The 115343-nt window shown below is 35.9% G+C and carries 98 protein-coding genes and 1 tRNA gene (2 of these 99 cut by a window edge); 31 read left to right on the forward strand and 68 right to left on the reverse strand.

The window, feature by feature from the left end; translation table 11 throughout:
• Nucleotides 1-351: the start of a SusC/RagA family TonB-linked outer membrane protein gene (locus G9C87_RS05495; protein WP_172278953.1), read on the reverse strand. 2502 nt of this gene lie to the left of the window's left edge; only the first 351 of its 2853 coding nucleotides appear in the window; its start codon is at nt 349-351; its stop codon lies beyond the left edge, outside the window.
• A gap of 376 nt (nt 352-727) precedes the next feature.
• Here G9C87_RS05495 and G9C87_RS05500 point away from each other — a divergent pair, with 376 nt between their 5' ends.
• Together G9C87_RS05500 and G9C87_RS05505 are read left to right on the forward strand one after the other, a co-directional pair.
• The gene (locus G9C87_RS05500) at nt 728-1405 is read left to right on the forward strand and encodes a DUF4197 family protein (protein ID WP_172278955.1); all 678 of its coding nucleotides are present in this window, start codon (nt 728-730) and stop codon (nt 1403-1405) included.
• A gap of 40 nt (nt 1406-1445) precedes the next feature.
• A complete protein-coding gene (locus tag G9C87_RS05505) occupies nt 1446-1751 on the forward strand; it encodes a DUF493 family protein (protein WP_172278957.1) in 306 nt (101 codons plus the stop codon).
• 50 nt (nt 1752-1801) lie between these two features.
• Here the strand turns inward: G9C87_RS05505 and G9C87_RS05510 are convergent, their stop codons facing one another.
• From G9C87_RS05510 to G9C87_RS05615, 22 genes are all read right to left on the reverse strand, one after another.
• Nucleotides 1802-2152 (reverse strand): ArsC/Spx/MgsR family protein, encoded by a 351-nt coding sequence (locus G9C87_RS05510; RefSeq protein ID WP_172278959.1) that lies wholly within the window; start codon nt 2150-2152, stop codon nt 1802-1804.
• Between the two features lie 91 nt (nt 2153-2243).
• The gene (locus tag G9C87_RS05515) at nt 2244-2858 is read right to left on the reverse strand and encodes a deoxynucleoside kinase (protein ID WP_172278961.1); all 615 of its coding nucleotides are present in this window, start codon (nt 2856-2858) and stop codon (nt 2244-2246) included.
• Nucleotides 2859-2899: 41 nt separating this feature from the next.
• Entirely contained in the window at nt 2900-3877 is a 978-nt protein-coding gene (locus G9C87_RS05520) for a hypothetical protein (RefSeq protein ID WP_172278963.1), read from the reverse strand.
• 87 nt (nt 3878-3964) lie between these two features.
• Entirely contained in the window at nt 3965-4990 is a 1026-nt protein-coding gene (locus G9C87_RS05525; RefSeq protein ID WP_172279693.1) for a glutaminyl-peptide cyclotransferase, read from the reverse strand.
• 192 nt (nt 4991-5182) lie between these two features.
• Nucleotides 5183-6205, reverse strand: a complete 1023-nt coding sequence (locus G9C87_RS05530) for a glutaminyl-peptide cyclotransferase (protein ID WP_172278965.1) — start codon at nt 6203-6205, stop codon at nt 5183-5185.
• 35 nt (nt 6206-6240) lie between these two features.
• Entirely contained in the window at nt 6241-6624 is a 384-nt protein-coding gene (locus G9C87_RS05535) for a VOC family protein (RefSeq protein ID WP_172278967.1), read from the reverse strand.
• 57 nt (nt 6625-6681) lie between these two features.
• A complete protein-coding gene (locus tag G9C87_RS05540; protein ID WP_172278969.1) occupies nt 6682-7110 on the reverse strand; it encodes an SRPBCC family protein in 429 nt (142 codons plus the stop codon).
• A 22-nt stretch (nt 7111-7132) separates the two neighbouring features.
• Entirely contained in the window at nt 7133-8746 is a 1614-nt protein-coding gene (locus G9C87_RS05545) for a Na+/H+ antiporter (RefSeq protein ID WP_172278971.1), read from the reverse strand.
• A gap of 75 nt (nt 8747-8821) precedes the next feature.
• Entirely contained in the window at nt 8822-9826 is a 1005-nt protein-coding gene (locus G9C87_RS05550) for a bestrophin family protein (RefSeq protein WP_172278973.1), read from the reverse strand.
• Between the two features lie 10 nt (nt 9827-9836).
• The gene (locus G9C87_RS05555; RefSeq protein WP_172278975.1) at nt 9837-10511 is read right to left on the reverse strand and encodes a DUF2490 domain-containing protein; all 675 of its coding nucleotides are present in this window, start codon (nt 10509-10511) and stop codon (nt 9837-9839) included.
• 29 nt (nt 10512-10540) lie between these two features.
• Nucleotides 10541-10963, reverse strand: coding sequence for a nuclear transport factor 2 family protein (locus G9C87_RS05560; RefSeq protein ID WP_228456957.1), 423 nt, complete (start codon nt 10961-10963; stop codon nt 10541-10543).
• The gene (locus G9C87_RS05565; protein WP_172278977.1) at nt 10960-11310 is read right to left on the reverse strand and encodes a DoxX family protein; all 351 of its coding nucleotides are present in this window, start codon (nt 11308-11310) and stop codon (nt 10960-10962) included. Before G9C87_RS05565 ends, G9C87_RS05560 begins: the two co-directional genes overlap by 4 nt.
• Before the next feature lie 265 nt (nt 11311-11575).
• A complete protein-coding gene (locus G9C87_RS05570) occupies nt 11576-12025 on the reverse strand; it encodes a VOC family protein (RefSeq protein WP_172278979.1) in 450 nt (149 codons plus the stop codon).
• A 34-nt stretch (nt 12026-12059) separates the two neighbouring features.
• The gene (locus tag G9C87_RS05575; protein WP_172278981.1) at nt 12060-12602 is read right to left on the reverse strand and encodes an SRPBCC family protein; all 543 of its coding nucleotides are present in this window, start codon (nt 12600-12602) and stop codon (nt 12060-12062) included.
• An 8-nt stretch (nt 12603-12610) separates the two neighbouring features.
• On the reverse strand, nt 12611-12982 hold the full coding sequence (locus tag G9C87_RS05580) for a VOC family protein (RefSeq protein ID WP_172278983.1): 372 nt from the start codon (nt 12980-12982) through the stop codon (nt 12611-12613).
• A 39-nt stretch (nt 12983-13021) separates the two neighbouring features.
• On the reverse strand, nt 13022-13492 hold the full coding sequence (locus G9C87_RS05585; protein ID WP_172278985.1) for a hypothetical protein: 471 nt from the start codon (nt 13490-13492) through the stop codon (nt 13022-13024).
• Nucleotides 13493-13622: 130 nt separating this feature from the next.
• Entirely contained in the window at nt 13623-14078 is a 456-nt protein-coding gene (locus G9C87_RS05590) for a DUF1569 domain-containing protein (RefSeq protein ID WP_172278987.1), read from the reverse strand.
• Between the two features lie 209 nt (nt 14079-14287).
• Entirely contained in the window at nt 14288-15493 is a 1206-nt protein-coding gene (locus G9C87_RS05595) for an ABC transporter permease (RefSeq protein WP_172278989.1), read from the reverse strand.
• Between the two features lie 63 nt (nt 15494-15556).
• Nucleotides 15557-16513, reverse strand: coding sequence for an HlyD family secretion protein (locus tag G9C87_RS05600; RefSeq protein WP_172278991.1), 957 nt, complete (start codon nt 16511-16513; stop codon nt 15557-15559).
• Between the two features lie 19 nt (nt 16514-16532).
• Nucleotides 16533-17942, reverse strand: a complete 1410-nt coding sequence (locus tag G9C87_RS05605; protein ID WP_172278992.1) for a TolC family protein — start codon at nt 17940-17942, stop codon at nt 16533-16535.
• A 256-nt stretch (nt 17943-18198) separates the two neighbouring features.
• Nucleotides 18199-18687: an ecotin family protein gene (locus G9C87_RS05610; protein ID WP_172278994.1), complete on the reverse strand. Its 489-nt coding sequence runs from the start codon at nt 18685-18687 to the stop codon at nt 18199-18201.
• A gap of 42 nt (nt 18688-18729) precedes the next feature.
• Entirely contained in the window at nt 18730-24624 is a 5895-nt protein-coding gene (locus G9C87_RS05615) for an alpha-2-macroglobulin family protein (protein WP_172278996.1), read from the reverse strand.
• 18 nt (nt 24625-24642) lie between these two features.
• On the opposite strand from G9C87_RS05615, the gene G9C87_RS05620 reads away from it, so the two are divergent.
• The 3 genes from G9C87_RS05620 (at nt 24643) to G9C87_RS05630 (ending at nt 26984) form a co-directional block, all read left to right on the forward strand.
• On the forward strand, nt 24643-25398 hold the full coding sequence (locus tag G9C87_RS05620) for a hypothetical protein (protein ID WP_172278998.1): 756 nt from the start codon (nt 24643-24645) through the stop codon (nt 25396-25398).
• A gap of 3 nt (nt 25399-25401) precedes the next feature.
• Nucleotides 25402-26481 carry a DNA replication/repair protein RecF gene (gene recF, locus G9C87_RS05625; protein ID WP_172279000.1) on the forward strand — a complete coding sequence of 360 codons (1080 nt, stop codon included), beginning with the start codon at nt 25402-25404 and terminating at the stop codon, nt 26479-26481.
• A 209-nt stretch (nt 26482-26690) separates the two neighbouring features.
• The gene (locus tag G9C87_RS05630; RefSeq protein ID WP_172279002.1) at nt 26691-26984 is read left to right on the forward strand and encodes a hypothetical protein; all 294 of its coding nucleotides are present in this window, start codon (nt 26691-26693) and stop codon (nt 26982-26984) included.
• Here the strand turns inward: G9C87_RS05630 and G9C87_RS05635 are convergent.
• Genes G9C87_RS05635 through G9C87_RS05645 form a run of 3 tightly spaced genes read right to left on the reverse strand, consistent with a single transcriptional unit; the run spans nt 26962 to nt 30739 of the window.
• Nucleotides 26962-28992, reverse strand: a complete 2031-nt coding sequence (locus G9C87_RS05635) for a recombinase (RefSeq protein WP_172279003.1) — start codon at nt 28990-28992, stop codon at nt 26962-26964. The two genes, G9C87_RS05630 and G9C87_RS05635, sit on opposite strands and share 23 nt — an antisense overlap.
• A gap of 13 nt (nt 28993-29005) precedes the next feature.
• Nucleotides 29006-29650, reverse strand: a complete 645-nt coding sequence (mtgA, locus tag G9C87_RS05640; RefSeq protein WP_172279005.1) for a monofunctional biosynthetic peptidoglycan transglycosylase — start codon at nt 29648-29650, stop codon at nt 29006-29008.
• Nucleotides 29651-29692: 42 nt separating this feature from the next.
• The gene (locus G9C87_RS05645) at nt 29693-30739 is read right to left on the reverse strand and encodes an ABC transporter substrate-binding protein (protein WP_172279007.1); all 1047 of its coding nucleotides are present in this window, start codon (nt 30737-30739) and stop codon (nt 29693-29695) included.
• A 59-nt stretch (nt 30740-30798) separates the two neighbouring features.
• Between G9C87_RS05645 and G9C87_RS05650 the strand changes: the two genes are divergently transcribed.
• A tRNA-Arg gene (locus tag G9C87_RS05650) sits at nt 30799-30872 on the forward strand.
• A 200-nt stretch (nt 30873-31072) separates the two neighbouring features.
• Here G9C87_RS05650 and G9C87_RS05655 read toward each other — a convergent pair.
• The 4 genes from G9C87_RS05655 to G9C87_RS05670 all read right to left on the reverse strand — a co-directional run bounded on the left by G9C87_RS05655 (nt 31073) and on the right by G9C87_RS05670 (nt 33723).
• The gene (locus G9C87_RS05655) at nt 31073-32176 is read right to left on the reverse strand and encodes a calcium:proton antiporter (protein ID WP_172279008.1); all 1104 of its coding nucleotides are present in this window, start codon (nt 32174-32176) and stop codon (nt 31073-31075) included.
• A 42-nt stretch (nt 32177-32218) separates the two neighbouring features.
• On the reverse strand, nt 32219-32488 hold the full coding sequence (locus G9C87_RS05660; RefSeq protein ID WP_172279010.1) for a heme oxygenase: 270 nt from the start codon (nt 32486-32488) through the stop codon (nt 32219-32221).
• 352 nt (nt 32489-32840) lie between these two features.
• Complete coding sequence (locus G9C87_RS05665; RefSeq protein WP_105700755.1) at nt 32841-33059, reverse strand: hypothetical protein; 219 nt, start codon at nt 33057-33059, stop codon at nt 32841-32843.
• Nucleotides 33060-33162: 103 nt separating this feature from the next.
• Nucleotides 33163-33723 carry a helix-turn-helix domain-containing protein gene (locus G9C87_RS05670; protein WP_228456958.1) on the reverse strand — a complete coding sequence of 187 codons (561 nt, stop codon included), beginning with the start codon at nt 33721-33723 and terminating at the stop codon, nt 33163-33165.
• Nucleotides 33724-33889: 166 nt separating this feature from the next.
• Between G9C87_RS05670 and G9C87_RS20845 the strand changes: the two genes are divergently transcribed.
• The 5 genes from G9C87_RS20845 (at nt 33890) to G9C87_RS05690 (ending at nt 38658) form a co-directional block, all read left to right on the forward strand.
• Nucleotides 33890-34021, forward strand: a complete 132-nt coding sequence (locus G9C87_RS20845) for a hypothetical protein (protein ID WP_262484053.1) — start codon at nt 33890-33892, stop codon at nt 34019-34021.
• Nucleotides 34022-35050, forward strand: a complete 1029-nt coding sequence (locus G9C87_RS05675; RefSeq protein ID WP_172279012.1) for a pesticidal protein Cry7Aa — start codon at nt 34022-34024, stop codon at nt 35048-35050. It abuts the gene before it with no gap.
• Nucleotides 35051-35093: 43 nt separating this feature from the next.
• Nucleotides 35094-37364: a glycosyltransferase gene (locus G9C87_RS05680; protein ID WP_172279014.1), complete on the forward strand. Its 2271-nt coding sequence runs from the start codon at nt 35094-35096 to the stop codon at nt 37362-37364.
• Nucleotides 37365-37391: 27 nt separating this feature from the next.
• Entirely contained in the window at nt 37392-38195 is an 804-nt protein-coding gene (locus G9C87_RS05685) for a hypothetical protein (protein ID WP_172279016.1), read from the forward strand.
• A gap of 301 nt (nt 38196-38496) precedes the next feature.
• Nucleotides 38497-38658, forward strand: coding sequence for a hypothetical protein (locus tag G9C87_RS05690; RefSeq protein WP_172279018.1), 162 nt, complete (start codon nt 38497-38499; stop codon nt 38656-38658).
• Between the two features lie 360 nt (nt 38659-39018).
• On the opposite strand, the gene G9C87_RS05695 is transcribed toward G9C87_RS05690, so the two are convergent.
• The 11 genes from G9C87_RS05695 to G9C87_RS05745 all read right to left on the reverse strand — a co-directional run bounded on the left by G9C87_RS05695 (nt 39019) and on the right by G9C87_RS05745 (nt 53835).
• Nucleotides 39019-39747, reverse strand: coding sequence for a fatty acid desaturase (locus tag G9C87_RS05695; protein ID WP_172279020.1), 729 nt, complete (start codon nt 39745-39747; stop codon nt 39019-39021).
• A 675-nt stretch (nt 39748-40422) separates the two neighbouring features.
• A complete protein-coding gene (locus G9C87_RS05700) occupies nt 40423-43386 on the reverse strand; it encodes a response regulator (RefSeq protein ID WP_228456959.1) in 2964 nt (987 codons plus the stop codon).
• Nucleotides 43387-43677: 291 nt separating this feature from the next.
• Nucleotides 43678-44322 (reverse strand): response regulator transcription factor, encoded by a 645-nt coding sequence (locus tag G9C87_RS05705; RefSeq protein WP_172279022.1) that lies wholly within the window; start codon nt 44320-44322, stop codon nt 43678-43680.
• Nucleotides 44322-45056 carry a sensor histidine kinase gene (locus G9C87_RS05710; RefSeq protein ID WP_172279024.1) on the reverse strand — a complete coding sequence of 245 codons (735 nt, stop codon included), beginning with the start codon at nt 45054-45056 and terminating at the stop codon, nt 44322-44324. Before G9C87_RS05710 ends, G9C87_RS05705 begins: the two co-directional genes overlap by 1 nt.
• 604 nt (nt 45057-45660) lie before the next feature.
• Complete coding sequence (locus tag G9C87_RS05715) at nt 45661-47094, reverse strand: hypothetical protein (RefSeq protein WP_172279026.1); 1434 nt, start codon at nt 47092-47094, stop codon at nt 45661-45663.
• 10 nt (nt 47095-47104) lie between these two features.
• Complete coding sequence (locus G9C87_RS05720) at nt 47105-49909, reverse strand: hypothetical protein (RefSeq protein WP_228456960.1); 2805 nt, start codon at nt 49907-49909, stop codon at nt 47105-47107.
• Between the two features lie 9 nt (nt 49910-49918).
• Complete coding sequence (locus tag G9C87_RS05725; protein ID WP_228456961.1) at nt 49919-50719, reverse strand: WxL protein peptidoglycan domain-containing protein; 801 nt, start codon at nt 50717-50719, stop codon at nt 49919-49921.
• Between the two features lie 80 nt (nt 50720-50799).
• Complete coding sequence (locus G9C87_RS05730) at nt 50800-51345, reverse strand: peptidoglycan-binding protein LysM (RefSeq protein ID WP_172279027.1); 546 nt, start codon at nt 51343-51345, stop codon at nt 50800-50802.
• 201 nt (nt 51346-51546) lie between these two features.
• Complete coding sequence (locus G9C87_RS05735) at nt 51547-52092, reverse strand: peptidoglycan-binding protein LysM (protein ID WP_172279029.1); 546 nt, start codon at nt 52090-52092, stop codon at nt 51547-51549.
• A 452-nt stretch (nt 52093-52544) separates the two neighbouring features.
• Nucleotides 52545-53090 (reverse strand): peptidoglycan-binding protein LysM, encoded by a 546-nt coding sequence (locus tag G9C87_RS05740; RefSeq protein WP_172279031.1) that lies wholly within the window; start codon nt 53088-53090, stop codon nt 52545-52547.
• A 202-nt stretch (nt 53091-53292) separates the two neighbouring features.
• The gene (locus G9C87_RS05745) at nt 53293-53835 is read right to left on the reverse strand and encodes a peptidoglycan-binding protein LysM (RefSeq protein WP_172279033.1); all 543 of its coding nucleotides are present in this window, start codon (nt 53833-53835) and stop codon (nt 53293-53295) included.
• A gap of 292 nt (nt 53836-54127) precedes the next feature.
• Between G9C87_RS05745 and G9C87_RS05750 the strand changes: the two genes are divergently transcribed.
• The gene (locus G9C87_RS05750; RefSeq protein WP_172279035.1) at nt 54128-54811 is read left to right on the forward strand and encodes a hypothetical protein; all 684 of its coding nucleotides are present in this window, start codon (nt 54128-54130) and stop codon (nt 54809-54811) included.
• A 237-nt stretch (nt 54812-55048) separates the two neighbouring features.
• Here the strand turns inward: G9C87_RS05750 and G9C87_RS05755 are convergent, their stop codons facing one another.
• From G9C87_RS05755 to G9C87_RS05765, 3 genes are all read right to left on the reverse strand, one after another.
• The gene (locus tag G9C87_RS05755) at nt 55049-55771 is read right to left on the reverse strand and encodes an SDR family NAD(P)-dependent oxidoreductase (RefSeq protein ID WP_172279037.1); all 723 of its coding nucleotides are present in this window, start codon (nt 55769-55771) and stop codon (nt 55049-55051) included.
• 46 nt (nt 55772-55817) lie between these two features.
• On the reverse strand, nt 55818-56639 hold the full coding sequence (locus G9C87_RS05760) for an AraC family transcriptional regulator (RefSeq protein ID WP_172279039.1): 822 nt from the start codon (nt 56637-56639) through the stop codon (nt 55818-55820).
• 124 nt (nt 56640-56763) lie between these two features.
• Nucleotides 56764-57528, reverse strand: coding sequence for a response regulator transcription factor (locus G9C87_RS05765; RefSeq protein ID WP_172279041.1), 765 nt, complete (start codon nt 57526-57528; stop codon nt 56764-56766).
• 110 nt (nt 57529-57638) lie between these two features.
• On the opposite strand from G9C87_RS05765, the gene G9C87_RS05770 reads away from it, so the two are divergent.
• Nucleotides 57639-58202: a hypothetical protein gene (locus tag G9C87_RS05770; protein WP_172279043.1), complete on the forward strand. Its 564-nt coding sequence runs from the start codon at nt 57639-57641 to the stop codon at nt 58200-58202.
• Between the two features lie 127 nt (nt 58203-58329).
• Here the strand turns inward: G9C87_RS05770 and G9C87_RS05775 are convergent, their stop codons facing one another.
• From G9C87_RS05775 to G9C87_RS05825, 11 genes are all read right to left on the reverse strand, one after another.
• Entirely contained in the window at nt 58330-58848 is a 519-nt protein-coding gene (locus tag G9C87_RS05775) for a DUF2911 domain-containing protein (protein ID WP_172279045.1), read from the reverse strand.
• 25 nt (nt 58849-58873) lie between these two features.
• A complete protein-coding gene (locus G9C87_RS05780; protein WP_172279047.1) occupies nt 58874-60565 on the reverse strand; it encodes a sodium:solute symporter in 1692 nt (563 codons plus the stop codon).
• A 100-nt stretch (nt 60566-60665) separates the two neighbouring features.
• Nucleotides 60666-63170: a PIG-L family deacetylase gene (locus tag G9C87_RS05785; protein WP_172279049.1), complete on the reverse strand. Its 2505-nt coding sequence runs from the start codon at nt 63168-63170 to the stop codon at nt 60666-60668.
• A 202-nt stretch (nt 63171-63372) separates the two neighbouring features.
• Nucleotides 63373-64125 carry a hypothetical protein gene (locus G9C87_RS05790; protein ID WP_228456962.1) on the reverse strand — a complete coding sequence of 251 codons (753 nt, stop codon included), beginning with the start codon at nt 64123-64125 and terminating at the stop codon, nt 63373-63375.
• Nucleotides 64126-64312: 187 nt separating this feature from the next.
• Nucleotides 64313-64606 carry a hypothetical protein gene (locus tag G9C87_RS05795; RefSeq protein ID WP_172279051.1) on the reverse strand — a complete coding sequence of 98 codons (294 nt, stop codon included), beginning with the start codon at nt 64604-64606 and terminating at the stop codon, nt 64313-64315.
• Between the two features lie 21 nt (nt 64607-64627).
• Nucleotides 64628-64915 carry an RNase A-like domain-containing protein gene (locus tag G9C87_RS21005; protein WP_172279053.1) on the reverse strand — a complete coding sequence of 96 codons (288 nt, stop codon included), beginning with the start codon at nt 64913-64915 and terminating at the stop codon, nt 64628-64630.
• Between the two features lie 634 nt (nt 64916-65549).
• Nucleotides 65550-66062 carry a hypothetical protein gene (locus tag G9C87_RS05805; protein WP_172279055.1) on the reverse strand — a complete coding sequence of 171 codons (513 nt, stop codon included), beginning with the start codon at nt 66060-66062 and terminating at the stop codon, nt 65550-65552.
• Nucleotides 66043-69696, reverse strand: a complete 3654-nt coding sequence (locus G9C87_RS05810; RefSeq protein ID WP_172279057.1) for a DUF6443 domain-containing protein — start codon at nt 69694-69696, stop codon at nt 66043-66045. The genes G9C87_RS05805 and G9C87_RS05810 overlap by 20 nt, the downstream gene beginning before the upstream one ends.
• 79 nt (nt 69697-69775) lie before the next feature.
• Entirely contained in the window at nt 69776-72532 is a 2757-nt protein-coding gene (locus G9C87_RS05815) for a hypothetical protein (protein ID WP_172279059.1), read from the reverse strand.
• Between the two features lie 7 nt (nt 72533-72539).
• Nucleotides 72540-74165 carry a T9SS type A sorting domain-containing protein gene (locus G9C87_RS05820; RefSeq protein WP_172279061.1) on the reverse strand — a complete coding sequence of 542 codons (1626 nt, stop codon included), beginning with the start codon at nt 74163-74165 and terminating at the stop codon, nt 72540-72542.
• 261 nt (nt 74166-74426) lie between these two features.
• The gene (locus G9C87_RS05825; protein ID WP_172279063.1) at nt 74427-74972 is read right to left on the reverse strand and encodes a hypothetical protein; all 546 of its coding nucleotides are present in this window, start codon (nt 74970-74972) and stop codon (nt 74427-74429) included.
• A gap of 484 nt (nt 74973-75456) precedes the next feature.
• Between G9C87_RS05825 and G9C87_RS05830 the strand changes: the two genes are divergently transcribed.
• Nucleotides 75457-75738, forward strand: a complete 282-nt coding sequence (locus G9C87_RS05830) for a helix-turn-helix domain-containing protein (RefSeq protein WP_172279065.1) — start codon at nt 75457-75459, stop codon at nt 75736-75738.
• Here the strand turns inward: G9C87_RS05830 and G9C87_RS05835 are convergent.
• The gene (locus G9C87_RS05835) at nt 75735-77747 is read right to left on the reverse strand and encodes a hypothetical protein (RefSeq protein ID WP_172279067.1); all 2013 of its coding nucleotides are present in this window, start codon (nt 77745-77747) and stop codon (nt 75735-75737) included. The two genes, G9C87_RS05830 and G9C87_RS05835, sit on opposite strands and share 4 nt — an antisense overlap.
• 22 nt (nt 77748-77769) lie before the next feature.
• On the reverse strand, nt 77770-78789 hold the full coding sequence (locus G9C87_RS05840) for an SIR2 family protein (RefSeq protein WP_172279069.1): 1020 nt from the start codon (nt 78787-78789) through the stop codon (nt 77770-77772).
• A gap of 206 nt (nt 78790-78995) precedes the next feature.
• Between G9C87_RS05840 and G9C87_RS05845 the strand changes: the two genes are divergently transcribed.
• Both G9C87_RS05845 and G9C87_RS05850 read left to right on the forward strand, forming a co-directional pair.
• Nucleotides 78996-79142: a hypothetical protein gene (locus tag G9C87_RS05845; RefSeq protein ID WP_172279071.1), complete on the forward strand. Its 147-nt coding sequence runs from the start codon at nt 78996-78998 to the stop codon at nt 79140-79142.
• A gap of 151 nt (nt 79143-79293) precedes the next feature.
• Nucleotides 79294-79500 (forward strand): hypothetical protein, encoded by a 207-nt coding sequence (locus tag G9C87_RS05850; RefSeq protein ID WP_172279073.1) that lies wholly within the window; start codon nt 79294-79296, stop codon nt 79498-79500.
• Nucleotides 79501-79588: 88 nt separating this feature from the next.
• Here G9C87_RS05850 and G9C87_RS05855 read toward each other — a convergent pair whose 3' ends face one another.
• On the reverse strand, nt 79589-80518 hold the full coding sequence (locus G9C87_RS05855; RefSeq protein WP_172279075.1) for a LacI family DNA-binding transcriptional regulator: 930 nt from the start codon (nt 80516-80518) through the stop codon (nt 79589-79591).
• A 244-nt stretch (nt 80519-80762) separates the two neighbouring features.
• Here G9C87_RS05855 and G9C87_RS05860 point away from each other — a divergent pair, with 244 nt between their 5' ends.
• From G9C87_RS05860 to G9C87_RS05875, 4 genes are all read left to right on the forward strand, one after another.
• On the forward strand, nt 80763-83186 hold the full coding sequence (locus G9C87_RS05860; protein ID WP_172279077.1) for a TonB-dependent receptor: 2424 nt from the start codon (nt 80763-80765) through the stop codon (nt 83184-83186).
• 62 nt (nt 83187-83248) lie between these two features.
• The gene (locus G9C87_RS05865; protein WP_172279079.1) at nt 83249-84370 is read left to right on the forward strand and encodes a glycoside hydrolase 100 family protein; all 1122 of its coding nucleotides are present in this window, start codon (nt 83249-83251) and stop codon (nt 84368-84370) included.
• Nucleotides 84371-84414: 44 nt separating this feature from the next.
• Nucleotides 84415-85065 (forward strand): uridine kinase, encoded by a 651-nt coding sequence (locus G9C87_RS05870; RefSeq protein WP_172279081.1) that lies wholly within the window; start codon nt 84415-84417, stop codon nt 85063-85065.
• Nucleotides 85062-86468: an MFS transporter gene (locus G9C87_RS05875; RefSeq protein ID WP_172279083.1), complete on the forward strand. Its 1407-nt coding sequence runs from the start codon at nt 85062-85064 to the stop codon at nt 86466-86468. Before G9C87_RS05870 ends, G9C87_RS05875 begins: the two co-directional genes overlap by 4 nt.
• A gap of 112 nt (nt 86469-86580) precedes the next feature.
• Here the strand turns inward: G9C87_RS05875 and G9C87_RS20850 are convergent, their stop codons facing one another.
• The gene (locus G9C87_RS20850; protein ID WP_262888812.1) at nt 86581-86703 is read right to left on the reverse strand and encodes a hypothetical protein; all 123 of its coding nucleotides are present in this window, start codon (nt 86701-86703) and stop codon (nt 86581-86583) included.
• Nucleotides 86704-86817: 114 nt separating this feature from the next.
• Here G9C87_RS20850 and G9C87_RS05880 point away from each other — a divergent pair, with 114 nt between their 5' ends.
• From G9C87_RS05880 to G9C87_RS05905, 6 genes are all read left to right on the forward strand, one after another.
• Nucleotides 86818-87144, forward strand: a complete 327-nt coding sequence (locus tag G9C87_RS05880; protein ID WP_172279085.1) for a hypothetical protein — start codon at nt 86818-86820, stop codon at nt 87142-87144.
• A 143-nt stretch (nt 87145-87287) separates the two neighbouring features.
• Complete coding sequence (locus tag G9C87_RS05885; RefSeq protein WP_172279087.1) at nt 87288-89603, forward strand: TonB-dependent siderophore receptor; 2316 nt, start codon at nt 87288-87290, stop codon at nt 89601-89603.
• 3 nt (nt 89604-89606) lie between these two features.
• The gene (locus tag G9C87_RS05890; protein ID WP_172279089.1) at nt 89607-91052 is read left to right on the forward strand and encodes an ABC transporter permease; all 1446 of its coding nucleotides are present in this window, start codon (nt 89607-89609) and stop codon (nt 91050-91052) included.
• Nucleotides 91052-92398 (forward strand): DUF3526 domain-containing protein, encoded by a 1347-nt coding sequence (locus tag G9C87_RS05895; protein ID WP_172279090.1) that lies wholly within the window; start codon nt 91052-91054, stop codon nt 92396-92398. The genes G9C87_RS05890 and G9C87_RS05895 overlap by 1 nt, the downstream gene beginning before the upstream one ends.
• Nucleotides 92392-93087: an ABC transporter ATP-binding protein gene (locus G9C87_RS05900; RefSeq protein WP_172279092.1), complete on the forward strand. Its 696-nt coding sequence runs from the start codon at nt 92392-92394 to the stop codon at nt 93085-93087. Before G9C87_RS05895 ends, G9C87_RS05900 begins: the two co-directional genes overlap by 7 nt.
• A gap of 234 nt (nt 93088-93321) precedes the next feature.
• Nucleotides 93322-94557 carry a YaiO family outer membrane beta-barrel protein gene (locus tag G9C87_RS05905; protein ID WP_172279094.1) on the forward strand — a complete coding sequence of 412 codons (1236 nt, stop codon included), beginning with the start codon at nt 93322-93324 and terminating at the stop codon, nt 94555-94557.
• Nucleotides 94558-94563: 6 nt separating this feature from the next.
• Here G9C87_RS05905 and G9C87_RS05910 read toward each other — a convergent pair whose 3' ends face one another.
• From G9C87_RS05910 to ribA, 6 genes are all read right to left on the reverse strand, one after another.
• Nucleotides 94564-97995 (reverse strand): sulfatase-like hydrolase/transferase, encoded by a 3432-nt coding sequence (locus G9C87_RS05910; RefSeq protein WP_172279096.1) that lies wholly within the window; start codon nt 97993-97995, stop codon nt 94564-94566.
• Entirely contained in the window at nt 97989-99056 is a 1068-nt protein-coding gene (locus G9C87_RS05915; RefSeq protein WP_172279097.1) for a HEAT repeat domain-containing protein, read from the reverse strand. Before G9C87_RS05915 ends, G9C87_RS05910 begins: the two co-directional genes overlap by 7 nt.
• Before the next feature lie 7 nt (nt 99057-99063).
• Nucleotides 99064-99420 carry a response regulator transcription factor gene (locus G9C87_RS05920; protein WP_172279099.1) on the reverse strand — a complete coding sequence of 119 codons (357 nt, stop codon included), beginning with the start codon at nt 99418-99420 and terminating at the stop codon, nt 99064-99066.
• A gap of 12 nt (nt 99421-99432) precedes the next feature.
• Complete coding sequence (locus G9C87_RS05925) at nt 99433-103335, reverse strand: PAS domain S-box protein (protein ID WP_172279101.1); 3903 nt, start codon at nt 103333-103335, stop codon at nt 99433-99435.
• Nucleotides 103336-103714: 379 nt separating this feature from the next.
• Complete coding sequence (locus G9C87_RS05930) at nt 103715-105145, reverse strand: SDR family oxidoreductase (RefSeq protein ID WP_172279103.1); 1431 nt, start codon at nt 105143-105145, stop codon at nt 103715-103717.
• 48 nt (nt 105146-105193) lie between these two features.
• Nucleotides 105194-105784 carry a GTP cyclohydrolase II gene (gene ribA, locus G9C87_RS05935; protein ID WP_172279105.1) on the reverse strand — a complete coding sequence of 197 codons (591 nt, stop codon included), beginning with the start codon at nt 105782-105784 and terminating at the stop codon, nt 105194-105196.
• 332 nt (nt 105785-106116) lie between these two features.
• Between ribA and G9C87_RS05940 the strand changes: the two genes are divergently transcribed.
• From G9C87_RS05940 to G9C87_RS05960, 5 genes are all read left to right on the forward strand, one after another.
• Complete coding sequence (locus G9C87_RS05940; protein WP_172279107.1) at nt 106117-107595, forward strand: cryptochrome/photolyase family protein; 1479 nt, start codon at nt 106117-106119, stop codon at nt 107593-107595.
• Nucleotides 107595-107876: a TIGR03643 family protein gene (locus G9C87_RS05945; protein WP_172279109.1), complete on the forward strand. Its 282-nt coding sequence runs from the start codon at nt 107595-107597 to the stop codon at nt 107874-107876. Before G9C87_RS05940 ends, G9C87_RS05945 begins: the two co-directional genes overlap by 1 nt.
• Before the next feature lie 10 nt (nt 107877-107886).
• Complete coding sequence (locus tag G9C87_RS05950; RefSeq protein ID WP_172279710.1) at nt 107887-108585, forward strand: SDR family NAD(P)-dependent oxidoreductase; 699 nt, start codon at nt 107887-107889, stop codon at nt 108583-108585.
• A gap of 35 nt (nt 108586-108620) precedes the next feature.
• Entirely contained in the window at nt 108621-109268 is a 648-nt protein-coding gene (locus G9C87_RS05955; protein ID WP_172279111.1) for a MarR family winged helix-turn-helix transcriptional regulator, read from the forward strand.
• Between the two features lie 202 nt (nt 109269-109470).
• Nucleotides 109471-111030, forward strand: a complete 1560-nt coding sequence (locus G9C87_RS05960; RefSeq protein WP_172279113.1) for a sigma-54 interaction domain-containing protein — start codon at nt 109471-109473, stop codon at nt 111028-111030.
• Here the strand turns inward: G9C87_RS05960 and G9C87_RS05965 are convergent.
• The 3 genes from G9C87_RS05965 to G9C87_RS05975 form a co-directional block, all read right to left on the reverse strand.
• Complete coding sequence (locus tag G9C87_RS05965; RefSeq protein ID WP_172279115.1) at nt 111009-111650, reverse strand: TMEM175 family protein; 642 nt, start codon at nt 111648-111650, stop codon at nt 111009-111011. The genes G9C87_RS05960 and G9C87_RS05965 overlap by 22 nt on opposite strands.
• Before the next feature lie 127 nt (nt 111651-111777).
• Nucleotides 111778-113130, reverse strand: coding sequence for a sigma-54-dependent transcriptional regulator (locus tag G9C87_RS05970; RefSeq protein WP_172279117.1), 1353 nt, complete (start codon nt 113128-113130; stop codon nt 111778-111780).
• A gap of 12 nt (nt 113131-113142) precedes the next feature.
• On the reverse strand, nt 113143-115343 hold the 3' portion of the coding sequence (locus G9C87_RS05975) for a histidine kinase dimerization/phosphoacceptor domain -containing protein (protein ID WP_172279119.1). The gene runs 67 nt beyond the window's last position; only the last 2201 of its 2268 coding nucleotides appear in the window; its start codon lies off the right edge, out of view — the gene reads right to left on this strand; its stop codon occupies nt 113143-113145.

Raw genomic sequence — 115343 nt, forward strand, 5'->3', positions numbered from 1 at the left:
ATCCACTACATAAAGAGGAGTTCTTCCACCAAGTACAGTTCCAAGACCCCTAATTGTTACTGTAGGAGTAGATCCAGGCATATCTGAAGCAGTAACCTGTACACCCGCTGCTTTTCCCTGTATAGCCTGAGAAGCATTTAAAACTTTCGTTCTTGTTACCTCTTCAGCACTAATGGAACTGATAGATGTGGTATTATCCACTTTCTTACGGCTACCATAACCAATCATTACTACCTCCTCGATCTTCTGTTCTTTAGGAACAGTATCTTTAGGAGTTACCTGCGCATTCACATTCATACCAAAATACAATACGGCAATGAGTGATGAATACTTTAAATCACTTTGTTTCATATAGTCAATTTTATTTCGTACAATCAAATTTCTTAGCAGATTTTTAAACTGCAAAGCTGTCTTTAATTAAATTAATATTGTATTTCTCAAAAAAAGACATTAATCCAAAATTATAAAAATATATGAAACATTGTTAATATATCGTAATAATTCTAAAATTAACATGATACATCACACATCATATGTGAAAAGTCAATTTTTTAACGTATTATCACTAAAAATAAATTTAATTTAACATTTAATTTACAATGAATATTAAAGGGTTTTTATAGAATAACTCCCCAAATCGCTAACATTAAATTAATATTTTGTTAAACAGATTTTCCTTTTTACCTTTGGCCCGGTATTTGGAAAATTCAACCATTAATAAAAATCAATGAAAAAATATATTCTGGCAATAGCATTAGTTGCAGGAACTGCTACTGTAATCACAACTTCTGTACAATCCTGCACAAGTCTTGCGACGACTGATCTGGGATTATCCATCATTAAAAAGTTTTTATTGAACGGAATCGATAAAGGAATGAATATTTATGGCAATAAAGATGCATTTCTACAAAATAATCTGGTGGATAAAGCGTTACCAAAAGAATTAAGAGATATTAATTCGATGCTGGAGAAAATTTCCCCTTCACTGGTTGCTAAGGAAAGGGAATATGTTGCAGAAGCAGCTTCGTACACTGTAAATATTTCGAAACCAATCCTTCAGAATGCAGTTAACAGTTTGAATGCGCAGGATGTAACGAGGATTATTCAGGGAGAAAAAGGTACAGCTACTTTGATTCTGAAGGAAAAAACTTCGGATCAGCTTGTGGCAGCTATTACTCCAAAGGTTGATGAACAGCTTAACCGGTATGGTATTGTAAAAACGATTAATACAGCCTTGGCAGGAAGTAACTTACTGGGTAACTTACTGGGTGGAAACAGCAATACTGTCAATTCGGGAGGATTAAGTAAGCTGGCCTCTGAACAATTGGTTAACGGACTGTTTAATATCATTGAAGATTACGAAATAAAGAACTCCAAAGCCCTGTTAGGTCCACTTGGAAAATAGAAAAAATTTCGTTAAATTTATATATAAATTAAATTGTTAGATGGATATCATTCAAGGAAATCAACACGCGAATCCGGAAGAATTTTATAATTCTTTAAAGGAAAAACTGGAAGGTCACCACGACTTTCCGGAAGATTATTTATTTAAATTTATAATTCCTACAGATCAGGCAAAACTTACAGAAATATATAAGGTTTTTGACGGCATTAAATTTACGCTTGGAAACAGAGAAAGTAAAAATGGAAAATATACAGCCTGCAATATCAATGCTTTTGTCTTAGACGCTGATCAGGTCGTAAATATTTATAAAGAAGTTGGAAAAATAGAAGGAGTGATCCTTTTATAAAAATAAAAAAGTCAGCCGAAAGCTGACTTTTCTTATTATTTCATTCTGGTTTATTTCTCAATAAAATATTTTACATTTTCTATAGGCCTTCCCAGCATAGCGACTGAGCCTTTTATTAAGATTGGCCTTTGAATTAAAGAAGGGTTTTTAGACAATATTTCCAACCATTCCTCTTCTGAGTAATTATTCCCTGCAAATTTTTCAAGATATAATTTTTCCGTCTTTCTGATCAGATGAAAAACACTCTGGTTGAGTTTTTTTAAAACTGTTTTTAACTCTAAAATACTTAATGGGTCCTCCACAATATTGATGATCTCAAACGGCACTCCATTCTCATCAAGATACTCTAAAACAGCATTTGATTTTGAACAACTTCCATTATGTAAAACCTTAACTAACATATTTAATAATATAAACAATTAAACTTGTATGTAACAAATTTAGATAAAAACCAAGTTACATCAATCCTAAAAGATCCTAAAGTATTGTTAATTAAAACAATCCATTCAGTTCAGCTTCAATTTTTTCCAGAATAAACCCAAAATCTTCAGGTTTTTCAACGAAATCAAGATCATCTACCTCAATGACCAACAATCTACCTTCGGTATAATTGGAAATCCATTTTTCGTATTTCTGATTTAATTTTGAAAGATATTCAATACTGATCGAAGCTTCATATTCTCTTCCTCTTTTATAGATCTTTTTAACCAGATTGGGTACATCAGATTTTAAGTAGATCAACAAATCGGGGGCTGAAACAAAAGATTTCATTAAATTAAAAACATCCTGATAATTTTTAAAATCCCTGTCCGAAAGCAAGTGCATATCATTTAAATTTTCCGCAAAAATATGGGCGTCCTCATAAATGGTACGATCCTGAATGATATTCTTTCCACTTTCTCTTATTTCTTTTACCTGGCGGAACCTGCTTCCTAAAAAGTAAATCTGCAAAGCAAAACTCCATTTGCTCATATCTGCATAAAAGTCTTCCAGATAAGGATTATGGTCTACATCTTCAAATTGTGCATCCCATCCATAATGCTTGGAGAGCATCGTCGTTAATGTCGTTTTTCCAGCTCCGATATTTCCTGTAACTGCAATGTGCATATTCTATTTTCCCTTATTTATTGATGTCCATGAAAAAATTATTAAATACCAACATTCTGAACTTCTGCAGTCTCTTCAAGAAGCTTTTTCAACATAGTATCTGCAGGTTTTTCCACAGACTGGTCTTTAATAAACTTGTCCTGAACCTTTTCTAATGATTTGTCCGCTGATTCTCCAGTTTGCTCTGGTGTCTTCTGAACAGGTTTTTCTGTATTTCCAGGTTCAGGCTCAGACTCCTGTTTTGCCTGTTTAATTTTTTCAAGGTTGTAAAGATAAAGGTTGTTCGCTTTGATTTCAAAATAAGCAAGCGTGTTTTTATCCACAATTTGTGCATCAGGATCTTCAAAAATTTTCACCAACCCTTTTTCCGGAATATATTTAAGAATTGAATTATTAGTTATGATCAGAATAGACTCATTCTCCCTTCTGAATCTTTTCCCGTCTTCTATGGGAATCTCTATAAGTTTTTCAAATTTCAGACTATAGATCCTGAAATGCTTTCTTGTCAGGATATATACTTTATTTTCATAAACCAGAAGATCCATCAGATCATCAAAGCTTGCATCAAAAGGATAGGAATTTATTGTGGTATCATTTCTGAAATTGTACTGAATGAGACGTTTTGAGCTCTCATCCAAAAGCCATATCTGCTGAAGATCTTCTGCATATGCTATTTTTATAAATGCAAACTTCTGTTTGAAATCTATTCTCTGGATCTCATTGAGATTCTGATCTACAAACTTTAATTCCTGGGCATTTTCTGAAAACAAGGGAACTGAAAGTGGATTTTGAACCCCCTGGATTTTAAATGGTACCGTAAGCATCATTTTCCCAATCTGCTTTCCTAAAGAATCATATTTGGTTAAACTGAAATCTTTATTCTTATAGATATACAAATTTCCGTAATCGTCTGCAAAAAGGTCTTTTGCTTCTTTTAATTTCAAGGTATCCAGTGGCAAAGCCTTCTGCGCAGAAAGTGAGCAGAAAACAAAAGCAAATATCAGGGGTAATAATTTCAATGTTCTTTTACTAATATAATTTCCCGAAGGAATATGACCAATTTACACACTTTATTTTAATCGTGATTCAATTGTTATTATTTTAAATTATTTAATAGCAACCTCATAAATTTTTGCCCAATTTTTTCCCGTTACCAACATATTATCACCTTTAAAGGCAATTCCATTTAAAACATGCTCAGTGTTATCTCCGGAATTTTCTGCTGTCATTTGCGTAAAGTCAAATGTACCCACAACCTCTCCGTTCACAGGGTTAATTTTTAAAATGATCGGTTTATGCCAGATGTTTGAATAAATAAATCCATTGTGGTATTCCAGTTCATTAAGCTGATCATACACTTCAGCGCTTCCCGCTACAGACATTGTTTTTAATACTATAGAAGGATCATTTACATTCAGAAAATACAGGTTTTTTGAGCCATCTGTCGCTATCAGATTCTTACCATCATAGGTTAGTCCCCATCCTTCTTTCATCGCTGATGCTAAAGGAAATTCAGAAATCAGTTTCAGAGAACTTTTATCATATACAAAACCTTTTCTATTTCGGTAGGTTAACTGAAATATTTTATCTCCTGCAGTGGCACAGCCTTCGGAAAAAATATCCGCTGGTTGTTTTGTTACACTACCGGGTATGGTTCCTCCCAAGTTATATTTTAAAAGCTTAGATGATTTCTCTAAACCTACACTCTCGTACACCGTATTCCCTTCTACAGTAAATCCTTCAATAAAATTATCGGGATCATGTGGATATTCCGCTACAATCTGGTAGGACATTTTCTTTTCAGGATTTTTTGCAAAGACATTGATCGTGGCATCCTGATAAAGTATTTTTCCTCCTTTTGTTTTAACAACAAATGTTACATCATTATCCCCAAGACCAAAAAACTTTGGATTAATGGTTAAATCTGAGGTTTCTTTATCCCCGAAACTGATGGTAATCGTTTCTGCATTTTCTAAGACATCCCCTGGAATTTTCAGTTTATCATTATAATGATAGCCTTTTTGTTCCATGGAAAGATTATAGTCGTTTAAAGAATTTAAAATCTCTTTATCTTTATTACAAGACACCAATAATACAACCGCTACAAGACCGGCTATCGGATTTACTTTCATTGAGTTTCCAAATAATTTCCTCAAAAGTAGCAAAATTTATTGCTTTGTACTAATTTCATTTTGGGGATCATCATGCTGTAACGTCATTTGGAATATGGAAATTTAATTATTAAAACCTCCGTTTCTGTTTTCCATTAAAATAGCGCCCGATGGGAGCGCTATTCAAATATAATTTTAAATGAGTTGTCTGTATTACTTAATGGCAACTTCATATATTTTTGGCCAGTTCTTTCCTGTTACCAGCATATTTTCTCCTTTGAAAGCGATCCCGTTCAATACATCATCACTTCCCTTGGTATTCTGCTTGGCAATATCTGTAAAATCAAATGTTCCCACTACTTCTCCGTTTGCCGGGTTTATTTTAAGAATAATAGGTTTCTGCCACACGTTAGCATAAATAAAACCATTGTGGTATTCTAATTCATTTAACTGATCATAAGCCTGTGAGCTTCCTGCTACAGCTATATATTTAACCAATTTTGAAGGATCTTTCGGATCAAGGAAATACAACAATTTACTTCCATCGGAAGCAATCAGGTTTTGTCCGTCATATGTCAGTCCCCATCCTTCTCCTAATACGTTCGGATAAGCAAATTCAGATAAAAGCTTCAATGAACTTTTATCGTAGATATATCCTTTTTTGCTTTGCCATGTCAATTGGTATACTTTATCTCCTACAATCGTACTTCCTTCGGAGAAGTCCTCCTGAGCCTGCTTTGTTGAAGCTAAAGGAGTTGTTGTCCCCAGAGTGTACTTCAGGATTTGTGAAGACCCGTTTTGCCCATCACTTTCATAGATCGTGTTTCCTTCGATCTGAAATCCCTGCACAAAGTTGGCTGGATTATGCGGATACTCTGCAACGATTTCATAAGAGATCTTTTTTTCAGGATTTTTTGCAAAAACATTGATCGTAGCATCCTGATTTAATGTTTCTCCTCCTTTTGTTTTAATATTAAAAGTAACGGCATTATCTCCTAATGTGAAAAATTTAGGATCAATCACAAGGTTTGAGGTCTCCTTATCTCCAAAACTGATGGTTACACTTTCCGCATTATCTGCAACATCTTTCGGAAGTTCAAGTTTATCTCCGAAGTGATATCCTTTGCTTTCCATTGAATTGTTATAATCACTTAAACTATTCAATATTTTTTTATCATTGTTACAAGACGCCAGCATCAAAATCGCCGCAAAACCAACTATTATATTTTTTTTCATTGAATTTCTAAATATTTCCCCAAAAATAGCAAATTTTATTCCGTTCTGCCAATTTGATTGGCGGGTTGACCAAATTGTAATATGTACCCATTGTTATCATAAATAGCAAATTCCCGCATGTCCCATTCAAAGGTTTCTATTTCGTAGCAAACTTCAGCCTTGTCTTTTAATTCTTCCCATAAATCATCTACACTGTCGACGTTAAAGTAAAATGAGCCGGTAAATCCTATTCCATTGAATTTTTCATGATCGTTAGGCTTCGAGAGCATTACCTCAACGTCATCTTTACGGATCGTTGCCCATTCCCATTCATCATTCCTTTCTACCAGGTTAAACCCAAGGATATGAAGATAAAAGCCAAGGGTTTCATCAAGATTTTGTGTCCAGAGTATGGGACGGAGAGAAGTATATTTTATCATATTTTTAATTTATAAAGCAAAACGCAAAGACACTCAATCTGCGTCTTTGCGTTTTTGTTATTTATTTTCCAGATAGGATTTCAGACTTTCTCCAACGATCACATTCCATCCCTTTGTAAAGTTTTCTTTTGAAAATCCCTCTCCCAGGTTTTTAAAGAGATCCGTGTTTTCATGAGTCAGCGTTATCATTGTTCCTCCATCTTCCGGCTGAAGTTCCCAGATCACTGTAGTTTCAGCATCGGAAAACTCGGGATATGACCATGTATGTTTGAGTCGTTCATTGATGGTAAAATCCAAAATACTTCCCTGATGGTGGTATTTTTTTTCATTTCCGGGTTCATAGAAATTAAACTGTTTTCCTATTTCCAATTCAAAATCAGAGATATCAAAATACCAGGATTTCATCTGATCTTTATCCGTTAATGCCATCCAGACCTTATCAGGTGAAGCATCCACTTTCTGTTGAACAATAATAGGTGTACTCATGTTATTTTTTTATTTCTCAAATCTATCCGTGGGTAAACCCGGTAATTTTAGCTTCATCAAAATCCAGCTGCATTTCAATCGTCCGCATCACATGATCATCAAATATCTTTTCCCGTTTCATACGGTGCAATTCATTTCGCTGCGCCTGTATTACCTGTCTTAAAACATCCTTATTCTCGTTCATTGCAGAAACGTAATCTCCTGTAGAAGCCATACATTGGGCTTTATCTGCCATCATCATCATTTCATTTTCCAGTTTATGTTTCTGATGACGTACAAGACTGTTTCTTTCTGCAAGATCTGAGAAATCAGTATCCAGTTTTTGCAAAGCGGTTTCTTTTAATTTTCTCATTAAAATAACCTCCTGCTTTTCTTCAGGTATTTCACTTCCTGCATCACTTATTTTCAATAATTTTAAAATAGGAGACAACAAAAGCCCCTGCCCCACTAAAGTAATTAAAATAATAACGAAAGTTACGAATAAAATAATATTACGATGTGGGAACGCATCTCCGTTAGGTAAAAATGCAGGGATTGACAATGCTGCAGCTAAGGAAACAACTCCCCTCATTGCTGCAAAGCTGATGATAAAGGGCTCTCTCCAATCCGGTTTGGGGACTTTCAGCCTCAGTTCCTTTGAACAAAGTCTTGGGAAATACATTAATGCGTAACTGTAGATAATTCTTGTCAGAATAATGGCACCACCGATCACCACACTATAGAAGATTCCTTCAGAGATGGTATAATCTTGCATTGCAGCAACTACTATGGGTAATTCAAGACCGATGAGGATGAAAATGATGGTATTCATCAAAAAGATAAGAACACTCCATACGTTACCCGATTGAATTCTCGAAGTATGGCTCAGATAACAATGAGAATTATAAGACATCAGTAAACCTCCGGCTACCACAGATAATACTCCTGAAAAATGAAAATGTTCAGCACCAACATACATGATGTATGGGACAATAAGCGTGATGATAGTGTCTATATTGGAATTGGAAGGAATGATACGAAGTAGAGCTCCGAACAGGAAACCTACTGCAATTCCTATCGCAATCCCTCCAATAGCCATAATGAAGAAATCCTGGACAGCATCTCTAAAGATAAATTGCCCCGAAATAACGGCCGCTAAAGCAAACTTAAATACGATCAAACTCGATGCGTCATTAATCAGGCTTTCTCCCTCAAGAATACTCGTAATCTTCTTCGGGATCTTCATATTTCTGAGTACCGATGTAGCTGCCACAGCATCTGGTGGAGAATTTACTCCTCCCAACAGGAATCCCATCGCAACAGTAAGTCCCGGAATGATTGATGATGATAGATACGCCACTACTATTGAAGTAAGGAATACCAGCCCAAAAGCCATCGAAAAAATCTGCTTTCTCCATTTATGGAAGTCCTGCCATGAGGTAAACCAGGCGGCTTCAAATAAAATAGGAGGAAGAAAAATAAGAAAAACCAGATCCGGTTCTATTTCAATGTGAGGCATACCCGGAATAAAGCTTATCAATAAGCCTGCTATAACAAGGAAAATAGGATACGCTACTTTCAGCTTTTGCCCGATCATTACTAATATCATCACAGACAGCAATACTGCGATTGATATTATTACGTAATTGTGAATCATTTATTTATGATTTTATTTAATTAATATTAGGTTAGAAATCTAAATAAATTCTTTTGTCATTGTGTTTTTTATTTCCTACAGAACAATATTATTCTTCGGACTTATTGGTAAAGGAAGGTCATGTTCATCCAGCATATCTCTCATATCGATCTCAATTGTCCGGCTGATCTGTGTGATAGGAACATCATTAGGACTTCCTTCAAAAGGATTTACAGAAGCCTCTCCCACACTATCCAGTGTATGAAAGCACCAGGTTACCAAAAGTGAAAACGGAATATTAAACCATATGGTAAACCCTTCTAATAAAGTTCCCTCTCCCAGTTTATCAAATTCTTTCAACAATCCGAAAGGAACAAAAACAATAAACAGCAACAACAGGTAAGTAGTAATAGATGAAAAATTCCTGGGATATGGGAAGTTTTTTATTCTTTCAGCTTTTCCCTGGTCATCGGTGAATTTTACCAGTTGCTGGTTGATTTGTGTCCATTGAAAATCATTAATCTCTCCTTTTGCATAAGCTTCCGACAGTTCTTTGCTTTGGGCAGCCATCAATTGTGTAGCCCTGTTCTTTTTACTGAGAATATAGTGAAGTTCACTTTCAGAAAGATAAAGTTTCAGTTCTTCATCCAGCTTGGAAAGCCTTTCCGGAATGTCATATTTTTTTGAGTATTCGTCAAACTGTACCGTATTCATATTCTCCCATGCCCTTGGCTCTCTTAGTTGAAAACGTAATGCCGTTAACCATGCATAATGCCGTGAGAACATTTCTTTTACTTTAGCAGGATCTTTAGCAGAGAGCGAATCCCTGAGAATATATCCAAAACTCCGGCTGTTGTTAATAATAGAACCATAAATCTGCCTTGCTTCCCACAGCCTGCTGTAACTTGCATTATTTTTAAAACCTACAATGAAAGCTACCGCTGTTCCCATTATTGCAATGGGCTGCCAGGGAAATGAAACGAATGTTAAACCGAAATGATAAAGTACCGTAGGAATTGCTGCTAAAACGGCAAGGACATAGATACTTCTCCTTGTCCACATAGCAAATTCACGGGCTCCAAATCTTTTTCCTGAGTGCATAAATGTGTTTTTACTTTTTGTTAAATGGTATGTTGTTATAAAATCCGATCTGAATCTGTCCCCTGTTTCTATTCTCCTGGAGCTGATTCATATACCCTGCTTCGATCCTTAAATTCTTACTGATCACATATCCCAACGCTCCGTACACTCTGTTCCTGTCAAATACCGGGCTGTCAAAGTGAAGAAAAACTTCATTATAGAGAGAAGCATAAAAAGTTTTCGGAAGCATTTCTTTATTATTGATCGGAATATTTAGCCCCAGGAAATAACGAAACCTCATTCTGAAATCCTCTTCAAGAAAGCGTTCTTCCAAACGGTAACGATGCTGAAGATAAAATCTTCCAAATTGTTGTTTGGTTATAAATTGCTGGAAAATCCTGTGTTCAATATTTTCTTTTTTCTCGCCGTTTACATAGGGCTGACTTAAAATAAATCCGTATCCTAATAAAACATTATTGTTATTTTCCGACAGATCGTATCCGATCCCTGTACGGATTAAAAGCTGCTCAAGATCTCCAACCGCATCAAAGTTACGATACTGAATTTCATTGTGCCAGTTCCATTTTTTATTGATTTTATTATTCCCGAAATACATATACCAGGCCCCCAAATCATTTTTCTGAGCAAATGAAAGTGTTGTTGCTAAAATAAAAATGACGAGGGATACCGACCTTATAATCTCCATACTAATCTTCTATGTTTATATTTTATTAATTAATTAGCCTGACCTATTTCCAACTTGTCAAACTTTCCGTCACTGTTGATATTAAATTTAAAAAAAGTTCTGAAATCACCCCAGCTTTCTGTGTGAAACCGTCCATAGATGGTTTTACCTTCATTTTCAATAGTATCAATCGAAGTAAATTTCTCGTGTCCACAAGCATCTTTTACGAATTTCTTAAAATCCCTTGGATTACCATCGTCATATAATTTAGCATCTGCAGTAAAAAAAGAAGTAAAAGTTTCCGCATCACCTTTTTGCCATGCATCAAAAGCCTTTTTTACCGTTTCATTCAATTTTGTTGTATCCATATCATTTTTTGTCTGTTGTTGAGTAGGGGTTGTTTTAACATCATTTTTCTGGGCACATGCGCAATACATGGAAAATACCGTCAGTAAATAAATAATTTTTTTCATGAGAATTTAAAGGGATAATTTAAGAAAATAATAAGAAGATTCAAACCCATGAACGGAAGCTCTATCAAAGCACCTTTTATATCCCCGTGAAAAAGCTCTAGTCCCATAATAAGCAAGATCGTTCCCGTCATTAAAAAATTCCCCCAGAAAAAAGTCTGTGGAATTACGATCAACACTGCACTGATTATGGTAATTATCCCCAAAACCATGACAGCGGTATTGTTCATTCCTATCCTGCCAAGCATCTGTAGCATTTCAGGTTTCCCGGAAACCATTGCTATCCCTTGTTTAAAGCCCATATACACTGCAAAAACAATCAATGCAATGGTGAGTATTTTTAAAATCATATGTTGTGTTTTTAATTGTTAAAGTTTGTTGAGAAGGAAACTGATTTATCCTGATGGCACTTATTTTACCGCCAATATATCATAATTGTTAAATTCATCATCTTTTGTTTAATGGGTTTAAAGTTATGAATTCCTTATTTAATCTTCCGAAAAAGTGCTCTTTGTAAAATTAAAAAAACAGGAATGCAAATGTATAATAAAATGAAAACCGACAGGAATTCCTGCCGGTTCTTTTTAACTATATTTCGTATACAAAAAACGAATGTTACGGATGTACCTGAGCTTTAGCCGGATCATCATAATTTACCATCCAGTTGATTCCGAATTTATCTGTAAACATACCAAAATAAGCACCCCAGAAAGTATCTGCAAGTGCCATTGTCACCTGTCCTCCTTCTGAAAGTCCGTTGAATAATTTTGTAGCTTCTTCTTTTGACTCTGCATTAATGGAAACAGAAATATTATTTCCTGCCACAAAATGAGATGCCCACTCTCCGCCGGTGTCACTTCCCATTAAGACTGTTTCTTTAGAAATGGGTAAAGAAACATGCATGATCTTATCTTTATCTTCTTCCGGAGTTTCTTTTCCTTCCATTGGTGGCATTTCTCCAAAAGTTCCGATATAAGGATATTCGCCGCCAAAAACAGATTTATAGAAATCAAATGCTTCCCTGCAGTTCCCATTGAATGTAAGATAAACGTTTACTGTTGCCATAAAGTATTTTTTAAAATTGAGTTTGTCTGATGTTTTAAGGCTTTTCGGAAATTCTTTTCAACATGGAAAGCCCTTGCTCATAGTCTTTTCCAATGGCACCATCCATATTCATAAACAGCTTCATTATGGTAAAAGGGTATGGAATTTGGGAGGTGAACCCCCAGGTCACCTTGCTTGCGTTTCCTTCATGAGCCACTATAACATAAGTATCTGCTTCACTTTCGTAAGGAGTCATGAATTTAATTGAAGTATCTATTCTTTTTAGGGAAGGATCTACTTTTTTTATTTCCTGGCACCCTTTTCCTGCTTTATCATTTTTACTGCTCCAGCACATTTTTTCGCCCGGTTGTCCTTCGGTTCCGGTCCATTCCTTTTTCATTCCCGCATCCAGCCTGTTCCATGGACTCCAGAGATCCATTGCTTTTAAAGTGTTGGTGTTCTGCCATACTTTTTCTACAGGAGCATTAATTATTATGGTTTTTTCATATTTGAAATCCCCGGAAATCAAGGCGGCTATTACCAACCAAACTATCAGTATTGCGGCCAATACGATCATGGTCCATTTTAAAATCTTCATAGGTATTTCTATCTGTGCTGGTCTATTAAAATCATATTCCCATCGGGATCTTTTAGGAAGATATGCTCCGGTCCTGAGGTGGTTTCATCAGCCTCTTTTTCCAGATGAATATTATTTTCTTTTAAATGTTTCTGAATCTCACGCACGTCATCGAAAGATTCCAGATTCTCTGCATTTTCATCCCACCCCGGATTGAAGGTAAGCATATTCCCGTCAAACATAGCCTGAAATAATCCGATCAATGTACTTCCGTTTTTCATGATCAGATAGTTTTGGTCCATGTTTCCTCCCATAGCACTAAATCCCAGCTTTTCATAAAAGTATTTAGACTTTTGAAGATCTTTTACACTTAAACTGAGCGAGAATACTCCTAGCTTCATATTTCTTATTTATTTTATTAACAAGTTTTATCTTCAGTTTTACTGATTGGTTATATGGGTTTTGAAGTCCATTGTTCCATCATAGCTTTTCCAGTCACCAATGAATTCGATATAAGGGGACTCAATTTTCTCAGTCACTTTATTCCACTTAAAAGTATAAACAAATTTACCTTTGAAAATACCGGAATGTTTGCCTTTATTCTCCTCTGCCAGTTCGTATTCACCATACACAGTTCCTTTTCTTTTCGTGTCCTTATACTTTGTAATCGTCAGATTTCCTTCAAATTTAGAATAGGTTTTATCCACTAAAGAATATCCGGAAACAAAATATTCCTGATCATTTTTTCTGTTTTGTTCTGAAATATTAATCTTGAGCTTTATAGCCTGTTTATCATTTCCGATGGTTCCGGAGTATGCTTTACTGTTATTGAGCCATACATTTGAAATATTAGGCATCTGAGCAAAACCAAAACCGGAAATAAGAATGAGGAGTAGTACAAGTTTTTTCATATTGTTTTTTGTTTTTGATTGAGTATTACGTAAGCAATATCAATAAAAGGAAATTCTGTGACAGCGTAAGGAAGGCCAATATTTCCTTGAGTAATTTTAACCCGTCATACAGGTTCTAACTCATCCGAAGTTATACTCCGAACTGAGCCAGGTGGTGATTTAAATGTTTCGCAAACATATTGCTCCACTCATGGGATTTTAGTTTACCAAATGAGAATGATTCTTTTCCATCGAAGGCTTCAGCTCCCAGTTGTTGCGTTTTTTGGATAAATCCTATCAGCCTCTTTTTTTCTTCTTCAAAATCCCTTCTTCCCACAATCATAAACTGGGGTGCAGTAGGAGAATCTCTGGGATAGGCTTTTTCACTAACGACTTTAGGTTTCACAAAATTTTTCAGGATAAATTTTGCTATAGCTCCGGGCTTTTTATGCTTCTCCGGTTCATACACCATCTCATAGGAAACGCAACAGTGAGCCAGCATCTGATCCACCATCATTTTTCCCCAAATACCGTGAGTATCTTCAATAAGATTATTGATCCTATTGATGTAATTCTGAGCAACTTTTGCATCAAATACGTTTTCCATTGTTTGTTAATTGTTCGGAAAACAAATATATCAGTTTTTTCTGATGATTTTATATCCTTTTTTAAAAACCGTAAAAACCCGGGCGATGATATATGGATACCGGGTCTGAGGTATAAGTTACGGGGTTACAAAGTACGTGGTATGGATTAAGTTTGGGATGCAATTGATGCGATGAACTTATCTGGTCAATTTATATTTTGCTTAAAAATTTATCCGATTTCTTCGAAGGAATCTTCTTCTTTTGGATTCTCAGGTTTTACGTACCTGAATACCAGCCATAATTTGATCTTCAGGGCAATCCACCCTAAAAAAGCATAGACAAGTAAAAGAATTACCAAGTGCCTTAAATAGGGAAATGTAAGTTCTACCGATCCTTTTTGAATCAATAATATTTTGAAAGCCTGTAAGAATGGGGTTAAAGGAATAATATTCGCAATAAACTGTACAAAAGCAGGCATTGCATTCAATGGCCAGGTGAATCCGCTGATAATAAACGCAGGTGAAGCAATAACCATCAGAATTTGAGTTGCCTTCAAGGCATCCGGAATCAGGATACTGATAAAAACACCTAAGAAAGATGCTGAACTCACAAAAACAGAGGTCAGAACTATAAAATTAAAAATCCCCTGAGGCATAGGTACTTTAAAAATCATGTGCATGAAATAATACATTCCCACGATCAGTATAGAAAACATCCAGATCGGTATCACTTTGATCAGCATTGTAGGAAATGCCCATTTCCTCATTCCATAATATTCTTTCACGAAGGTTCCTCCCTGAAATTCTGCAGCAAAACTTACGGCCATAGCCAGCAATATCACCTGTTGTAAAACTACAGCCAACATGGCCGGCCACATGAAAATAAGGTAATTGCTGGTTGTATTGAAAAGGGTGATATAATTGGTTTTAAAGGGTTCAAACTGGGTAGCTGCCCTTGTTGCCGGCATTCCGGCTTTCTGAAGGGCCTTTATCGATGCTCCCGCAGAGAAAGTTCCAATCGTCAGCTGAAGTGCTTTTGTGGCAAAATTTGCTGTAAGAACGTTTCCCGTATTAATGTAAACATTGACTTCCGGATATTTTTTTTGCAGCATTCCAGCTTCAAATTTGGAAGGAATGATTACTACGGCTGCCGCGTCATTTTTAATGACCTCATCTTTTATGCTTAATGGTTCCTGAACATACTTCAAAACCCGAATCCCTTTATTGTCCTGCAACATTTCCACCAGCTGATTCGACAACGGAGTATTGTCTCTGTCGATAACAATAACCGGTGTATGCTCTACTTTTCCGCTTTTGTATACAAACCCCAGCAATGTGGCATAGAATAGCGGTGCCACAAAGAATACGGTTCTTAAGGTGGAGTTTTTAATGAACATCTTAAACTCGCGCTTTAAAAGACGGAAAAATTCTTTCATTGTTTATATCTGTTTAAACAGCCTTATGGAATTTCAAAAATGCCATCGGACTGTATTTCATTATTATTTCAGGATCACATTGGCGTTGACGAGGATATTTTTAGCTTTATTCATATCCTTAGGTTTTACTTTGATCTCATAAATTGCATCCTGCAGCTGATAATCGGGATAGGCAGTAGTAATATCCGCATATCTTGTCAGCTGCTTAATATACAGAATAGTCCCCTCAATGTTTTCTTTATTATAAACGACCTGCATCGCAACGGTTTGCCCTTTTTTATATTTTGCTATTTCGCTCTCAGGAACGGTAAACCTGAAATACGTACTTTCGGGAATGTAACCGTTAAACAGAGCAAAACCTGCGGTCGCAAGCTCTCCGGCATTAAGGCTGATGGTTTCTATTTCCATGTCGTTTGTCGCAATAATGTAACGTTCAGAATAAGCAACATTCGCCTCCTGTAAAGCTCCTTTGGCTTGCGAAGCCTGTCCGGCAGCCATCTCCACTTTTTCGAAACGGGTTCCTCTTTTTACATCATCCAGTTCCGCGACTACAGCGTCATATTGCGCTTTGGCACCCTGTAATTTAGCATATACTTCATCATAAGCCTGCGGAGACATCAAACTATCCCTAAACATATTAGAGGCCCTTTTGAAAGATTTCTGTGCGAAATCATACTGCTCTTTTAATCCTTTATATTTAGCCTGAAGCTGTCTCAGCTGATCTGCGGTAGCTCCGTTCTTAGCCATTTGTTCCTGTGCCGTTGCTGCACTTACGGCTCCCTGAGCCTGTGCAATTTTTGCTGAAACTTCAGGAACATCAAGCAATGCCAAGGTATCACCTTTTTTTACGGTCTGACCTTCTGTAACATAAATTTTGAGGATCCTCCCGGTTACTTTAGGAGCAAATGAAACAACATCCTTTTTGGTTTTTCCTTCCGAATCATTGAGGTTTTCTTTTTTCTGTGCACAACTTCCCAATAAAATCAGAAAGCCAAATAGTATAGAGATATTTTTTTGCATCATTTTAATTTTAGTGGGGTTAATACAATTTCGTGATATCCAGCTCCTGCGTGGACCTCATCAGTTCAATTCCCGCTCTGCGCTGGTTGAAAACCGCATTCTGATATTCAAGTTCCGCAACTTCAAGATCACTTTCCGCTTCTATAAGTTGTGAAGATTTGCTCATCCCATACCTGAATTCTTTTTCAGCCTGTACAAGGGCATTTTTTGCCAATTCTTTTTCTTTACTTTTCAGGGTTATTTGCGCCGTGGCAATATCATAATTGGTTTGATTATTCGCGAGGTTTAAGGTCAGTTTTTTCAAGGCATCTTCTTTTTTGTTTTGTAAAACTTCTTTACCTATCCGCGCCGTTTCTTCAGCATGTTTGCCTTCTCTTCCATCAAATATTTCCCATTTAAAACCTATACCGGCTGTAAACAAGGGCAGAATGTTAATATTCGTGGGCCTCCAGTCCAATCGCGCACCTTCATATCCAAGGGCCGGGATTGCGGGGATTACATTTTCAGATGTTTTGACTCTGCTTCCATATAGCCCGATATAGTATGCAGAAGCCATAAGCTGAACTTTTGGAATCATCCATGTTCTTTCTGCTTTAATTTTGTAATCCGCGGCTACAATTCCGTGATCCAATGCTCTGATTTCGGCTCTCTGCTCGATTCCTTTTTCCCGGGAAAGCATTTCTAGAGGAGTTAAAACGGGTTCTATCAGGCGGAGACGTTCTTTATTGATACCGGTTAAAATGTAAAGCTGGGTAAGAAGCAGCTCTTTTTTTCCTTCATACTCTACAATCTTAGCATCCAGGGTTGCTTGGGCAAGCTCTATCTTTTTACGATCGTAAGGTGTGATCAATCCGTATCCTAGAGCTTTATCGGCTGTTTTCCTGTTGATGTCCAGCCTCTTTTTACTTTCATCCAACACATTTTTAGACTGATGAATCAGGGCGAGCTGGTCGTATGCTTTAGAAACAGCAGCTACCACGTCATCCCTGGTCTTTTCAAGAAGAATGTCCTCTGATGCTTTTTTCTCTTCAATCGCCTTTTTAAGATATTTCACTTTACCTCCCGAATACACCAACATTTTGGCATCTGCCTTTGCAATACCCGAGAAACCGGAAATATTAAGGTTGTTATTATACCTTCCTTCAGGAATTGTTAAAAAGGGTTGTAGATTAATTTCAGGAGAAGTTAATCTTGCCGTTGCATTCAGATAGCCGGCTTGCCCGCTTAATTCCAACGTCGGAAGGAAGATATCTTTCAGTTTATGACCGTCAAGATCGGTAAGTTTATTTTGGGTGATCTGCATTTTAAGATCCGAATCCCGAACCATTGCACTATCTAAAAGTTCCTTAAAGTCCGGCGCCGATTGTGCCCAACCAAAAGCTGGAATTACAAAAAAACCAAGGGCAAAAATCAATAAATTGTTTTTCATGGTTCATGTTTACAACAAATATAATGCAAAAAAATGTTAAAACTCGTAGAATAATTCTCCTGTACAGTGAATTTAAAAGATGTTCAATGGTAATCGGCCTTCAACAGTATTTATTAAACAATTGTTTAAATATAGTTTAAGGGTAAAATAATTTTCTATAACCTGTCTCAAGATCCTTCCTATAATCCATTCTTTTTAGTACTTCACAAAAAAACTCCTCAGAAAACTGAGGAGTTTTATATTTAGAAGTTGGAAATTACTTTTGAACTGCTTTCTTCATTCCAGCGTCCGGACGTAAAACCCTGTAACGTACTTCCAGGTCTTTAGGTACATAAAATACCAAAGGTAATTTACTGTTATAGCCTACAATTTCCGGTTTGATATAAATAAACTTTTTTGTTTCCTTTTTATTTAAACATCCCTTTAAAGTTCCGGCCGTCTCTCCATTGGATTCCACTTCATAATAGTTGTAGCCCCATCCCTGAAGATCCTGAGATTTTACGCTCCCCATCATAAAATAGTTATTACAATCAACCATTTTCTCCTTACCCACAAAATATTCAACTTTCAGATCTTTTTCATTTTTAGCGACAGGCAGCTGAATGTATACCTGCTTGTATCCGTCTTTAGCCTTTGGGAACATTTCAATTTCCAATTTTTCAAACTTTTCAGCTTTCTTTTGAGCAAAAGTATTTACTCCAACCATCATGACTAATCCCGCAACTAGCGTCTTTGAAAATTTCATATTTTTTGTATTTATTTTTTACTGATTCTCTAAAGCCAAAAATCATTCCAAAATTTGAACATTGTCTCCTTTTGTATGAGCATTCATCTGCGGAGCATAGTAATTTTGCATCGTTGTAATACCATTTGAGAACTTTCCGGATGCATTAGCAACATAATCATACTCAAATACATATTTCCCTTTCGGTATATATTGAATATAAAAATTTGTGGACGCATCTTTAGTAGATTGATAATATCCTAAATTATTTTTCCACTGATATCCGGATAATACATTAAGGGGCTCAAATCCGGCTGCTCTCATATCTTTTATATGAATATACTCCATCGCACGGTCGGTATTTAAAATCATTCTTACTGTTACTTTATCCCCTACTTTCAGTGGTGTTCCCACAGCTATTTTCTGTAGCTCTTCACCATTTACTGTTTTCACTTTTTTATAAAGCTCTTTGGTAACGGAGATATAATTTTCTGATGATTTTATTTTATCCAGGTCTTCATAATATTGCCAGAACAATCCTCCCTGCACAATTCCGGGACCCGGTTTGGTAACGGTAACCGTACTCAGGCTTTTGTCTACTGCATCCGTTTTCACTGTTGACTTTACATACCCCGTTGCCTGTGTTTGCGGTGCCAGTTCTTTTCCGCCCCAAACAATGGTTGCTTTATCACTTTCAGCACCGGTCCATGATTTTCCTGAATTTAATATCGTGAAAATCACTTCTGAAGTACCCCTTGAGCTTCCCCATGAATTAACTTCCTTCTGTGTTACCAGCCAGATCTTCATATCTTCAATGAACTTCTGATCGTTCGGTTTTAAGGTATTAAAAGCTTCTAATGCACCGGCATGGTTCACAACTTTTGAACTGAACCAACCCCAGTCATTAAGATTCTGCTTCCAGTACACTCCCTGGGTTTTGGTATTTGTGGAAGTTTCTTTAAGATAGGTCATAAGCTTATCAGAAGTTTCCTTCATTCCATAATCGTTCATCAATAAAGCTGCCCGGTGAAGTCCGAAGAATGTAAAATCAGTGATTTTTACAGTTTTTGCTTTTTGTTTGGCCAATGATTTTAAAGTTGCCCCTTTTCCTTTCAGAGGATATTGTTTCTCCCAATAGTTACGTGTGTCCAGATAATCCAGAATCCAGTTGTTCCAAACATTTTCTTTCGTATCCACATATTTATTGATCTCGTTATCTACATACTTTATCAATTGGGTTACCATTTCATTTTGCGTTGAACTTTGATAATCCTTGGCATTACCTTTTAACCATAAATTGATTTTACCCAGATTTTTAAGAATATACAATGACACTCCGTAAGAGCTAGGATACCCTGAATACCATGAAAAGCCTCCATCCGGATTTTGCAGTTTTTTGAAATCATCCCAATCCTGATTGATTGAATTTTTCATTGTATTGGCATCAAACAATAGTGCAAGCTTTTGCATCTGCTCCTGCTCATTTTTACTTTCCAGTACCCAAGGAGTTTCCTCTAATAGTAACTGCTTTAATTCCTGATTTTTTTCAAGGTTAGAATTCAATAATCCTTTGTTCTGATATTCTTCAAAAATGGTTTTCATCTTTGGGTTTGCTTTGAAAATTTCAGAAGCCAAAACATCAGCAAACCATTTATTAAAGACTACATCAGCTGAACTGTTCTGATCATTTTTCAGGCTTGGAAGGGCAAACATAATTTCCCAGATCGGATTGGTTGTCAGCTCCAGTGTATTTGAAACATTCGTTATTGTTGCTGAATTCGCGTCTTTAAGATGATCCAGAACAAAAGTTTTAGTCTCTCCTTCTTTTACAAAAACAGGGACTGCATCTGTTACCAGCATTCTGTTCGGTAAAACAGCAATTGCCTGCTGCTCCCCGTCTGAGAAAGAACCTGCTTTAGCCACTACTTTAAGGATAATAGATGAAACATTATCCGGAACCTTTACTTTCCATGTTGCAACCGAATTTCCGTTTTCACTTACATCAAAGTTCTGGGTTCCCGCATTCAATCCGAATTTTGAAGAAATGTCTTCATTAGTAAATGCATCCAGGATTTGTAAGACAGCAGAACCATTTAATCGCTTATCCGTTAAATTAGAAAGTTTTGTCTGAAGGTTTAATTCATCACCTTCTCTTAAAAATCTTGGATAATTTGGAGTTACGGAAAATTCTTTCTGTGTAACTACTTCTTTCTCCAATGTCGCCGACCTGGCATCTTTTGTGTGAGCCAGGAACATAAGCTTCCATTTCGTAAGCGCTTCCGGAGAAGTAAATTCAAAATTCACATTGCCTTCTGCATCCGTTTTCAGATCCGGATAGAAAAATGCTGTTTCATTCAAATTTTGTCGAACCGGAACTTTTTCCAGAGATTCTTCATCTGCTGCTTCCTCTTTAATTGTATTGGTTTTAGCTTTTACCCCAGCCACTATAACTTCCTGAATATCTTGTGACTTAGCTGTGTCAGCTGCAACACTTGGGGCAGGTAACGCTTTACTGTAAGCAGCATTACCCCTAATTCTTATTCCACTTGCTCTTCCTTCAAGACTCTGAAGAACAGCTCCATCATAATAAAGCGAATTGTCAAACCAGTTAAATACCGGTACTTCCACATATTTACCATTCATATATTTCAGTCTCTTCTGATAATATTTTTGCAGAAGATTCTCCCTGATATCGTAAGAGGTTATGATGGTATACGGAATATATAATTTTTCCCAATCGAAGCTGTTGGCTGCAAACTGATCAAGAGACATATCATACATATTGGCCAGAACCTCAGCATTGATCTTCTCCTTATCATTCCCTGAAACTTTTACAGACCATTTCTCCTTTACATTAGGCTCCAGTTTATCTCTGAAAGTCACCGTCTCTATTTTAAGAGGCTTTTCAGAGTCCTTAATTTTTAAATTGACAGATTCAGTCTGCACATCATTAAATGCAACAATCTGAAATTGAATATTTAAAACAGATACACTTTTATCTTTAGGAATATCTGCTGAATACTCCAGCATTCCGTTTTTCAGCTTATAGCTTTCAGAAAGGGTGCTTCCTGACCCATTCTGAACAAATACATTGACTATGGCATCAGGAACAGCCGAGTACACATAGATCTTTGCTTTTTCACCTCTTCCCCATTCATTTTTAGGTCCGATAACCTTTAGGAATGTTTTCTGACCAGGCTTTAACGCTCCTTTATCCCAAACACTGAAATTCTGTACGGATTTTATGGTATCTTTTCCTTCTATATTATACAATTCCAGCTGGTAATCCCCTGTTTCCAGTTTACCCAGTTCCAGATTGGTTGCCAATTGTTTCTGATCTCCAGATGGCTCCTGTGTTTTGGTAAGAACCACTTTTCCGACTTTCCAATTCTTTAACTCATCATTTTTGTCAAATAAATCATGCGGAAATTTCTTAATGAATTCCTCTTTGCTCAATTTGGGCTGATTCTGAACTTCTCTCAGGAAATTATCCCTGAAGATCCTGTCCGGAGACTCCAGTTTAGAAAGCTTTACCTGATACGATTTTTTAAGATCTTGTTCGTTATAGTTTCTTGTCTCTACTTTCACTTTCACATTCTCATCAGCAAAAGCATTATTAATCTCATCTGCCTTGATATAATGGGATACGGAAGCTACCTTCAATTGTGTATTCGCCGTCTGCGTTTCTCCGTTAATATCCGTTACAGAAGCATTGATCTCATAATTATCGATCTGGATACCTTCCAGTTTTTCATCTTTTTTAAGGTCCAGGCGGATAACAAACTCTCCTTTTTCATTTGTTTTTGCTTCACCCAGGATTGAATTTTCATTATCATCCCCTTCCGGATACCACCAGAAATATCTCCAACGGATGTTGCGTTTTTTGATTTCATAACTCACCGTAGTATTGCTTAAAGCAACACCGGAAAACATCGCTGCCTTTCCTTTGAGTTCTATAGTCTGGCCGTATTTATACTCATCCTTTACAGGATCGAAGGTTACCTCAAATTTTGGTCTCTTATATTCTTCTACCCTTATATCTTTATATCCCTGCGTATTGCCGTCGGTATTCAAATAGAACACCCCATTGAGTTGTCCTTTTGGTAAAATAAAGCTTCCATGATATGATCCGAATTCATTGGTTGTAAAATTTTGTGCAGAGACTTCCTGACCATTGGTATCCACAAGCGTTATTTTCTGTTTCAGGCCTGATACCACCCCTTCCGTTTCTTTGTCAATCTTTGTATTGATCACTTTAAAATAGACTGTCTGACCTGGTCTGTAAATTGCACGGTCTGTAAAGATCTGAGCTTTTGAACGGACCTGCTTATTAGGATCATAATTGGAATAATCATCATTCCCATACACCTGCATGAGTTGATAATCTTTGGTTTTTGGCTGTTGTATCAAAAATGTCCTGTAGTAATCCTTACTTGATGTTGAAGGAAATTTGAAAACACCTTTATCATTGGTTTTTCCATCAACTTTATTTAAAGTTTTATTGGCTACAAATTCGTAGAATGTAAGATTTTCATTAGCTACAGGTTTTCCGTTTTCGCTGTTTACCAGTTTCAATTCGTTTGAAAGTTGATTTCTGTCTGTTTTCGACTGGTAGATCACCTTGTTGTTTGAAACCAGAAAGTAAAAATTCTGTTTGGCATCATTATCAGTGGCACCAACCCCTGCAACAAGATACTCAGCAACGTATATACCGGAAGGTAAAGGCTGAATTTCCACTGAGGTTTTATGCATCTGGTAATCTTTAGGATCCGGAAGCTGATAGCTTTCTTTTCTTACCAGGCTTTTTTTCACCTGTCCGAATGTATTTCCATATGAGTTCCTGATATATTGCATGAAAGAAGTAAAATCATCTTTTACTTCGTAAATATTCAATGAAAATTCTGAAACGTTTTTATATTCAGCAACCAGGTGGATAGGAAGATTGGCCTGGGTCTGCTCTTCATATTTGAGAGTAAGATTCGGATTAAGAACCTGATCTTCTTTATTTTTTATATTCTCAAGAAATGGAGATTTTGGATACTGGCTTTTTGCCTGGGCAGCAACTGCTAAAGCTTCTTTCGCTTGCTTTTTTACCAGGTATTCATTCATGATCCCTTCCATGATCAATACCTTATAATCTCCTTCGGTATCAGTCTTCAAAAGATTCTGAAGTTGCGCCAGTTTATCTTTGCACTGATTGGCATCACAGTTTTCAGAAAGCTTCTGGTGCATAAAATACAACTTTGAATTTCCTTTATTCTGTGCAATTAATTCATCAAAAATTGTATTGATCTGAACCCTGTTTTCGGCAAGCTCATTTTTTGTGAAAATTTCGTTATCCCCCAGAAAGTTGATTTTCCTCAGAGAATACCAATCCCACAATGTTGGAAAATAGATAATATCCTTAGTATTTGAAAATGCACTTTTATATTTATCCAAAGAGATTTTTTTCATTTGCTCTTTCTGCTGGTCAAGGTCTTTGAAGTTCTGCGTCAGATAATTTTTAAAATCCAGCTTGCTCCAGGTTTCAATCTGAGAAACGTCCTGAGAGTTCAGGTTCGTCCGTCCATTAATCTCCCAGGAATGCCGTTTATAATAATCCTGAAAAAAACTACTTAAGAGTACATCATACACCACCCTTTCATCACCTTTCAGCTGCTTTTGTGTATCCTGAAGCTTACCGAAGAATTTAGAAGCGGAATTATTCTGATCATCGTCAGTCGTTTGATTTACAATACTAAATTCTGCTTTGAGGGATCTGATCAGCTGCAGTGTATTATTTTCTTTCATAGCTTGTTTTTGTATGTCTAAAACAATGGGAAGATTCGATTTGTACGCTCCTTTCTGGCTGTTGTCAGCAATTTTTTTCCACTGATCGTCGTAGTATTTCTGTGCAAAAACTGCTGAGAAATTCAGCATTAAAAGCAAAAGCATAAAAACCTTGGAAAATCTTTTCATAAATGTTATTTTTGATAAATGAATTTCTTAAAAATACTGAAAAAATATGTCATAGACAGTCAAATTTATGTCTCCGTAATGGGAACTCTTTTTGCAGTATTTTTCATGAAAGAGCAAAACACATTCCGTTTCCCTTCCGTTTTCTTAATTTTTATCACGTATTTCAGTGGTTATCTTTACACTAAGTATCAATACACTAAGCATTTCTTTAAAATATTAATTTTAAATGCTATAGCCGGCGTAATTTGTGCATTTCTCATCATCCATAATCACAATGAAATAAGATTAATCAAATGGTTTATCATAGTCGTCCTCGGATTGTTATATAATAGCTTTTTTCTGGACGTTTATATAAGAAAAATCCCTTTACTGAAGGTCTTTTATGTGGGACTGGTATGGGCACTGGTAAATTGCTGGCTTACATTACCGGAATTCAGCCTTTCCATATTTCTGATCAGCTTCTTTTTTATTACGGCGCTTGTCCTTCCTTTTGATATCAGGGATATGAAAAGTGACAGGGTGCAAACCTTTCCCAAACTGATCGGTACCCAGAATACAAAATACATAGCTTATCTTTTGGTTTTTATAAGTAGCCTGCTGGCTTCTTTTTATCTGGATCCGCCCTACGCAGTTTCTTTTTTTCTGGCCAGTGTGATCACCTATATCCTGATCTACTATTCTGAAAACAAAAGAGATGAGGCTTATTTTTCTTTTGGGGTAGAAACCTGTTCTGCACTTCCCTTTTTATTTTTGGGAATAATGAAGTATTTTTGACAAATGATTATTAAGAAACTTTCTCTGTACAATTTCAAGAACCATGCTGAGAAAAAATTTGAATTCTCCCCTCAAATCAACTGTTTTGTAGGTAACAATGGTGTGGGAAAAACCAACATCCTGGATGCCCTCCACTATTTATCCGTGGGAAAAAGTTTCTTAGGGAATACCGATCTTAATAACATAAAAAAGGAGGAAGACTTTTTCACCATTGATGCCGAAGTTCAGAATGATGATAGTGAGGATACTTTAAAAATATCGCAGCCCAAAGAGGCTAAAAAGATCATTAAAAAAAATGATAAAAGCTACGACCGGATGTCTGACCATATCGGTTACCTGCCAAGTGTAATGATCTCTCCTTATGATTCCAATCTGATTTCGGATTCCGGGGAAAGCCGCCGGAAGTTTTTAGATTCTATGATCTGCCAGACTGATTCGGGATACCTTTTTGACCTCATCCAGTATCAGAAAATCATCCAGCAAAGAAATGCCTTATTAAAGTATTTTGCCAAGAACAGAGTATTCGATAAAGATTCCCTAGAGATTTATGATGCTCCTATTCATAATCACGGAACTAAAATTTTTGAGAAAAGAAAAGAATTCGTTTCCCAACTCAATCCTATTGTTCAAAACTTTTATCAGATTATTTCCGGAGGTAAGGAAATGGTATCCGTAATCTACGAATCTCATCTATTGGAATCTTCATTCGAAAATTTACTTAAGGAAAGCCTGGAAAGAGACAGAATGCTGACGTATACTTCCAGAGGAATTCATAAGGATGACCTGCTTTTCGAAATGGATGCCGCACTGATTAAAAAGATAGGATCCCAGGGCCAGCAAAAATCCTTTCTTATTTCGCTCAAACTTGCCCAAATGAGTCTCGTAAAAGAGCTTACCGGTAAAACGCCCATTCTTTTACTGGATGATATTTTTGATAAGCTGGATGACCATCGCGTGGCACAACTTATTGAGTTGGTCAATAAAGAAAATTTCGGGCAGATTTTTATTACAGATACCCATAGGGAAAGAACGGAAAGTGTAGTTAAGAAAATAAATGAGGAAAGTATAATTTTTGAAATCTGATGTGGGAAACAAAGTAGGAAGTTCAGAATGCGGGTTAGAATAAAATTGCTTTTGATCTCCTCTTAAAAACACATAAAAACTCACTTTTCTTTATCAAGCATGAACGTATTAGAGAAAACAGAAACGAAAATATACCATACATTACCTGCAAAAAATAAAAATTTAATCCACAATTTCTAATACATAATCCGAACCTCGGATCCAAAACAATGAAACGAAAAAAAAGAGAATTTCAATCATCCGACCTTGTTAAATCCTTTGCCAGAATACACGGCTTTGAGGATAAATTGATCGCATTTGAAATCAAGGATTTTCTGGAGGATTATCTAGATGAAAGTCTTTTTCAGGAAATCAGAAGTGTAGGGATTCATGACCAATGTATTGTGATCAAAATAGATTCCCCTCTTTTAAAAAATGATTTTAAGATGCGGAGAAGTTTTTACCTGAAGAAATTCCAGGATAAATTTGGTCAAGAGAAGTTTAATGATCTTCAGATTTTGTAGATATGGTATTGTTCATCAGGTCATCCGCATGTTTATCCAGCCTTGAACTTAAAGGTAAAAAGAACTTAAACGGATGACTTAAAAAATACCTGAATATTTCTTTATAGATCTCACTTACCTGTCCGAAATTCAGCTTTCTGGAACGGAACGCTAAAAACATAGACAGCCCGAAGCTTACCAGGAAGTTAAAGAATCCTATTAAGAATACCGTAAAGAAGGAAATCCAGAATGTGTAGGCATCCACAGAGAAATCTTTTCCATATAATCCCAGTGCCAGATTTCCTGCAGCAAAGGTAATGTGCCGGATATCCAGATCCAAACCAAAAAATAACCCAACCGGAGCAGTAGCACCGAGGAAAACCCCGAACCAAAAATTAGATATAATTCCCGGCCAGTTCTTAGCATAGTATTTAGAAAGGTTTTTCGCAAATTTAACCCCGAATAATTTTCTGATGGATATATTTTTTGCGATCCTTTCAGGGATCTGGTAAAATACGGAGTTGTTTCCTATATTTCCCGAAATAATTCCTGAGATGAAAAGATAGAAACCTGCAATACTTGCATGCAAAATAGCTTTTGACTGAAAAGGATCCAGGTCTTTAAGCAGCTTGTCGGATCTGTCGACAGCCAGGTTTTGGGAGAAAAAAACATCCAGCCCATAAATAATAGCCAGAGCTATCGGAAATGATAACGCTACATTTCCCACAAAAGCAATAAACTGACTTCTGAATAGTTTAGAGACAAGATGTGCAAATTCCGTGTTATTTCTTTTGCTGTTGCCTTCTTCAGCAAGTACTTTAGTCATAGTTGCAGCAGTCATCGCCGGCTGCTTGGTTGCTAAAGTAAATCCCATCAGGTAGATCATAACGAATCCCATGGCATAATTCATAGAATATAAAAATGCGTGGGAAAAATCACTTCCCGGAATATATCCGTACAACATTTTCAACACACAGAGTGCTCCTACGATAATTCCACCACCACTGGCTTTATAGAACATTTTCATATATTCTTTCCTGGTGGAGGTAATATAATGTGATCCGGCTTCTGCCGTATGATTTGTAATAAGATGGGAAATCAGTCTTGTACTGTCATTAATAAGCTCTGCGATATTATTCTTATGGGATTTATACCGGAGAATATTAAACATCAGCTGTTTGGATTTGATAATCACATCTTCATCACCATTGATGACCAGAAGCTTAATGATTTCATTAATTCTTTCAATCTGCTGACGGATTTTCAGAAGTGACTGATTGATCTTCCCTGAAATTCCATATTTGGAAGAGTTTTTAAAAGCTATATTAACAAACTCATGACATTGCTGGATGTAGATCTTGATCTGCTTGTAGCTGCTGTCTTTTGAGTGAAGCTGCAATCCGGGGTCGGCTTCCAGTTCTGCAGCAAGGCTTTCCAGCTCGTTTTGTAAAGCGAGAAAAGGATTGTCAAAATTCCTGTATTCTGGAGCCATTCTCACCACTTCCACCTCCATAGCCATTCCTGTAACACGCCAGGAAAGGATATTCATCGAGAAAATAAGCTCTCTTTTAACATTATTTTTTATAATAAAATCAGAAATCCCTAAAATAGTAAGGAACTCATTGATTTCATTTTCCGGAAGATTGTGAAGATATTCAAGATCTTTCTTTGGTCTCAGGCTGATATTATCGATAAGATACCACACCGTTTTCTCCTTTTCCACAGGAGGAAGAACTTTATTAAGGATCCTTTTTTTCAGTTCCGGTAAAAAGGCATTTTCAGAAAGGATATTTGCCTCTGTAAGCGAAAGGTTAAAAGGCCTCCCCTCAAAAATATTGTAGATATAATGTTTAAAATTGGCTGTAAAATCCGGATTACTTTTAAAGAAATTGAGGACATCTGTAAAATCAGCTCTCTTAATGCTTTCCAAAAACTCGGCAAACGGTTCTAAGGAAAGAGTTTCGTTCTTAAAAGAAAAATATTTTTTAAGGACGGTTTCAAAATTTGTGCTGGAATTGAAAAATTTCATTAGTACAAAGATACTATTTCAAACTTACATTTCTCATTTGTCTTAAAATCCAGTTGTGTTTCCTTGTCAGGTAGGCTGAAGGATTCTTAGGGTCATACTCTTTAGGGTTTGGCAAAACAGCCGCTATCCAAGCCGCTTCCGAACTTGTTAGGTCTTTAGACGACTTCCCGAAATAATATTCGGATGCAGCTTCTACTCCAAATACCCCACGTCCCATTTCAATGGAATTAAGGTATCTTTCCAGAATAATGTCCTTACCCCATACTTTCTCAATGATAAAGGTGTAGACAGCCTCTAATCCTTTCCTGATCCAGCTTCTTCCCTGCCAGAGGAAAATATTTTTAGCCGTCTGCTGGGAAATGGTGCTTCCGCCTCTTACTTTTTTTCCTTTTTCATTATGTTTCATCGCTTTCTCAATAGCCACATAATCGAAGCCGTTGTGCGTAAAAAATTTCTGATCCTCAGAAGCAATGACCGCCTTCTTCACATTATTACCCATTTCATCATAGGAAATGTAATCCCTTTGTAATTTTCCATACTGGAACAGGCCTCCGATCTGAGTAATTGTAATGGGTGGATTAAAGAATCTGCCCCATATAATGAACACCACATTCAAAATCAGAATGATAAACAACAGTTGTTTTATTTTTTTCCACATACCTTTAAAAAAAGCACTACAAAAATAAACAAATCCTTCGAGTTATTGCAATTCTTTCATATAGACCAGCTGATATCCCGGCAAAAGTTCGGGGTGGAAAATCTTAATATAGTCTTTCAGTACCCAATCCGATCTTACCACACCACTTTCAAAAAAGTCATTGGCTTTTTTAATTTCCCTTCCCGAAATACTGTATATTTTCCCTTTCGAAAATACCCCCAGCTTACTGTAAAAAGGATTTATATTCAGCATTTCTTTTTTTGAAGTATGGTTTCCTGCATTGATCCAGTACTGAACTTTATCAGACTTTGAGAAAACTTCCTCAAAACTCATGGTCACAGCTTTCTCCTCATTGTTATTTTTCAGGATATATTCTGCATTGGCATCTGAAATAAAGTTCGCTACAGACGTTTTTCCTCCGGGTAAATACCAAACATCCCCGTACATCTCATTGGCAAGGACTACCGGCTTATCCTTAGCGGTTAAGGCAAGCTTTTTTAATTCGTTATAGTTCTTTTCAATTTCAGCGTATTTGGCTTCTGCTTCTTTTTCTTTTCCAAAAAGTTTTCCGAACACTTTGAGATATGCTGTTTTTTCAAGTGCTTTTTGCTCAAGGTACTCATCAAAAAAAACAACCTGAATTCCGTTATTTTTTAATAACTGATAGGTATTTTCGAAGCTTGCAATATAGTTGGTGAAAACGGCATCCGGTTGTAAGGAAATAATCTTCTCCACATCGTATTTCTGATCACTTCCTACATTCTGGATCTTCCCTTCCTTAAGCAATCCCTGAATTTTTTCCGAATAAATATATTCGGGACTTGAAATCCCTACGACCAGATTTTCCGCATCCAAAGCTGAAACATATCCCATCAAACTGGCGTTGAGAAGAACCACTTTTTTAAATGGAACCTGAGTATTTTTGAAATCATAGGTATAATTCCCCGACTTGATGTGTAAAATATTAGCTTCATCCTTGTATTGAAGCTTTTTTGAGATAACCGTCCAATCATCGGATGAAATTTTTTGCTCTCTTTTACAGGAAATTAGAGTACAAAACGCAAATAGTAGTAAAATTCTTAGTTTCATGTTTCAAAGAAAAGAAAAAAGTGCTATATTTGCAAACCTTTAAACAATAAGGAAACAATGGCCTCGTGGCGCAACTGAATAGCGCATCTGATTACGGCTCAGAAGGTTACAGGTTTGAATCCTGTCGAGGTCACAAACAGCCAAATGGCGCCAACTAAAGATAGTTGGCGCCATTTTGATATTTTTTAGTTTGGCATATAATGAATAATCAGATCGCACTTTTACTTTAGAATAGAAATATATATTGTATGCTGATAACAGCATTGATTTTAAAATAATAACCACTTGCATTTTTTTTATTTGACACATCAAAAAATATAGTTATCTAAATTTTTAAGGAACAAGTGTCGTAAAAAGATAAAGGAGAAAAATCGAAATCAAAACTAATCCCTGCATAATATTTGTACGTCCTGTTGCCAGCGAAATCGTAATGATAAATAAAGATAATCCTAACAAAAGCATCGATTTTAAATCTACACCTAATGTCATCCTGAAATCACCTATCACTGAAGACACAGCTACAGCCGGAATACTGAGACCAATACTTGCCAATGCAGATCCAAAAGCCAAATTAAGGCTCGTTTGTAGACGATTATTATATGCAGCACGGATTGCGGCAACTCCTTCCGGTAATAAAACAATTCCGGCTATAATAATTCCAACGATAGATTTTGGGGCTCCTACTTTGAATACAAGATTATCAACATCTTTTGAAAGATATTTAGCTAATAGAACGACAATTCCCAGACATAAAATCAAAAATATAATACTGTAAAACATCATCTTTCGAGTGGGCTTTTCAGGAAGGATTTCATTCTCTTCATTCTCATCATCACTATTTTTAGGAATAGGCGCAATGAAAAAAGCACGGTGTCTAATCGTCTGAACCATTGTAAAACCTATATACAGTAATAGACAGATAACAGATATAAAGATAAGCTGCAAAGATGTATATTCTCCTTCACTGTGACTTGTCGTGTAATTGGGTAAAATAAGAATAAATACAACAATCACAACAAGTGTAATCATTGCAGTACTCACACCCTGCAGTGTAAAAACCTGTTGTTTATAACGGATTGATCCAACAACAATACAAATACCAATAATCCCTGTAAGAATAATCATCACAGCAGCAAAGACCGTATCTCTTGCAAGGCTGATTGTTTCCAAACCTTTTGCACTCAGCATTATCGAAATAATAAGAGAAACTTCTATCACGGTTATTGCAAAAGCCAAAAGTAAGGTTCCATAAGGTTCACCTACCCGATAAGCAATGATTTCCGAATGATAAACCGCTGCTAAAACGGCTCCTATAAGAAAGAAAGTGAGGATCAAAGAATATAAATGTCCCGTTAGCGAATAATGCAGCAAATAAGCTATCCAAGCCAATATTGGGACAATTATCGTCCAGCCTAAAAGATAGATCTTTTTTTTCATATATTTTAATTATCCGATGATTGAAAACTTTGGTGGGTAAAATCAGATAACATAATAGTCGTTCAAAGTTGTTATAAAATGATAATCAATAAATCTTTGTGAAGCCTTGCACAATTCCAACAATTCTTCATCATTGTGGTATTCAAAATTAAAATCGTCAGGAACATCAATTGTATATTCCGTTATTATTTCTGTATCCAGAAGATCGATTGCCATCAGATCATTAAATGAACTAAGCATACTTTTTTCTTTCAGAAGAGGCATTTTCCGCGTGATAGAGTTTTTAAATTTATATAATATAATTGTTTTCATTTTTTTATTTTTTCTTTCTCGAAGGTAACAAGCTGCATTCTAATAGACGAAAGATATTGCTTTAGATCCTGAACCGTAATATCTTACTTATTTATAGACATAAACAGAGGCGTTTCATTCAACAGGAAATACAATTCTGGATGTGAAGACTGAATTTTACCCGTCACTTTAAAAATCTTTCTTGTAAGATTCTGTAAATTATCCGGTGGTCTCATATTTTTTTATTTAAATGAAGCATAACATAGTAGGATATTTTCAAATAAAAAAGGACAGGGGCTTTAAAAGCACCTGCCCCTTTTTCTATTAAATCCATCAAAACATATGTACTATTTCTCAGGATTTAATATGCTCATTATGAAAGTTGAGTATTATTAAGAATCTTAATAACCTCTTCACGGCTTTTGCTTAGTTTATTTTCTAATCTTCCCAGCAATTCATTTTCTTTTCCTTTTTCAAGCACTAAATCTGAATCTTTAAGCTGTGAAAATTTTTCTTTTAATTGTTTCGATTGTTCTTTCCAATCTCCTGTAATTTTAAAAGCCTCATTAGCTTTATTGTGACTTGTATTCATAATTCGAATTTATATGTAACAGAATTATTACAATCCAAAGATGATCTATTTTAATCTTATCCTGTTATACATTTCTAAAGTAGATTTGCATATATCATACATTTTATAAGTCTTCTAAATTTTTCAGCCGTTTTTGCTTCAGTTGCTTATAGAAAGAAGGAGAAAGTCCGGTTATTTTTTTAAACTGGTTGGAAAGATGCGCAACACTGCTGTAATTGAGTTTATAAGAGATTTCAGTAAGATTGAGTTCATCATATAAAAGGAGCTCTTTTACCCTTTCCACTTTATTGATAATGATAAAGTGCTGCAAAGTCATACCTTTCACTTCAGAAAATGTGTTGGCAAGGTAAGTGTAATCATAACCAAGCTTTTCACTTATATAATCTGAGAAATTTTCTTTAGGAAGAGATTCGGAATAATGGATCATTTCTGTGACTGCATTTTTTATTTTTTCGATCAGAATGCTTTTTTTATCATCTAATAACTCAAGTCCGGTTTTAAGGAGATTTTCTTTTAACAGCTGTCGTTGTTCATCCGTAATATCATCCAATATTTCTATAAGTCCTAGATCTACTACGGCATTTCTGATATTCAGTTTTTCAAGCTCCTGATGAACCACCATTTTGCAGCGCAGGCTTACCATATATTTTATATATAACTTCATAATCCTTACCGTATTTCGAGTTTGTCAATCTATATATTGACAACCACTCTTTCAAAGTTAGTCCTTTAAATTTTAATAACTATGATTTATGCAACAAATTGAAAGACTATTACAAACCTTTCTTTTTTTAATAGATGACCTTTACATATAATAAAAATATTTTAAAATGTCAAAAGAAAAAGATACAAAGAAAAAAACAGATAAAACACCTGCGGCAAAATCATTAAAAGAGAAGCGGGAAGACAAACAAAACAAAAGGAAAGAAAAAGAAAATGAAAGTCGCAACGCAACAACCTAAATGGTAGAAATAAAAAAAGAAGGAATTATACTCAGGAAAACCAACTTGAATTTTGAGAACGAAGGCGTTCTAAATCCTGCCGTTATTAAAGTAAACGGAAAGATACATTTGTTTTACCGTGCCGTGGCTAAGGGTAATTTTTCAACTGTCGGGCATTGTGTATTGTCAGATCCGCTTACGGTAGAAAAACGGTCAGATTCACCCATCATTGTCCCTGAATTTGAGTACGAAAAACACGGTGTGGAAGATCCTCGAATTGTAAAAATAGATGATTTATTTTATCTTACTTACACCAGTTATGACGGCATCAATGCTTTAGGAACATTAACGACTTCAAAAGACTTTAAATTCTGGAAGAATGAAGGAATCATTGTTCCTAAAATTTCTTATGAAGAGTTTAAGCTTTTATCAGAATCAGAGGGTTTAATACCTGATAAATATAGAAGATACAACGAATTTCAAATTAGTCATACTGACAGTGATCCTATTTTTTTATGGGATAAAAATCTGATTTTCTTTCCCAGAAAAATAAACGATAAATTTTATTTCCTTCACAGGATAAGACCTGAAATTCAGATTGTCAGCATAAAAAATATAGAAGATCTGAATTCTGATTTCTGGCAGGATTACTTTTCACATTTGAAAGACCATATTCTTTTATCACCTAAATACGATCACGAATCAAGTTATATCGGAGGAGGTTGTCCACCAATAGAAACAGAATATGGCTGGCTGATGATTTATCACGGTGTTTATGATACCGTTAACGGTTATGTTTACAACGCCTGTGCAGCTTTATTGGACCTTGAAAATCCGGAAAAAGAAATTTCCCGACTTCCTTATCCGCTTTTCAAACCCGAAGAAGAATGGGAACTGAAGGGTGAAGTTAACAATGTATGTTTCCCGACAGGAACCATTGTAGAAAATGACAGACTGCATATCTATTATGGAGCTGCCGACGAAAGGATAGCTGTTGCATCAGTTAGTATTTCAAAATTATTGAAAGAGTTGATGATGTACGCGGTATAAAGATAATCCATTAAGAATTATCCGATTAAAATTAAAGTAAATTATGAATAAAAATATCAATTCAGACGTGGAGGATAAAGCAATTAGACAATCTTATAATGACAAAAAGCACAAAACCAATAATATAACCAACATTGTCTTTGTAAGCACTTTTCCTCCAAAAGTATGCGGAATTGCTACTTATACACAGGATCTTATAAAATCTCTTCGTTCGAAATTCGGAGAATCTTTCAATACGATAATTTGCCCGATAGAAACAGAAGAGGAAAACTATGAATATAATGAATATACCGAGTATAAATTAAATATCTCAGATGCTGTTTCTTATTTGGAATTGGCTGCAAAGATCAATAAAAACGATACAGTTGAGTTGGTGATGCTTCAGCACGAATTCGGCTTTTTTAATGAAACCCGAAATGGTTTGTATCTTTTTCTCAAGAACTTAAAAAAAGATGTTATCATAACTTTTCACACTGTTTTGCCAAAACCGGATAAAGAGCTAAAGGAAAAGGTGAAAGAAATTGCCCATTTTGCAAAATCTCTTGTCGTAATGACTAGTATTTCTGCGGAAATTCTTTCGAATGATTATGAAATTCCTTTCGATAAAATTACGGTAATACCCCATGGAACACACCTTTTGCCATTCACAGATAAAATTGCGTTGAAAGAAAAGTATAATCTTAAAAACAAAAAGGTTCTTTCAACTTTCGGATTATTAAGTTCCGGAAAAAATATTGAAACGACACTGAAAGCCTTACCGGAAATAATTGCTAAAAATCCTGATGTAATTTTTTTAATTCTTGGCAAAACACATCCTGCAATAGTAAGGCACGAAGGCGAAAAATATCGTGATTTTTTGGAAGATCTCACTTGTAAACTTCATTTGGAAAACAACATCCGCTTTATCAATGATTATCTGCCACTCCCGGAATTACTAGAATATCTTCAGCTTACCGATGTTTATCTTTTCACGTCAAAAGACAGAAACCAGGCAGTGAGCGGAACATTTTCCTATGCAATCAGCTGCGGATGCGCTATTGTTTCCACTCCAATTCCACACGCTCTGGAAGTTCTAAAGGAAGATACCGGAATTATTATTGATTTTGAAGCTCCAAATCAGTTGTCTGTCGCTGTAAATACATTATTAGAAAATGAAAGCAAACGAGAGGAGCTACGTCAGAAAGCATTGGAAAAAATGGCTCCGACAGCTTGGGAAAATTCATCTATTTTACACGCTTTATTATTTCAGAAATTCAGAAATAATAGAACAGAACTCAATTATACTCTACCGGAAATCAATCTTGGGCATATTCAAAATATGACAACAGATTTCGGTATGATTCAGTTTTCAAAGATCAGTAGACCGGATATTAATTCAGGATATACGCTGGATGATAACGCACGGGCGATGATTGCTATTTGCAAGCATTTTCAAATCAGTAAAGACAAAGCAGATCTGCAATTGATTTCAATTTATTTAAACTTTATTAAATTTTGCCAGCATAATGACGGGAGTTTCCTAAACTATGTAAATGAACAAAAACAATTCACTAATCAAAACTATGAAACTAATCTGGACGACTCCAACGGAAGAGCAATCTGGGCTTTAGGTTATTTAATTTCATTAAAAGAAATTTTGCCACAGAAATTGTCTGAGAATGCAGAGGAAATCATTCAGAAAAATCTTGTCTGGGCAGAAAAAATCCATTCTACAAGAGCAATGGCTTTTATTATTAAAGGATTGCATTATCAAAACTCAGAAAAAAATCTTCCCTTATTAAAAGAATTAGCAAATCGTCTAGTGAAAATGTATCAACATGAAGCAAAAGACGATTGGCATTGGTTTGAGAATTATCTGACCTACGGAAACAGCGTATTGCCGGAAGCTTTACTGTGTGCGTGGATTTCAACCAAAGACACGCTTTACAAACAAATTGCGGAAGAATCTTTCCAGTTTTTGTTATCTAAAATTATGATTGATGATAATATAAAAGTGATTTCCAATAAAGGCTGGATGCAAAAAGAAAACACTGAAAAGGACACTCCAATTGGTGGAGAACAGCCTATTGATGTTGCTTATACTGTTTTGACATTATCTGCCTTTTACAAAATTTTTAATGATGAAAAATATTTACAAATGATGAACAACTCATTCAACTGGTTTTTGGGAAAAAATCATTTGAATCAGATCGTTTATAACCCTGCAACAGGAGGTTGCTATGATGGGCTTGAGGAAAAAAATGTAAATCTCAATCAGGGTGCAGAATCTACCGTCAGTTATCTGATGGCAAGGCTTAGTCTGGAATTTCAATAGAATAAATAACTTCCTTTAATGATTACAATGAAACATAAACTTAATAAAAGAAAAACTAAATTCCGTCTACTCAATAAAAAAAACAGCTTGAATAAAATCTCTCACGTTGAATTTGCCTCATTGCTTTATATCAGAAATACCAATATCGCCTTAAATAAAGACTTGGAAGAAATTCTTCGTATACTAAAAGAGCTGCAAAAAATAAATAAAAAATCCCGATTGGTTTTTAAGACCAACTGTACATTGACTCAACATATTCTTTGGGAAACTATTATCAATGAGATATATCAAAATCTTATGTATATCAAACTCCAAATTGAATTCATAAAGGAAAATACTGTACAAGCAAACCACTTTAATTTTTCTTTGTTTTGGCAGCAGAATAAAATTTTCGTAAAAACCATTGAAGACAATTACGAAAAACTGGAGCTATTAGGACATCAAATTCTCCCCAACGAAGAATTACTATATTGGAGAGCAAACATGTGTAATATGTATGATGAGTTTTTTCATATCATGATTTCACTTTTAAATATTTGCAAAATAGAGCTAAACTTTATCAAAACCCATTCTCCTCATAATCTATCAGAGATCATGCAGAACATTATTATAAATATTCCAAAAATCAAAAATAGTGATAAACTTAAAAGGTATGAACGAATATATATTGAGGCCTTAAAAAACTATAAAGAAGAATTTATTGAAAAGCATAGTTTTTGGAATATCATATTAAAAGCTTTGACTATGAATAAAGATAAATCTCCCTCAGAACATACAATGCTAGGTAGATGGATTGATGGTAAGGATAGAAGAAAGATTAATACCATTTAAAAACAATTTTAACCTCATAAATTAATAGCATGAAACTGTTCACCTAAAATTGCCTTGATAAACAGTCTTTAGGTTATTTCTATACCGTTACTTCTATCCTTCTCAAATTTTCAAATAAGGTGATTAGCCACCGCATTAATGAAAGATTCATCAGAATTATTATTCTTCAAATCCCTAATTATAAAATAAACCTATGAATACTATACGCTTATATAAATTTAAAGATTCAATCACCAGGAAAATACCTTTTTTGAATAAGGAATCTAATTTGGATATTTTAGATGATCCGAGGCAAATTACAATGATAGAAATTCAAATTGTTACGGAATATGTAATTAATATCTCCAGCGCTTTTATTTATGAAGATCTGTCGTACAAAGAATTGATACACCTATGCAGTTCTGCAAAACAAACTATAGAACATTATTTTATTAAAAACAACAATGACTATGATCTGATATAATATTTCTGAATTACAAAATTCTATCTACAACCTGAAATAAGAAGCTTTTATTATTTCCAATAGTGCATCCGCCAACCTTTTCCACTGAATTTTAGAAATTTCAATCATTCCTCCGAAACCTGTGAAGAGCTTTCTTATTTTATCAAAAAATCCTGCATATAAATTAGGATACTCGTTCCTTTCATAGATTCCTATCTTTATAAATTTATCACCCCTGTATACCTCTTCCGCAATAGATTTCCCAATAATTAATATTAAAAATCTTTCTTTCAGTATCGTTAAACTTCCTTTTAAATATCCTTTTAAGCAAGAATAGATAGAGAAAAATTTAATCGAATATTATGGTTAAATAAAATCTGTTTATTGATATTTTATTTTGATTATCTTAAGTTTCTGCAAAAAAACCATTGTCTGAAATCCCATGTCCCACTCAAACCACTTAGTTGCATTATTAGGTCTATGCGGATGCTTATGATGATTATTGTGATAGGCTTCGCCCCAGAAAATAAAATCAAATGGCAAAATATTCTTTGAAGTATTTGTTAACTTATAGTTTTCATAACCAAATTTGTGTGCCCACCAATTTACTGCCATTCCCTGTAGAGAACCCATTATTACAGTCACTGGTAAAAAAAGCCATTGCCACCAAGCCGTTGCCAATAAAGCATAAATAATTATATATGCAGCAATCCAACAAAATCTTGTAATATAATTGTGTGCTATTTTATCAAACCTCTCCCATTTCGGAAGATTCTTTTTGTATTTTTCTGCGGCATCTGTTTTTCCTATATAAAGGTTAAAATAGTTATTTCGTGTCGTCCACATCATCACAAAAGGATTAGGATCGTTGTGAGGTGAATGTGGATCTTCGGTTTTATCTGTATGTGCATGATGCAAACGGTGCATTAGACCATACGTGTAAGCGCTGATGTAAGAGGAACCCTGAGTAAAAAAACAGCCCAGGTAAAACATCTTTTCCCAAAATTTTGACATTGTGAAAAGATTGTGTGCAGCATAACGATGGTGAAAAACCGACTGAAAAAAAAGAGATGCATACCAATGAATGAGTATAAAAATGAATATTGCCATAAGTTTTAAATTAAAGTGAATAATTATCGTAGAAGTATTACGGAAGGCAAAGAAAAAATTATGCTTTATTGATTAGCCACTATTCACACGAAAATTAATTTTCATTCTGCAATTTCTTCTATAAGATACGACAATTTTGTGAATTTGGTTTGATTTTCTTTCAAAGATTTATAAAAAATAAAATATGATGTATTTCTTTACTCATCTATAAATTTACATTCTATCACTTTCAAACTTTCTTTATTTTGCAAATAGAATGGTTTATGTAATGTTTCATGAGACAGATAACCTATTTCAATTATAGAAATTCATTATAAATATTTATCATATTTTTTAAAATCTCAGTCAAAATGTGAAAGACAATCGAAGTAAAACCAAGTCAAATTATATCAACTTCGATTTTTTTATATGCTTAAGATTATATTATAAAAACTCTATAACTATAAGAAATCAAATGCTAATTCGCAATAGCCAATTCTTGTTTAATTTGGCTCAAACGAACTAAATCATCGATAAAAGTGTTTGAAGATTTGCTCGTCAAGGTCACAAGACCGACATTTGAAGATTTCATTCTTCGATATCGGTTTTTTTTATGTCCTAATCCGTTATATATTTCGTATATTAAATATATTGTCCCCTAATATTTACAAAAAATTGATTCCTTTTTCATGGATTCTAAACACTAATATACTTTTTGAGTACTTCAAGAAGATCTGCCTGCTTTACAGGTTTGGGAAGAAAATCATTCATTCCAGCCTCAAGGCACTTTTCTTTTTCACCCAACACATTTCCTGCCGTAATGCCTATGATAGGTATATGTTCATATCCCGGCAGCATTCTGATATTGCGTGTTGCCTCAATACCGTCCATTATTGGCATTTGTACATCCATCATGATAATGGAAAAGTGTTTTTTCCTGCATTCTTCCAAAGCCTGCAGTCCATTGACTGCTTCCGTCAGATGTATATTGGGAGCAAAAGATTTCATTATCCTATTATTCAGGACCATATTTACTACGTTATCATCAACCAAAAGCACTTCTAATTCCGAGGTAAATACATGCGTAACTTTCTCAGAATAATCCTTAGTAATTTCTACTGAATAACTTTGGTCTACTTTTTTTAAAGTTTTGTATAAATCATGTGATTTGATGGGTTTTAAAAGTAAATGTGCATTATCAATTTTTCTAACTGAATTAAGTATGCCCAGTTCTTCAGAAGAAGAAGAAAGTACTATAAAGGGTGAAGTCTCTTTTCGCTGATTGAACAGCTCTGTTATTTTATTTATTGTTTCCAATCCAGACATAATAGGCATATGATAATCCATCAGGATAACATCAAATCTCTCACCTTTCAACAAGATCTCTAAGGCTTTCATCCCATTAGAAGCCAAGGTAGACTTGATATTTTTATAGGTAAGCATGTGCTCAAGAATAATCCTGTTGGTTTCATTATCATCAACCACTAAGGCCGTTTTAATAGTTATTTCCTCCTCCTCTCTCACTTGAGGAATCTCGTAAGGAATCTCAATGTCAAAGAAAAATACAGACCCTTTTTCCCTTACGCTGTTCAGCGACAAATGACTTCCCATATATCCCAGGATAGTGTTAGAAATCGTAAGCCCCAGACCCGTGCCACCATATCGTTTACTGATGGAACTGTTTTCCTGAGTAAAGGCATTAAAAATATATTTCTGTTTTTCAACAGGGATGCCAATTCCTGTATCTCGTACCGAGAAGCGCAAAGCGATTGTACGATCATTCATGTGCAACTTCTCTACTTTTAGCTCAATCTCTCCCTTTTCTGTAAATTTCACAGCATTCCCCAGAAGATTGATCAAGATCTGTTTTAACCTTGCTTCATCCATAAAAAGTATTTTTGGAAGGCCCGGCTCAATATTGAGAAGTAGTTCGATATCTTTTTTCTGGGATTGATAAATGATCACATTTATTACCTGGCTTAACATATCATAAACATCACATTTTTCAATCAAAAGCTCCATTTTTCCGGATTCTATCTTAGAAAAATCCAATATATCATTGATGATGCTAAGCAGGTTTTCTCCTGACTCATTGATGTAATTAAGATATTGCATCTGTGTTTCATTCAGCGGTGTCGTAAGGAGAAGGTCTGAAAAACCAATAACTCCGTTTAAAGGAGTCCTAATCTCGTGACTCATATTGGCCAGAAATTCGGATTTTGCCTTGCTGGCTATATCTGCTGTTTCTTTGGCATTTTTCAATTCTTCATTTATCTTTACAGCATTTGTAATATTCTGTATAGAAATAATTACACCACCTATTTCATCTTTTGTAAGATACCAGGGTCCAACTTTAAGGTCGTAATGCTGGATTTCTTCTTTACCTTCCACTTTTAGCGTAAAATCACCGTTAATATACGTTTTCCCCAATAGTGCATTTTCATAGATCTCTTTTCCTTTTTCGGGAATATTAGGTGATATCGTGAATAGATTATTGCCGATAAGATCTACATTATTCATAAGAAATTCCTCTCTCCATCTGCTGCTTACAGCAATATAGTTAAGGTCTTTATCAAACATAGCCAAAGGAACAGGAACATCAGTGGCAAAAGATTGCATTATTGCCTCCTTCCGGGAAACCTCGAGAAACATTTTTTTGAATGCATCAATGTCCTGAATGATTCCGAAAACCCTTTTACAAATATCATCTTCAAATTCAGGAATACCTTTTACTCTTACCCAGGTCGTAACTCCATCATTACGTAAAAGCTGAAGCTCTTCATCAAAAGGAATTCCTTGTTGTATTGCCCTGTTAAACAAATATTTTATTCTTTCTCCACTTTCTCCTTTGTAAAATCCTAAGGCATTTTCAAAAGTAGGCTGAAGATCATCTTTCAGTTTGTGAATTTCTCTTGTACTTTGAGACCAAAAGATCTTTCCGGTCTTCATATTGACCTCCCAACCTCCAACTTGGGCTACTGAACTTGTTTCCTCAAGCATTTCTTTAGTATCAAACAAATCTTTTTCTAACTTACCACGACGAATAAGGTCAGATTTTAGTTGTATATAAACAAAAACGGTTACACCAATGGCTGCAATAGCTGAAAAAATGATGAACAAAACCGTCCACTGGGAAGATTTTTTCAGATCTTCATTTTTTATAGCAAGTTGAACTTCCTCGTGTTTTACAAATTTCTGGACGAGCCTGCGACATCTGTCCATAGCCTCCTTGTTTTGTACAAGTTCCTCCGGACTCATTAATATTCCTTGTTGACGATTCTTAATAAGTAAGGCATATTCCTTCATCATCATTTGTGAAGCGTCTAGCAGTTCATTTAAGACCTTAGTCTGATCTTTGTTTTTAAGATTAAGCCTATCTTTATTCGAAACAAGCAACGGATATTCATCCTTGCTTTTATTGAAAGGTTCAAGAAAATTTTCCCGGCCGGTAAGCTGATACCCTCTATTTCCCGTTTCAGCATTTAAAAGAGTATTTAATATATCTTTTGCTAAGCTTATAGATTCTTTACTTTTTATGAGGTTTTCCCTATTCTCCATCTGCTTATGTATGCTGATATAAGATGCTATAGAACTAGCAATCAGAAGTACCAAAGAAATCACTACACCAATTTTAAGATTTCTTATAATTTTTTTCGGCATGGAATAGTATTTTATAATAAAAATAGGTCATTTTATATTAGTAGCAAATTAATTTAGAAATTTGTCGGAAAATATTGGAAATGAGTACAGATCATAATGAGTCTATATTCCGGAGAGAAACTCTATATTAAAATGCTTATTATCAATTGCGAAAAATTTCAGTTCCGCATGAGAATTGATGCGTCATTCTCTCGATCTGACTGCTGCTTTGTACGAAGAAGCAGATAAGGAGAAAGAAAAGCAGCATATTGCATTATTTCATTGAATCACAATCAATTTATGATAGAATATTTACTGATTATATAGCCTGAGAATTTCCACCAATTCAGGTATGGATCGTATCTTCAGCTTCTCAAACAACCTGTTTTTATAGGTACTGATCGTTGATGAATGGAGATTCAACTGATTAGAAATTTCTTTAAGGGGAAGGCCTTCTGCAAGTTTATTGGCAATTTGCAATTCCCGGTCTGATAATGCTTCAAGAGGAGAATTCTTTCCTGAACCGGTTAATGATTCAAAAAAAATCGCTTCTTTTATATTATCACTGATATATCGGCCCTTACTGACCATCGACGTTAAAGCAGTCTCAATTACTTCAGCGGAGCTCAGCTTGCTTAGATAGCCTCCTGCCCCCATTTTTAGATAGCGCATCCCATACAGCTCTTCATCCTGTGAAGAAAATATTAGAGTTTTTAATTCAGGCTGGTGAATCTTTATGTAATCTATTGCTTCCTGAACAGTACCATTAGGCATATTAACATCCATAATGGCCAGATCCAGCTTTTCATTCAGAATTAATTTGTACAGCGATTTATAATCCTCTACTTCTGAAATGATGGCATCGGGAATCAATCGTTTGATCGTTTGTATCAAGCCCATCCGAACGATACCATGATCATCTGCTACTACAATACGAATGTTTACTTTTAAACCCATTATTCTATAAATTTATGTAAAAAAAGGGAAACCGTAGTGCCATTATCTTCAGTGGAAATGATTTGGATGTTTCCATGCAGCAAGGATATAAAATTTTTTACAATTTTCAAACTTAACCCAGCTCCTTTCTCGCCAGCAGTCCCCAGGAATATAGGATTACCATACGTATAGATCGCAGGTAAATATTTTTCATTGATTCCCATTCCGGAATCAATTACAGAAAGCACAACCTGATCACCCTCTGTAATTACCTGTAAATAAACATCCTGTCCTGGGAAGGAATATTTTACCGCATTGTTAAAAATTTTATCTAAAACATATTCGATCAACAGGCGATCGCTTGTAAGAAACGCGTTGTGATCTCCCTTAAAATAAAATTGAATATTTTTTTCTTTTAATTTAGCAGCGTATTTTTCTTCTAAATAGTGAAAAAGATCTATCACCATAATTTTAACGGGTCTAATCTTAAACTCCCCGTATTGTGTTTTTAGCCAGGCAACGCTGTCGTGGATAGTTTGCAGATTCTTCTGGGCATCTTTTTTTACCTGCGGCAACAACTTAAAAAAATCTTCCTCACTTATGGTCTTCTGCTCTAGCTCCTCTATCAGCCACAGAAAGGTTCCAAACAGTTCTTTTGAGTCATGAGACAATATCGAGATCAGTCCGTTCTTAAAATTGATTTCGTTTTCGAGTCTTTCAATTTTCAATTGTAGTTCGTTGATAAAATCATTCATAAATTAAGTATCACAGTTTTAGAAGCTTTTGAATTACTTTTTTGAAGAAGGCAGAAAGGTAAATTGTTTCAATATGATTAAAAAATACAGTTCAGCCCTTTCTTCCAGGAGTTAGCAAGTTATAAAAAATATCATATTAGTAAAAAGAAAAATGAAATGGTATCTATTTGGAAACAATAAATGCATTATTTTATTAACTAAAACTTGCTTTGCATGACGTGAAATTTCGGCAGAGTTTCTATTCTGTAAAACCGTTTACCGGCACTACCGGAAATGGTAAAAGACGGAGGATGCGACAATATCATCAGATTACTGATCGAATCTGGCTCAATGATGCAAATTAAAAATAGGTGCCCGAAGCGGCAATAATTGATAGCCAGACACCAAAATATATTGGGAATCCTGGACAGTTTTGTGTTTGGACCAACCGCTATAATTGACCTTCAGCCATGAAATATTGGAATGAAATACTTACAAAAAGAATTATTTGAAGGTATAAAGCTTATTTATGCCTATGGAGCTTTTTAAGGAATTCCGCCGGCATTGAAAACAAGAGATGAAATTGAAGTTGAAATTCTAAAATATTGACTACTCTAAAGTATTGTTAAATTGCCGTAAAGCTATAATAAACATTGATAGAGTAAGTGGTATTTTCCTTTCCTACCAAACTTTGAGCACCTGCAGGTGGTATGGTGTATCTTATGTTCAGTCCCCGGTCCAAAACCGGTGCTCCGTTAAAAAGTATTTTTTGAGGAGTTTTGGATAAGGGAACATTTACAGAACTTCCATCTATGCCTATTTGTAATATGTTGGAATTGATATCGGTCTGGAGGCCACCTTTCTTGAAATAATTTTCGTCCGATTTAACATAGAGCTCGAAATTTTCATTGTTGGAAAGCATAATTTGGTTTGGAACCATTTGTGACTGACCATTGGTGTAATGGGCAGCGGTATTAAAATTGAAATTTACATTTCGGCCGGAACTGGGAATGGTAATCTCCGACAGAGGGAGCACCTTTATCTGAACAGCCGTATTTTGTAAACTATTGATTGAGCTATCTATGCTTCTGGCATTGAAATTCAATTCAAACGTATAAGTTCCAGCTTCAAAAAAATTGTTTTTAAAATCTTCCGCAGACACATGAAGCTCTGGAATGAAGCTATTTCTGTTTCCCGCTACAACACTGAAATTAGCCGTGGAAAAATTCTGAAAATCGGCAGATAAGGCTTTGGTCGTGAGAGCTGAGCCATTGCTAGCCAATTTAATGCTTGCTATATTTCTGGTTCCTGAAACACCTTTAGAGGAAGTGAACTGAACGTTAGTGGAAGCAGCTTTTGCCCAAAAATTAAAATCGACCGTATGCGCGATTTCCGTATTCCCCAAATCCCATACCCGCGTGCCCGTATTGCGATAGTCATTCAAAGAAGATATTTCTATGTATTTTGTTAAAGAGTTTGTAATCCATCGTATAGATGAAGGAATCACTAAGATAGTTTTAAAATTGCGTGGTGTAAAGTCATTATAATTTTGAGTAATTTCCATGGAGTAATTCCCAGCCCGAAAGGTATTGGCAGTAAATTGTGAAGCAGGAATTTTAAATGTAAAATTGATATTTCCCCGGTTGAACCCTCCCCCAAGACTGGTCGATGGTGGTTCAAACCATTTTATGGCGCTTGTACTGAACGACTGAAAACCTGGCAAATAACCTGTTAATCCGGTATATGGAAGCTGCCCACCCATACTTTCCAACTGCCACAGAAGAATGGAAGCGGGTAAAGTAAGCGAGGAAGAAGAGTGGGTAAAAGTTGGTCCCGAAACAGAGGTAAATGTAGGAGCTGTCGGGAGTATCCCTAAAAAGGCATAATCCCAGTTTGTTCTGTTGGCGTTCGTCATTACTCTTGTAGGTACTGAGGTAAATTCGCTCCTGTTAAAAATATTATTTTCAGGAACCGAAAGGTATACATCCTGAGCTTTCGTAGCTGTAGATCCGCAAAGTACAGTAAAAATTCCTATTAAAAAAGCCCTCTTCTTTTTCATACTTTTAAATTTAAAACTTTTTCACCTTAATGATGGTGTCTTTCTTCTTGTATTCAAAAACCACGGTTTTTGAGTAACCTTCTTTTGTCACCAAAATGGTTTGGGTGGGTTGTGTATAGCTGTATTTGTCATTTTCAATATAGAGATCATACTTGCCGTCTTTGAGGAAAAACTCAAACTCATTTTTTGGGTTAACCACTGCGGTATAAATTTTACCATCTTCCCCTTTTGCATATACTACAATCCCTGTTACATCTGTTTCTACAGTATCGTAAGCTTGTTTAATCTCCGTTAATTTCCCAGTTACTCTGATGTTTTTTACCAAGCCCACTTTGCGGTTGATATTATTGTGCACCATAATGACAGGATCCGTCATCAACCGGGAGCCCGCACTTTCGTTCACCTTCAGTGTATAAGTACCTTCAGGAACATTCTGAAAAACAACTTTTCCATTCTTATCCGTCATCGCTACATAATTGTCCAGTTTTACAATTTCATTAGCAAGTACCGATTCACCGGACTCCAGAAGTCCATTATAGTTTTTATCTTCAAAGAACTGGAATGCCACTTTATGATTTCCTAGAGCCGTAGCGGTGGTAAAATATTTTTTAATTCCCACCCTGAACTGGTAATAACTGCCGCTGCTTGCATATTCAGCCGTAGATTTATAGCCGGAAAGATTAAAATAACCTGTGGTGGACCAGGAAGGCGAAATCTTATATTCCAGATTACCGGTAATATTGCTGTTTAAATTTTTATAAAGTTCCGAATAGAAGGCTCCGGCTGAAAAAGATCCGGTCAGATTATGATTGAGCATCTGGAAATTATACGAGGCGTATACATTGTAGTTGGCAAAATTATGGTCTGCATTGTAATAAGAAGTTAAATCAAAGACACTGGTAGCATTCCATTGGGCTGTTCCGTTAAGGGAAAATGATTTATATCTATAAGATAAAGTTGTTTTCAGACTATTGAACCAGTCCTGTTTATTGTTCTCTTTTGAATAAGAATATTCCGCCGTTAGGTTGAATCCATGAGCACCTAATGTCGTGCTTATATTGGCTTCCAACTTGTATGAAAAAAGCTCCTGTGATGTATAAAAATTAGCTGTTTTCTGGTTTTCAACCTTTGGAGAAAGTAGAAAATTCCACTTCTTTAAGGAAAACTGATAGCCTAACCCCAAAGCTTCTGTACTGTTGAAATAATAGCGCAAATTAGCGGTATTCCCCGGTTGGATTGGCTCACTTTGGAAACTTAGGAACTCAGGTTCTACCTGCGAATTCTGATATTGTATAAAAGCGCGTTGAGAAGCGGAAAATTGGTGACCGATTCGCTGATTTGAGAAAAAAGATCCCCGCTTGATCCCTGCATAGCTTTTAGTGGCAAAGGAATTGAAAGATTGTATATCCCATCTCCCTATTTTCCCCTCATAATTGGCTCCCATTAAAGCTCCAGCCTTTTCATCTTTATTCGAAAGACCTTCTTCGTGGCTCAGGCCCATCTCCATGCGGATGGTGTGTTTATCATTAATTAGCAATGAAGTTACTGCATTCGCTACCTGTGTATCTATGTTAAAGCGCGGATCATGGTCGAAAATATAGGATACTTTCCCGTTGAAAGATTTAGCATTCCCAAAACCATATTTTGCACCCACCATGGTAGATCCTTTTGTTTGTTGGAAATAAGTACCATACAAGTTATAATTATTTTCAAGCGCAAGAATTTCAATCTGATTGTTTTTACCAAATTTCGTAGAAACTTTCCCTCCTCTACCGAAAATCGGGTAATCGTAATCATTGCTATTAACATTTCCCACCCGTAATACCGTATTTTTTCTCTCCAATTCCAGCCAGGTATCATAGAAGTTATAACGGCCGTCTTCATGATAGTAATCTGCACTAATATTGAAACGCGATCTCAAATTATCTGTCACCCGAAACGCTGTATTCCCTCTCAATTGAAAATAATTGAAACCTGAACTGTTTTCATTATAACTAATTTCCGCAAAATTACTTCCGCCCATCGCTTCGTTTCCCCGGGCAATTTGTCTGTTGTGCGATAAAACGACCAGATAGAGCGTGTTGCTTCCTACTATTTTATTATCAAGCAGATCTGTGACTATTGCATTAATATTAAATTCGGGATAAATTGTATTCTGTTTTCTGACCGCAATTTTGATCTCAATCGTTTGTTTTTCTAAGCCCTCCAGAGATACGGTTTGTTGTTTTGGCATCATTTCCAAACCATCGGGAATGGATTGCAAATCAATCTTAACGGTTCGTTTACTGTACCCTTGGTTTTCTACAGTCAGCAGGATTGAGGATTCAGGCACAGCAGGGTTAATGAAATTTTCATATGTAGCTGTATAAATTGCAATATTTTTGTTCTCGCCTTTGGTAACGAAGAAAGAGGCATTTTCAGTTCTGGTGATCGTCGGGGTAACGTACGAAATCTGGAATTGGATCTCATTGGATCGAAGTTTCATAAAATCCACGTTGGCGATCAGTTTCACAGGAAGATTTTTAGACTGGCCCGCACCTAAGATAAAATCATTTTTAGGATAGAAAAGCAATCCCGGATATTTTTCCTTGGGTATAATATTCTGAATGGTAATCTCTTCAGAACTTTTATTCTCAATAACCAAGAAATTGCTAAAAGTAGAACCTTTCTCAACAGCTACGCTGTCATTTTCAAAATGGATTTGAATATCCTTCTTTTCCTGCGCAAAGGCCAACGAAAAGTGCAGAAAAACAATTACAAAAAATAAGATTGTTCTTCTTAGCAATGATATCGGTATTCCATTCTGTGGTTTCAAGACTAAATTTTAAAATTTAAAGTTTTTTTCTCCTACGCGTAAATCATTTGATTCTGCCATTTTGATAATAACCACGCCAAGGAAGTTCCCTGAAATGTTCTCTGGCAACGAAAATTGAACGACCTGATTGGTATCGGGAAGCATAGAGATGGAAATTGCGGGTAATTTTATTTCCTTACCACTATCTGTATTGGTGAGTTCAAACTCAACGGTGGCATCATTGATGGTGTTTCCATCATTATGGATACTTACTGCGACTTTTCTGTTCGCTGCATTCTCATTACTCGCTTCTGAAATATTGGTAATATCCAAACTTTTTACGTGGTTACCCGGTGGAGTATAAAAGATGTGGAGCCCCACCTCAAATAAGGTGATAATACCAATACCATTCTGAATACGTGCCTTATCAGCCTGCTGAGGAAGTTGGGTGAAAAACAACATACTGTTTGTGACGGCAGACTTTGATGCATTTGCAGGAATCTGCATGGTTACTACAATTTCCTTTGTACTTTTTGCAGGAACTGTTACAGTATTTTCTAAAGTAGATATCCAGGACGCATTGGAAGTTTTTGAACTGCCTGCTTCAAGATAAACCTTATTTCCGTCTTCTTCTCTAACCCAATCTTTATAGTTGAGATTAAAAACATAATCCTTATCGGAGCTGTTTTGAAGCGTGACTGTCTTTGTTACTTTTTCACCTGGATTACCTGTAAAAAACAACCGTGTAGGCGACATAGAAATACTTTGTGCCAGAAGTGAGGAATATCCCGCGAGGATAAAGAAAATGAAAAGATAAATGAACTTGTGCATGGTGTAAATAGTTTAATAATAAAGATTCCCAAAACTACTGAAAACGCATCAAAATGGACCTTTACAAACTAAAAATTTTATTATAAAGCAGTCGCTGTATAAGTTACTGTTTGCGTATAAGTTCCGGCCGGTTTACCTAAAATATCAGAAGATGATGATTTTGCAGCTGGAATGGTGTAGTCCAGATTCAGTGTTAATGCGCTTCCGAGAGGAGCGTTTGCTACTAAAGTTTTTTCTCCTGCTGATAAAATCACATCAGTTTTTGTTCCGCCCATATTTCCAGGAGCTGCTGCGGCTTTGATTGTCAAAACATCTACAGGGATGGAGTTTAAACCATTGACGAAAGTCGGGCCACCTGCTTTTACCTTTACATTAAAGTTCTTCGTTGAGGTGATTTTCAAAGCCGAGGCCTGAGCCACTGTTTTTTCCGAATTATAGTCCATTGCAGTAACATAGTTAAAGGCAACTGTCCCTCCCATTGCAGTACTTCCTGCATCAATAGAGATTACATCGTTCAGGGTAATGTTTACGGTTGTGGTTGCGGTTGTATTTTGAGCTTGAACATTGTTAGATCCTAACATGATTGCTCCAATAGTTAAGGCTGCGATTGCAATTTGTTTTGTCATGGTAGTATTATTAATTTTTATTCTTGTTTATTTGCTCTCTTTTGAACACTACAAATCTACAGTGGCGATAAAAGTTTCTTTGTAGTGGAAAGAGGAAGTTGATGTAGTAAAATAACTACAGTATTATTCATCTGGTTTAAATAGAAAACCCTCAACATTTTACCGGTATTGAGGGCATATTTATATATAATTGTGTTTTTATTATAAAGCAGTCGCAGTATAAGTTACTGTTTGAGTATAAGTTCCGGCCGGTTTACCTAAAATATCAGAAGATGATGATTTTGCAGCTGGAATAGTGTAGTCCAAATTCAGTGTTAATGCGCTTCCCAATGGGGCATTTGTAACTAAATTCTGATCCGTTGCAGATAAAACTACAGCATTTTTTGTTCCCCCCATGGTTCCGGCAGCTGTAGCTGCTTTGATGGTCAAAACATTGACAGGGATTAAGTTCGTTCCATTCATGAAATTAGCACCTCCTGCTTTTACTTTAACATTAAAGTTCTTCGTTGAAGTTACTTTTAAAGAGTTGGCCTTAGTAATCGTCTGATCAGAATTATAGTCTGCTGCAGTAACATAGTTAAAATCAACCGTGTTACCAATGGCTGTACTTCCTGCGTCGATAGATATTACGTCGTTCAGGGTAATGTTTACGGTTGTAGTTGCAGTTGTATTTTGAGCTTGAACATTGTTAGTTCCAAATATGATTGCTCCAAAAGTTAAGGCTGTGATTACGATTTGTCTTGTCATGATAGTAATATTTTATTGTTATTTTTTACTTAATTGTTATCTTTTGTATACTGCAAATTTATAGTGGTGCTAAAAGTTTCCTTGTAGTGGAAAACGGAAGTTCATGTAGTAAAATAACTACAAGGTTTATTCATTTAACTTAAATAGTAAAGCCCTCAACACTTTCTAATTGTTGAGGGCGTATATAAATTCCTGTAATTTCTATTATAAGGCTGTCGCAATATAAACTACCGTTTGCGTATAATTTTATTTAGGTTTTCACAAAAAATATTTACAGGTTGGTAAATGTGTTATCATTGTTATTTAAAACAAAGATTCTACCTTACATCTGACAGATACTTATTCCCGGATTTTGAATTGTATTTATACCGGTACAATACATATAAAATCAAAGGCCTCCTGAGGAAGCCTTCGAAACACCAAATCACAAAATATTAATATGAAAAATTAATTTATAAAGCTGTTGCAGTATAAGTTACTGTTTGAGTATAAGTTCCGGCCGGTTTACCTAAAATATCAGAAGATGATGATTTTGCAGCTGGAATGGTGTAGTCCAAATTCAGTGTTAATGCGCTTCCCAGTGGGGCATTTGTAACTAAATTCTGATCCGTTGCAGATAAAACTACAGCATTTTTTGTTCCCCCCATGGTTCCGGCAGCTGTAGCTGCTTTGATGGTCAAAACATTGACAGGGATTAAGTTCGTTCCATTCATGAAATTAGCACCCCCTGCTTTTACTTTAACATTAAAGTTCTTCGTTGAAGTTACTTTTAAAGAGTTGGCTTTAGTAATCGTCTGATCAGAATTATAGTCTGCTGCAGTAACATAGTTAAAATCAACCGTATTACCAATGGCTGTACTTCCTGCGTCAATAGATATTACGTCGTTAAGAGTAATGTTTACGGTTGTAGTTGCAGTTGTATTTTGAGCTTGAACATTGTTAGTTCCAAATATGATTGCTCCAAAAGTTAAGGCTGTGATTACGATTTGTTTTTTCATGGTGGTTATATTTTATTGTTATTTTTTACTTAATTGTTATCTTTTGTATACTGCAAATTTATAGTGGTGCTAAAAGTTTCTTTGTAGTGGAAAACGGAAGTTCATGTAGTAAAATAACTACAAGATTTACTCATATGATAAATGAAAAGCCCTCGATACTTTTGTAGTATCGAGGGCTTTTCTATTTAAAATTGATATTTACTTACAATGCAGTGGCAGTATAAGTTATTTTTTGTGTATAAGTTCCTTGTGGTTTTCCTAAAAGTACCTTGGATGCATTTTCCGCAGAAATAGAGTAAGCAATATTTAAAGACTGTTTGGTACCCAAACTTGCATTACTCACCAATACCTGATCATTTGGAGATAAAGTGACCTCATTAAGAGTTCCCACCAAACTTCCGCCTGGTATGGCTTTTACCTGTAATATATCTACAGGAATTACGTTTGCGCCATTTACAAAGTGTGCCCCTTCAGATTTTACTTTTACATCGAAATTTTTAGAGGAAATAATGACTAAACTATTGGGAACGGTCACATTTTTAGATGAACTATAATCTTTTGTGCTCCCATAATTAAAATCTACGGCGCCTTCTGAAGCAGCAGAGCCAATATCCATTGCAATAACGTCTGATAAAATAATATTGACTGATGTACTCACCTGCTCTGAATTTTGTGCCATAGCCCGGTGGGTTCCTAAGGCAGTTGCTCCCAGAGACAACGCAACGATAAAGATTTGCTTTTTCATGATTAAATAAATTTAGTGAGGTGTAATAATATTGTCATTCAGAATTCAGAATTCAGAATTCAGAATTCATTATAAAGCTAATAACATTATATGACATTACCAAGACTTTTTCATTATTAAGTGTATTATCATAAAGATATTCAATTTGATAGAGTTATTTCTTATTATAATATCAGACTTGAAGAATGAAGATCTGCCTTCGAAATCATATCCTTAAATTGCAATGTCTCTGACTCAATTATTACTTCTTCCTTATATTTACAGTCTATTCAATTTTCAACTAGAAATCAAAATGAATTTAGACTTTGAAACATTTAAAAAAGACATCAATTGGTTTATGAGACCAAATGATCTTGTTACATTTTATGATATAGAATCAGTTCTGAATCTTTCCGAAAATTTTACATCAAAATTCCCTAAATTATCTCAACTTATTCAAAAGGCCAGAAAGCTGGAATTTAGTGTAAATAATCATCCCTACCGATTGTTCTCATGGACCAATAAGTATAATAAAAGCTGTGGCTGGTTAACCAAAATTGAGTCAGATTATACGGATAACTTTATGTTAGCAAAAGAACATGAATTATTACTTGAAGAGATAGGCGGTATTGTAGAGTCTTATCATCAGCCGGAACCATCCCTTACTAATAATCAGGACTATTTATTCTTAAAATCTGCCTGCATAACGGGAATCGGCGAATGGGAAGAATATTATGAAAATCTTTGTGAAGAAGAACACAAACAACCGATACAATATAATGACTTCATTTGCTTTGCCCTTGAAGCTAATGGCAATATGACAATGTATGAAAAGAATTCAGGGAAGGTACTTTTATTTGCACATGATCATTGGTTTGAGAATGTTGATCCTCTTGAAGATCAGCCTGAATACACTTTTTACACAATACAAGATGTTGACAATTTTGTAGATTATGTTGAAAAGATGGCTGAGGAATGGTCAGAGGCTGTATTATAATGTAATTGAGACTGCTGGATATAGATCCGAAAGCTGGATAATTTTTACTGATCAGATGCAGCTGATATAAAAAATTTAGATTTGATAAACTTAAACAGTAATTTCCAAACCTGCTTTCAGATTACTAAATTCTCTGAAAGCAGGTTTAATCTTCAAATATCAACAGAGAATCTAGCTGAAGAAACTGATAATACCAGATTTGAATAATGTTTTTCCCATCTTCTTATTAAACCTCATCTACCATGGAAGTTCGCCTTCTTCACCAAAAAATTTTCCTGTTGGGCCATTCTCATCAAGCATTGCATATTTTGCAAGGTTGATACAGTTTTCAGCTGGAGATTTTCCTCCGCTGTTACCATTGAAGTCGGTGGAAGTCCACCCCGGAGTAACACAATTGATCTTAAACCCTAAGTCTTTATATTCATATGCTAGCGCAACAGTATAGGCATTTAAAGCTGTTTTTGAAGGGCCATAACTTATCGATTTTGCATTGTAAAGCAACCAATCCGGATCCTGATGCATTGTAAGGGAAGAAAGATCACTGGTAATATTCTCGATAACTGGAAGAGATGATTTTTTCAGAAAAGGCAGAAATGCTTCTGTAACGGCAATCGTACCAAAAAAGTTGGTTTCAAAAACTTCCCTTACATCAGAAATTGACAATGGATTATCCTCACTCTTTCTTTTTCCGAGAATACCTGCATTATTGATCAGAATATCAAGAACATCACTATATTTTCCAAATTCATTAGCCGCCCTATTCACTGATTCTTCTTTCGATATATCGATTTCCAGCAGCATACAGTTTTCAAATCCTGAATTTTTTAATTCTCGAACAGCATTCTTCCCCATTTCAGTATTCCGGCATCCCAGATATACAAAATAATCTTTCTGAAGCAGATATTTGGCCAGCTCAAAACCCAGGCCTTTATTAGCGCCCGTAATAAGTACTTTTCTCATTGTAATTTATAATTTATTAAGTATAATAGACGTTGACAGATCAAACTCACTGATAAACCTTTTCAGATGAAGGGTTGAAGCCGTAGTATTTTTTAAAAGCTGTAGAAAAATGAGACAGATTCTCAAAGCCTACAAACAGATAAACAGATGAAGGTGTCTGGTTTTCTTCAATAATAAGACGTCTGGCTTCTTCCAGGCGCATTTTCATCAGCCATTTATGTGGAGACAAACTGTGTATTTTTTTAAAATCCCTTTTGAAAGCGGCCAGGCTGCGTCCTGAAAGATATGCAAAACGTTCTAAGGTAACGTTATAACTATAGTTTTTCTTCATAAACTCTTCCAGATCAATTTTCCCAGGCTCAGAAAAATCAAAAAGGCTGTTTTTAATACCAGGCCACAACATTTCAAGCAGCAAAAAAATTTCTTTGGACTTTGTTGTACTTAAAAGACCCTGAGAATTCTGCCCCGCATTGATATAAATCATTAGTGAGGTAAAAAACACGGACATAAGCTCATGATCTGTAACAAGAAAACTATCAGGATATTCTAGTGAACACTCTGACCCGCACAAAACAAATGATGGATCCTCTTTAATCAGCTTATTCAAAAAATCACGGGTCAGCATTATCTTTAGCATCTGAAATTGCTCACCATTTTCACCATTCATCAGTGAAGCCTTTACAAGTTGGTTTCTACGTAGCAGGATGGTCTGTCCGGCATCTGCCCGATAGGTTTTACCATTTTCATAAAATAATATATATCCGCTCTGTATATGCCATATTTTATGTTCGGTCATAAAAGATTCTATCGATGAATAATTATGATCCGTACAATAAAAGAATACCTGTGGCTGTTCATTACTCTCCATGTGTTATGATTTACAACGGCAAAATTAGGATCAATTTTACTTTGTTGGTTTTCTATTCGGCTCAAATTTGCTTTTCTATTTGGCTCACTATAGCTTTTTTGCTCGGGTTAATTTAGTGAAGAGTCTAGATAATCCCCATCATACCGGCAATATAGCAGGCTTCAATAGCACTCTTTACCCGCAGCTTTTCCATAATATTCTGCCTGTGCCGGTCTACGGTATTTTTACTTATAAAAAGTTTTTGTGAAATTTCTTTACTTGGCTTGCCAACAGCAATTTCTTTTAAAATTTCTATTTCTCTTCTGGTGAGAATTTTTTTTGTATTAAAAGCTGTATTGGGAATGATCTGCCCATTTGAGGAATCGATAATTACAGCAGCAGGAGCCTGTTCAATACTACTACTAAAACTATACTGATATAAAACAAGCTGAATACTGTCTGTTGATGAAGCATAAAATATCTTCAGTTCTACAGGAATGTACTTCCCGTCTTTATTTAAGATCCTGATGATAAGAATAATATGATAATTCAGGCGTTCTACTGGCGTTTTATTCTTAAGGAAATGAAATAATCTGAGTTCTGTAAGATGCTTCATCGTAAGATCCTCCGGATGAATAAGTTTTAAAATGTTGTCATTTTGAACAGAGCTGGTTACCTCGCCGGTCTGCTCATCAGCAATTCCGAGATACACGGATAAGCCTCCATGGTACACATAATTTTTTTTGAATTTTAAATCTACTAGAACCGCAGTAGAATTCTGGAGTACTGAAAAGATAAACGCCACATGCCTATATTTTTCCAATGACATTTTAGGATTAAGCTCACCTTTAAATGCCTGATTAAAAATTGTCTCCGAGAGCAGATTTTCTATCGCTGAAAAAATGGTCATTTTTTACTATTTTATTCATTAAACCATCATTATACCTTTGTCAAAGATAATAATTATATGGTAATTATTGTGAAAAGATAAAATATTGTCCAATCAAATAAAAAAATAAAATGAAACAAAAATTTGAAAACTTATGTCTTAAGATCAATATATGGTTATTTATAGTACCAATGGGTATACTATTCGGAATAATGTCTTTTTTTCTTATTCCGGGTCTGCAGGCGCACCTTGGCACTACCCAGCTTTTGGACACCATGTTCAGTGGATATTCTACGGAATATGCCGAATATTTAATGCAGAAACTCGGTCATGAAGGAAGACATTCCTATCTGTCTCTTGAGCTATATGCAGATGTCCCGTTTATTTTCTTTTATGTGACAGTATTTACCCTTCTTACCGTGCGATTACTTATCAAAAACAGATTATGGAATAGCTGGTTCCGGTTTATTGCTTTTCTTCCGTTACTGGCCGGAATTTTCGATTGGTTAGAAAATAGTATGATCATTAGTGTACTTATTCAATATCCTGATATTAACGGCAAATTGATATCAATATCATCATTTGCTACGTATATGAAAGGATGTTTTCTTATATTGATGTTTCTCTCATTGCTTCTGAATTTAATGATGATATTATACAGATTCATTGTTTCCAAAAGTAATCATGATTTTTAATGCCCCCATACTTCTTAATTTCTGTAGAAAAATCGGGGTACTGTATATTGCAGCGCTTGATACAATATCAAAATTGTAAATAAAAAAATCCCGGATGATCCGGGATTTTTTGTTCTTGTATCTCAATTTATTTGATCTCCACAGGAACTGAGATTTTATCCCAATCCATTGTGAATCCATTACTGTTGATTTTATACACTAAATTTTCCTGTGTTGCCGGTAAAGCTTTTGTTTTTACATCAACACGTAAAGCATCTTTTGCCTGTTCGTATTTGTAAGCACCCCATTGTTTCGGCTCTTTGTTGAAAATCGCAGTCCATGTTCCACTTTCTTTAGGAATCAGGAAGAAGCTGTATTTCCCTGCAGGCAGCGGTTTACCCTGAACAGTAATATTTTTATCCGTTTCAAAAGTAGTTGCTTCATTAGCTCCCGCACGCCAAACTTTATCGTAAGCTTCCAAACCACCCCAGATGGTACGCCCTTTAACAGAAGGGCTACTATAGTTTATGGTAATGGTGGCATCTTTAATTTTTCCCGTAGCAGTAGCCGGAGGGCTGGCAGGCTTTTTAGTGTCCTGTGCAAAAGCATTTACTGAAAGCGTCATTGCAGCAAAAACTACAGTAACAGATTTAATCATTGTTTTCATAATAATTTGTTTGTTTATTTGTTGTTTACGAATTTACATCTTTCGGCTTATAAAACACTAAACCAATTGCAGAAAATATAACGACTGCCGCTGCGCCGATTACATTAAGCCAGAGGAAAGAAATGATATCCAACTGGTAAACGGCAATTACCGTAATTTCTGATACAATGGCAGAAATAAATACATTCGCGCCGTTGATTTTCTTATAATAAAATGCAACCAGAAAAATCCCTAAAATCGGGCCGTAGAAAAGTGAACCCAATACATTCACCGCTTCGATAAGCGAACCCATTTGCGTGGCAAACATGGCTACCCCGATGGAGAAAATGCCCCAGGCCAAAGTGTGCAGGCGACTGTATTTCAATTCGGTTTTCTCATCAGGAATATCTTTTCTGAAGATCAAATGAACATCCTTTAATGAGCAGGCGGCAAGGGAATTCAGCGCTGCTGAAATGGACCCCCAGCTTGCCAGAAAAATGACGGCAAACAGTAAACCGATCATTCCTACAGGCAGGTTACTTTTTACGAAATACAGGAAAATGTAATTCGTATCCGTTTTCTCTGCATTATAATTTGATTTATTAATTGCTTCCTCTACCCTTCCGTGTAATGCTTTTACCTCAGTTTGTGTATTTTTAAAATCCTGAATTGTTTTGTTGAGCCGGGGAGAATGAGTTTCTTTTAGCTTTAAAATTTCTTTCGATTCTGCGTTAAATTTTATTTGCAAATCCTGATGTTCTTTTTCAAAAACCGCAGCCTGTTCAGGTTTTGTTTCCTTTAAATACTGATAAGAACGTTCATTAAAATAAATCGGAGCCGGTTTCAGAGAAAAGAATGCGAAAAGCAGGGCACCGATCAGGAGAATGGCAAACTGCATTGGAATTTTAACCAATCCGTTCAACAGCAAACCCATTTTTGCATTGGTATTGTCTTTGGCCGTAATATACCTCCCGACCTGACTCTGGTCCGTCCCGAAGTAAGAAAGAGCCAGGAAAAAACCGCCAATCAATCCACTCCAGATATTGTATTTGTCTTTCCAGTCGAATTCTGTGGTAATGACATTGAGCTTGCCTGATTTCCCCGCCAAATACAACGCATCCTTAAAACCGATTCCGTTCGGCATATTCTCGATAAGCAGATACCCAGCAAAAGCCATTGTTCCCAAAATAATGAGAAACTGCAATTTTTGCGTGTGAGCGATCGCTTTTGCACCGCCAACATAGGTATAAATCAACAGAATGCCGCCCGTTAAAACATTGGTCAAATAAATATTCCAGTTTAAAACGCTCGATAAGATGATACTTGGCGCGTAAATGCTGATTCCTGTTGACAAACCCCTGGAAAAAAGAAAAAGCAATGAAGTGAGTACCCTTGTTTTCTTATCGAAACGGTTTTCTAAATATTCATAGGCCGTATACACATTCAGGCGCTGAAAAATAGGGATGAAGGTGATACAGATAACGATCATCGCCAAAGGCAAACCAAAGTAATACTGAACGAAACGCATACCGTCCGTATAGGCCTGGCCCGGTGCCGAAATAAATGTGATGGCACTAGCCTGCGTAGCCATAATACCTATCAGCACAATGTACCACGGCATTTTATTATCTGCCTTCAGGTAGGATTCGTTGTTTTTTTGGCCACGGCCGATGAATACGCCGTAAACCACCACTGCAACCAGTGTAAAAATGAGAACTGTCCAATCTATATTACTCATGCCCAGAATTTAGTAAACCAATAATAAAATGCGATCTGGAATACTAATGCTACTGCTAATAGTATGTACCAGATATTCCAGTTTTTAAGTTGTTTGTTCATCAGTTTTTCTGTGCACTTAAAAAATTAAAAAATAAACGTGCCGCCCCCACATTTCCTGAAGGTAGCTGTCTGAAAAATGCCAACGGCGTATAGATAAAATTACCCTTACCGTATTTGGCATATAAAGTAGATCCCTGAAGAGGCTCTTCATCGGTATCGTGCATTTCAAAAAGCGGTTCATATGCTGCATCCCATTGTGCAGGGAAATAGGCACCACGTTCCTGCACCCAGCCTTTAAAATCATCAGGAGTAATTTTGTTTGGAAAGTTCAGTAATTTATGATCAGGGTTTAAAAACGTAACCGCAGCATTTTCTTCGGTAACCCGTTTATTGGCAATACTGAAATTGTATATCCCCAATTTATCAACGGTTGTATCCTGGTTAGTGTTATACTGCATCACCAGATTACCGCCTGTTTTTACATAAGACCATAGAAAAGGCATCCAGCGACCCAGTTTTTTCTCTGTGTTATTAGCGCGAACCCCAAGTACGATGGCATCGTATTGCGACAGCTTGCTATGACTCCCGTTTCCGGCAGACTCATCTATATTGCCATAAAAATCTTCATCTTTCAGGACGTCTACCTGGATACCTGCAATGCGTAGGAAGTCAGGAATGAAATCACCCGCACCTTCTATATACCCCACTTTTTTAACCTTCGCCTGAATATCGCTTTTCATGACGGTTACAGTGGCAGGTGCAAAATATTGTAAGGAAGGTAAATGCGGATACTGAATTAATATCTGCTTTTTATTATATGTAACTCCATCTGCAACAAAATTGGCTTCCAGTTGCAAGCGGGATGAATTAATTGAAGCCAGTTTCGTTTTTGGAATAACATAATCGATGGTAGTATCTTTTCCATTGAGCGAACTAATATCCGCGCTACCTAATCGCTCTTCGTTATATGTGAGATTGAGTATACCTTTATTGAAGTTTTTGCTGGAATTCACCTTAACATTTAAACTCAAATGTAAATCTTCATTTCCTTTAACCACATACAGAGGTTGTATAAATTTCAGTTCCAATGCTGGAACAATACGAAGACCTTCGACCACATCGCCACGCACCGGATCTAATTTCTTAAAAGATAAAGGAAGTTTAACCTGAAACTTTTCCGAGCCTATTCTTAAACCAAGCAACACATTCAGGGATGACTCCGCCTCAGGCAACCCGATTAAAGTATCATTCGGAACAGAGAAAGTTGCTGCGTTGACGGGACGTTTTGCCAACCAGTAAGGTTCTGTAAGTGCCGCATCTGCAGGAATCTGAATGTCATGCTGAATGGTCATTAAAGAATCTTTTGACAGTTTTCTATTGAAGCTTTCTGATTGATGTAACCATTGTACATTTTCTAAAACAACAGGATCAGCAGCTCTTGAAATCAGATTTAACCTGAAATTATAATGGTCCCCGGCTACGGCCTCAGCCTGATTCGTCACCACCTCGCCCATAAATCCGGCACAGCTCAGAATGATATGGTCGAGAGATTTAATTTTATCCTTTTTCAGGTCTGCATCCTGAACTGCCATAACCTTTTTTCGTAAGGCAAGCAAAGCGGGTAAACTCAGGTCAGGATTATTGAAATTAAAGGTGGAAATAATTTGATCTAATGCCAGGTCAATGTCAGCGTTTCCTTTTGAAGTCCAGGTTTTAACGACTCCGTCAAAAAGTGTTGCTTTTGCAGGATCTCCGATAACATGAGAAAAATATTCAGTTTTGATTCCGGCTACAGACTGTGTTCCTGCTCCCTGGCTTTTATGTAGGCTTCTGCTTAATCCTGCCAGTTCACCATAGCCCATTCCCAGCTGCGGATCATATTGCCCAACGGTAACTTTCAGTTGATTTTCAGAAGTTGTATTAACCCCACCAAACCGGAAAGTATTCCACAATACGCGTTTAGGTTGCCATACATTCACATATTTTAATTGATCCGGAAAAGCAGTTTTATCACCTGCCAGCTTGAAGGCTTTTTCCGCAACCACGGCAGAAGCCGCATGTTGTCCGTGGCCTGCCGCTGCAGTTGGAGGAAATCGACAAATAATAACATCCGGACGGAATTGACGGATCACCCAAACAACATCCGCTATAATGCTCTTTTCATCCCATTGTTTGAAAGTATCGGTCGTATTTTTAGAAAACCCGAAATCAATGGCCCGGGTAAAAAACTGTTGGGCACCGTCTAATTTTCTTGCCTCCAAAAGCTCATGCGTTCTGATTAAACCCAATGCTGCCCCCTGCTCTGTGCCTAATAAATTCTGACCACCATCACCTCTTGTCAAAGACAGATAGCCCGTTTCTACATTCTGATCGTTGATTAACCAGGAGAGCAATCCTGTGTTTTCATCATCGGGATGAGCCGCAAGGTATAAAACTTTAGACAGCTGTTTAAGTGTTTTGAGTTCACGGTAAATTTCAGATGATTGGGAAGGTCGAACCTGTTGGGCCGAACAAAAAACCGTATAAAAGCCAAGAATAAATACAGCGCTTACTTTTTTGAACATTTAAATTTGCTTTGCGACAAATATAAGTAAATCATCTTTCTTGCAAACGTAAAAGAATCACACTGTGAATTTCACAAAAAAATGTTTAAATTTTTATTAAACCACAAACCGAAGAGGTTTAAATGATAAAACTTTTGTGATTTTGTGGTTAAGTTTAAACATACTTATGAATGAATTAGAATTCAAAGAAAATGTAAACTCTTTATTTTTTTCTCATTGTATTCTGCGTAAGATAAATATAATTAAACATGCAAAATGTGGTTGCCGCTCCGAAAGTATGCCATAAAAAGTGGGTTCCGAAACTCAACCACCCCCACTGATCAACGATACGGAAAATAAGTGCGAAAACAAACGACAATAAAGCAAAACCCACCCATTTTCCGGCTTTCCACTTTGTATACATCAAATACCTTACTACCGAGAAAAGTACAAATGAAGCCATGATCGCATAATTGATGTTGATAAAGAGAGCAACGTTATCGACCAAAATCCAATTTCTCAAACCCAACATAAGGATCACATAGACAATAACCATTACAACAGCATAGTACCATTTGGTGCTCTTTGCTATAAAATAAAATCCGGCAGACAGACACAGCAGCATAATGGGCATCCAATCCATCATGATAAATACCGGCCATTGCCTGAAAGAATGGTAAATAGTTCCGCCTATAGCACCAATGTACAATAAAACTAAACAGTAGGTTAAAAAAGGATATTCTTTAAAACGACCCTTCAATTTAATGGTCCAGAAAATGGCTATGACTAAAAAGAATACAGCAGTTATTGCATTGAAAGGCTCAGGAAAAAACTGAGCCATATTGGTTTCTTTATATAACATGCCTCCATCCGGAGGTATTGAGTTTACGAGCATTTTGTATTTACTATATACTTCTCCTAAATATAGAAAAAATATGGCATTATTAAATTCAATAGCGTCACGCTCATTGCCCATTCATACATTACAAATTTAAACGTACTACCAAAATTCCCTGATCATCTTTATGGTAATTTTTTGTAGTATTAAATTTCAATTATAAGATTCCACAAAAAAATACTTTCAGCCTTTTAAATACTAAAATAAAAATCCGAGAAAGTATACCTTCTCGGATCTATTTATTCGTTAGTGATAAAAGTCAAAATTAGCCATTCAATTCTTTTTTTATCATCATTAACCATTCTAAAGCATCATTAGAGTTTTCAAAATAACGATTAGCTTCATCTCCAACTTCTTGCCAGTAAGAGTCAATGTTCTCAATGAGAATAAGTAATTCTTCTTTTACTTTACCTAAAGTCTTTATTGACACTTCCGATTTATTACAATCTGTAATATAATTTTCAACAACTTCTTCATCAGTTAAATCATCGAAATCTGCATCTGGAAAGTATGCTCCAAAAAACTGATATAAATTTGGAAATTTTTTTTTAAAGTCCATATTCTTTATTATTTTTTTATTTTATTGTGGGAATGCTGTTAATATAAAATAATTACCATTTCCATTTGCTTTAAGAATTATTCTAGCATTACTCAAATCATTAACAACACCAGTACTTCTCATTATTCCTCGACCTATATTATTCACTCTATTATATTCTAATCTAAGATTGGTCGTAGCTCCCGAATTTAACCACGATTTAATTGCAGCTCGATTACTTCTTATTGTCGATCTAATAACTGATTCTGCAACAGCTTCATTTGTAAAAGAGCTTGCCTCCGCTGGCGCGAGCGTCACGCTCGTTGCCATTCACATCACAAATTTAAATCTATTTCCAGAATTTTCTGGTCGTCATTACAGTAGTTTCTTTCATTACCATATTTCCATTTGTATATTTATGTTACAAAGCTACTTTCAGGCCCATTAATCTTAAATACTAAAAATATAAATCCGAGAAAGTGTATCTTCTCGGATTTATATATAGATTGTTAATCTTTATTCTGGCACGAGCGTGACGCTCGCGCCAGCATGGGGCATTGAGTTTACGAGCATTTTGTATTTACTATATACTTCTCCTAAATATAGAAAAAATATGGCATTAGTAAATTCAATGGCAAAAAGCTTCCTTATCCTTCTATTGGAGTAGCCAAAATATTGCTAAGATTTTAGGAATTACTATCAGTTATCTTCTAGGAGAAACTGAGGAAATAAACATCTTTAAAGATCCGGCAATGCTCAACCGTTTTAGCGACATCAAAAAACTTGATCCGAAAATAAAAAACATCTGCATTCTATTGTAAATGGCTTATTCAAGCACTCAAAATTAAAAATATTACTCATTATAACACAAAACCCTCGCAAATTGGGAGGGTTTGTTTTTGTCTATCGACACGAGCGAGACGCTCGCGCCAGCGGTAGAAAGCAAGCTGGGGAAGATTATCTATTACAAAGTGTTTTTTGCAGAATCACTTTGTTCTGAAGCATCCTTAAAGATCATAAAGTTTTTAGTATTTCGTATTTCATAATCCACAGTTCTTTTCAATGGTTTATTATCATTTATATTATATATATTAAATTCTAAACTATCAGCCTGTTGTTCTTCAGGATATTTTGAAACCTTTTGTTTCAAATTTGTTATACAATTTACATCTATTGAACTATTGGGTAAAATAAAAATATCTTGATCGTCAGAAAATTGAAGATTTAAAGTATCTTTTTTATAAATAACTTTGTACGAATCTATAATATCCTGCAATTTTATTTTAATAGTATCTCTGCTATTATTTGATAAATAAAGGAAATTCTCTAGATATAGATCTAAATGATTATTTTTATTCGCCTTGTAAACAACATATTGATAATGAATTCGTGTTTCAATTTTTTTTTCTTCTTGCTTACATGATATAAGAGAAAGAATGAATAGATATATAAAATTTTTAATTGCCAGTTGCTCCATTTTTAACATCTTTATAGTTACTTAATATTAATTTTTGATAATCGAGAGTAGTTTTCTTAAATGTAGGAGAATTAATTTGATTTTTGTACAAAATTAAGTGCTCATTTCTTTGAGCAACATCTGAGTCATCAATAGGAGATTGCATGTTAACAGTTAAATGGCTAACCTTACCACCCTCATGTTCTAGAGTACTTATTAAATTATATTTATCATTTAAATAGCCATTTAAATGCCCATTAGTAACAGTAAAGTTAATTGTTCTATCATGTTTTATTGTACTTAAGACTCCCTTATAAGAATATGTTCCACCATTAAAAGTATTAAATGTTCCACTTTTTAAAATAGGTTGTCCACCTTCCCACTTCTGACCATTCCATACAGAACCTGAAAATTCTCCATTTCTGAGGTTTGCTAAATCTACACCAGCCGCTTTTGCATAATATTTTGCTATATTCATAATAATAGAAAAATTATTTTTATCAAAAATATAATCTTTTAATTCTACAGATAGCCAAGGAGCTGTATTTAGGGCCCCTGTAATAGGGTTTTGAAAATCAATAACAATATTATTTGTTTTTTTATTATCCGTATATAAAAACTTTCCAAATTGATTAAAATGATCATCAGGAGGATTATTATCTCCATTTCCAAATTGGCTGAAATTAAACCCAGTAAAATAATTATTTCCCAATTCAGAGCTTAGGGACATGCTTGCTTTATATGCTGAAAACATCTGTCGTGCAGCTTCTCCTGTATAAGTTGTTACGTCATTTCCATCCGGATCAATAAACATTATAGGATTATTTACAGCATAATTATAGGGACTGTGTCTTCTATATTTTTCAGACATAGCATCTATAACTCCCCATCTTCCTAAGTCTGGCATATAGAACCGTGCTCCATAATCATAGAATCCTGTTTCCTGGATTTCCTTCCCATTATATTTATAATTATTATATCCCCCTAAAAGACCTTTTCCTTGTCCAATATGATTCATCCCAAATGCATAATAGTTATTGGTATCGGTAATTTCAAGAGCACCTGCGCTGTTTTTAGCATAGCTCACCCTGGCATTTCCCAGGTGATCTTTGTACTGGTAAATATAGCGGTTTTCTTTAAAACTGTAATACCCTTCAGCAGTTGGAACAAAATCAAGAATCCATTGTGGATCCAATGGTACTGGTTCTAAAACAGGATCTCCATCTTTAAATGCTTCCTGTTCAAATGCCACACTGGTTTTACACCATAAGCAAGTGGAAGATTCATAATAACTGTATTGGAAACCATCCAAATAATCAATTATATTTTTTGTTGTAGGCTTACCTTTCCCTCCACCTCTCGTATTCGTCTTACGAATCTTTACTCCATCAGCACGATATAAATAGTTTAATCCAAAATTAACAACTCCGGAAAAGGGATCATTCTGAGTAATTGAATATGAATCTGGTAAATTAAGATAATTATAGGCAATTGTATTAATTCCTTTATCCTTCATATTGATCATATTACCGTTAAGGTCATAATCAATGGGATTATTTCCACCCTCATAACCGGTGTCATTCATTGAATTTTCAATCACTTTATCCAAACGATTTCCTGTATATTGGTAATCAAGATTATCAACTACCGTAGGAGTAAGTTGTGATACGGGAACAGCTGTACGTTTAAGGTTGTTTATATTTCCATTCAGGTCATAGGTAAGATATTCGTCATACTTACCTTCATTTCCTGTAATGGGCTCATTATAGAGAGCTTTTTTTAACCTGTCCAGATTATCATACTCATAGTTGTATCTTTTTAATATATCTTCTGAAGCATTTTTCCAATCTACTTCCGCGATGTTTCCGTTAAACCTTCCTGGTGCAATGTTGGTGTTAACAGGATTGTTATACCTCATTTCGTACCCAAAGAGCTTACCGTTAAGATTTGCAGGATCATTGATCTTGGTCAGCCATCCCTGGATGTTATACGTATAATTAATAATTTGAAGTGGCGATGCAATGCTTGTTCCACCTACTTTTTTGCTTCTTAATTGAGATAATTCATTGTAATCATTCTGTGTCAGAATTTCTTCCGGGTTACTATCTACTTTGTGTTTATTGACCAATAACCTGTTTTGATTGTCATAGGTAAAGGTCTGGGTAATTACCTTTTCAACATCTGTTGCCAGTCTTTTGTGGTAAACCTTGGTTTGTTTTGCTAACCCTGTAAAATCAAGTTCTGATTCTGTTTTCGTATATCCACCTAAATGGTTGACTGAATAAGTCCCTATAATCCTTCCTTTATTGTCATAGAAGTTATAGCCACTAGTCCAGTTATCATCTTCTATATTTTTAACCAGTGTCATTACTGGAAGGCCTTTAGTACTTATAGAATTTCCCGTAGAATTATCCGTAATTACAGAACTTCCTAAAATATCAGTTGGAAAAGTTGGATTAAAACTATATACCGGATAGGTATCATAATAGCTAATACTCAAAAGTACATTGATTGAATTGGGATAACTTGTGTTATTATTACTATAATACACTCCACGGCCACCTACAATAAATCCTACAGAAGCCATTCTTACTACATTATTATTCCCTTTAGCATCTACCAATGCCTGTTCAGCAACTCTTCCTGCTGTTCCGTAGGCTTGCGTTGATGTATAAATTCCAGTATAAGCGATTCTTCCAAACTGGTCATATTTTGAAAAAAACCATTGCCTGGAATCTCCCATTTTGGCATCCTGGGTCATTATGAGTCTATTCTGTTTGTCGTAAATAAAATATTCCCAGCCTTTTCCTGGAAGCTTCTTTTCAACCTGCCTACCTTTACTGTCATACTTATATTGGTAACAAAAATTGTTTACAACGGTTTCATTAAGAGTTCCTGCAGAGGCCGTTGGTGGGATAACATAGGCAAGTTGCTTGTAGTCATTGTAAAGATAATAGGTATCGGCATTTTGTGACGCATTTATTACCTTTCTTATCAATACCGTTTGTCCTGAACCGTCTTTAAATTCTATGGTCTTGTTTCCATCCTGATCTGTCACCGTATTTTTCATTAATTTCCCAACAGCATATCCAGAAACGGTATATTTCAGTTCATTCTTGTATAATTTTTCGGTTAGATCCCAGGTCGTTACCACTTCATACTGTTTGACATGGTCGGCTAAGCTATTTATATCATATCCGAAAGTAATTGGCTTATTATTCCATGCATTTCCTACCTGTCTTTGATCCAAAACCCTTTCCAAGGGAGACTTTTCAAGGGTTTTCTCTGTATATGTTTTTTCACCTCCATAAAAATTGGTAGCATCCGCTACCGGATAAGGAACCATTCCCGCATTTTGAGGATAAATATTTCCATTAGTAGTAGACAATTGTGGAACTGGAAGATAGCTTCTGGTTTGCCTTCCCAATTCATCGTATACAATGGGTGTTACCAAATCCTTTCCTGTAGGTGTAGCTTTTATGCCTACAATCTGTTTTGGTCTTCCCAAATAGTCAAGATACTGTACTGTTTCGAATTTCTTGATACAATCCGCATCTAAACAGGTTGTACTTTGTATATAGTTTTCCGTGCTTGTTTGTGCATATGAAAATCCTGCTACAAACAATGATATGTATAATATTATTCTTTTTCTCATAAAGTTTTGTTTTCTGTATTCCTGTAATCTGTACTGACTTATCACTCATTATTACATTTTACGCTAATACATTTTACATTTAATGTTTGTAGTTATATCTATATTTTTTTAATACTTTTCCGTTTTCATCGATAACCTGATCCAGCCTGTTGGCACTATCATATTTATAAATCTCACGGATCCCTGAAGGAGGGGTCATACTTTTCATACCGATCAAAGGATCATAAACATAGGTTGTGATCTGGTAATTTCTGAGATTGGAGTTATTTCTGAAAAGGCTCAAAGCATTCTGCAGATTCTGTTCAGATACATCATCTTTATCAGCATCAGATTTAGCTATAATATCTGCTACATATGATGTTATTTGACTGTACGTCGCGCCTTCAATCTTAGCAATAGGCAGTGTCTTATTATAACCCCAAACTATTGAAACAGGGATTCCGTCTTTAGTCGTATACTGTTGTAAATTCCCTTTGATATCATATTGATTGAAAATCGTTTCTGACGCAAGGATATTTTGAGTATCATAAGAAATGATAGAAGATGGAAACTTGTTAGCAACATTATCATATTTTGTTTCTGATTTTGACATTATTTTTCCTGTATCAGAAGGTGTTTTCTTTATTACAGAAGTTATTTCCAAAGGAATACCAATCATATTGGCTCCAATAAGCTTTTGATTGTTTTTATCCAAAGCATATTGATAAGTTGTTTCCTCAATTGTCCCATCAAAAGAAATAAGTTTTTCAAGATTTATCTTATAATTACTCATATTTCTTACAGTCTCTGATTGCGATTCACTTATACCATTATTAAAAAAAGTTTTAGAGTTTATTTTTTGATTTTTTATCCATGAAGTGTTCATATAAAAATTACCTCCCATCCACGTCGGAATTGACAAATATGTTGGAGATGCATCATCATTGATCGTATATTCAAAAACATCTTCAGTAATCTTTTGATTCAAAGAATTATATATCTCTTTTTTTTCTATTAGACCACTTCTCATAATGTTAAAATATGGCCAGTAAGCCCGGTCATGATCAGCAGTTGGCTGAGAAGGATAAGCATCAGCTGCTTTAAAGTAATATTTCGTATAACCATTTCCATTAGTTACTTTTACATTTTTATAGACCGCTATTGGATTTACAGGTTTGAGATCTGAATTTGATCCCATCTCTGTATAATATCCACTAGTGATTGAAGGGTCATCAAATTTGTTGTAATTATACTCTTCCATTCTGGCTGCAACCAAACCTACAGATTCTTCATTAAAATATTTTATACTCCTAATCCTTAGCAGCCTAGCTTTTCCAGCGATCAAATTAACCGTTTCAATAGGGTCCTGGTCATAGTAAAGCGCTTTAAAATTAATTGGGCCATTGAAGGGAGCTGAAGGATCTGAATTTTCTAAAGAAACATAGTATTCTCCTGGTGGATATATCCTTTTTTCCATTGATTGCGAGTTAACATCTAGTGTGAAGGGAAGCATTTTATAAGTGTTTCCTTCTTTTTTAAAAAAATTCAACGACCAAAATCCAGAAAGAAGCTGTGAGGGTATATTTATCATTATTTCTTTATTTTGGGTAAGAGTGAAATAATATTTTTTAGTACTGGCATTAAATTGATCAAAAGATACAGTAGCCAATTCTACAGGTGGTGATGTATATGTTTTTGTAATATCTGTATAATAAGAACGAACAAGATCAAAATTATATTCAACCATTCCTGCGGTTGGTAATTTAACATTTTTTAATACTTCTAATGATTCTTGGTCACCCTCAGAAATAGGACTTGATACTAATTGATAATTAAATGTATACTTTTCAATCTCATTTTCAGCAGCATCCACTTGCTTAAAAGCTCTTAGTCTTCGATTGGGTGAGTAATCATAATCAAATTTGTATCTTTTAATAAATTGATTATTAATATTTTTTAAAACAATATTGTTAATGCTAAATCTATCGGTCTTTTTATCTACCGACTCATTTTTATCATAATTTAACTCTATAATTCCTCTATCTTTAATTTCTATTTTGCTAACTTTGTTCGTTTCTGATTCTATGACTAAATTTGAAGTACCTGGTACATATTTTGTGTCTTTTAGGTAACTATATTTTACAAGTTCTTGATTGTTTTCATCCAAAATAGAATTTAAATAAAAGGCACTCCTATAATTTCTATCGGCATACATTGATCCTTCCAATGGGTGATCATACATCCATACACGCATTGTTGAAAGATCATAATTTTGAAATTTGTATTTAATTCCTTTATCATTTGTTACAGTAAAAGAGTCAAATATTAAGGTGGAAGTATTGCTTGTTCTTGTATATTCTAATTTAGAATTAAATGGACTTAACTTTATAATTTCAAATACATCGCTTCCTTTATTTCTCAGAACTCTGAATTTCCCTGTTTCTCCAGGAATACTAAAATTGTAAATATCATCAAATTCATTTTTTATGTAATAAAAGGCTGATGAATTGTCAAATGATTCATCAAAATCACCCAAAACTTCTCTAGAGATAACACCTTGTCCTAATAATGCCCAACCCGTTCCTACTTCTCCCGACCACATCTCCTTAGAAACATTTCCTGTATGGTAGCTTAGTTGTAAATTAACACTTACAAACTTATTATTTGTAGATACCTCAAACAAAGAATAGGATATATCTGGAACTCCAGTTTGAACAGAAACAGGAATATTATTATAGGTAGCCAGCGAAGCTACCGAGGGTACAGGCATTATACCTATTGTATTTTGGCTTTGGGTCTGACCATGATATAAAGTATATGCAAAAATGTATATCAGTAATATATATATATTCCTCATTGGTAATTTATTTTTTAATCAATTTAGCATTAGCCGTTTTATTCGTATCCGTTTTGATCACCACCAGGTAAGCACCTTGTATCAATGGCTGTGTATTAATCTTCGTAACCTTATTCTTTGTTTTTAGATTCTGAAGCTGTCTTCCTCCCATATCATAGAGTGTAATATCAGCTTCCCTGAAATCAAAGCCTATTTCTACATAAGCATAATCTGATACCGGATTCGGGTAGATCTTGATATCCTGTTTTTCAATTAGCTGATCCAATTGCTTGTCTCCCAGCTTAACGATCTTCCAGTTCTCCTTCCCTAATTCCTCTGCACTGGTTCCTGCTAAAATGATGGAACCATCTCTGTTCAGCTTAATATCCGATAATCTCTCCTCTCTCTTTCTGGATTCTCCCTTTACATGCTTTCTCCACTGTTCATTTCCATTATGGTCCAGATATAGCATCCAGAATGTTTCATCATCTGTTTCTATTCTTCCTTCTGCCTGAGTATAGCCACCCAACAATATTCCTTTAGTTGAGGGTTGAGAGTTGTCGGTTGATAGCTGATTTAGGGCAGTCATTCCCATCAAAACATCTCTGTTTTTGAAGTTGTAGGATTTTTGCCATTGTTCATCTCCTCTTTCATTTAAAGAAACCAGCCATAAATCTGTTCCTTCTTCTATTCCTACTGTTTTGTTTCCGGATCTTTCACTTCTGGATTCCCCTCCGATGAGATAACCGTTTGAGGTTAAAGCCAGTGTTCTTAGATGGTCATCTCCTTTTCCTCCCAGGTTCTTTTCCCATTCTACTTTTCCTTCTTTGTTTAGTTTTATGATCCAGTAATCTCCTTCACCAAAGTTTTCAGTGGTTTTTGCATAGCGGGATACGGAACCTGAGGTTCCTGTGGCTGAGTTTTGATTCCCGGAATCGGAAACACGAAACTCTGAACTTCTTGAATAGATTCCCAGCATTGCTCCTCCGTCTCTTGTGGGGATCATCTTCTCCACTTCGTCTAATCCTTTTCCTCCTAAAATAAGTTGTGAGAGTTCTTTTCCATTTTTATCGAGTCTGATAATCAGGATATCTTTTGAACCGTAACCTTTGGATGCATTCTGAACATTTCCGGCTACAACAAATCCTAAATCTGTGGTTTGGATAACCGCTCTGGCTTCTTCATCAGCACTTGTTCCCAAAGTCTTCTGCCACAATTCATCTCCAAATTCATTAATCCTGATGAGCCAGATATCTGATCCTCCTTTGGAATCATCTTTTTTATCTATTCCCTTTCCTGAATATGAGGTTCCAGAAATTAGAAATCCTCCTTCCTGGGTAGCTACAGTTGAAGACAAATAATCATGATTGTTTCCTGAGAAATATTTCTCCCAAACCTGATCTCCCTGTTGGTTCAGCTTCACCAAATGAAAGTCGTAACCATTATTTTGCTGGGTATTGCTTCCTGCATCTTTCTTCTGGTTTCCTGCCTGTATGACACTTCCTGTTATCAAATACTGCTGATCGATTGTTGTGGTTACCTGGCTTAGGAAATCCTGGGTTGAGGATTTGATATCTTTTTGCCAAACCACTTCCTGGGCTGATAACCCGGAAATAATGCACATAGAAAGTACACTGAAGTAGAGTTTTTTCATCCTTTATGGTATATATTTTTTAGTTTAATTCCGTCTGATATAAAAGCGTGCAAATTTAACGCTTTTTATGACTTGTTAATTTCACTTTAAAAAGATTTAATATGAATTACATCATGTTTGATTATTCATTTACAAAATGTTACGATTAGCATACTGCAAAGGTATTGCTGTATAACGACAGAAATTGACGCATTAAATTTTGAAGTGTAAATAATCAAGAAAATACTCAAATGATATTTTGAGAAGTTTAGCATAGTCTTCTTATCCTGAATTTGTACCCGCCATTTTCTTTTCTCTCCTTCTTTCAAGGATAAGGTGTGCCGCATCCAGCATTTTAACCGTATGGATATACGGCATCACGATATTCCTTTCCGGCAGATTTTCATAGACGCCCATTGAGAAATAGACGATTCCGGACATAAAATAATCAAATTCTTTGGGGGTGTATTCCCTGAATGCTGTTTTGAAAACCAGCAACGGATTCCGGTATTCCTTCTCCGAAAGCAGGCCAAGAACCCAAGGGGAAATCTTTTCCGGCCGCGTATCAACCGTCCATTTCCTTTCCTTCAGCATGATGAGATAACCAGCCCGGATCAGTGACCTCATCGAATGGTAAAACTCAAAGATCACCGCCGGATCTTCATTAATCCAGCTGTTCCTCTTTACTGCATAATTTATCAAGTTGCTGAGCCTTTCTTTGGAAACATCCAGCTCATTGAACTGAAAGAATGTTTCCATCAGCTTCAAGCCGGAAGGCTTCTTGTTAGCCCGAAACTGGCGATCGAAATCTGTTTTTATCTTTTTCATTGTTTGTATTTTTAGAATGCATTATACCACCAGCCTACGATGTACTCCGAGTTGTATGGTAGATGATGAATAGAAATAAAATCTCTTCCCGTGAAAGCCCTGAAGCCGCAATGGATTGTACACTCCACTGTACCCTGCCATGATACTTTATGTGGTGAAACAGCTTAGAAAAAAATAAATGTAGGAAAGCGGAACAGCATGAAATAAAAACGGCATGAGACTCTACAATATCCGATTCGGGGTACTGGTATACCTTGTACACAGATAAGAGAGCCCACGCCTAGGTCGTGAGCTTCCTGCTTATCGTCTCGTGTACTAAAATTACCAGTTTTCGAATCGAGATTCTAAGCAATAGCTTCTATTATTCTTTGAAGTATCGCAAAGCTACTTTTTTGTAGCTTATTGGACAAATATAAGAAAAACCCTAAAAAAGATACATATAAGTATCCTAAATTTTAATTCTAAACTTAGAATTTTACAGTTAATGAATGAAACCGACCTTAATAACTGTAAAAAAGCTCTTGGTTATAGAATTTCTGAATTAAGAAAGAAAGTTATAAATCCCAAGACAAATAAACCTATTTCACAAGAAGAACTAGGCTTAAGAACCGGGCATGCAAAAAAAACAATAGGAGAATTAGAAAGAGGTAACACCAATCCCCGATATGATACTCTACTTATCATCAGCAAAGAACTTAATGTTACAATACAAGAACTCTTTGATTTTGATATGAAAAAATACATCAAATTATCAAATAAATTTTAACTTGTTTCTATTAAATCTATATTGCTTCCCACCTTTATTGATTTTGTCGAATTTCTATGTTTAACCATTGTAAAATATATTTCAGATAGTTCTTTATCAAAATTTTTAGTTAGAGAAGACTCTAATTTATTGAAAATCGCATCACACATAGCATATTTAAGTAAAAAAGCATCCCAATTAAACATTTTCAACCAATTAATATTTAACTTTTCAATACTAAATGTTTCAGGTGAATTTAAAAATTTATACCTCTCCTCAATTATACTATTTTCATCAATATCATTTTTTCCCATAATACCTTTTTCTACCAAAAGATAATATTGGATGATATAAAAGTCAATACTATTCTTTCGAAAAGAATAATTTTTATTATTTTTTCCAAGATACTCTCTTATTTTAGTTTTATATATTTCTTTTGTTTTCTTATCTGTCAATATTTTCTCTCTTAAAGCAGAAAAATAAAATTCAACATAATTATTATGTTGTAAAAATAGCTTTAACTTTTCTTTGAACTTTACTTTTGTTTCTTTATTTAAAAGGTGATAAAATTCAGTAAATGTTGATTCCTGATCATTAAAATCAAAATACTCCAAATTAAAATTGTCATTGTTTTTTTTTACTTTTTTTTGTTTGAGTGCATCATTAATAATAAGGTATTCGCTATTATAAATATTGTTCTCAGCTAAAATATCTAACATTTCAATTAAAGCATCATTATCAATTATTTTATATTTGTTATTAATTATATATTTAATATTACTATTTTCTAATAAGTAGCTTGAATCTTGATACTTAATAAATGTATTTATATTTTTAAAAAGTTCAGTAGTCTGTTCAGAATTAAAACTAAAATACGCAATTACTAAACAAATATTCTCAAAAATTCTTGTTTGTTTATTTCTAAAATTCTTATTCTTAATGACATATGAATTAAAAATATTATTTTTAGTTAAATTTTTAGAAAAACTATTATATTGATCTATAGGAGATTTTAAAAAGTTAAGGATCCAATTAAAGATTTTAGTTAAGCTATCTTTATCAATCTTTATATTATTTAATTTTTTTTCTTGAATTTCTTTATGAATCTCTTTCCATTCTGCTTTTTCAATTAATATGGTGAACAATAAAGAATTAAATTGTTTTAAATATGATAGTCCAAACATTCTTTGGTCTTCATCTAACTCTAATGTACCCATATAATAAGCTATAATAAAAGTATTCAATGATTTTTTGAATGAATACTCAATTAGGGAAAAGCCATTTCCTAAAATAAAATTATCATTTAGAAAAGCATATAATGTACCTGTTGTATTATAAAGATTCTCAACACTATTATCACTTCTAAAACCACCTTTTTCAATCTTTTTTAAATTTTCAGATATATTGACAACTTCTTGATCAATGTCATTACATAGTTTTTGTATAAAAATTCCATCTTTAATTTCTTTTAAAAATGAATAAACATCTTCATCGACAAAATATTTAACTCTTGTCAACTCTTCTTCTAAATCAATTTTTCTTGATTCTTCTATTATTGCTTTTAATTCTTTGGCTTTATGTTTATCATATAAAAAGCTATTTATTAGTGGAAGTTCCAATCTCTTCATATTATATTTAGCTAAAAAGCTAACTTCCATTATTTTCAATTGATTTGCTTTAACCTCAATTTGTTTAAATGAATTATAAGATTCATAATAATCACATATTCTATATTGCCCATAACTATACACTAAATCATCCCATAAGGTTGTTTGGTTTGTTATTTCGTAAACATTCATCTTATTGAGTGAATTAGAAAAATCATAAGCATCAAGAGAACAATTTATACAATCACAAGAGTCATCAAATTTTACTTTAGAAATCAAGTCAATATTTTTAGTAGTCATTTTTGTCTTATTGACATTTAAAACTAAATAATTAAAACCTGAATTTACCAATCTTGCAAGGCAAAAATTTATGTTATCTAATGTTTCTTTATCATATTTTTTATCATGATATCCTTCATACATTTCAAAAAATTCATATAATCGCTCATTTTCTGTAAATAGATACTGTCCATTGTATTTCCCATTCGCTTCCCAATTTGTATGCCTGTTTATTTGGATATAAATTGGAAATTATGTATTTAGGTAGGCGTTTGAAATAATAAAATTTATTTAATGATTTATAAAGTTCATTAACTAATATCCTATCATTTTTTATATTTGTAAGTGAGTTTCTGTATTCGTTGAGATTAAACCCTCTGGATATATAATTTATTAGGGAATAAACCTTTTTTCCTGTTAATGATAAATTTATTTCATCTTTTTCAGTTATTGATTCATTGTCAAATTTTATTACATTAATCCCGAGATTTTCATAATATTTAATTTCTGATTCGGAAACCTCCTCGTTATGATTTAACAAATAAGCACGTTGATGATGTTTCTGTAAAATATATTGTATATCTTTTATTAATATTTTGAGGTTTACATCTGCAACTCTATACCCAATAAATAAAACAATTTTGTTACTAAATAAGGACTTAACAAATATTTCTTTTAACGTATGATCCTTACTAAAATTTAAGTAATCATTTTCTTTGAAAACTATATTGTGATTCTCAAAATCCCCATGATATTTAATTAATAAATTTTTAAACTGAGCATAGGGTAAATCAATATCTTTCGAAACTATTGAATAAGGCAATCCCTTCAAATTAATTATTTCTTCAAAGCAATTATCGTAGTTTGTAGTTATTATATGTTGAGGCTTTAAATCAAATATTATCTCATGTAATTCATTATGTCTTTGAAAACTCTTATAAATAAGCTTTTTTAAAATTTCATTATATTCCTTTTCTCCTTTTTCATTGTATAACATCTGTGCAATTTTTAATGCATCAGTTTCATTAGTGCTTTCATTAAGGTATTTTTTTACTTCATCAATAAGTTCTCCCCATAAAGGAAGTCCAGAATCTTTAGAAACTCCTGCTCCAGCAAATACTACTAATCGATCATTATTTATCGCCTCTCTAATTAAGGATATATCATTCAGAAATTTACTTTGCATTATTATTAGTTTTATAAAAAATTTGATAAAACTAATGTAGTGAATTGAAATGAATAATAATACTGTTAATAACCCATTTCAACCATATTGTGATCCAATTTACCTGACTTTTGAACAAGCAAAGCACCAAGTTTTAAATAATACGGTTTTCCGTAATGCTAAAGATTTAACTTACTTTAAATTTAAGGTGTTAAATAAATAAAAAAATGGAAACAATTAAAGCAATTAAGCCTGGTCCAAAGCCTAGCAAACCTGACGGAACTCCGGACAGAAGAAGAAGAGTTACTCCAGAAGTAAGACCAAAACATCCGGAATTAAAACCTCACAAACACAAACCTGGAGATTCAAAATAATCTTAGAATTATTGCAAATGTCTTTTAAAGTCTCAGCACTGCTGGGATTTTTTGATCATGGAGAATCATAATTTTAGTAATTATTTTATGATCGCTATCAGAGAAATGCTGAAGCCAAGTAACAATAAGTCAAAAATCACAATATCAATTTATGACATCTAAAGAAATTGAAAAAGCTCTGCAAGAAAATGAAAAGCTTTATGATGACAAGATCATTGATTTCAATGAATATATTGAAAAACAATTTGAACTATTAAAGGAATTAGATGAACATATATACAGGCTAGAAAATATTCATCTGGAGTTTTTAAAAAAAATAAAGAATTGGTTTAGAAATAAAATCTATAAAAGAGAATGATCTGCTTCTCCGAAGTCTCCTGACTTCGGAGAAAGTTTAAAGTCAATGAATTACAATTATAACTATTAAAAATACTTACACTCCCAATTCAACCCCCCTTTATTATCTCCAAAATTTTTGATGCTGCCATTGTTCCCATGCTATACCCATCATTAATAATACATTCATAAGAATCATCCAGGTACTTGGGAAGAATACCTTCTGTAATAGCAATTACCTTTACTGCAGAGGCCTGTAATTTATTTTTAACTAATGAGCTGTGTAGTCCTGCAAGCGTTTCGTCACTCATGGCAAAATAGCCGTCGAAATGTTCATACTCCAGAATGGTACCGAGCTTGTCTTTTACCTCATCGGCAGATTTACAGTAGATTACTTTGCACTGTATGTCCGGATGGTTTTTGAGTTTTTCAAGAAAGAAATCTCTTCTGGTTTGGGTTATTTCCAGGTTTTCATCCCCAAAAACGGCCAATATGCTTTTACAGTTACTTTCTATCAGCTTTTCGGCAGCCATACCGGCGTTCCGCCCATTATCGAAAATAATTTCATCAAAATGATTTTGCGAGATCGTTTTATCAAAAATAACAACAGGAAGCTCGATGTCTCTGGCTCTCTGCAGATGGGAAAGATCTTTCGTATATCGCGTAAGAGAAATCAGGATTCCATCTACCCGGGAGTTGATGCAGGTTATAATATTTTCCTTTTCCCTCATCAAAGACTCTTCCGAGGAGAGCAAAAAGAAATGGTACCCCTCTCTGTGCAGCACAGAAGATATTCCCTTAATAATAGAAGGAATAAAGAACATTGACATTTCAGGAATGATAAGCCCGATCACTTTCGATGATTTCTTCCGGAAGTTGATGGCGAAATCATTCGGGATATAATTAAAAGTCTCTGCGGCCTCTTTTACTTTAAGCTTTACGGCATTGCTGATATCAGGATGATCCTTCAGCGCCCGGGATACTGTAGATACACTGATGTTCAGCATTTCGGCAATGTCTTTTATTGTGACTCTTTTCATTATAAGTTAATTGAGGCCATTTTTGGGTTAATTCAGGACTGTTTTCGGAGCAAATCTAAGTTAAAAAAATGTTAATTTTAACCATAAAAATGTTATTAAAAAGTTAAAATTCAAATAAGTTATCCACCGCAAACGATTGCGCAAACGTTTGAATTTAATCATCATTTAACATACGGGATAAAGCTCATTTTACATAGGGTAAAAAAAATACTTTTGGATCATAACAAAAAAACTCCGAAACGATATGGAATCAAAAATTTTTACCAAACTGCTTATTTTGGGTACGATGAATACAGCTGCATTCATGTTTTCCCAAAGTACAGAAAATGATACGATTGTAAAAAGTAAGGCCATTGATGAAGTGGTGATCACAGGAAATTCCAATCCTAAAGCTTCCATTAAAACCAGTACTTCTATATCCACATTAAAAATGAAAGATATAGAAAATGCAGCCCCAAGAACAACTGCGGAAATTTTCCGTACTATTCCGGGGATCCGTTCGGAATCATCCGGTGGAGAAGGAAATTCCAATATTACGGTAAGAGGAGTTCCGGTTTCGGCGGGAGGTTCAAGATACCTTCTGATCCAGGAAGACGGTTTACCGGTGATGCAGTTTGGAGACATTGCCTTCGGAACGCAGGACCAGTTTACCCGATTTGATTCTTTTGTTTACAGGGTGGAAGCTTTACGAGGAGGATCTGCTTCTGTTTTTGCCAGCAATTCTCCGGCAGGGATCATCAATTTTATTACAAAAACAGGAGAAAAAGAAGGTGGAAGCATTACGCAGCAGATTGGTCTTAATTATAAAAACTACAGAACAGATTTCGATTACGGAACATCCATAGCGGAAAATACCTATATCGCAGTAGGAGGATTTTACAGGATATCGGACGGACCGAGAAAAACCGGATTTAATTCCAATAACGGCGGACAGTTCAGACTTTCTTTACTGAAAAAGTTTGATAAAGGAAGCTTCAGAATATATGCAAAGCTCCTGGGTGACAGAACAGCCGCTTATATGCCGATGCCTGTAGGCGTTACAGGAACCGACGGAGATCCTAAATGGTCTTCTCTGCCGAATTACAATATTCTCACAGGTGCTTTACAAACCATCAATCTTCAGCACGACAGAACCTTAGGAAATGACGGAAATATTTTTAACAGTGATGTTTCGGATGGAATGCATTCCCTTTCAAAGGTGATCGGGGCAGACTTTAATTATGACCTTGGAGAAGGCTGGAAGCTGGAAGAAAAAATTCGTTATGCAGCCAACAGCGGACAGTTTATTGCCCCTTTTCCAGCCAGTGTAAGCAAAGGCAGTGATTTCTTTACTGCTGCTAATTTCACCAATTTCGGAAGTGCTGTGTATGCAGGGACGAATACTCCGGTAGATATGAATGCCAATTATATGAAGCTGGCCCTTTTTAATGTAAAGCTGAACAACTTCAATAACTTCGTGAATGACTTGAATATCAATAAGAAATGGAACAGATTAAAATTGAATGCAGGTTTGTATAAATCCACACAAAACATCAATATGTCCTGGATGTGGAACAATTACATTCAGGAAGTCAATGACAGCAATGCCCGGTTGGTCGATGTAAAAGATACGTCCGGAGCATTGATCACAGACCATGGTTTACTGAATTACGGAATGAAAGACTGGGGAAACCTGAAGAGGGATTACAATACCAAATATGATATCACCGCACCCCATGCCCAGATTGAAATCAATGCAACAGATCAGCTGACGATAGATGCCGGAGCAAGATACGATATCGGAAAAGTAACGGGAACTTTTTCAGGAGCCACCGTTACCTATACAAGCCTTGATATGAATGGAAACGGCGTCATTGATATTCCTGAGCAAATGGTGGGATCCAATGATAACATTAATGTTCCGGTCAACTACAGATACGGGATTTTCGGATATTCGGTGGGGGCCAATTATGCGCTCAACAATAAAAATGCTGTATTTGCCAGGGTAAGCCAGGGTGGAAGCGCTTCTGCAGACAGAATCCTGTTTTCAGGATATAATTATACCAATAATGACGATCCTGCACTGGATGCTGTAAAAGTAAATAAAGTTAACCAGATAGAAGCGGGATACAAACTCAGAGGAGCGGGATATTTCCTGAATACCACACTTTTCTACGCCGGAACAAAAGAAGCGAATTACGAAGCAACCACCCAGAGGAAAACAGAAAATAAATACCAGTCTCTGGGAGTAGAGCTGGATGGATATTACAGAATTACAAAAAGTTTTGAAGTAAAAGCAGGGCTTACTTATACCCACGCTGAGATCAAAAATGCACTTGACCCTTCTATTATTGGGAACACGCCGAGAAGAACCCCTAAGCTGATGTATTCCGTAAACCCGAATTTCAATATGGGTAAAGTGAATGTCGGGTTTTATCTGATCGGAACCACAAAAGCATACACCCAGGATTCCAATAAGCTGGTTATGCCGGGATATGCCATTGTAAATCCTTACATTTCTTATCAGATCATGAAAAACCTTTCAGTAAATGTGAATGCCAATAATATCTTTAACGCCATTGCAGTTACGGAGGCCGAAGAAGGATCCATCGCAGGCGGAAATGGAATTGTAAGAGCCAGAACACTTCCGGGAAGCAGCTACAGCGCAAGTGTGAAATTTGATTTTTAATAGTTGGTTATAGACGGAACGATTTTTTTTAATCCGCTCTGTATTTAAAAAAAATAAAAAATATGTTTAAACAGGAAGCCATTGAGATCATCAGAAAAGCCATTACAAAAGAGGGTATTCTGGCCTCAGCACAGCAAAAAGATAATTATGCAAGAGTATGGTCAAGGGATTCTATGATGACAGGATATGCCGGAATTTTAATCCATGATGAGCAGATCATTTCCGGGCTTAAAAGATCTATTCTCACCTTAGCCGAACATCAGGCAGAAAACGGGCAGATCCCTTCCAATGTGGTGAATGGCAAAGCGAGTTACGGAACACATGTAGGAAGAACGGATGCTACGGCATGGTGGATTGTTACGACCTGTGAATACCTTAAAACAACATCAGATGATGCGCTTAAAAGCAGTCTGAAAGAGAAGATATATCAGGCGCTTTCATGCCTTAAGACCTGGGAATACAATCAAAGAGGTTTGGTCTACAGCCCCCTTGGAGGAAACTGGGCAGATGAATATGTGACATCAGGATATACGCTGTATGATAATGTCCTGAGATACTGGGCATTGAAAAACACCTCAGAAGTTTATAATGATCCCGAATTAAAAACAGTATCGGAAAACACAAAAGATCTCATCCAGCAGAATTTTTATAAAAATGATTCCAATGTAACCAGGTATCATGAAACAGCCTATGCAAAAGCTTCAGCAAACCCCTACTTCTGGGCCTCCCTGAATGCAAACGGATATGATGAAAGGTTTGATCTGGCCGGGAATGCACTGGCTCTACTTTTAGATTTTGAAATGGATATGCAGGCTTTTTCAGAATTTCTAAAGGGTATCCGTGATGAGTTTAAGCACTGGATGCTTCCTGTCTTTTACCCGGTTATTTTTCCGAGAGATGACGATTGGCGTTTACTGGAAAACAACTACAGTTACAGCTTTAAAAACCAACCCTACCATTTTCACAACGGAGGATCTTGGCCTATATTTTTAGGATGGCTGTGCCTGGGTCTTAAGAAAAAGGGAATCAGGGAAATTCCTGAAAAAATTATGACGGAATACGAAACATTAATGCATGAAAAGGGTGAGCATTTCAGAGAATATTATTCAACAGACAAGCTCTTGCCACTGGGAACCGGGCAGCTCTGTTTTTCTGCATCCGGATATCTTTTCATGTCGCTGTAAAGCATTGTTTCAAATAACCAAGATAGGTTCAAAAAATTAAAAAAATGATTGGAGATATTATAGAACTGAAAGAAAAACATCTGGCCACCGCCAGAGAGATCACAGAAATACTGAAAAAACGTTTCCCCTTACATAAAGACCAGAAAATAGCGATAGGAATTGCAGGAGAAAGCGGAAGCGGAAAGTCCGTAACAGCTTTTGCCGTTCAGAAGATCCTGGAACAGGAAAACCTGAAGGGTATTGTTCTACAAATGGATGATTACTTTAAACTCCCCCCGAAAACAAATCACGAAAACCGTCTGAAATCTCTGGACAACGTAGGCATACATGAAGTTGATCTCAATACACTTTCTCAAAATATAAGGGACTTAAAAAATGGAGATCCGGAAATAGAAAAACCTTTGGTGAACTACGGTGAGAACACGATAAGCAATGAAATAATGGATACATCAGAATATAGTATTATTATTGCAGAAGGCACTTACGTCCTTGAAATTGAAGCTTTTGATTTTAAAATTTTCATAGACAGGGATTATAAGGATACTTACAGAAACCGGATGAACCGTAACCGGGATGAACAAAGTGATTTTATAGAAAAAGTATTGGAAATAGAACATCAGATTATCAGAAATTTTAAAAATAAAGCAGATCTTATTCTGGGGAAAAACTATGAACTTTTAAATACCGGTTTATGAAAGCAAAAAGAATCATTCCCCATCTGAGCTTCTGGCAGATCTGGAACATGAATGTCGGATTTTTTGGTATTCAGTACAGTTTCGGACTTCAGCAGACGGCCGTAAATCCTATTTATTCTTTTTTGGGTGCCCATGCTGAGCAGCTTCCTATCCTGAATCTGGCCGGGCCTATCACAGGATTATTGATACAGCCTCTGATAGGAGCCATCAGCGATAAGACCTGGAGTCCTAGGTGGGGACGAAGAAAGCCATTCTTTTTGCTCGGTGCTCTATTTTGCAGCATTGCTCTATTTTTATTCCCTTTCAGTTCTACCATCTGGATGGCAGCAGGTTTGTTATGGATCCTGGATGCGGCGAATAATACAGCTATGGAGCCTTACCGAGCTTTTATTGGTGATAAACTCCCTGAAGACCAGCAGACATTCGGCTTTCAGATGCAGAGCCTGTTTGTAGGGGCGGGTATTACCCTGGCAAATCTTTCACTGTTTGTTTTTCAGAAATATCTCGCAGGAAATTCCACGAACGGCGGTATTCCGGTCTGGGTTTACTATTCTTTTTTCTTAGGTTCCTTCTGCTCCATTGCATCGGTAGCCTGGTCTGTGTATAAGACACCGGAGATTCCGCCCACCGAAGATGAGCTTAAGGACATAAAAAAAGCCAAAGAAAGCAGCACGTTTTTTACTCCTTTTATAGAAATAATCATTGCCATCAGAGAAATGCCGAAAGTTCTCTGGCAACTGGCCCTGGTGTACCTTTTCCAGTGGTATGCCCTTTTTGTATACTGGCAGTTTATCACGCCCATGCTGAAATGGTCACTGTACGGAGTTTCCGAAGCTGATGAAATGAAAGCCCATCATCTTCTGGAAAGCACTAAAAGCGGAATACCCATTGCAGCATCCGACCTGACTTGGGCAAAAAACATATTGCACCAGGTAGAAGTAGCAGTAGGACAAACGGGACTTATGAATGGCTCTTATAATATTGTGACCATGATTTCCGCATTACTCCTGGTACCTTTTGCTAAAAAGTTCAGTTCAAAAAACACTTATATTTTCTGTCTATTCCTTACAGGATTGGGAATAATGACGTTACCTTTTATCAGGAATGAATATGCTATTCTTATCCCAATGGTGGCTCTTGGAATTGGATGGGCTTCCATGATGGGCTTGCCCTACTCCATCGTTTCCCCTTCTATCCCTCACCGGAAAAGGGGAATCTACATGGGCGTTATCAATATGATGATCGTTATTCCCATGCTGATTCAGACCCTGTCTTTCGGGACTATTTTTAATTTCTTTCTGAATAGTAATCCTTCTTCAGCCATTATGGTATCCGGAATATTATTTCTGACTGCCGGCGCATGTGTCTTTTTTATTAAACCTGGTATTCCTAAAAGCGAATAATACCAGATGATAAGAATTATTCTTTAATAAAACTTCAATAAAAAAATCCCAGCTTTCGTTGGGATTTTTTTAAGCCAAATAGCTACAATTCTCCGATATTGCAGCATTTATATTATTTTTTCGCAAGCTCTACTCTACGGTTTTGTGCCTTACCTTCTTCAGAACTATTATCCCCTATAGCATTTAATACTGCTATAAGAAGTTCTTTTCCCATATCCAACAAGCAACTACTCAAATATAGAGTTTATGTTTTGCTTGTTATTTCCAGGCTGCCGACATTCAATATTGCAACAAAGTTTCATTTTATAAAATTTTATCCTTACTTTTACCGCTTCTTATGCAAAAAACATTGAAAATCTTTTTTACCTTTTCTCTGTTACTGATCTTTCTTTCGAACGTCAGTGGAATAAGCATATGTCTTGAACATGCGAAACATGTAACAACCAAAATTGACAACAAAAAAGATTCTAAAAAGGAAAAAGCCCCAACAGTTTCCCAGGACGATTGCCAATGTGCACTCCATTTGCAGATGAATACAAGTCTTCTTCCGGAAATTCAGAATCTAAATTTTGCCATAAACGATTCAAATGATAACGAAATACCTCAGCCAAAGGCCGTATCATACCGTTGTCTCCTTGATTTTTTCTCTTCCAGGGCTCCTCCCGTTCTCTCCTGATTTCTAGTTTTTCAAACTAAACTCTTTTAGCTACAGATTTGTTATCTGCAGTAACTGTCTTTTTGGGATATTTTATTTTAAAAGTAGAATAAGATATTCTTTACTCACCAGGTATTTAATTATACCTATTTTACTCTCTATTTATGTCATTTAATGCTTATAATCCTGGAATCATACATTTTATTCCCACTAAAACTTTTCATTTAGCAGGCTTAGGTTGTATCATATTCTCAGGTGTGATCCATGCTCAGAAAATTAAAAAAGATTCAATTCCCGTCACTATTCAGACGGTAGAAATTATAGGGCGAAAATCCAAAGATTATATTTCCGATTATTCATTTGCGGCCACTAAGATTGCGATGAAAAACAAAGATCTTCCGCTCACGCTCAATACGGTTACCAAAGAACTTATTAACGACAGGCAGGCGTTCAGGCTGGGAGATGTATTGAAAAATGTTGCAGGCGTTTCCAATGTGAGTTTTTATAATCAGTACAGCATCCGGGGAATCAGCCAGAATGAAGAAGGCCAGATCATTAATGGAATGCGCACCAGGCAATATTATTTTCTTCAGCCGATGACCCCACACATCGAGCGTGTGGAGGTTTTTAAAGGTCCGGCAAGTATTACCATGTCCAGCGTAGACCCAGGAGGAACGATCAACATGGTAACTAAAAAACCTTTGGCAAATTCCCGTTACGAAGTAAGTTTATCGGGAGGAAGCTTTGATACCTATCGCCTTTCCGCAGATGTAACCGGACCTTTGAATACCAGTAAAACGCTTTTATATCGTTTCAACGGTGCCCATCAGCATGCCAAATCATTTCGGGATCATGTAAAAAATAACGGAATTTTAATAGCTCCCTCGATCTCCTTTATCCCTAATGATAGAACTTCGGTGAATGTAGAAATGATTTACAACGAAATGAACGGAAACCTCGACAGAGGACAGCCTATCTTTGGAGCAGTTGCCGGAAAAACCGATCTCAACAGCACTCCTGTCAGTTTAAATCTGGGGGCTCCGGGTGACTATTTTAAAACAAAAGATCTTACTCTGATGGGAAGCCTAGCCCATCATTTCAATAAAAACATCAGTTTTAATGCTTCTTATATGAAACAGTTCTGGAACGAAGACATCCATGAAACGAGGACCACAAATTCTTTTGTGCCGGATATCAGCAATAACCAGATTTCCAGCCTGGTGATGATGCAGTATATGGAAAGAATTCAACATTGGTCGGTGGATAATATTAATGCCTATTTTAATTTTACTTACAGAACAGGACCCCTTGAACATCAGACGTTAGTAGGATATGACAGCCATATCTGGGAGAAAAAAAGCGGCGGAAAACAAGATGCCGCAAGAGGTTTCATGATGAAGGATGGAACAGTAAGCTCATCTTATAATCCAGCCAATGCTGCTTTATATCAGACATCGGTTTATAATGGCATTATATTTCCCACCCCCAATGTGAGCCCATTCGACCTGACGCCCGGAGCGGCAAACCATCAGGGGAATAACTATACTGTTTTGAATATCATCAACCCGTTACCAACGGCTTTAACAACTACTCATGCAGCATATGTACAACATTTACTGACGTGGAAAAAGTTTAAACTTCTGGCGGGACTCAGACAGGAATGGTTTCAGGACATTACCCAATATAAGAAAGCGGAAGAAAGTTCTTTCAGAAATCAGAAGATGCTTTACCGGGTCGGCCTGACATACAGCATCACAGAAAATACAAACATATACGCAACATATCTTACAGGGTATCAGCCACAATCCAATACGGTTACCCTGATGCCGCAAACAGTAAATTTTACAGGTGCAATTTCCGCCTCATTGTACAAACCCCTGCTTTCCGATCTGAAAGAATTCGGGGTCAAAACCAAGCTTTTTGGAAAAATTAATGCCACTTTTTCCATCTATGAAATCAATCAGAAAAATATCCTGATGAACGCCAATAATCCTGCAGAGCCTGATCAACTGATCCAGCGTGGCGCAGACAGAAGCCGTGGTTTTGAGGCTGAGTTTACGGGTCATATTCTTCCGCAATGGCACATTTACGCTGGTTACAGCTATATTGACGCAAGGGTTCTGGATGATTCCAATCCTGCTTTAATTGGTTTAGCTAAAGAAAATACCTCAAAAAATTCCGTCAATATCTGGACGAGGTATAATTTTACCAACATTCAGCTTTTAAAAGACTTCGGAATGGGTGCGGGAATACTCTATCAAAGTAAAAAAATTCCCTGGTTCACCAGAAGTTTCGAGCTTCCTGCTTATGCTACCGTGGATGTGGCAATTTATTATTCCGTACCGCAAACTAAGCTTCAGCTGGCTTTGAATGTGAACAATATTACCAATACAAGGTATTGGATAGGCGCTCAAAATTACCTGAGACTGTTCCCCGGTGCCCCAAGAAATTATCTATTTACAGCAACTTATAAATTTTAAACCATGGCTTTTTCAAACCTGAAACTCATTGTAAGAAAAACCCGGCAGGATTTATTTAAAAGTAAACAAAACCTGCTCATTGCCATTACTGTTCTCCTGTTCTGCTTTATAAGCATTGGAATAGGTTTTACAAAATACGGTGAAACTTATTCAAAGATAAAGGAATACCGTAAAGAAACCCGTGAAAACTGGGAGCACAGGCCTGACAAGCATCCGCACAGGATGGCCCACTATGGTTATCTCGTTTTCAGAATCGGGCATCCGTTAAGTATTTTTGATAACGGATTGGACGATTACCTTGGAAATGTTATTTTCCTTGAAGCCCATAAACAAAATACCGCTAACCTTTCGGAAGCCGGAAGTTCAGGGACTCTCGTACGTTTCGGAGCGTTCAGTGCAGCATTCATTCTGCAGGCAATAGTTCCTTTGATTATTTTATTTCTCGGTTTCAGCCTGATTGTCCGTGAAAGAGAAGAGGCCACACTGAAAATCCTTACCGTTCAGGGAGCCTCATCACGAGCTATTGTATGGGGAAAAATCCTTAGTCTCTGGCAGTTTTCTTTATTGTTTCTGATTCCTGTGATTGCCATCGTTGTAGTGGCCGGACTTATGGTTGAATCAAGCCATTTTACTGATATTTTATCAAGAATACTGATCCTTTTTCCGGCGTATATGATCTATTATTTTTTCTTCAGTACATTGACCGTTTTAATTTCTGCAAAAAGCAAAGCTTCGTCATCCGCCTTAATCAGTTTAATTGGCTCATGGATAATCCTGTCGATTTTTTTACCAAAAGGAATTCAGTTTGCAGCGCAGAATCTCTATCCTACTCCATCAAGAATTGCCTTTGAAACCCAGGTAGAAGAAGATGTTATGAAAGTAGGCGACAGCCACAACCCCAATGATCCGCATTTTAAACACATTAAAGATTCGCTTCTGGCAAAATACAATGTGAAAACAACGGATGAACTTCCGGTTAATTACGGTGGAATTGTGATGAAAGAAGGAGAAAGAATCAGTGCAAAACTGTATGTTGATCATTTGAAAAGACTTCAGGATCAATACGATCAACAGCAAAAACTGAATGAAATTTTCGGTTTCATCAATCCTGTGATGGCGATTAAAAATCTTTCAATGACCGCTTCGGGAACAGATTATTTTGCGTACCGGCAATTTCAGAATCAGGCAGAGAAATACCGCTATACACTCGCCCAGCGAATGAATGATTTACAGATTGAACACATCCGCAACACTCCACCCAAAAAAGGTGAAAAACAGGCAATGGTAAGCAAAAAAAACTGGCAGGAATTTCCTGATTTTCAGTATGAGTTTACGTCAGTTAAAGAAAGCCTGGGCAACCAGATTCTTCCTCTGTTTGCTATTCTTTTCTGGCTCCTTGCCTGTGTTCTGATGATTGAATTAAGTGCAAAAAATTTAAAATTAATCTAATGAATCATTATTTATTTAAACAGTTTTACCGCAACAAAGCCTATATTATTTCTTTGTTGATTCTTCTTTTTGCCGGTTTATGCTCTTTGTACACCGGTAAAAAATTTCTGGACAGGAATGAAGAAATTATGACTAAAAGTGCAACCTATCAAAAAAACAGCATCGCTAAAAATGTGGAATTACACAGTGATAATATCGGTCTTTTACTCTATTATGTGAAATTTAATCTCGTGAATGAAATACCCAGACTGGCTGCTTTAAATATCGGTATGAGAGATTTGAATCCTTCCATTCAGGGCGTTACGATACGAAACCTGGAAGAACAGAGAAACAATTCCGATTTTTTCAACCCTGCAAATGCGGCGGTTGGAAATTTCGATTTCTCTTTTGTGATGATATTTCTTTTTCCACTCGTGATTATTGCTTTGTGCTACAATATCATTTCCGAAGATCAAGAAAAAGGAACCTGGAAATTACTTTCGGTTCAAAGTCAAAATGTAAGAAAGCTGATTGATGCTAAGTTGCTGATCCGCTTCCTGGCCGTAAGCTCGGTTTATGTTTTATTGTTAATTGCTGCCCTTTTTTACATTAAAATTCCGGTAGACCTGGCCTTCACTATTTTTGCTTTGTCCAGTTTTCTATATTTGGCTTTCTGGTTTGCCTTATGTAGATGGATTATTGGTTATCAGAAGTCCTCTTCGTGGAATGCTTTAACCCTGGTGATTTTCTGGCTGAGCATGAATTTTGTAATTCCGATGACTGCAAATATGATGATACAGAAATTGATTCCTGTAAAAGAAGGATTGCAGGCACAAATCGAACAACGGGAAGGTTATCACAACAAGTGGGATGAACCGAAAGTTCCTACAATGCAGAAATTCTATAAAATCTATCCTCAGTTCAGCCAATACGAGATTGCGGAAAACAGCGACTTTTCTTATGCCTGGTATTACGCAATGCAGCACATGGCGGATGTGGAATCAGCGGCTTCTTCAAAGAAATATCATGAAAAAATGCAGAGCAGAAACAATGCAGCCATTTACTTAGGGTATATTTTACCGAATATTCAAACACAATGGATTCAGAGTAATGTTGCCGGAACAGGAATGGAAAATCAGCTAAATTATGCAGAAAGCCTGAAAAATTTCCACGAGAAACAAAGGCTGTATTTCTATCCTTATATTTTTGAAAATATAAACGGAAAAATGATCGACTGGAAAAAACAGACTGTAAAAATCTTTACGGATTCTGAGAAAATTAATCTTTTCAGCTTACTTCTTCCCTATTTCATTTTAATTTTTTTATTGCTAATCCTTTCACAAAACAAATTCAGAAAGCTATGTTAAAAACCATCAAACTTCATAAAAAATACAACGATTTTACCGCTTTAAAATCTCTTGATCTTGAAATTCAGGAAGGGGAAATCTTTGCCCTTCTCGGACAGAACGGAGCCGGAAAAAGTACAACTATCAATATTCTTTTAGGCCTGATTAAAGCTACTTCCGGTGATGCGTTCATTAACAATATTTCAGTAAAAGATCATCCCGAAAAAATTAAAAAACACCTGGCATACATTCCTGAAACTGTATTACTTTATCCGAATCTTACCGGAATTGAAAATCTTGATTTCTTTTCAAAAATTGCGGGATTTAATTATAATAAAGAAGAACTTTCTGGTCTTTTACAACAAACCGGTTTACAGGAAACTGCTCATAATAAACCTTTGGGAGGTTATTCAAAAGGAATGCGGCAGAAAGTTGGAATTGCTATCGCTCTCGCTAAAGATGCCAAAGTTCTGCTCCTTGATGAGCCGACCAGCGGACTCGACCCGATTGCCACCGCTGAATTTACAGAAATTGTAAGAATGCTAGGCTTAGAAGGACGAACTGTTTTAATGGCCACCCATGATATTTTCAACGCGGTAAGTGTTGCTACGAATATCGGAATTATGAAGCAGGGAGAACTGGTACAAAATATTCCATCCAAAGCGTTTTCAGCTGAAGAACTGAAGGAACTGTATTTGAAAACAATCTAATTATTTTGAATTTTAAATTATTGAATATGTATTGTAACTTTCTCTGTATTATCTTTCTTTACAAGAATCTTATGAATGCTTTGATCTCATAAGTAATAAGATGGAGAGACAGGGGCTCCTATCAACTTTACGCTCCTTATTTAATGGAAATAATTACAATGAATTACTTAAAAAAGTTTAATATATTTGTTAAAGATACAATTCGTCTTTATATTGATTAAGAATTTCACCTCAATGAGAATATATTTTGGCTATTTAGTTCTTCTGATATTATTTCCGTTACAAATACATGCGCAGCAAAATCTGTCAGCCGACGAATTATTTGCAAAAGCAAGAACTGCTGCATTCGAGAATAAGGATTATACCAACTCTATTGTATTGGCTAAACAAGCCCTGGAAAAAGCCCCCGATTATACCGATATTTCAATTTTTTTAGGAAGAGTTTATACATGGAATAAGGATCCGGAGTCTGCAAGAACAGTTTTTGAAGCACTTGGAAAAAAAAATATACAGGATGAAGATTACTTTATTGCCTATGCTTCCTTAGAATATTGGAATGACCAGTATAGTAAGGCCAAAGAGATCCTCGACAAAGGGTTATCTTTTCATCCGCAATCTGAAGCGCTTTTACTTTTAAAAGCAAAAGTAAATTATGCAGACAAAGATTATATTGAATCCGAAAAAGCCATTAAATCCATTTTAGCCATCGATCCGAAAAACACGGAAGCCAACAGCCTTGCCGTAAAAGTGAAAGAGTTTACTTCTAAAAACGCTATAAGCATTCTTTATAACTATTCCCATTTTGATAAGCAGTTTGATGACGACTGGCATGTTGTAGGGATCAGCTATAAAAGGGCTACCCCTATTGGAGCCATGATTATCAGAGGGAATTATGCCAACAAATTTGCTCAAGACGGTACCCAGATTGAGATGGAAGCTTATCCACGGTTATCAAAAACATTTTACTTGTATGTGGGAGGTGCCTATTCCAATGATGTCGGGCTTTTCCCGAAATACCGTACAGGGGTATCCCTTTATGCTAATCTTCCTAAGAGTTTCGAAGGAGAAATCGGATACAGGCAGCTTTATTTCAGCAACAGCATCTGGATGTACACAGCATCTATCGGAAAATATTACAAGAATTTCTGGTTTAATATAAGAACCTACATTACGCCGGATAACAAAAATATCTCGCATTCCTATACCGGAACAGTACGCTATTATACGAAAAGTGCTCAGGATTATATTGGCTTTCAGATCGGCACGGGAATAAGCCCTGAAGAAAACCGCAATAACCTTCTTGAAAATGAAACTTTTAAGCTTAAAACTTTCAAAGTAGGTGCTGAATATAATTTTACTGTACAATCCAATATATTCTCTGTGGGAACCATGTATTACAACCAGGAATACCTTCCGAATACAAAAGGAAACCAGTTTGATATTACTTTAGGCTACACAAGAAAATTTTAGACTGTTTTATTTATTTTTTTTCATAAAATTAATAACTACAGAATCAGGCATTAGTTTCTTCGTGGTATAAAAACTTGAATTCATCCTTTTAAACTGGTTAAAACGCCCATTGATCATATTCAGGGCAGAAGCATCATTAGAAGGTTCTTCCTCTGAGTTTTCAAGGGTAAACAACTCCCCGTCGTGAAGATAATATTGATCTGAAACAAAATCAGCCATCATATTTTTACTCTGCATCATAGGGATTCCTGCTTTGCCTGGTTGAAGATCAGGAGAAAAGCCCCGTCCTACCCATGTAACAGTAGATGGCGTTCGGAGTTTATAATTATTTCTGTAATAGGCTACAATAGAAGGAGCAACATCAAAGTGACTTGCCGTTTTGTGAAAACGTTTTGTTTCCTTCAGTAATGGTGAATAAATCAGTAACGGCACATGAAACCTGTCAATTTTAGACTCCAGTGTGATCTCCGGCATACTATGATCTCCCGTAATAACAAAAATTGTACGTTGAAAATCCGGACGTTTACTGTAGTTTTCAAAGAAGTTTTTCAAAGCATAATCTGCATTAAGCACAGCAACCAATTGGTTTTTAAAGCCCGCCGCCCATTTTTTCTGCTCCGGATTTAAAAGATTGGATTGCAACCTTTCGTTATAAAGTTTTTCATAATATTCTTTGTTATTAATCAGAAACGGATTATGGGTGGAAAGGGTAAGAAGCATTTTAAAATAAGGCCTTTGCTGTAATTTCTGGGTTTCCAGCATCTTTCTGAAAACAGCCTGGTCTTCATATCCCCAACTGTCTCCATTGTTTGCCGGCAGTCTTTTGTAAGCCCCTCCATACGATCCAATGTCTACAATATGATCTACTTTACTGTACTCGAGGAAGTTTCGGTATCCGTCAAACAACAAATTTCCACCGTAGTGAAATCCTGTTTCAAATCCGTTGGCTTTCAGTATATTAAAAAGGTTAAAATTTTCCGGTGTTTTTTCAATTTCCAGGAATCCGTTTTTTCCGAAAGGAAGTGATCCTGTAAGCGAAGGTAAAGCTCCGAATGTTCTTCCTGCAGAGCTAAGGCAATTCTCCCAATACAAACTTTTATTAGACAAAGAATCCAGAAACGGCGTAAAGTTTCCGACATAACCTTTAGGAGAGGTGTATGCATGTCCAAAACCTTCCATCACGATAAATACAAGATTCGGAACCTCATCGGATCTGTTGAAATAAGATCCCAAAAAATCGGGAGTATTCTCTTTTCTCAAGAAAGGAAATGACTTGTCGAGCATTTCAGCATCGGCTGTAAAGCTTTCTTCCCCATTAATTATTTCTCCGATTTCCGGGTGATCGCTGATAAAATTCTCTTCATTGGAGATAAAGAAATAGTTCCATTTACTCTTTGAAGCTGTCTGGCCGAAGGTATTATTTGTCTGGTTTAATTCCTTTGACTGAAACATATTACTGGGAACAAAAAAAGCAATCAGACCAAGGCTTAAAAAAGCGATCCCGATATATTTCGACTTCAAAGCGGATTTTACGGCCATCCATAATGGAGTGATACATATCGCAATCAAAACGATCAATAGTGCAATATTTTTTAAATTAAGCATTCCGCTTGCTCTTAAAATCTGTTTGATCTCATCTTTGTTGTAATAAAAAAGATCTGCCCCAAGCATATTTTGGGTCTCAGAGAAATATAAGAACAGAATATACTGTACTACGGTCACCAATCCGAATAGGACAAGTGCTGATAAGTTGGCCCAATTCTCTTTTACGGAATTGATAATTAAATAAATAATTCCAAAGCCAAATATCAGTTTAAACGCAAACAAAATATTTTCAAAAAAAAGATTTCCTGCAATTGAAGAAGGATTCAGCCTTGGGAAAGAATATCTGTACCAAAGCCATTCTGCTGTGATGCCTACCAAAAATAAAAGCAAAAAAACGGCTGATACCATTCCGAATTTTTTCAACCCATTATTAAGAATCGCGGATATTCTTTCTTTTAAAGGTAAATTTTTGGTATTCTGATTAAACCCCTGTCTTGTCATCTCACCCCAACCGTGGGATTTTTTAAAATAATCTATAAATCCTTTTACCCCGGCTTTCACCACGATGGGATGGAAATAAAACGGTTCTGAAAACGCAGTGCCGATCAAGGTTAGAAAATCTTTCCTTTTGGTATAAACCTGATAGCTAACAAGATCCACCAAAATCCCATAAATAGAGTAAAGAAATCCCATCGATACGACCAGGGCAAACAAAATCACGAAAAACGGCCAATTGATAATTCCTAATAAAAGGAAAATAATAAAGATTATATATCCAGAAAATTCAACCAAAGGCCCCAGAAATTCAAAGAAAAACCAATAAGGAAGACTTACCATGCCCAGCTTTCCGTATTTTGGGTTAAACATCATTTTCCGATGTTTCCACAAAGTTTCGATGGTTCCCCGCATCCACCGGTTACGTTGTTTTTTAAGGATATCTTTGCTTTCAGGAACTTCCGTCCAGCAAAGCGGATCAGGAATTGTAAGAACTTCATAAGGCTCATTCTTTTCTTCCATATACTTTCTCATACGGACTACCAGCTCCATATCCTCTCCTACCGTAGTTTTATCATATCCACCGCATTCCAAAACTATTTTTCTGTCGAAAACCCCAAAGGCCCCGGATATCAGGATTAATCCCGATGCCCGCGCCCATGCCATTCTTCCAAGAACGAAAGCACGGATATATTCCAACGCCTGGGTTTTACCGAGGAGCGTTTTTGGCATATTTACACTTACTACTTTTCCATCTTCAATAACGCAATTATTAGCGAGACGGATCACACCTCCGCAGGCGATAATTTTTTTATCGGTTTGTTCCAGAAACGGTTTTGCCAGTTTTAAAATGGCATCCTGTTCCAGGATACAATCCACATCAATACACACCAGATAATTTCCTGAAGAAACATTAATTCCTACATTTAGGGCATCAGCTTTACCCCCGTTTTCTTTATCTACGACAATAAGCTTTTTAAAAGCCTGGTTTTTACTCTTATAGATGCCTTTTATTTTATTGGTTTCAATTGTACCTTGTACAAAAAAAGACACTCTTTCAAGCTCATAAGCTTCGATCAGTTTCTGCATGGAATCATCCTTACTTCCATCGTTAATGATGATAATTTCCAGGTTGTGATAATAGAGAGATAACAGGGACCTTACATTTTCTACAATGGTCATTCCCTCATTATAAGCGGGAGCGAGAAGGCTGAAGGTAGGCGAATTGGGATTAGCGGCAATAATGCTGTAATCGGTAAATGTATTTTCTTTTTTATAACGTATTACAGCTCCTAACGCATATATTCCGACCCAGCCGTAAATAATAACTACTGCCGTCCCATAGAGCAGGAATAACCATATAACAACTTCATAGATAATGTGTGAGAATTCTAACATACTTTTTCCTGGACTGCGTGTTTTATAATTTGAATTAATTCTTCGGACGACGTTTCATCTTCCGAAAGTTTTGATAAGTATTCCTTATATCCCAATGCAGCAAGAGCTTCCGCTGCATACAACTTAATCCCTGTATTGATATTTTCCGATAATTCTTTTTTGAGTAAGCCTATACAGGACTGATCCTTAGAAACTTTCATCACACGAAGAATTTCAAGCTGGACTTCATAAGGCTGGTCGGGATACACTTTTGTAAGGAACTGAATGGTCGAGGGATCTTCTAATGACAAAAGGGTATGCACGGCCTGTATTCTGACCTCAACTGATGAATGCTCCAGAAGATCGGCCACCATCGGATAAAAAGAAAGCAATTGAAATTTCCTTACCAATTTTAAAGTAAAAATGATAACCGAGCTACTTGAACTTCTAAGCCAGCCTTCAATAGCTTCTCCTGAGTTTTCAGGTATGCTGGTAATGGAGAGAAGCAGCCGGAGCTGTTGCCATTCTGAAATTATCCCCGAAGCGGTACTCAAAAAATCCAATCCTTCAAAACCTTTAAAGCTTACCATGGCATATTGCGCTTCCTGGTAGACCTGTGCGGAAGGATGGGATAAAAAAGAGGAAATTTTGGGAAGGTCCTCCTTTGCGTTCATGACCGTAAGTTCCTGTATCCCCCCGGCAATAAGATATGTTTTTTTCTGATCAAGCTTTTTAGCGGCTTCCTGCCGGAGATTGTATTCTTTAAACAGGTTTTTAATTTTAATTTTTGCAGCACCTGAAAATTTCTTTTCGGAATCTACCAGTTTTTGCAGGAATAGATTTCTAAATGAAGGACTCCTGGAAAGAAGTACAAAATTCTGATCAAGAGCAACTTCTTCATCTTCATAAACAATAACTTCCGATATTTTTTGATTAATAACCTTCATCCACCCCAAGATTCTCACAGATTCTTTGTACCGAAAAAAACTGTAAACAAGAATCCCTGTAATCAATAACAATACGAGAGACAACATCCCAAGGAAGATAAGAAACAGAAAATGTACAGAAGTGGTTAGCAGCATCGTTCTATTATTTAGGGGTAAATCTTTTTATCCTCAACATCAATTCATTGGGACTGAACGGCTTTACAATAAAATCAGAAGCTCCCAGATCAAAAGCGTTTAGTACCACCTCTTCCTGCCCCATACTGGATAGCATAATGACAGGAATCTCCTTTCCCATGGTTTGTATGGCAGAAAGTATTTCTATTCCTGAAGCAAAAGGCATCATGATATCGGTGATGGCAAGGTCTACATCTTTCTCTTTTAAGGTTTCGATGGCTTCTTTACCATTACGGGTAAGGATTACTTCATGCCCTTCTTTTAATAATTTGTGTTCTATCGTTTTTAGAATCAGTTCATCGTCTTCAGCGATCAGAATCAACATAGTCTTTTGTTTTTATTTTATTAAACCCTTTATTAAATTTAATCCGATTGTTATTTCATTGATAATTTCCTGCGGTAAAGAGGTGAAATCCATAGTTTCATCCGCTTTCTTTTCCCAGTATAAAGCAGTTTCTGCCAGCTTTATCAATCCGGCAGTTCCGGCTGTACCTTTTAGTTTGTGAAGAACTTTCTTCAACTCATCTTTGTTTTCTTCAGCCGATGCAATTCTTATATTATTTTCCGCCTCAGATAGCTGTTGGACCACCAGATCCAGGAAAATCGCTCTAAAATCATCATCGTCTCCCGTTTGATCATTGAGAAGATTCAGATCAAGATATTTCTCAGTTTTTACAGTATTTCCTGTTTCTATCGTTTGAACGGAAATGTATTTTTCTAGCATTTCCAAAAGATCTGACTGTCTCAGGGGTTTCGGAAGAAAATCATTCATTCCGGACATGATGCATTTTTCCTTTTCACCGATGATGGTTCCTGCTGTTACACCAATGATCGGAACATCCTGATATCCTGGAAGAAGACGAATTTGTTTAGTAGCTTCAATACCGTCCATTACCGGCATTTGGACATCCATCAATATCACCGAAAAATGTTTGTTTTTACATTGTTCCACTGCTTCCAGTCCATTTACCGATTCTGTAAGCTCAACATCGGGAATCAAAGATTTCATCATTTTGTTGTTAAGAACCATATTCACAGGGTTATCATCAACAAGTAAAACCTTAAGATGCGGTGGAAATAAAAAATTTTCTGCTTCCTGCTCATCAGCTGCCGGTATTTCTTTTACATGATCGTGTACTACACGTTTTAAAGTTCGGTAGAGTTCTTCTGATTTTATAGGTTTTAACAGGAAGTAGGAATTTTCTTCTTGCCGGAAAGAGTTGAGTACATCATGCTCTTCCGAAGAAGTATGAAGGATAACCAGGGGTGAAGTTTCATTTTTTTGAGCAAATAATTCCTTAATTTTCTCAATAGTTTCCAACCCTGAAATAATGGGCATATGATAATCCATCAAAATAACATCAAAATGTTCTCCATCCAATAAAATCTGCAAAGCTTCCATCCCGTTGGCTGCTAATTTTGACCCAATATTTTTATAGGCCAGCATGTGCTGGAGAATGATCCTGTTCGCCTCATTATCATCAACAATAAGAACTTTTTCTATTTTCAGTTCTTCTTCTTCAATACCTTCAGATTCCTCATAGGGAACTTCAATGTCAAAGAAAAATACGGATCCTTTTTCCGGTATACTGTTCAGGGAAAGATGGCTTCCCATATAGCCCAGAATATTATTGGATATCGTTAGTCCCAGTCCTGTTCCCCCGTAATGCTTGCTGATGGAACTGTTTTCCTGGGTAAAGGCATCAAAAATATGCTGCTGCTTTTCAAGCGGAATACCTATCCCGGTATCTCTTACGGAAAATCTTAATGATATATTTTGTCCTGTGATATTCAGCTTTTCTACTTTAAGCTCAATCTCGCCACGATGTGTAAATTTAACGGCATTACCCAACAGATTAATGAGAATCTGTTTCATTCTGGATTCGTCAAGCCAAAGTACTTTCGGCAATCCCTGTTCAATATTGAGTAGCAACTCAATGTTTTTTTTCTGTGATTGATAAAGGATCACATTGATTACCTGGCTAACTAAATCATAAACATTCGATCTTTCGATAAGGAGTTCCATTTTTCCAGATTCTATTTTCGAAAAATCCAGGATATCATTAATTATATTGAGTAGATTTTCCCCCGATTCATTGATATAATTAAGATATTGAGTCTGTATTTCATTGAGAGGAGTTTTCAAAAGAAGATCTGAAAATCCGATCACTCCATTCAGAGGTGTACGGATCTCATGACTCATATTGGCAAGAAATTCTGACTTTGCTTTGCTTGCAATATCCGCCATTTTCTTTGCATTTTTGAGTTCTTCATTAGTTTTTACAATATCGGTAATATTCTGTACAGAGACAATTATTCCACCTATTACGCCATCAGAAAGATACCATGGTCCTACTTCCAGGTTATAATGTTGGATGCCTTCTTTATGTGGAACTTCAATGGCAAAATCATCATTTTTATAGACCTTGCCTTCTAAAGCATTTTTGTAGATGGCCTTTCTTTCTTCAGGAACGTTAGGAGAAATGGTATAAATATTCTCTCCCATCAGCTCCATATTATTCATATTGAATTCTTCCTTCCAGCTTGTACTTACCGAAACATAATTAAGTTCTTTATCAAACATCGCTACTGCAACGGGAACATAAGTAGCAAAAGACTGCATCATTGCTTCTTTCTTCTCCAGTTCCAGATATATATTTTTAAAAGCATCAATATCCTGAATGATTCCGTACACCCTGGTACATACTCCGTTTTCAAACTCCGGAATTCCTTTTACTCTTACCCAGATCGTAACTCCATCATTGCGGACAAGCTGAAATTCCGCATCATAAGGAATACCTTCCGAAACAGCCCGGTTAAATAAGAACTCAACTTTTTGTTTATCTTCTTCTTTATAAAAACCGATTGCATTTTCAAAGTCGGGCTGGAATTCCTGATCTATTTTATGGATTTCTTTTGCTGTTTTGGACCAGATTACAGATTTATTTTTAAGGTTGACTTCCCAGCCACCCACCTGAGCGACCGAACTCGTTTGCTCAAGCATTTTCTTGGCATAAAGAAGATCCCTTTCCAGGCTCATTCTTTCCGTTACGTTCAATGCTGTACTTACCACATACGGTTTTCCGTCTTTATCAATTTCCACAAGATTATGGTACATCCAGATCAGTTCTTCACCTTCTTTTGACTCGAGGATCATTGTTCCGAAATCTTCCTTATTCTGATTGATACGTTCTAAATATTTTTCCAGCAAAGAACTATTTTGTTCAGGAACGAGATCTTTCAGATTTAATCCGTTTACTTCTTCCGCAGAATAATGCAGGGTTTCTCTACCTTTTTGATTCACCTCAAGAATATTTCCTTCCATATCGTGCATGCTCATCAACCCGATTGCATTTTCGAAGAAGCTTCTAAAACGGCGTTCGGAACTTTCAAGCTGGCGCTTTTCTTCGATATGCTGGGTAATATTAATGCCGAAACAAAAAATCTCTGAATGGTCATGGTTTTGCTTCAGGTACCATTCTATAATTATAGCACCAGCGTCTTCAGTTTTTGTGGAGGTAGTAAAAACCAGTTCCTCATCTGTCTTAAGAAAGTTTTCGAGTTTGAGTTGCCAATCGTCATCCTGCTTTTTTATAATCGTTAAAAAACTCTGATTAACTGCTTTTTTTGGAGCTATTCCGAATATTTTTTCAAAGGAGGGATTTGCTTCTTTAAGGATAAATTTGTTATCAAGAACGCAAATCAGGTTATTGGAAATATCAAAGGTCTGTTGGAAATATTCAGCCTGTTTATTCTTTTTTTTGCCGATATATAAATTGGTGATAGCTTCTCCAATTTTTTTCAGAGTATCTATTTGGTTGTCGGAGAGGTTTTTAGGCTTAAAATCAATAACGCACAATGTACCTAATGCAAATCCTTCATCATCTATCAGCGGTACCCCTGCATAGAAACGGATACCACTTTCCAGAATTATAGAATTCCCGGATGATCTGTCGTCAGCAAGTGTATCAGGGATCACCAACACATCTCCGTTTGCAATAGAATACTGGCAAAGTGTATTTTCACGCTCCACACTATCCAAAGAAATCCCAATACAGCTCTGTATCATCTGGACATCACTTTCCATAATAGCAATAAGAGAGCTGGGACAGTCGGTAACCAGACAAGCAGTTTCTGCAAAAATATCTAATTGAGGATCCTTTGGCAGATTCAGAAGATCAAATAGTTCCAGTTTTTTTACTCTCCCCTGTTCATTATTAGGCACTGGATAATTCCCCATAACATTAACTAATATTTTGTTTTATGTTAAATATAGTTATAAAATCATTATGGGAAACTATTTTTTTACAACATCGTCAATATATTCAATTAATATTATTTAATAGTACATTACGATTACAAATATTCAAAATTACAGTTACGGAAAATTTAATCTTCAATAAAAATATCTGATAAAACGATTATTACATTTCCATTCCGGTTTAACTCATTCAATCGGAGTCAATTGTCGTTAAAATTATTTGATAACAATCTCATCAAGGTCACAAGACCTCATGCAAAGATTACATTTTTCGATGCCGTTTTTTAATTTTAAAATTCGTTACTGTAATGACAGATTGAGCGACAATATTCATTCTGAGTTGATAACTTAAAAACAGTCACTCTTTTGCTAATCTCCTTACCATACCTTTAAAAATAATCCCATGAAATGGTAAAACAGAATACCAGTATAATCTCCCGGTCAGTCCATGCGGCCGAAAAACCGCTTTTTGCCAAAGCTTTCCTTTATAAGTTTTAAACATGAGCCATGCCTCACCGGGAAGTTTCATTTCTGCGAAGAGAATAAGTTTTCCTTCTTCTTTGTTTGCATATAAAACACGCCAAAAATCCAAAGCATCACCTTCGTGAAGTTGATCGGGATGTGTTCTCCCACGCCGCAATCCGGGTCCGCCAATCAATAGATCCAAAAATCCTCGTATTTTCCATAGGCTTTGCCCGTACCAGCCGTTTGTTCCTCCTAAAGAAAAAACCCGGTTCAGACATTTTTCACGATCATCGTATTCTGCAGTTCTTAGATCCGTAAAGCATCCATATTTTGGGACATCAAGATAATTTTTCAGATTGGAATCACTTCTGCTGCTGATAAAGCTGTCCTTCCAGCTTGATATAATTTCCTTATCCTGAATTTTAGCGAGAGTTCTTCTTAAGGCTGTATCATATGAAAATGGCTGAACACCTGTAATCTGTTTTATTTCCAGTAAGCTTTCTGGCCTGCATACCACCTCAATTTTCATACTTCCAACCAGTGCGGAAGCCAAATTATAGGATGTCGAAGTAATAAAATACAACCAATACGAGGACAGTTTGGGTGTCATTACAGGAACTGTAAAAATCTTTCTTTTCAGCCCTCTGATTTTAGCAAATTCCAAGAGCATTTCTTTATAAGTCAACACATTATCACAACCTATATCAAAATTTCTACGATAGGCCTTTTCTTTAAATAATGTAAAAATCAGAAAATCAAGAACGTTGGCAATTCCTATCGGCTGACATTTTGTGTGAAGCCACCTTGGAGCGATCATTATGGGTAATTTTTCTACCAGATCTCTTATAATTTCAAAAGAAGCACTTCCTGATCCAATGATAATTCCGGCTCTTAAGACCGTGGCAGGAATTTTACATTGCATAAGAATCTTTTCAACCTCAAACCGGGAACTTAAATGTTGGGATAATTCTTTTTCGTTGACCAGACCCGAAAGATAAATGATGTGTTTGCATTCCGTATTCTCAATAAAATTGGAAAAGTTAACAGCGCATTCTTTTTCTTTTTCAGCATAATCATTGCTATTGCTCATCGAATGCATAAGATAATACGCTCCTGAAATATCTTTCGGAATATTTTCCAGGGTTTCAGGTTTTAAAAAATCTACTTCCACTACTTCCACCTGACTATCGTTAATATCGACACTTTTGGAAAAACGATTTTTATCTCTGCAACAACAGATAACCCGATAACCCTGAGCAGCGATAACGTCGATCATTCTTTTTCCGATGTATCCGGTTGCGCCGGTGAGCAGAATTTTTTTCATAGGATTAGGCTTTGGTGGTTTGACAATGTTTGCCGGTGAAAGAAAAAATTATACCTTTTCTAAAAGATGCCCGAAATAATCTTTCTTTTTTGCCAGGTAACTTTCATTGACCTCATTCGACTCTATTTCCAGCGGAATTCTATTCTTTAGCTTAATTCCACTGTTATCAAGAGATTTCAGCTTTTCAGGATTGTTGGTCAGCAGATTAATTTCATTTACTTTTAAAATCTTCAGCACTTCTATCGCGATATCAAAATTTCTGCCATCAGCCGGTAATCCCAGTTTCAGATTAGCTTCTACCGTGTCAAAGCCTTTTTCCTGAAGTGCATAAGCTCTCAATTTGTTGATGATTCCGATATTCCGACCTTCCTGACGCAGATAAATAATTATTCCGCCGTTCTCATGCACATATTTCATAGCAGCATCCAGCTGTTGCCCGCACTCGCATTTTTTAGAATGAAAAACTTCGCCGGTGATACACTCCGAATGAAAACGCACATTCACCGCAGTACTAAAATCTGTATTTTCCGCCACCCAAACCAGATTCGGATTCCAATCATCTTCGAACTCTGAAAATGCATAAACAGTAAACATTCCAAAATCAGTTGGAATATTCGATTGCGCTTGTATTGTCAACATAATTTAAAAATTAAAAAATCATATAGTACAAATTTATACTTTATTTTAAATAAAAATAAAATTATTTACTAAATTTGTAGATAAATACATTTTCTTATGCAGGAAAATCCAATATCACACAGGAAAAAAACTGAATTATATATTGAATACCAAAAAGTTATAATAAATGAAAGAGAAGTCCCGGATCAATGTTTCACTAATTACAACCTTTCGAAATTAATTTTTTTGACAAGGTGAAATAAAATAAAATTGAGCACTGATAAATAACAACCGGCCTTTTAATCCAGAGAACAGGCAAAACTTTACAACCCTAAGCAAGAATTCAGACGATTATGGCTAAAATAATAAAACATACCGCTCAACTGATTTTTCCGCATCAGCTTTTTGAGGATACTGATTACCTTATCCAAGATCAGCCGGTATTTTTGATAGAGGAATTCTTATTTTTCAGGCAATATGCGTTTCATAAACAGAAGATAGCTTTTCATCGTGCGACAATGAAGTTCTATGAACATACATTGAAAAAATCCGGTTTTGAGGTTGAATATATCGAAAGTTCATCAAAATACTCAGACATCAGAAACTTAATTCTGAAACTGGAAAACGACCATTTTAAAACTATAAAAACGACAGATGTTTGTGATAATTGGCTGGAAAAAAGATTAAGACAAACCAAATTAGATCTTGAAATTCATGACAGCCCTCTTTTTTTGAATACCAAAGAAGAGCTGAAAGATTACTTTGAAGGGAAAAAATCATACCATCAGACTGATTTTTACAAGCAGCAGAGAATCACCCGGAATATCCTGATGAAGGCAGGAAAACCGCTGGGAGGAAAATGGACCTATGATACGGAAAACCGAAGAAAATATCCTAAAAATAAAAAAGCACCTTTCATATATTTCCCGACAAACAATCAATATTATGAGGAGGCGAAAGAATATACCGAAAAACATTTTTCAAAAAATTACGGAATTCTTACAGATGAACAGCTTTATCCTACAACTTTCAAAGAAGCTGAAAAATGGCTTGAGCAATTCCTGGAAATGCGTTTTCCGGAATTTGGCATTTATGAAGACAGCATCGTGGAGAAAGAATATTTTCTGCATCACAGTGTTCTTTCTCCATTAATGAATGTAGGACTTTTAACTGCGGAAAATGTTTTGGAAAAAGCTATTTCCTTTGCAAAGGAAAATGATATTCCGGTAAACTCACTGGAAGGTTTTGTTAGACAAATTTTAGGATGGAGAGAATTTGTCCGGGGCGTTTATCTTTATCAGGGTGTGCATCAGCGGAATAAAAATTACTGGAAACACAAGCAAAAACTTCCGGGATCTTTTTATACCGCTAAAACGGGAATCCAGCCAGTTGACAGCTCAATTCAGAAAATTCTAAAAACCGGCTATGCACACCACATCGAAAGGCTGATGATTTTTGCTAATTTAATGAACCTCTGCCAATTCGATCCTGATGAAGTATATCAGTGGTTTATGGAAATGTTCATTGATTCTTATGACTGGGTAATGGTTCCGAATGTGTATGGAATGAGCACCCTTTCGGATGGTGGCAAAATGAGTACGAAACCCTACATCAGTGGCAGCAATTACATCAAAAAAATGAGCGATTATCCTAACGGAGAATGGGCAGAACAATGGGATGCACTTTTCTGGAACTTCATCAATGATAACAAGGATTTTTTCGCCAAAAACCCAAGGCTGGGCATGATGTTGAGAACGCTTGAAAAAATGCCGGAAGAGCAACGGAAAGAGCATATAAAAAGAGCAAAAGCATTTATTGAAAATCTGAAATAATGAATAAAAATTTCAACATACGGGAAAGGGACCGGATTATCGAGATGGCCTGGGAAGACCGTACTCCATTTGAAGCTATAGCATTTCAGTTTGGGATCAGAGAATCTGAAGTGATTGAAATAATGCGTGCTGAATTAAAAGAATCGAGTTTTAAACTTTGGAGAACAAGGGTGAATTCCGGCGTGAGTCAAAAACATTTAAAAAAGCGAAATGAAGATATCATTCGCTTTAAATGCAGTAGACAAAGAACCATTAGCAACAATAAAATTTCTAAAAGATAATAGAGTAATCATGAAAAATATTGTCATCGTCGGATGTGGAAAAGGAATTGGACGTGCAACAGCAGAAATCCTTTCCGAACAAAATAAAATCACAGGAATTTCAAGAACAATAAATCCCGGGGTAAATCACGCTAATATAACATTCCATCAAATGGATATTCTTTCCGGAAATTTAGATGAAATTACTTTTCCTGAAGTTGTAGACGGATTGGTGTACTCTCCCGGAAGCATTAATCTTAAACCGTTTAACAGGCTTACCATAGATGAGTTCAAGAATGATTTTGAAATTAATGTGATAGGAGCAGTGAAAGTTATTCAAAAGCTTTTACCGAATCTTAAAAAATCTGAAAGTGCCTCTATTGTACTTTTCAGTTCTGTAGCGGCAAAACTGGGAATGCCGTTTCACTCTTCAATTGCTGCCAGCAAAAACGCTGTGGAAGGTCTTACCAAAAGTTTAGCGGCTGAATTTTCGGCGCATAAAATCAGGGTAAATGCCATTGCTCCTTCTTTGACAGATACTGAGCTCGCCTCAAACCTCTTATCAACTCCTGAAAAAAAGGAAGCATCCGCTAAAAGGCATCCTCTGCAAAGAATTGGAAATGCCGAAGAAATTGCGGAAATGACAGCTTTTTTAATTTCCGATAAATCTTCCTGGATTACGGGCCAGATTTTTGGAATCGACGGTGGAATGGGAAGTGTGAAACTTTAACGTAAAAAGATATATTTTTAGATTAAATTTGTGCCATGAATACCGATTTTTTCATTGATTTGCTTCATCAGGTAAAAGAATTTGAAAACTCCGAAGCTTGTAAACCTCATTCTACCACTGAGGATTTTCGTCTTTGGCTCAATGATCAGAAATACAGAAAAGAAAGCCCTACAAAGCTTTTTAAAAATGAAGAGCATCAGGTTGCTTTTACCGAAAATGAAATCTGCAAACAGGTTCTGCTTTTGGCAAGATATTCCAAGCAACTTATTAGAAAAGGACTTAATGACTTTCCTGAATTAGCCAATGAAGAATTCACCTATCTGTATAGACTGAAAGATGAACCAAACCTGACTAAAATTCAGCTCATTGAAAGAAACGGACATGAGAAACAGACGGGGACTCAAATTATCAAGCGTTTATTGGAATACGGTTTAATTGAAGAAAAAAACGACAGCGAAGACAAAAGAAGCAAACGTCTGAACATCACTAAAAAAGGAGAAGATTATTTCCACCGTTCTGTTAAAAAAGTAAATATCACTTCAAGAATTCTTGCCGGGAAGCTTGAAAATAATGAAAAAAATGAGTTTCTGGAATTACTCAGAAAGCTTAATGATTTTCATTCTAATCTTTACTTTCAATATAAAAATTCTAACATTGACGAGATTACTGAAGCATTCGACTAGATCCAGAATTACGTGAAGTTTAAACCATGATCTCCTTAAATCGCCTATTCCCGGACCGACACCGGTTATAAAGGCTAAAAATTGACGAATAAGGCTAAACCACCAAATAAAGATTCCACTCTTCAAGGTTGCTTTTTTGTTTCTTTAAATGAGATCTTTTTCTCAATTTTCCTATCTTTAAATTTTCAAGTAAGAATTTTCTATGAGCAAGCCTTCTGATCCTAATGCAGAAATGATGAAACGCCTGCAGGATATGCAGAAAGAACAGCTTATCATTGCCCGTTTAGCCAAAGACTTCTCTACCGTTTTAAACAAAAAACAACTTCTTTCTGTTCTCAATACCTCTTTCAAAACTGAACTGGGCTTTAATGATTGTATGATCATCAGGGATTACAGAGGGACTATTGAAATGCTCATCAGTGGGATTGAAAATCAAAATTACACTATAGATCATGCACTTGATACGTATTTAAAAAAATGCCTTGATTCCGCGGAACCCCTGTTTTTTGATCTTAAAGAATTGTCATCACTTCCTTCCTGTTTTACCGAAGTTAGAAATTCGGGAATGCGAATGGCTGTGGGATTAGGTTTGCCTGCTGTTAATGAAAATAAAAATGTGCTTTTCCTTTTCTACAGAAATTTTATCTCAAGAGATGCTATTCCGGAAAGAATTTTAAACAGCGTTTCTACCCAGGTTTCCATTACTCTTCATAATATTGATGTTCAGGAACAATTGAAAGCGTTTCAGGGAAATATCCAGAACTTTCCTAAAGAAACTGAAGAAGAAAAGAAAAGTGAGTATGGTTTCCATGGAATTGTGGGACAAAGTGAAGTAATGCAGACTATTTTTGAACAGATCTCACAGGTAGCTCCATCACAATCCAATGTCATCATCTTTGGAGAAACGGGTACAGGAAAGGAGCTTATAGCAAAGGCTATTCATGAACTTTCAGAATTTTCGGGAAAGAAGATGGTCAGGATAAACTGTGCGGCCATTCCTGCCAATCTGATAGAATCCGAACTTTTCGGGCACGAAAAAGGAAGCTTTACCGGAGCAACCGAACAGCGGAAAGGAAAGTTTGAACAGGCGCACAACAGCACCATTTTTCTGGATGAAATAGGTGAACTTCCCCTGGAATTGCAAGCCAGACTTCTGAGGGTTCTTCAGGAAAAAGAAATCGAAAGGATCGGGGGAAACAAAAGAATAAAAGTGAATGTAAGGATCATTACGGCCACCAACAGGAATCTTGAAAAAGAAGTCGCGGAAGGACGGTTCAGAAGTGATCTTTTTTACAGGCTGAATGTATTTCCTATCCATCTTCCTGCCTTGCGGGAAAGAAAAGAGGATATTCCTTTACTGGCAAACTACTTCCTTGAGAAACTCTATTCTAAGACAGGCAAAAAGATTACCGGTTTTTCTCAGAACGTGGCAAAAATGATGATCGCCAATCCATGGCTCGGTAATATCCGTGAACTGGAAAATATGGTTGAAAGAAGCATGCTGACGGCAAAAGGAAATATGATCAGGGAAATGGATTTTCCGAAAGTTATTAACTCTCCAAATATGGATCAGGATTTCCGGATCAAAACGCTCCAGGAATTCGAAAAGGAATATATTCTAAAAATAATCAAAAAATGTAACGGCCGTATTTTTGGTGAAACAGGTGCTGCAAAGCTGCTGGGATTACCGCCAACCACCCTGATTTCCAAAATGCAGAAACTCGGAATAGAAAAAAAACACTATTTCAAGGGATCTGAATAATGTTTGTCAAGCTCCATTTCTATTTTCCCGGAAGACAAAGCCCAGAAAATCCAAAGGCCTAAAATGATCAGCAGCGACAAGACCGGGATCCAGAACGACAGGATTAATGCAATCACATAAATCGGAAGCCCGTAAAGGTAATTATTATGGATCTTTTTTATAGCAGCATCGGTAATACCGGGACGCAAAAGTTTTTTATTCCGGGTGGCCAGAAACCATAATAAATTGTAAGCAAGATTGATCAGAACAAAAATACCGGTATAGAGTGCCACAACAACAGAGGAAGCTTCACCGTCAAAATACCTTGCCAGCAAAGCGGTAGGATAAGAAACTGCTGAAACCAGAAAAAGGATCAGTCCATTCGCAAACATAATTGCGGAATTCCGACTATAGATCTGTTTGAAGATCTTATGATGGTTTACCCACATGATGAAAATGCTGAAAAATGAAAGGATAAATGCCAGAAATGCCGGCCATTGATTCTTCAGAAAGACCAGCAGATCATTCCCGTTCTGTATTGCATGCTCTTCAGGGAAATGAAGGTCCAATACCAAAAGCGTAACAGCTATTGCAAAGACGCCATCACTGAATCCTTCTATTCTGAGTGTTTCTTTTTCCATAATTACCTGATTGATTTATTATTTGATATTCTGCGTAAAGGCATAATGATTTTGTCCTCAAATTATTTGAAGAATTATGATTAAAAAAATGAATGAAAATATAGTCTCCGGTTAGCTTTGCCCGTGATTATTTATAGCCTTTGTCAATTCCTAATTTTTTCATTTTGGAATATAAAGTCTGAGCTTGTATTTTCAGCAGCTCTGCAGCACCGCCAGGTCCGGAAACTTTTCCGTTGGAATTCTGAAGCGCACTCATAATATGATCTCTTTCCATATCTTCCAATGATTTTAGCTGGCCTGGCATTTCAGAAGATTTTTCAATGATTTTGGGCAGATCAAAGCTTTCTATTTCTGCGGTTTTGGCCAACAGAACACTTCGTTCGATCAAATGCTCCAGCTCACGAATGTTTCCCGGCCAGTGATAATTCAGCAACTGTTCTAATGCTTTTTCACTGATAGAAGTGATATTTCTTCTCGAAGCAGCGGCATATTTATTCAGGAAAAAATGGGCCAGCAATACGATATCTTCCTTTCTTTCTCTCAGCGAAGGCAGTTCAATAGGGAAAACATTCAAACGGTAATACAGATCCAGCCTGAATCTTCCTTCCGCCACTTCTTTTTCCAGGGAGCGGTTGGTCGCTGCAACAATTCTTACATTTACTTTAACTGTATTATTTCCACCTAGCCGTTCAATTTCCTTTTCCTGTAAAACTCTCAGTAATTTAACCTGTGAATCCAGTGGCAGTTCCCCTATTTCATCCAGAAAGACGGTTCCTCCGTTGGCCTGCTCAAACTTTCCGATCCTTAATGTATTGGCTCCGGTAAAGCTTCCTTTTTCATGTCCGAAGAGCTCGGATTCGATAAGCGCATGCGGCAGTGCGGCACAGTTGACTACAACAATAGGATGAGCGCTGCGGTCTGAAAGCTCATGAACGGAATGAGCCACTTTTTCCTTACCCGTTCCGCTTTCCCCGACCACCAGAACAGAGGTATCTGTAGGAGCGACTATTCTTATTTTTTCAACAACATCCTGAAGTACCTTGCTTTTCCCGATAATTCCTTCAATCACTTCACGATTTCCGTTATCTGTGCACAGTTCACAGCCTCTTTCCATATCATAACGGTATCTGGCAATGTCAAGCATAACAATCATATCACGCTCCCGGAAAGGTTTTACCATAAATCCGTAGGGCTGCGTTTCTTTCACTGCTTCCAGGGTAGACTGGTTGGTATTGGCTGAAATATAAAGAAAAGGCAGATTCATTTCACGCAGTTCCCAGGCAAGATCGATTCCTGTGAGATCTCCCTTTAAGATGATATCAAGAAGTACCCAATCCGGCTTGCTGTCTGCAATCAGTTTTCTGGCCTGAACCACCGAAGATGCGATTCCTGTGATCTGGTAACCGGCTTTCATCAGCATCAGCTTCAGATCATTGGCTACAATAAATTCATCTTCTACAATTAATATTTTTTCTTTCATGATAGTCAGCCTTTAGTTGGAAGGAGTTATTTCTGTATTTCTTCTGAATGTAATTGTAATTTTTAATCCACTTTTATTTTCGAGATGGAAGGTCCCGTCTAACTGGTCAGTAAGCCCCCGCATCAGGTTCATTCCCAGAGATTCCGTTTCTTCAATATTGAAATCATTGGGAAGCCCTACTCCATTATCTGATATAATCAGTTCACAAAGATGGTCACCCGTATTTTTGAATGAGACGGAAACTTCACCTTTCCGGTCATCCGGAAACGCATATTTTACCGTATTATTGACTGCTTCATTAACAATTAATCCCATAGGAACCGCCTGGGCGACGTCAAGTAACACTTTATCAGTATCCACTGTGAAATTAATTTTTTTGTCATACGAATAACATTCTTTGATATAAGTGATCAACTCATAAATATACCATGACATATCAATCATCGAAAGATTATCGGACTGATAAAGTTTCTGATGGATAATGGACATAGCATGCATTCTGTGCTGGCTGTTCTGGATGGCCATCAGGGCATCTTCATTATCCAGGTAAGCAGACTGCGTATTCAGCAGGCTGATCACAATCTGCAGATTGTTTTTGACCCTGTGATGGATCTCTTTTAAGAGCCATTCTTTTTCGGCAAGTAATTTTTTCAGCTGTTCGTTCTGTTCATCAATCTGCTTACGTTTCAGTTCCAGGTTTTTATTGGCATTGCTTTTTAATCTTGAACGATTATACAGCAAAGCAGCAAAAAGGATCAGTGCCAGAATACTTCCAATGAAAACATATCTGATAAAGGTATCATTCGCAATCTTAATATCCTGCAGTTTTGCTTTCTGGGTCAGCAGCTGAATGTTTTTATCTTTCTGTTCTGTCTCAAACTGAATTTTAAGGCTGTTGATCTGCTTGCTTTTTTCGCCGTTAAAAACAGAATCGGAAAGTTTTTTGTACAGCTGATAATGCTGTATGGCATCCAGGTATTTTCCCTGTACAGAATCTGCTTTGAACCACATTAAATGGTTTTCCGAACGAAGCATATCATTTCCGTTATTTTTAGCTATCGAATCAAAAAGCCTCGCTTCGCGGTACATTTTATCAAAGTTCCGGGTCTGGTAATGATAAAAAACAAAGCTTCGCAGCAATGAAGCCTGCTGATTGTTCTTTTCTGCATTTTCACCGTAATAGGCGACCAGTTTTTTGTAGTAGGCTTCGGCTTTATTAAACTGCTTTAAAATAGTATAGGTGCTGAACAGGATATAGTTTTCTGACATTTCAAAATCCTGGTCTACGATTGGGTAACGTTCTCTATATTCTTCTATCATGGTAATAGACTGCTTAAACTTTTTCTGCCTGATCAGCATCGTAGAAATATTATTGGCAACGGTTCTGATGTAGCTGTTATCTTTATTTTTTTTAGCAGTAGCTAAGGATTTTTCCCAATATCTCATAGCATCGTCGTTCTGGTGAAGATAGTAATACACCATTCCGATATTGCTGTAAATAGAACACATCTGCAAAGAATAATCATTCACACTTTCGGCTGTTTTTTCTGCCAGAAGACCATAACGGAGCGCTTCCCCATAATCCGCCTTCTGAATTTCAACCTGGGAAATAAGATTGTACACACTTTGTAATTCTCTGAATTTCACCGACTGATAAACAGAAAGGGAATGCCTGAGCAAACCGAGCGCTTTATCAGGATTTTCTTTGATATAATATAGTTCTCCAAGATCTTTTAAGACGCCTGCCTGATTCAGTTTTGATCCTGAATTTTTAAAAAGTTCCAATGCTTTTTCTTTCAGTTTAATTTTAGTATCAAAATACTCGGGTTTATTGTCATACATATACGATAATTCGTTGTATGCCTCTCCGGCCTGTTCCTTTAATTGATGGGTTTCAAAATAAGCAAGTGCTTCTTTCATTTTGGATAAAGCAATGTTTTTACTGCCTCTTTCTTTATCTAGTTTAGCATCCAGAAATATGAGCTTTCCGGCAGACATCGGATCTCCGGATTTTATATTCAGTGCTTTTGCCTGTCTGTTCAGAATAGCGGCACTGTCGAGATCAGCCTTCAACTCTCCTTTTTTACTAATATAATAGTTACTCAGCCGCAACAATAAAGCGGTTTTCTGAGCAGTATTGGGGGAAGAGGAAATCTGTTTTCTCAACAGTGCAGGATTTTCTTGGATTTGTGCTTTTATACTCCATGAAAACA

It is taken from the genome of Chryseobacterium sp. LAM-KRS1 (assembly GCF_013184525.1).
Classification (GTDB): domain Bacteria; phylum Bacteroidota; class Bacteroidia; order Flavobacteriales; family Weeksellaceae; genus Chryseobacterium; species Chryseobacterium proteolyticum.

Excerpts from the sequence above, each read along its gene's own strand:
- G9C87_RS05500 (WP_172278955.1), top strand. The coding sequence starts at position 728 with ATGAAAAAATATATTCTGGCAATAGCATTAGTTGCAGGAACTGCTACT.
- G9C87_RS05505 (WP_172278957.1), top strand. The coding sequence starts at position 1,446 with ATGGATATCATTCAAGGAAATCAACACGCGAATCCGGAAGAATTTTAT.
- G9C87_RS05510 (WP_172278959.1), bottom strand. The coding sequence starts at position 2,152 with ATGTTAGTTAAGGTTTTACATAATGGAAGTTGTTCAAAATCAAATGCT.
- G9C87_RS05515 (WP_172278961.1), bottom strand. The coding sequence starts at position 2,858 with ATGCACATTGCAGTTACAGGAAATATCGGAGCTGGAAAAACGACATTA.
- G9C87_RS05525 (WP_172279693.1), bottom strand. The coding sequence starts at position 4,990 with ATGAAAGTAAATCCGATAGCCGGTCTTGTAGCGGTTGTATTATTGGTG.
- G9C87_RS05530 (WP_172278965.1), bottom strand. The coding sequence starts at position 6,205 with ATGAAAAAAAATATAATAGTTGGTTTTGCGGCGATTTTGATGCTGGCG.
- G9C87_RS05535 (WP_172278967.1), bottom strand. The coding sequence starts at position 6,624 with ATGATAAAATATACTTCTCTCCGTCCCATACTCTGGACACAAAATCTT.
- G9C87_RS05540 (WP_172278969.1), bottom strand. The coding sequence starts at position 7,110 with ATGAGTACACCTATTATTGTTCAACAGAAAGTGGATGCTTCACCTGAT.
- G9C87_RS05545 (WP_172278971.1), bottom strand. The coding sequence starts at position 8,746 with ATGATTCACAATTACGTAATAATATCAATCGCAGTATTGCTGTCTGTG.
- G9C87_RS05550 (WP_172278973.1), bottom strand. The coding sequence starts at position 9,826 with ATGCACTCAGGAAAAAGATTTGGAGCCCGTGAATTTGCTATGTGGACA.
- G9C87_RS05555 (WP_172278975.1), bottom strand. The coding sequence starts at position 10,511 with ATGGAGATTATAAGGTCGGTATCCCTCGTCATTTTTATTTTAGCAACA.
- G9C87_RS05560 (WP_228456957.1), bottom strand. The coding sequence starts at position 10,963 with ATGAAAAAAATTATTTATTTACTGACGGTATTTTCCATGTATTGCGCA.
- G9C87_RS05565 (WP_172278977.1), bottom strand. The coding sequence starts at position 11,310 with ATGATTTTAAAAATACTCACCATTGCATTGATTGTTTTTGCAGTGTAT.
- G9C87_RS05570 (WP_172278979.1), bottom strand. The coding sequence starts at position 12,025 with ATGGCAACAGTAAACGTTTATCTTACATTCAATGGGAACTGCAGGGAA.
- G9C87_RS05575 (WP_172278981.1), bottom strand. The coding sequence starts at position 12,602 with ATGAAGATTTTAAAATGGACCATGATCGTATTGGCCGCAATACTGATA.
- G9C87_RS05580 (WP_172278983.1), bottom strand. The coding sequence starts at position 12,982 with ATGAAGCTAGGAGTATTCTCGCTCAGTTTAAGTGTAAAAGATCTTCAA.
- G9C87_RS05585 (WP_172278985.1), bottom strand. The coding sequence starts at position 13,492 with ATGAAAAAACTTGTACTACTCCTCATTCTTATTTCCGGTTTTGGTTTT.
- G9C87_RS05590 (WP_172278987.1), bottom strand. The coding sequence starts at position 14,078 with ATGGAAAACGTATTTGATGCAAAAGTTGCTCAGAATTACATCAATAGG.
- G9C87_RS05595 (WP_172278989.1), bottom strand. The coding sequence starts at position 15,493 with ATGAAAGAATTTTTCCGTCTTTTAAAGCGCGAGTTTAAGATGTTCATT.
- G9C87_RS05600 (WP_172278991.1), bottom strand. The coding sequence starts at position 16,513 with ATGCAAAAAAATATCTCTATACTATTTGGCTTTCTGATTTTATTGGGA.
- G9C87_RS05605 (WP_172278992.1), bottom strand. The coding sequence starts at position 17,942 with ATGAAAAACAATTTATTGATTTTTGCCCTTGGTTTTTTTGTAATTCCA.
- G9C87_RS05610 (WP_172278994.1), bottom strand. The coding sequence starts at position 18,687 with ATGAAATTTTCAAAGACGCTAGTTGCGGGATTAGTCATGATGGTTGGA.
- G9C87_RS05615 (WP_172278996.1), bottom strand. The coding sequence starts at position 24,624 with ATGAAAAGATTTTCCAAGGTTTTTATGCTTTTGCTTTTAATGCTGAAT.
- G9C87_RS05620 (WP_172278998.1), top strand. The coding sequence starts at position 24,643 with ATGAATTTCTTAAAAATACTGAAAAAATATGTCATAGACAGTCAAATT.
- recF (WP_172279000.1), top strand. The coding sequence starts at position 25,402 with ATGATTATTAAGAAACTTTCTCTGTACAATTTCAAGAACCATGCTGAG.
- G9C87_RS05630 (WP_172279002.1), top strand. The coding sequence starts at position 26,691 with ATGAAACGAAAAAAAAGAGAATTTCAATCATCCGACCTTGTTAAATCC.
- G9C87_RS05635 (WP_172279003.1), bottom strand. The coding sequence starts at position 28,992 with ATGAAATTTTTCAATTCCAGCACAAATTTTGAAACCGTCCTTAAAAAA.
- mtgA (WP_172279005.1), bottom strand. The coding sequence starts at position 29,650 with ATGTGGAAAAAAATAAAACAACTGTTGTTTATCATTCTGATTTTGAAT.
- G9C87_RS05645 (WP_172279007.1), bottom strand. The coding sequence starts at position 30,739 with ATGAAACTAAGAATTTTACTACTATTTGCGTTTTGTACTCTAATTTCC.
- G9C87_RS05655 (WP_172279008.1), bottom strand. The coding sequence starts at position 32,176 with ATGAAAAAAAAGATCTATCTTTTAGGCTGGACGATAATTGTCCCAATA.
- G9C87_RS05660 (WP_172279010.1), bottom strand. The coding sequence starts at position 32,488 with ATGAAAACAATTATATTATATAAATTTAAAAACTCTATCACGCGGAAA.
- G9C87_RS05665 (WP_105700755.1), bottom strand. The coding sequence starts at position 33,059 with ATGAATACAAGTCACAATAAAGCTAATGAGGCTTTTAAAATTACAGGA.
- G9C87_RS05670 (WP_228456958.1), bottom strand. The coding sequence starts at position 33,723 with ATGAAGTTATATATAAAATATATGGTAAGCCTGCGCTGCAAAATGGTG.
- G9C87_RS20845 (WP_262484053.1), top strand. The coding sequence starts at position 33,890 with ATGTCAAAAGAAAAAGATACAAAGAAAAAAACAGATAAAACACCTGCG.
- G9C87_RS05675 (WP_172279012.1), top strand. The coding sequence starts at position 34,022 with ATGGTAGAAATAAAAAAAGAAGGAATTATACTCAGGAAAACCAACTTG.
- G9C87_RS05680 (WP_172279014.1), top strand. The coding sequence starts at position 35,094 with ATGAATAAAAATATCAATTCAGACGTGGAGGATAAAGCAATTAGACAA.
- G9C87_RS05685 (WP_172279016.1), top strand. The coding sequence starts at position 37,392 with ATGAAACATAAACTTAATAAAAGAAAAACTAAATTCCGTCTACTCAAT.
- G9C87_RS05690 (WP_172279018.1), top strand. The coding sequence starts at position 38,497 with ATGATAGAAATTCAAATTGTTACGGAATATGTAATTAATATCTCCAGC.
- G9C87_RS05695 (WP_172279020.1), bottom strand. The coding sequence starts at position 39,747 with ATGGCAATATTCATTTTTATACTCATTCATTGGTATGCATCTCTTTTT.
- G9C87_RS05700 (WP_228456959.1), bottom strand. The coding sequence starts at position 43,386 with ATGCCGAAAAAAATTATAAGAAATCTTAAAATTGGTGTAGTGATTTCT.
- G9C87_RS05705 (WP_172279022.1), bottom strand. The coding sequence starts at position 44,322 with ATGGGTTTAAAAGTAAACATTCGTATTGTAGTAGCAGATGATCATGGT.
- G9C87_RS05710 (WP_172279024.1), bottom strand. The coding sequence starts at position 45,056 with ATGAATGATTTTATCAACGAACTACAATTGAAAATTGAAAGACTCGAA.
- G9C87_RS05715 (WP_172279026.1), bottom strand. The coding sequence starts at position 47,094 with ATGAAAAAGAAGAGGGCTTTTTTAATAGGAATTTTTACTGTACTTTGC.
- G9C87_RS05725 (WP_228456961.1), bottom strand. The coding sequence starts at position 50,719 with ATGCACAAGTTCATTTATCTTTTCATTTTCTTTATCCTCGCGGGATAT.
- G9C87_RS05730 (WP_172279027.1), bottom strand. The coding sequence starts at position 51,345 with ATGACAAAACAAATTGCAATCGCAGCCTTAACTATTGGAGCAATCATG.
- G9C87_RS05735 (WP_172279029.1), bottom strand. The coding sequence starts at position 52,092 with ATGACAAGACAAATCGTAATCACAGCCTTAACTTTTGGAGCAATCATA.
- G9C87_RS05740 (WP_172279031.1), bottom strand. The coding sequence starts at position 53,090 with ATGAAAAAACAAATCGTAATCACAGCCTTAACTTTTGGAGCAATCATA.
- G9C87_RS05745 (WP_172279033.1), bottom strand. The coding sequence starts at position 53,835 with ATGAAAAAGCAAATCTTTATCGTTGCGTTGTCTCTGGGAGCAACTGCC.
- G9C87_RS05750 (WP_172279035.1), top strand. The coding sequence starts at position 54,128 with ATGAATTTAGACTTTGAAACATTTAAAAAAGACATCAATTGGTTTATG.
- G9C87_RS05755 (WP_172279037.1), bottom strand. The coding sequence starts at position 55,771 with ATGAGAAAAGTACTTATTACGGGCGCTAATAAAGGCCTGGGTTTTGAG.
- G9C87_RS05760 (WP_172279039.1), bottom strand. The coding sequence starts at position 56,639 with ATGGAGAGTAATGAACAGCCACAGGTATTCTTTTATTGTACGGATCAT.
- G9C87_RS05765 (WP_172279041.1), bottom strand. The coding sequence starts at position 57,528 with ATGACCATTTTTTCAGCGATAGAAAATCTGCTCTCGGAGACAATTTTT.
- G9C87_RS05770 (WP_172279043.1), top strand. The coding sequence starts at position 57,639 with ATGAAACAAAAATTTGAAAACTTATGTCTTAAGATCAATATATGGTTA.
- G9C87_RS05775 (WP_172279045.1), bottom strand. The coding sequence starts at position 58,848 with ATGAAAACAATGATTAAATCTGTTACTGTAGTTTTTGCTGCAATGACG.
- G9C87_RS05780 (WP_172279047.1), bottom strand. The coding sequence starts at position 60,565 with ATGAGTAATATAGATTGGACAGTTCTCATTTTTACACTGGTTGCAGTG.
- G9C87_RS05785 (WP_172279049.1), bottom strand. The coding sequence starts at position 63,170 with ATGTTCAAAAAAGTAAGCGCTGTATTTATTCTTGGCTTTTATACGGTT.
- G9C87_RS05790 (WP_228456962.1), bottom strand. The coding sequence starts at position 64,125 with ATGGGCAATGAGCGTGACGCTATTGAATTTAATAATGCCATATTTTTT.
- G9C87_RS05795 (WP_172279051.1), bottom strand. The coding sequence starts at position 64,606 with ATGGACTTTAAAAAAAAATTTCCAAATTTATATCAGTTTTTTGGAGCA.
- G9C87_RS21005 (WP_172279053.1), bottom strand. The coding sequence starts at position 64,915 with ATGGCAACGAGCGTGACGCTCGCGCCAGCGGAGGCAAGCTCTTTTACA.
- G9C87_RS05805 (WP_172279055.1), bottom strand. The coding sequence starts at position 66,062 with ATGGAGCAACTGGCAATTAAAAATTTTATATATCTATTCATTCTTTCT.
- G9C87_RS05810 (WP_172279057.1), bottom strand. The coding sequence starts at position 69,696 with ATGAGAAAAAGAATAATATTATACATATCATTGTTTGTAGCAGGATTT.
- G9C87_RS05815 (WP_172279059.1), bottom strand. The coding sequence starts at position 72,532 with ATGAGGAATATATATATATTACTGATATACATTTTTGCATATACTTTA.
- G9C87_RS05820 (WP_172279061.1), bottom strand. The coding sequence starts at position 74,165 with ATGAAAAAACTCTACTTCAGTGTACTTTCTATGTGCATTATTTCCGGG.
- G9C87_RS05825 (WP_172279063.1), bottom strand. The coding sequence starts at position 74,972 with ATGAAAAAGATAAAAACAGATTTCGATCGCCAGTTTCGGGCTAACAAG.
- G9C87_RS05830 (WP_172279065.1), top strand. The coding sequence starts at position 75,457 with ATGAATGAAACCGACCTTAATAACTGTAAAAAAGCTCTTGGTTATAGA.
- G9C87_RS05835 (WP_172279067.1), bottom strand. The coding sequence starts at position 77,747 with ATGTATGAAGGATATCATGATAAAAAATATGATAAAGAAACATTAGAT.
- G9C87_RS05840 (WP_172279069.1), bottom strand. The coding sequence starts at position 78,789 with ATGCAAAGTAAATTTCTGAATGATATATCCTTAATTAGAGAGGCGATA.
- G9C87_RS05845 (WP_172279071.1), top strand. The coding sequence starts at position 78,996 with ATGGAAACAATTAAAGCAATTAAGCCTGGTCCAAAGCCTAGCAAACCT.
- G9C87_RS05850 (WP_172279073.1), top strand. The coding sequence starts at position 79,294 with ATGACATCTAAAGAAATTGAAAAAGCTCTGCAAGAAAATGAAAAGCTT.
- G9C87_RS05855 (WP_172279075.1), bottom strand. The coding sequence starts at position 80,518 with ATGAAAAGAGTCACAATAAAAGACATTGCCGAAATGCTGAACATCAGT.
- G9C87_RS05860 (WP_172279077.1), top strand. The coding sequence starts at position 80,763 with ATGGAATCAAAAATTTTTACCAAACTGCTTATTTTGGGTACGATGAAT.
- G9C87_RS05865 (WP_172279079.1), top strand. The coding sequence starts at position 83,249 with ATGTTTAAACAGGAAGCCATTGAGATCATCAGAAAAGCCATTACAAAA.
- G9C87_RS05870 (WP_172279081.1), top strand. The coding sequence starts at position 84,415 with ATGATTGGAGATATTATAGAACTGAAAGAAAAACATCTGGCCACCGCC.
- G9C87_RS05875 (WP_172279083.1), top strand. The coding sequence starts at position 85,062 with ATGAAAGCAAAAAGAATCATTCCCCATCTGAGCTTCTGGCAGATCTGG.
- G9C87_RS05885 (WP_172279087.1), top strand. The coding sequence starts at position 87,288 with ATGTCATTTAATGCTTATAATCCTGGAATCATACATTTTATTCCCACT.
- G9C87_RS05890 (WP_172279089.1), top strand. The coding sequence starts at position 89,607 with ATGGCTTTTTCAAACCTGAAACTCATTGTAAGAAAAACCCGGCAGGAT.
- G9C87_RS05895 (WP_172279090.1), top strand. The coding sequence starts at position 91,052 with ATGAATCATTATTTATTTAAACAGTTTTACCGCAACAAAGCCTATATT.
- G9C87_RS05900 (WP_172279092.1), top strand. The coding sequence starts at position 92,392 with ATGTTAAAAACCATCAAACTTCATAAAAAATACAACGATTTTACCGCT.
- G9C87_RS05905 (WP_172279094.1), top strand. The coding sequence starts at position 93,322 with ATGAGAATATATTTTGGCTATTTAGTTCTTCTGATATTATTTCCGTTA.
- G9C87_RS05910 (WP_172279096.1), bottom strand. The coding sequence starts at position 97,995 with ATGTTAGAATTCTCACACATTATCTATGAAGTTGTTATATGGTTATTC.
- G9C87_RS05915 (WP_172279097.1), bottom strand. The coding sequence starts at position 99,056 with ATGCTGCTAACCACTTCTGTACATTTTCTGTTTCTTATCTTCCTTGGG.
- G9C87_RS05920 (WP_172279099.1), bottom strand. The coding sequence starts at position 99,420 with ATGTTGATTCTGATCGCTGAAGACGATGAACTGATTCTAAAAACGATA.
- G9C87_RS05925 (WP_172279101.1), bottom strand. The coding sequence starts at position 103,335 with ATGGGGAATTATCCAGTGCCTAATAATGAACAGGGGAGAGTAAAAAAA.
- G9C87_RS05930 (WP_172279103.1), bottom strand. The coding sequence starts at position 105,145 with ATGAAAAAAATTCTGCTCACCGGCGCAACCGGATACATCGGAAAAAGA.
- ribA (WP_172279105.1), bottom strand. The coding sequence starts at position 105,784 with ATGTTGACAATACAAGCGCAATCGAATATTCCAACTGATTTTGGAATG.
- G9C87_RS05940 (WP_172279107.1), top strand. The coding sequence starts at position 106,117 with ATGGCTAAAATAATAAAACATACCGCTCAACTGATTTTTCCGCATCAG.
- G9C87_RS05945 (WP_172279109.1), top strand. The coding sequence starts at position 107,595 with ATGAATAAAAATTTCAACATACGGGAAAGGGACCGGATTATCGAGATG.
- G9C87_RS05950 (WP_172279710.1), top strand. The coding sequence starts at position 107,887 with ATGAAAAATATTGTCATCGTCGGATGTGGAAAAGGAATTGGACGTGCA.
- G9C87_RS05955 (WP_172279111.1), top strand. The coding sequence starts at position 108,621 with ATGAATACCGATTTTTTCATTGATTTGCTTCATCAGGTAAAAGAATTT.
- G9C87_RS05960 (WP_172279113.1), top strand. The coding sequence starts at position 109,471 with ATGAGCAAGCCTTCTGATCCTAATGCAGAAATGATGAAACGCCTGCAG.
- G9C87_RS05965 (WP_172279115.1), bottom strand. The coding sequence starts at position 111,650 with ATGGAAAAAGAAACACTCAGAATAGAAGGATTCAGTGATGGCGTCTTT.
- G9C87_RS05970 (WP_172279117.1), bottom strand. The coding sequence starts at position 113,130 with ATGAAAGAAAAAATATTAATTGTAGAAGATGAATTTATTGTAGCCAAT.